Here is a 113,937-nt window from a genome sequence, read left to right on the forward strand (position 1 = left end):
TATGTCGACGAGATCGCCATGGAGGAGTTGCCGGAAGAGTATCGCCACGAGCCCGAGATGGCGCTGGCGTCCGGCCTCGACGGCCTGGACATCGTGCGTCGCATTCTCGAGGCGGCGCCGGCCCATCTCAATCCCGGCGGCGGCCTTCTGTGCGAGATCGGCGCCGGCCGCGAAATCCTGGAGGCCGAATATCCGGCGCTCGATTTCTTCTGGCTCGATACGGAGGAAAGCGAAGGCGAAGTGTTCTGGCTCTCGGCCGAGAGCCTCGGCGTCGCCGATACCGGCGCCGAGGAGCAGGATCTGGCCGATCTCGCGGATCTCGACGGCGACGAGGCCGAGGACGTCTGATCCAGCCTTCGGATCGATCGGATAAAGCAAAGCCCTCTCCCGCCCGCGCGGGAGAGGGCTTCTTTTTGTGCTGGAGCTTTTAGGCGCCGATTTCCAGCATGACCGCCTCTTCAACCGGCTTCGGCTTGCGCACCCTGAGCGTCACCAGCGCGATCAGCGCGGCGGTGAAGGTGATGGCGGCGCAGACCAGCATGGTGTTGCGGAAGGCGGCGCCATAGGCTTCGGCCGCCGCTGCCCTGGCGATCGACGGCGCGAGCAGGGCTGCCTCGTCGAGCCCGCCGCTCGCCACGACATTGGCGAATCCCGCCGGCAGTTCGGCGGACTTCATGTCGAAACCGCCGGTGACGAAGAAGGCCATCAGCGCGCCGACGAGGGCGATGGCGACCGTCTCGCCCGCGACCCGCATGGTGCCGAAGATGCCGGTCGCCATGCCGGCCCGCTCGGTCGGCACGACGCTGATGGCCAAGTCGTCCATCAGGCCCCAGGGCAGCGCCGCGCCGGCGCCGATCATGGCGAGCGGCAGGATGAAGGCCGTCGGCGCGCTGCCGACCGGCACCAGAGCCAGCAGCAGGACGCCCGCGCCGGCGAGGATCAGTCCGAGGCCGGCGAGGATTCCGGACGGGATCCAGCGCGCGATGTTGGCGGCGATGAAGGGGATGGTGGCGATCGGCAGGCTGAGCGGCAGCAGCATCATGCCGACCTGCATCTCGTTCATGCCCTCGATGCGGATGAAGCGGACTGGAAGCAGGATGAATGGCACGATGAAGGAGTAGGCGACCGCGACCGGCAGCGCCTGCACCGAGACGAAGCGGGCATAGCGGAACAGCGACAGGTCGAGCATCGGCCGCTTCTGCAGGTTCTCGATGGTGATGAAGCTGATCAGCAGGATCGCGGCGCCGGCGAGCAGCGCGACGACGAGCGTGTCGCCCCAGCCGCGATCCGGGCCGAGCATGATGCCGAAGATCAGCGCCACCAGCATGGCGGTGAAGCTGCCGGCGCCCCAGAAATCGATGCCGGTGGCGCCGGGATCGCGCGTCTCGCGCATGCGCGGAACGCCGGCGACGAGGATGATGACGCCGGCAAGCGCGGTGGCGAAGAACAGCGCCCGCCATCCGAGCGTCCCGATCAAGGCGCCGGCGATCAGCGGTCCGAAGGCGATGCCGATGCCGAAGCCGGTGCCGAGCAGGCCGAGCGCGCGGGTGCGGGCCGGGCCCTCATATTCCTGCGCCACGGCGGCGAAGCCAGCCGAGATGGTGAGCGCCGCGGCGATGCCCTGCAGGGCGCGGAGGAGATCGACGATCAGCACGTTCGGCGACAGGCCGACGGCGAGCGACGTGACCGTGAAGCCGATCGCGCCCAGACGGAACATGCGCTTGCGGCCGAACTGGTCGGCGAGCGCCCCTCCCAGCATGATCGTGCTGCCGAAGGCGAGCATGAAGCCGTTGACGATCCAGACGAGCAGGGAGAGGTCGCCGTTGAGATCGCGGCCGATGGCCGGCGTGGCTACGGCTGGGCCGGTGAAGGATAGCGGCATTATGACGGCAACGAGGAAAACGGCGGCGAGCACAAGGTGCCGGCCCGCGGCCGCCTGGGGGGAAGCGTCGGTCATGGTGGTCTCGATCTGTTGGGCTGGGTCGGCCTGTTGCGGTCGCCCGTCGCAAAGGGTGAAGCGCGCGGCGGGAGAGGCGCCGCGCGCTCTGGGTCACCACCGACTCTTTTCTGTGTCGGTCGATACAGAAACCATAGTCCCTTGATTCCCGGCGTCAAGTTCTTTATTTGTTGATCGATACAAAAAAGAAAGGGCTGCGCGCAGGCCATGAACGCACGCGGACGTCCCCGTAGTTTTGATCGCTCCGTCGCCCTGGAAAGGGCCATGGACGTGTTCTGGGCGCGCGGCTATGCCGGCACCTCGATTTCGGAGCTGACGGAGGCCATGGGCATCAATTCGCCGTCGCTCTACGCCGCCTTCGGCTCCAAGGAAGAACTCTTCCGCGAGGCGGTCGCGCTCTATGTGGCGACCGACGACGCCTGTACGCTGCAGATGCTGGAAGGCGATCTGACGACGCAGGATTCGATCGCCGCCATGCTGATCGCCACCGCCCGTTCCTGCGCCCGGCCCGACAAGCCGAGCGGCTGCTTCGTCATGCTGGGCGCCACCAATGGCGGCCCCGACACGGACGCCGCGCGGCAGTTCCTCTGCGACCAGCGCAAGGACATGGCGATCCGCATCCGCGCCAGGCTGGAGCGCGGCGTCGCCGACGGCGAGCTGCCGCCCGGCCTCGATCTCGCCCGCGTCGCCGCCTATTTCGGCACGATCATCAAGGGCATGTCGATCGAGGCGCGCGACGGCGCCGATGCCGAAACCCTGCTGTCGGTGGCGCACAGCGCCATGCGCGGCTGGGACGCGCTGACCTCGACGCAGGGTTGATGACTCCGGCCGCGCCGGCCTAGGCTGGCGCATGTCCGAACCTCGCCTTTTCATCATCACCGGCGCCATGGCGGCCGGAAAGTCCACGGTCGCGCAGGCCGTCGCCGAGGCGCTGCCGAAAGCCGTGCATCTGCGCGGCGACGTCTTCCGCCGGATGATCGTCAGTGGCGCGGCGGTGATGGGGCCTGTGCTCGATGACGAGGCGCAGGCGCAGCTGAAGCTGCGCCATGATCTCGCCTGCGACGCCGCCCGGCGCTATCACGCGGCTGGGTTTTCCGTCGTCTATCAGGACATCCTGATCGGTCCCTATCTGGTCGCGGTCGCCGAACGCCTCGCCGACCTCGATCCGCGCGTCGTGGTGCTCGCGCCCGACGCCGCGACGCTGGCGCGGCGCGATCGGGAGCGCCACAAGACCGGCTACAGCGCGGCCTTTCCGGCGGAGGTCCTCGCCGAGGCGCTTTCGCGCGAGACGCCGAGGATCGGGCTCTGGATCGACAGTTCGGAGATGGACGTCGGCGAAGTCGTGACGCGGATCCTCGCCGATTGAGCTGCCGGCTGCCTGTCCTTAGAGGCGTTGTCCCACGTCGATCCGGTTGCCGTCCGGATCGGCGAAGACGAAGGCCCGCAGCCCGTATTCCTGGTCGCGCATTCCCTTGATGATGCGCACGCCGTTCGCCTGGCAGCGCGCGTGCAGCGCGTCGATATCGTCGACCATCAGATGCGCGACATTGTGGAGGCCGGCCTTGTGGTCGCGCTGCAGGTTCAGATGCAGTTCGGCCGCGTCGCGCTTCAGGATCATGAAGCCGACCGGATCGCCGTTCTCGAAGGTCTTCGTGAAGCCGAGTATGTCGCGATAGAAGGCAAGCGCCCGATCGAGATCGCGCACGGTGATGCCGGGCGCCATGCGGCCGAAGCGGACGCCGTGATCGGCAGCGGTATCGGGGGAGGATTCGGTCATCGTCTCATCCAGGAATTGTCGCCAAACCAGCGGGCCGGACGGTGCCGGTGGGCCGCAGGGCCGCGAAGGGATTTGATGAGACGGTGCTCGGGAGGAAATCTAGCCGAGGCGACGTTAAATGAAAACGGGTCCATGCCCCGATTTCGGGCCTGTCCGGCCTCGTTCCTGCGGCTGCCCCTTGTCCCGCGCAGGGCGGCGGCTCATTTGAAGCATTCCTGATTTCTGTGAAATTGTGATATGAGGCCGGCAACAATGATGGATGGCCTCGTTGCGCGCGTCTCTCGCGCCCGGCCTCTCACCCGGATACCGACATGACCGCACCGCTCGCCGTGGCCACTACCGCCCCGATTAAGGCTCCGCTCTCCTTGACCGAGACGCCGTCGCTCGTCGGCCTCTCGCGCCCCGAGATCGGCGAGAAGCTGGCCGGCATCGGCATCGAGCCGAAGCAGATCCGCATGCGCACGGCGCAGATCTGGAACTGGATCTACGCGCGCGGCGTCACCGACTTCAACGACATGCTCAACGTGTCGAAGGATCTGCGCGCGACGCTTGCCGCCAACTTCACGCTGAAGCGGCCCGAGATCGTCACCGAGCAGATCTCGCAGGACGGCACGCGCAAATGGCTGTTGCGCTTCCCGGCGCGCGGCGCCGGCCGCCCGGTCGAGATCGAGACCGTCTACATCCCCGAGATCGGCCGCGGCACGCTCTGCGTCTCCAGCCAGGTCGGCTGCACGCTGACCTGCTCCTTCTGCCATACCGGCACGCAGAAGATGGTGCGCAACCTGACGGCGGAAGAGATCGTCGGCCAGATTCTCATCGCGCGCGATCGCCTCGGCGATTTCCCGGAGAAGACGACGCCGGTCGGCGCGGCCGTGCCGTCCGAGGGCCGCCTCGTCTCCAACATCGTCATGATGGGCATGGGCGAGCCGCTCTACAATTTCGACAACGTCAAGCAGGCGCTCTTGATCGCCTCCGACGGCGAGGGCCTGTCGCTGTCGAAGCGCCGCATCACGCTCTCGACCTCCGGCGTCGTGCCGATGATCCCGCGCACCGGCGAGGAGATCGGCTCGATGCTGGCGATCTCGCTGCACGCGGTGCGTGATGACCTGCGCGACATGCTGGTGCCGCTCAACAAGAAGTACCCGATCGCCGAGCTGCTCGAGGCCTGCCGCAACTATCCCGGCCTCTCCAACGCCCGCCGCATCACCTTCGAATATGTGATGCTGAAGGACGTCAACGACAGCCCGGCCGACGCCAAGGAACTGGTCCGCCTGCTGAAGGGCATTCCGGCGAAGATCAACCTGATCCCGTTCAATCCCTGGCCCGGCGTCAACTACCAGTGCTCGGACTGGGAGACGATCGAGACCTTCTCCGACATCGTCAACCGAGCCGGCTATGCCTCGCCGATCCGCACGCCGCGCGGCCGCGATATCCTCGCCGCCTGCGGCCAGCTGAAGAGCGAGAGCGAGCGCATGCGTGTCCGCGAGCGCCTGGCGCTCGAGGCCATGGTCACCAGCGACGAAGACTGATGCGGACTTTCCTTCGAATCATCCTGCTGATTCCGCTCGGGCTGATGGCGGCGATCGCCTCCGCCGTCGTCGTCTATCTCGCCGCCTTCGGCTTCACTGCCAATGACATCTGGGATGGCCCGAATGGCGAGATCCCGGTGATCCTCGCGCCGGCCTTCGTCCTGCTGGTCGAGATTTCGCGCTACGCGCTTCTGCCCTTCGTGGCCGGCATCGTCGTCGCCGAGATCTTCGCGCTGCGCTCGGCGATCCAGTGGACGCTGTTTGGCGGCGCGATCGGTCTTGGCATGCACCTCGCGGCCAACAGCACGGAATTTGCCGCGCTGCCGCCGGTCGCGGCCGGGCTGGTCGCCGGCTTCGCCTATTGGGTCTTCGCCGGCCATGGCTCGGGTACGGTGGTCCGTCCCGTCCCGGAGCGCGCGGTCTCGGTTCCGCCGGCCCCGCCTACTTCCCCTGCGCCAGAATAAGCCGCACGGCGAAGGCGCCCATCACGCTGGCGAACAGCCAGTCGACGGTGCGCGTCGCCCGGGGCGAGCGCTTCAGGAAGGTGGCGAGCGAGCCAGCCGACCAGATCATCGCGATGCTGATCGGCGTTGCCACGACGACGAACATCAGGCCGAGGAACAGCAGCTTTCCAGCGGCGTGCGGATCGGTCGGCGTCACGAACTGCGGCAGGAAGGTCACGAAGAAGACGATGATCTTCGGGTTGAGCAGATTGACCATCAGGCCCTTCAGATAGACCTTGCCGATCGGGTCGGCGGATCCCTTACCGCCGACGGAAAGCGCGGATCCGTGCCGGATCGCCTGGATGGCGAGATAGACCAGATAGGCCGCGCCGACCACCTTCAGGATCGTGAACGCCGTGGCCGACGCGGCGAGCAGGGCCGAGAGGCCGATCGCGACCGCGACCGTGTGCACCACAAGCCCGGTCGAGGCGCCGGCGAAGGCGGCGATGCCCGCCTTGCGCGACTGGCCGATCGCCTTGCCGAGGAACAGCGTCATGTCCGGCCCCGGCGTCAGCGTCAGAAGAATGACCGCGACCAGATAGGCCAGGAAAACCGACAGCGATGGCAGGAAGGTGAGCATGATGGAGGCTCCGGTGGAGCCTCCTCTGTAGCATGGGATTTCGCCGTTCCGATATCCCGCATTCGACGCGTTGCGGCCGAGGCCGCCCGGAGAGGCGAATGCGGGCTTCCGCCTGTCAGCCCGACGTCGTCACGAAGCAGATCGAGGTCGGCGTGCCGACGGCAATGTCCTGGCCGAGATGGGTCAGTCCGCCATCGTCCGGATCGACGGCGAACAGCGAGATGCAGTCGCTGTCCTGGTTGGCGACGGCGAGCGTGCGCCCATCCGGCGCGAAGGCGAAATGACGGGGCGTCCTGCCGCCGCTCGCAACCGTCGTGCGCAGCCGGGCGATGCCGTCGTCGCCTATCGTGAAGATCGACAGGCTGTCATGGCCGCGATTGGCGACATAGAGGAAGCGCCCGTCCGGCCCGAGCCGGATCTCCGAGCAATGGTTGCTCGGACGCGCCGCCTCGGCGACCGTCCCCGTCACGTCGAGAAGGGTGAAGCTTCCGGTCTCGGCGTCGAAGGCGAGCGAGGCGATCGCCGAGCCCAGCTCATGCACGGCATAGGCGAAGGGCCTGGCAGGGTGGAAGACGAAATGGCGGGGGCCGGAGCCCGGCGGCAGCGCCAGCTCGCTCGACTTGTCGATTGCGCCGGTCTCCGCGTCGAAGCGATAGGTGACGAGCCGGTCGGTGCCGAGATCGCTGACCACGATGTAGCGGTTGTCCGGCGTCGCCAGCACGCAATGCGCATGCGAGCGGTCCTGCCGGCTGGCGTCGGGTCCATGCCCCGAATGCGCCGCCGAGGCGACCGGCGGCAGCAAGCCGCCATCGGCGCGGCGCGGGAACACGGCGACCGACTGGTTCGGCGCCTCGCTCTCCGCCTGCATGATGTAGTTGGCGAGCAGCAGGTTCCGTCCCGAGCGGTCGAGGCTCGCATGCGCCGTGATGCCGCCGAGCGTGGACTGGCGGTTGATATAGGCGAGCTTGCCGGTGGCGGGATCGATCCGATAGGCGCTGATCAGCCCCTCGTTCCACTCCATCACTTCGCTCGTCGCATAGAGCGTGCCGCCATCCGCAGAGGCGGCGAGGAAGGTCGGGTTCTCGATGCCCGCCTGTGTCGCGACCAGCGTCGCGACGGCGGTGTCCGGATCGAAGCCGAAAACCGAGATTCCGCGTGCATTGGCGGAAGCGAAATAGGGCGTCGGGCGATTGCAGCCGCCGACATAGATGAAGCTCTGTTCCTGCGCCAAGACGATGTCCTCTTGCCCCGCGGATGATGCCGCCTGCGTTGGAGGACGATAGCGAACTTGCCGCGCCGGCGTCACCGCTCATTCGCCGGTCATCCACGGTTGCGGCGCCGCCGGCCCACCCGCAGTTTTCCCCTTGTGCGCCCGGCTGGCTCTGCCACACTGGGGGACGTTGCGGAAGGTGGCGGGCAGGGCATGGGCACAAGCTGGAGCCGGACCTGGCAAGGTGCGATTGGCGCGATCGGCGCGATCGCCACGGGCGTGTGGGCGTTGTCGGTCGCCTCCGCCGGGGCGGAACCCGTCTCGCGCGACCGCGTGCTGGCGGCGCTGCCGAAGCTTGACGCGATGGCCGCAAAGGCGATCGCCGACCACGCCGTGCCGGGCCTCGCGATCGCCGTCGTGCATCAGGGTGAGGTCGTCTATCTGAAGGGCTTCGGCCTGCGCGAGGCCGGCAAGTCCGAGACCGTCGATCCCGACACCGTGTTCCAGATCGCCTCGCTGTCGAAGCCGGTTTCGTCGACTGTCGTCGCGGCGCTGGTCAGCGCCGGGGTTCTCGGCTGGGATTCCCGCATCGCCGATCTCGATCCCGCCTTCCGCCTGCGTGACCCCTATCCGACGGCCGAACTGACGGTCCGCGACCTGCTCGCCCATCGCAGCGGCCTGCCGGGCGACGCCGGCAACGAGCTCGAGGATATCGGCTTCAATCGCGACACGGTGCTGCACCGGTTGCGGCTGGTGCCGCCCTCGTCGAGCTTCCGCGCCGGCTATTCCTACAGCAATGCCGGCTTCACCGAGGGCGGCGTCGCCGCCGCGCGTCCGACCGGAAAGCCCTGGGAACAGGTGGCGGAGGAGCGCCTCTACCGGCCGCTCGGCATGAACGCGACCAGCTCGCGCTATGCCGATTTCGTCGCCCGCGCCAACCGGGCCGCTCTGCATATCGATCTCGGCAAAGGCTGGGAGGCGAAACTCCGGCGCGAGCCGGACATGCAGGCGCCGGCCGGCGGCGTCAGCTCCAGCGCACGGGATCTCGCGCAGTGGATGCGGCTGGAACTCGGCGGCGGCCTTTTCGACGGCGAGAGGCTGATCAGCGCCGACGCGCTCGCCGCGACGCATCAGCCGCTGATGGCGCGCGGCAACAACCCGGTGACCGGCGCCGCCTCGTTCTACGGGCTCGGCTGGAACGTCGAATTCGGCCGCCACGGCCTGAACTGGGGCCATGCCGGCGCCTTCAGCGTCGGCGCCCGCACGCTGGTGTCGCTCTATCCGGACGCCGCGCTCGGCATCCTCGTGCTCGCCAACGCCTTTCCGACCGGCGCGCCCGAGGGGCTCGCCGACAGCTTCTTCGATTGGGTCTTCGACGGCGCCGTCTCGCAGGACTGGATGACGGCCTGGGACGACGCCTATGCCGGCCTGCTCGGACCGGCCACCGCCGCGGCCAAGGCGCGCTACGCCGCGCCGCCGGCGACCGCGAGCCCCGCGCTTGCGAACCCCGCCTATGCCGGGCGCTACCGCAACGCCTATGTCGGCGACGCGGTGGTGGCGGAGGAGGGCGGAAGCCTGACGCTCGCAGTCGGGCCGGAAGGCGTCCGGCGCTATCCGCTTCGCCATTTCGACCGCGACACCTTCCTCGCCTTCCCGGCTGCGGAGACGCCGGACATGCCCGCCGCCGTCCGCTTCGCGATCGGCCCCGACGGCCGGGCCGAGGCGGTGACGATCGAGTTCCTCGACGAGGTCGGCCTCGGCCGGCTCGCCCGCGTCACCGACTAGGCGCGACCGTCGCTCCTTCCGTTCCGCTCCGTCTTTCCCGTCGCCATTCAGCGTCCATTCAGCAAGCCGGCGTAATTTCGCCATCTCCGCCCGCCTAACTTCGCCCCGCTCGAAGCCGGGGGGCGGCGGGGTGGGGACAGACGAGCCGTGCAGCCAAAAAGAACGTGCCGGAATGGCGGAACACGGGGAATCTTCGTTCCCCTGATCGCCGATCCGTGGTTTAGACCTTCCGCCGTCCGCCCTGGGGCGCGGCGCCGATGAACGCTGGTCGACGGCCAGGAGGACACCCTTGATTGCTCAGTTCGGGCAGCGCCTCAATCTCCCCACGCAATACGCGCTTGTCTGCCTCTTCGCGCTGCCATGCTTCGCGCTCCGGCTGCAATGGCCGCTGCACAGCTTCTCCTTCTTCCTGTTCGCGCCGGCCGTGCTGCTGGGCGCCGCCCTCTTCGGCAAGGGCCCGGCGATCTTCGCCGCCGCGCTGACCTCGGTACTCGCCGTCTTCTTCTGGGTCGAGCCGACCTACACCTTCCGTCTGTCGTCGCAGCAGGTGCCGCCCCTGGTGCTGTATGCGCTGGTCTGTGCCGGCATCGTCGGCTTCTGCGAATGGTCGCGCGCCGCCCTGAACCGCGATCGCCGCGCGGCGCTGGCCGAGCAGCGGGCGCAATCCGGCACGCGTCTCGACGGCATCGATTTCTGGCGCGGCCTCGTGCTCTGCACGATCTTCGTCAACCATGTCCCCGGCAACATCGTCGAGGCGATCACGCATCGGAACTTCGGCGTCTCCGATTCGGCCGAGGCCTTCGTGTTCCTGTCCGGCGTGTCGCTGGCGCTCGCCTATGGCCATCGCTTCCAGCCCGGCGAGCGGGCGGGCGTGCTCCTGGCGCTGCTTCGCCGCGTCCTCAAGCTCTACGGCGTGCATGTCGCGCTTTCCTTCGCGGCGATCGCCATCTTCTCGGCCGGCGCCGTCACCTGGCAGAACCCGGCCCTGCTCAAGGGGCTCGGCCTGCAGCTCTATGTCGACGACGCCTCGAAGTGCCTGATCGGCATCCTGTCGCTCGGCCACCAGCTCGGCTATTTCAACATCCTGCCGCTCTACCTCGTGCTGATCCTCGCCGTGCCGCTGCAGCTCTGGCTGGCGCGGATCGATATCGGCCTGATGCTGGTCGTCTCGGCGCTCGTCTATGCGGTGTCGCGCAGCCTCGGCTGGAACCTGCCCAACTGGCCGGGGCAGGGCGGCTGGTTCCTCAATCCGCTCACTTGGCAGTTCGTGATGGCGATCGGCGTGGCGGCGGGGCTGACGCTGCGGCGGACGGGCACCGTGCCGATCCAGCCGGCGCTGGTCGCGGTGGCGGCGGCGATCGTCGTCATCGGCTTCCTGATCTCGCCCTCCGGCCCCGGCTCGGTGCGCAACTGGATCGGTGTCCACGGCCATCTCGACGTCAACAAATCGGCGCTCGGCCTGACCCGGCTGACCCATTTCCTGGCGCTCGCCTATGTCGTCTATGCGAGCGGCCTGACCCGGCTCTGCCGGCGGCTGCCGGTGTATGCGCCGCTCTCGACCATCGGCCGGCACGGCCTCCTGATCTTCGCGCTTCTGTCGCTGCTCTCGGCCATCGGCCAGGTCCTGACCAGCACGGTCCGCACCAGTCCATTGTTCGACGTCGCGTTCCTCGGCGGCGGTCTCGTGCTGCTCTGGGGCGCCGCGCGCCTCGCCGACGCGGCCCGGCCGCTGCGCCCCCGCCGCGCCGCCACGGGCCTCCAGCCGGTCGCGGCGCGCTAGATCCTTCCATCGCTTCATCGGCGCGACGAAGGATCTCGCGCCTTGCTCGATGACCACGAGCCGGCGTCCTTTTTGCTCTAGACGCGAAGGGCGCCGCGCGTGGCGTCATATCCGTCGATGGCGGAGGGGACGCGATCAGCGCCGCTTTCGCCCCGGATCCGAACTCTTCGGGGAAAGCTTGCCTTTCGCCATTGCTGCCCGCCGGTCCTTCGGTTATGTAGTCCGGCACGCGGCTCCGCCGCCTCCGGCCTGCACCCGTAGCTCAGCTGGATAGAGCGCTGCCCTCCGAAGGCAGAGGCCAGGGGTTCGAATCCCTTCGGGTGCACCACTTTTCCTTCAAGAATCTAGCCAGTCGTCCGGCTTACCTTCGTGGCAAGCCGTTCAGTCCGGATCCAAACCTTCATTTGTCTCCGATGCCTGGTGCTTGAGCGTCGGCAAGGATGCCTCGATGCGCGACAGCACCAGCATGGCGGCGTTGGACAATTGGCGGTTCGGTACTGCGCAGAGCGACAGGTTCAACGGGCGCAAGACGGTGTCCGTCAGCCGCATGAAAGCCAGGCTGCCGGCCTCAACCTCGTTCATCACGTCGAGCCAGCTCAGAACGCCGACGCCGACGCCGCCTTCCACCAGCGATTTGATCATCTGCACGTTGTCCGAGCCTGCGGCGCTGGACATGTCGATCCCGGTAGCGTTGGCCAGAGCCTGCAGCAGCTCGGCCAGTGCCAGTGGTTCCTTGGGCAGCACCATCGGCAGGCCGGCAACCTGGTTGAACTTGGCGGTCCCTTGCCTTGCCAGCGCATGATCGGGCGGTGTTATCAACCCAACCTCGACATCGACGAAGGCCCTGACCACGAGATCCCTTGACGATTGCGGGCTGAGCATGAGCCCGAAATCCGCCTCGCCGGCGACGAGGGCCTGCGGCACGTCCTTGTTGTCCAGCACCGCGATCTCGAACGCGATGCCGGGCAGCTCCGCCCGGATGTCGCGGACGACGCGGGGCAGGAAGCCGCGGCTCAACGCCTCGATGCAGGCGATGCGAACGGTGCCGCGGCGGAGCCCCACCAGGTCGGTAAAGCTCTCTTCGAGCCTGGCGAAATCCTTGTTCCACGACCTGGCCGCCGCCAGCAGCAATTCGCCCGCCGCCGTCATGCGCAAGCCGGAAGGCAGCCGTTCGAAGAGCGGCAGGCCCATCTCCGCCTCGGCCTGCAGGATCTGCCGGTCGATTGCCGAGGCCGAGACATTGAGATGCTCGGAGGCGCGACGGATCGAGCCAAGGCGAGCGACCTCGACGAAATAGCGGAGGAAGCGCGAGAAGACCAATCCAGCCCCTGTTCTCTTTTTTGCAATGAACTATGCGATTCATTGCGTTTGTTCGCAACGGCATTCGGCGGCAGGCTGGCGACATCATCCGGACTGTCGAGGAACCCCATGCTGGACAACGCCCCGCGCACCGACGATCTGCCGCGCCACTGCACGTTCGAGCCTGACGACTGGCGGATTTTGGCCCGCCATTGGTATCCGGTGGCCGAACTGCGCGAGGTCGAGGACAAAAAGCTCGTCGGCGCGGTGCTGCTCGACGAAAAGCTGGTGGTCTACAAGGTCGACGAGACTGTCGTCGTCGCGAACGACATCTGCACCCACCGCGGTGTGCCGCTAACCCTGGGTACCAATCCCGATTCCACGGGCGTGCGATGCGCCTATCACGGGCTGCAGTTCGGCAAGAACGGCCGGTGCATCAAGGTGCCGGCCCATCCCGACGGCGCCATCCCGAACAAGCTGCATCTCAGATCCTATCCCGTCGAGATCCGCTATGGCCTGGTCTGGACATGCCTGAGGCCCGAGGAAGGCGAAGCGGCGCCCAAGGTGCCCTTAATGCCGCATTGGGACGACGCGGGCTTCCAGCAGATCAACGTGCCGCCCTTCGACATTGCCGGCTTCGCAGGGCGTCAGGTCGAGGGGTTCCTGGATGTGGCGCACTTCGCCTTCATCCATACGGAAACCTTCGCGGACCCGGATAACCCCGTCGTGCCGCCCTACGTCGCGAAGCCCACCGACTATGGCTTCGAGGTCGAATACTGGTCGACCGTCGGCAACTATCCGAGCAGCAAGGCGCATTTGACGCCCAAGGATTACCAGTGGCTGCGCCACTTCCGCTGCTCCCCGCCTTTCACGGCGCACCTGACCGTGCATTTCCCCGATGGGGGCAAGCTGTCGATCCTCAACGCCGCCTCGCCGATATCGGCCCGGAAGACGCGCCTTTTCTGCCCGATTGCCCGCAATTTCGATACGCACTTGCCGGTTCAGGATGTCTACGACTTCAACCACAAGGTCTTCGCAGAGGACGCCGGCATGGTGGAGCAGCAAAAGCCCGAAAACCTGCCGCTCGATCCGCGTCTCGAAGCGCATATTCCGGCCGATCTGTCGTCGATCAATTATCGCCGCTCGCTGCGCGATATGGGTCTCAGCCATTTCTTCATCGCCTGAGGCCGAGCCATGGAACTGATGGTCTCCGCGATCCGGGTCAATGGCGACGACAACCTCGATATCGAGCTGACGGACCCGGCCGGCGCCGAGTTGCCTGCCTTCGAGCCCGGCGCGCATATCGATATCCGCACGCCGGCCGGGCCGTTGCGGCAATATTCGCTTTGCGGTTCCACGGCCGATCGGCGGCGCTACCGCATCTGCGTGCGCCAGGACCCGGCATCGCGCGGCGGATCCCGTTCGCTGCATGCCGATTTGCGTGTGCGCGGACGGGTCGAGGCATCGGCGCCGCGCAATCTCTTCGGCCTGCCGGACGCCGGGCGCTACATCCTGGTCTCGGCCGGCATCGGCATCACCCCGATCATCGCCATGGCGCGCGACCTCGCATCGAGGGGCGCCCGGTTCGAACTGCATCATTTCGAGCGCAGCCGCGCGCGCGTGCCCTTTCTTGACGAGCTCGAGGCCGGCCCGCTCGCCGGGGCGGTGACCCTGCATCTCGGCGAGGATGGGCGGAGTTTCCGGCATACCCCGCCAGCCTGCCTTGGCAGCGCGGACCCGGACGCGGCAGTGCTTGCTTGTGGACCTTCGGGCTTTCTCGACCTGATGGGAGAACGGCTGGCGGAGGCCGGCTGGCAGCCGCATCAATTCCACTTCGAGCGTTTCCGGGCCGAACCGACACCCGTGGCAAACGTTGCCGGCGTCGGTTTCGAGGTGCGGGTCGCATCGTCCGGCCGCTGCTTCCCGGTCGGGCCGGCCGACACCATCGCCAATGTGCTGATGGCCAATGGCGTGCCGGTTGACCTTTCCTGCGAGCAGGGCATGTGCGGCGCCTGCCTGACCCGGGTGCTGGAGGGCACGCCGGACCACCGTGATACCGTGCTCAGCGACACGGAGCGGGCCAGCAATGCGCAAATGACCCTGTGTTGTTCGCGCTCGCTCAGCCCGGTGCTGGTGCTCGATCTCTAGCTGCGTTCTGTATCAAGCAATGAGCAAGCTGGAGGACGTGTTTTGTGCGCGTCCTCCCTAGCTGTTCTACTGTCGCGACAGGCCGTTTCACAGAGGTGACGCGGGCTTTAGGAATAGTCAAGAATATATTCAGGCGTCCTGAGGTTTGCGCAGGGGGATCGTTCCCCTTTGGGCGAAAGGTATCGCGATTGCCCATCATTACGTTGCGTCAGGATGGAAAGGTTCATAGACTTCCCTCCGTTCGGCTGGCGGCTCGACTGCGGATTTCCGCGGTATAGCCTGCAGGGCCAGGCGGGGGAGGTTGTAGTTGCATTACAGCTCTCGTGCAGACAGCGTCGGCGAGGCCGAGGCAGGGGCATTCTGCGCATCGCCCTTTCGCCTCGCGCTGATCATTCCGGCCTATAACGAAGAGGAAACGATCGAACAGACGATCGCCACCTTGCGCGCCCTGACGCCCGATATCTCGGCCATGGGTGGCTCGATCGAGATCATCGTCGTCAATGACGGCTCGAAGGACGAGACCGGCCTCCGGGCGGCGCAGGCCGATCACATCATCACCCATCATTCCAACCGCGGCCTCGGCGCCAGCGTCCGTGACGGACTGGCCAAGGCAAGGCTTCTCGACGCGGATATCGCGCTGAAGCTGGATGCCGACCTACAGCACGACCCGGCGGATATTCCGAACCTGATACGGCCCATCCTGCGTGACGAGGCCGACATCGTGTTCGGGCATCGGCATGCCCGCATCGAATACAGGATGCCGTTCGTCCGCCGCGTCGGGAACAAGTTCTACAATTGGATGATGAGCAAATTGACGGGATGGCCCATTGTCGATGCGCAGCCGGGCATCATTGCCTTGAACAAAAGATACCTGTCGGCATTCGATCTTCCCGGAAATTATAACTATGCGCAGCAGATACTTCTGGATTCCCGATACAGGGATCTCAAATTCTCCCAGGTCGACGTCAATTTCAGGAAGAGACGGCACGGATCATCTTTCATCACGTTTCGATATCCGTTGCTGACGACCTATCAGATCCTCGTGGTCATCGCGCTCTATGCCCCGATCCGCGTCTTCGGACGGTTTGGACTGGCCTTGTCCGGCCTGGCCGCTTCGATCGCGATCGCCGAGATCGTCCTGTTCCTTCTGAACTTCACCTCGAAGCCGGTCATCCATCCCAATCTGGTGCTCGCCCTGCTGTTTCTCGGGATACAGAGCCTGTTCTTCAGCATACTTGCGGAGATCGTGCGGACGAGGAGGTCCTGATTGACCCCCGACCGTGATCGGCCGCACATCGCCGTTATCGGTTCCGGCGCCGCCGCGGCCGGAGTGCTCCTCGCCTGCGCCCAGCGCTTCCCATCCGGTTCCATCACCCTGATGGAGCGCCGGCGCGACGACGCGCCATCCGAGCCCGGGGCGGGGCGGCAATCGGACCCCTCCTATTGGCGGGAGCTCTATGCCTCCATGCGCGCGCAGGCCGGGCGAAAATTCCCGCCACCGAAGACACGTTTCGGCGCGGTTGCGCCGCGCCTGGCTGTCGAGGGCGGCGGTCCCGTCTGGCAGAGCCGCGAGCGCGGCGGTCTCACCAACTATTGGGGTGGCTCCACGGCCGTGTTCAGGCAGCGGGACTTCGACCGATGGCCGTTCGCCCTCCGGGATCTCGCGCCGTTCTATCGGATGGCGGCCGATGCGATCGGCATCTCGGGCGAGATCGATGATCTCAGTCCGCACTTCGAGTCCGAGACGCTGAACCGCCCTCCCATCCGCGTTTCGGAGACCACGAAGCGGTTGATCGGCGCCGTCAATCGCTCGACGCCGGCCTTCGGCTTCGGCATTCGCGCCGGCATCGCGCGGCTGGCGCTGGAGACGCGCGGCGGCCACGAGCACGAATGCATCTCCTGCGGACATTGCATGGTCGGCTGCCTGCAGCAGTCCGTCTATTCGGCCCGCACGACGGTCGACCGGTTCATCCGGTCCGGGATGCGGGTACTGAGCGGCAAGGTGCTCGCCTTCGATGCACCATCGCGCCGCCTGACGCTCGAAGACGAGCAGACCGGGCGGCGCGATCAGGTCGGCCCGTTCGATCTGATCTTTCTGGCCGCCGGGTGCATCGGCACGTCCGAGATCGTCCTGCGCTCGACGAGCCATCTCGACAGTCTCGGCTTTCGCGACAATCCGGTCGCGAGCTTCCCGATCTTCTATTTGGGCCGGTTGGAGGGGGCGAGCGAGGCGGGCCATGTCGCCCTCGCCAACGCATTGCTTGCTGCCATCCCCGAGACCACATCGTCCGGACACGCCTTCTCGGTGCAGATCTACCCGTTCCTCGACCATCTGTGGCGCTACGTCGTGCCGGGCTCGGTATGGCCGCCCTTCGAGTGGATGGGACGGGCGGTGCGCCGGCGCCTGATGATCGGACGTCTCTACCTGCATTCGGATCACGGACCGCGATATTCCCTTTCGCTCGATAACCGGGGGATGCCGACCATCCGGCTCGAGCAGTCGCGCTCCGTCCAGCCGGGGGCATGGCAGGCGCTGCGGAGCGCGCTCTCGCGGCACGGGTTCTATGTCCCGCCGAAACAGCCGGTCGCGCAGCACACGAGTTCGCACTATTCCGGCAGCCTGCCCTACGGTTCGCCGGGCGGGCCGACCGCTGGCGGCGAGATCGCTCCGGGCGTGTTCGTTTGCGATTCCTCGGTATTTCCGGATGCGCCGGCCTGGTCGCCCACGCTCACCATCATGGCCAACGCCATGCGCACGGCCTCGCATGCCGGCGAGATCCTGTCGTGATGAAGGTCGCGCGCTTTCTGGGCGTGCTGATCACCCTCGCGTCCTGGGTCTATGTCGCGAGAGCTCTGGTGAAGAACTGGCAGCTGCCGGCGGATGTCTCGATCCCATCGGCAATCGCGGAGATCCTTGTCCTGAGCCTCGTCTACGTCGTCGCGCTGATGGTGCTGGCTTTCGCCTGGCAACGGCTTCTGATCTTCAGCGGCTGCGCCGGGATCCCGCCGCCGCGAGCGCTGATCATCTTCGGAAAATCCGAGGTCCAGAAATACATCCCGTCAAACGTTGTTCATTTCGTCAGCCGCTATTTCCAGGCGCAGCAATCCGGCGCCACGATCCGGCAGGTCGGCATGTCGCTGTTTCTGGAGGCGGGCCTGATCGTCTTCACCGGCGCCGTGATCACCTTGCTGGGGGATGTGGACCATCTGACCGAGCTCACGCATGTGAACCCGGTCATCTGGCAGGTGATCATCGCCCTCTGCCTGCTCCCGCTCGTGTTCTGGCACACCGCCGGCAGTCTCCTGTCGCGCTTCTCGTTCTTCCGCGCGCTGAACTGGAGCGAGCGCGGCCGACTGAGCGTCGCCGTCAGTATCCTCTGCTATCTGACCTTTTTCCTCATTTGCGGCGGCATCATCCACACGCTGGTGGCCAGGCTCGGAATAGCCGGGGCGGGCGACGGCTTCTTCAAGACCGTCTCGATCGCGGCGCTGGCGTGGGTCGCCGGCTATATTGTCGTCGGCTCCCCCGGCGGCATCGGCGTCCGCGAGGGCGTCTTGATCTACGCGCTCGCTGGTTCGGCCGGATCGTTCAGCGCCTATGTGGCGGTGACCTACCGCATCGTCACGCTCGGCGGCGAACTCTGGTTCTTCTTGATCTGTACGCTCGCGGATCGTCTCGCACAAAGGAAGGCCATATGAACGGTATCTTTTCGCCGGTTCTCGCCGACATCCGGAAGCGGAACGTCGGCCCGCAGCTGCGCGGCCGCGTGCTCGATTTTGGTTGCGGCGTCGGGCGCCTGTGCGATCTGGTCGCGGCCGATCGGTTCGTCGGCGTCGACACGGGCGAGGACGTCCTGGCGGAGGCACGGCAACGGAACCCAGGGTACACCTTCCAGCCGGTGTCGATGCTTGGTCAGTTGGGCAGCTTCGATACGATCGTCGCCATGGCGGTCATCGGCTATTTCGACGATCTCTCCCGGCTGCTCGGTTCCTTTGCGGAAAACCTGACGCCGACGGGCCGTATCGTCATTACCTCTCCAACGCGTCTCGCCGCCCACCTGCATCGGATCGGACGCACCGTCCGGCTCTTTGGCGATGATTTCTACGAGGCCGACAAGACCCTGCCGCAACGGCCGGAGTTCGAAGCGGCCTCCGCCCGAGCGAAGCTTCGCATCGTCGAGTATCAGCCGTTCATGCTCGGCCTCAATCAGCTCGTCGTCATTTCCCGCTAGATCTGGTACGCCCCATGACAGCCTGGCCGCGCTTCAAGATGTACGGCGTTCCGACGATCTTCCGGCAGGCAGTCTCGGATTTTGCCGGCGGCCGCGTGCAGTCCGGTTATGACGTCGCGGCGCTGGAGCGGGCGCTCTCAGACCTCACGGGCGCCGCGCACGCCATCGCGGTGCCGCAGGCTCGCGTCGGCATTCACCTCGTCCTGAAGTCCCTGATCGGACGATCGGGCAAGCAGAAGGTCGTGCTGTCGCCCTATACGATCTACGACGTCGTGAACATGGTCGTATCGGCCGGCGGCATTCCCGTTTTCGCCGACATCGAGCCGTGCAACGCCAATCTAGATCCCGACGCGGTCGCTCCCCTGCTCGACGACGGCGTCGCGGCGGTGCTGGTCACGCATCTGCATGGCCTGGTCTGCGATCTGGAGCGCCTCGGGTCTCTCTGTCGCGAACGCGGGATTCCGTTGGTCGAGGACGCCGCGCAGGCGTTCGGTGGACATTGGAAGGGCGCCGCGCTCGGAACCGTCGGCCTCGCCGGAGTTTTCAGTTTCGGCCGCGCCAAGAACGTGAACTGCTTCTTCGGCGGTGCCGTTGTCACGGACGATGGCGAGCTGGCGCGGGCTCTCCGAGACGAGGTCAGGGACTATGCCGCGATGGATCCCGCCAAGCTGGCCAAGCGTGTCCTCTCCTGCCTCGGATACAGCGTCGCCGTCTCGCGGGCGCTCTTTCCGCTGATCACGCACCCGCTGTATCGCTGGCTCGCATTCCGGGATCCGAAGCGCGGCGCCGAACTTCTTTCGACCGAGCGGAGCCCGGTCCTGCGGTCGTCATTGCCCGAGGCATCCAGGCGCAAACTGTCGCCGATGCAGGCGCGGTGTGCGCTGGGTCAGTTTCCCGCGCTCGCGGAGCAGCAGCGAAAGCGCGGGAAGCTGGCGGAGATCTATCGCAGCGGACTGGCGAACCTGCCGTCGCTCCGGTTGCCGATCGAGTTGCCGGGAACCGACAACGTCTATCTGGCCTATCCGATCCAGGTCCCCGATCGCGTCGCCCTGCAGCAATTCATGGTGCGCCAGGGGCGGGATGTCGTTGTCCAGCACATCGGAAATTGCGCGGACTACGATTGCTTCGCCGCGTATCGGCGGCCCTGTCCGGTCGCCCGGGACGTCGCCGCCTCCGTGCTGCTCCTGCCGACCTATCCGGACTATCCGCCGTCCGAGGCGCGCGCCAATGTCGAGGCCATCCGCGCCTTTCTCGAGGTTCATTCGCAGTGAGCGAGGTCGACGACCTCCAGCGGTCCCTGCGGGTCCCTAATCTCGATCGATGACGTCGCGCAGGCGCTTGAGAGGCCGCGAAGCGTCTCGATCTCCTCGAGCCAGCGTTGCCCGCCCTCCTTGTTGCGGCGGTCGACGTCGTTGAGCGGTTCGAAGGTCGCGAGCCATTGCTGCAACTCGCCCATGCCGAAGTTGGCGCCGCCGTCGTTGCGAAGAAAAACAAGACGATCGATGCCCGCACTTCGCAGGCGCCGCAACGTGGCATCCGGATCGCCGACGACGGCGGCATGGTCGCCCATCATCGTCTTGTTGGAAAAGGGCAGGGCCCCGGAGGGGCAATCGATCAACATAACAGTGCCGGCGCCATCGAGGGCGCGGTCCAGCGTGCCCCGCGCCTCCGGCTGGAGCGACCAGGAACAGATCAAGGGATCCGACCGTGCCGGCGCGGCCACTCTCGGCCACTGCATCGCCACGGCCAATCCGAGAACGACGACGCCTGACATCGAGAGCAGCACCTGACGTCGCGACCGATCCAGTCCGTACCTCCGCGCGAGGTCGAGCAGGGCAAAGGTCATGGCGGTGAAGAGGACGCCGTCGATGACCGGGATATAGTAGCGCTGCAGCTCGATGAACCGCGCTCCCGTCTTGACGACGACAATCGCGGTCGTCGCGCCGGCGAGTAGCAAGAACATCGCCAGGATTCCGTATTTCTCGGCCGACGGGCGGCTTCCATGCAGAAGCGCCGCGGCGAGGGCGACAAGCCCGAGAAAGAGCAGGGCGAGACGCGAGAGAAACGGGACGTCGCCGATACCGACCCGCATCAGCCTGACGATTTCGGCTACCGATCCCACCGGCAGATAGTCGCTGCTTTGCGTCGATGTGAGGCCGCCCGTGTCCCTCAGAATGATGGCGTACCAAAGCCCGGCGGCCACGGCGGCGACACAGAGGATCAGAACGGAGCGCCGGTAGCGCTCGCGCCAGACCGTGAGCCCGATGGCCGCCGCTGCGATCAGGGCCAGTTGCGGCCGCGCCGTCGCCGCCAGGATCGGGATGATGGCGCTGACGAGGACGTACCGATGGGGCGTCCTCGAAAGGCTGAGGCTCACGAGAACAGCGGAAAATCCCCCCATGCAGATCGCCATGCCGAGATTGGTCTGGGAGGGCTGCAGGATCAGCATGCCCGCGAGGGCTGCGAAGAAGGCAAAGACGAAGCCGGTGCCGACGAGGAGCGCCGCGAACAGGAACAGGACGACGGCAATCGCGGAGTCGATCGAGGCGACGTAGGCGGTGCCGGCGGGCCCGGCCGAGAACAGCGCCTGGAGGAGGGTCCAGCTGCCGAGGTTCGTCGGCCGCCTGTCGCTGAAATATTCGACGACCGCGCCGGTATTCAGCATCTTCTCGATGAAGAACAAGTATTCCGGATCGTCATAGGGATTGATCGCGGGGCGTGCCAGAAGCGATAGCGCCAGAGCCGCGGCGGTATAGAGCCACCAAATCCGCCGCTCTCGCAACCAATCCCGCAGCCGGCGCCGTTCCGTCGACGCGATGGCGATAAGGGCGGCGGCGACAGGAACGGCCAGCATAGCGGCACGCGTCACATATCCGGCGGCGTAGATCGCGCTCAGACACAGCCACAACGCCGAAATGCCCAAGAGAACCGACCAGGCAAAATCGGCCGACCGCATTCCGGCCGCTGGCAGATCGGCCGGCATAGTCGCCCCGCGCCGGGCGAAAAAACCCGAAAGGGACAGGCCAACAAGATCGCAGGCGATCACGATGAAAATCGCCCAGCCGAGAAAGGCCATGAACGTCCAGAAATCAGGCATCGCCTATCTCCAACAGAGCCAGGCCGGCTGTACCCAAAGTGATTTCCTGCTTGGCCCTCTATGGGCCGAGGACCATTCAACTCGACGTCAGCGATTCGCGCACGCAAGTCGACGTATTCGTTGCGTCCTCAGCTTGCCGCGCCATGCCGATCTTCTGTGCCGACGGATACTGTCGCTAAGGAAGTCGCCTCCAGATGGAACCCTCGGCTCGCGGCTGGCGTTGAGCCTCGTCCAGACAGACGGAGGTGTGTCATGCCCCGGGGTGACAAATCGAAATATACCGACAAGCAGGAACGCAAGGCCGACCACATCGCGGAGAGCTATGAGGAGCGCGGCGTCTCCGAGAAGGAGGCCGAGCGCCGCGCCTGGGCGACGGTCAACAAGGACGATGGCGGCGGCAAGAAATCCGGCTCCGGCCGTGGCGCCCATACCGGCCATCCGGCAGCCCACAAGGGGGGCGAGAAGGGCGGGGCCGCCTCGGCGGCGCGATCGGCCGCCGATCGTTCCGCCTCCGCCAGGAAGGGTGCTGCGACCCGCAAGCGCAACGCCGAGCATCGCGCGCATAGCTAGCGCGCCGGGCAGGATACCCGAAATATCAAGGCTCCCGCCGCCGGTTGATCCGAGCGGGAGCCCCAGCCAAGGGAGGCGGGAATGGACCAGAGAGTGGGCCGGCTACCGCAGGAACCCGAACCCTCGGAGGAACCTCGCGCCAGCACCACGGCAGCCCGCCAGGGCATCGCGCCGCATCGGCTGCGCTACATGCTGGGCGCGGGTATCGCGGCGGTCGTGCTCGGCTTCCTCGCCGTTTATTTCCTCGTCGGGTGAGGGGGCGATCATGGCGCCGCGTTCGTTCTGGAAAGGCTATCTGAAGCTCTCGCTCGTCACCTGCCCGGTTGCGATGGTTCCGGCGACGACCGACAATGAAAAGGTGCGCTTTCACACCCTGAACCGCGCCACCGGCAACCGCGTCGTCAGCCAGTATGTCGATCAGGAGACGGGCGAGGCCGTCGAGGACGACGACCAGGTCAAGGGCTATCCGCGCGGCGAGGACGAGTATCTGATGCTCGAGGACGACGAGATCGCCTCCGTCGCGCTGGAAAGCACGCGGACGATCGATATCGAGAGTTTCGTGCCGGAGGGTGACATCGGCTGGATCTGGTACGACAAGCCGCATTACCTCGTGCCGGACGACGCGGTCGGCGAGGAGGCCTTTTCGGTCATCCGCGACGCCATGGCATCGACCGGAACCGTCGGCATCTCGCGGCTCGTGCTCTATCGGCGCGAGCGCGCCGTCCTGCTGAAGCCGCGCGATACCGGCATCGAGCTCTGGACCCTGCATTTCGGCGACGAGATCCGCGAGGAAGGGCTCTATTTCGAGGGTATTCCCTCCGAAAAGACCGATCCCAAGCTGATGGAGATGATGCAGGCCCTGATCCGCCAGCGCACCAAGGCGTGGTCGCCGGCGCTGGTCAGCGATCCCGTGCAGGAGAAGCTCCTGGAGATCATCGCCGCCAAGAAGAAGGGCAAGAAGCCCGCGACGTCGAAGGCGCCGCCGAAAACCGAGGGCAATGTGGTCAGCATTCTCGACGCCCTGAAGCGGAGCCTTTCCAGTGAGGGAAAGAGCTCTCCCAAAGGCGCCTCGAAGGGCCCACCCAAGGACAAATAGCCTCGAAAGTCGTCAGGTCTCGAAAGCCGTCAGGCCTTGGCCGGTTGTTTCTTCACCGGCTGCTTTGTCTCGCGGAGCGGCGCGGCGGCCTTGCGGAAATCCGCCCAGGGGTCGCGCGCGAGGGCGGCGAGCCGGGTCGGCATGTTGAGCACCGTGAAATAGGAAGGTCCGATGCCCGGCGTCAGCTCCTCCCAGGCGAGCGGCGCCGAGACGGGCGCACCGGGACGCGCCCGGGTCGAATAGGGCGCCACCGCCGTCTGGCCGCGCTGGTTGCGCAGATAGTCGATCAGGATCTTGCCCGGCCGCTTCGCTTTGGTGATCGTCGCGACATAGTGGTCGGGACTGTCTGAAGCCATGGCGTCGGCGAGGCCCTTGGTGAAAGCCTTGACCGCCGGCCACTCTGCTTTCGGTGTCAGCGGCGCCACCACATGCAGGCCCTTGCCGCCTGAAGTCTTGACGAAGGGTTCGAGGCCGGCGTCGCTGAGGCGCTGGCGGACTTCGCCGGCCGCGGCGATCACGGTCTCCCAGTCGACGCCCTCGCCGGGGTCCAGATCCATGATGATCATGTCCGGTCGTTCCCAGTCGGCGATCGTCGAGCCCCACGGGTGGATTTCCAGCACGGCGGATTGAGCCAGGGCGATCAGCCCGTCGAGATCGGTGATGCTGATCAGCTGCTCCACCGCCGCCGTCGACGGATCGTCGACCAGCCGGATCGCGGCGTTGAGGCCCTTCCAGGCATTCTTCTGGAAGAACTGTTCGCCGGTTATGCCGCTCGGACAGCGCAGCAGCGACAGCGGCCGGTCGGTGACGAAGGGCGCGATATGCGGCCAGATCTCGGCATAATAGTCGGCGAGGCCCTCCTTGGTGACGCCCGCGTCCGGCCAATAGATGCGATCGGGATGGGTCAGCTTGATGCCGTGGGACTCAGCCTCGGCGGCATCCTTCGCCTTCGCCGCCACCTTTCCCTTTGCCTTGCCTGTCTCGGACATGGTTGGCATCTCCCGGGTGATCTCGTCGGCGGGCTTGTCTTCCCGCAGGCCGCGGAAGGCAGCGTGGCGCAGATGCCCGTCCGCCGTCCAGGCGCGATATTCGATCTCGGCGACCAGATCCGGCCGCACGAAGCGAACCTGTCGGCCTTCCTCCGCCGTCAGCGGGCGGCCGAATGGGCTCGTCGTGACCCGCATCCGCTCCAGCGTCTGGAACAGGTCTTCCGCCAGCCGGGACGAAAAGCCGGTGCCGACGCGGCCGACCGGCTGCAGGGCTCCATTCTCGTGAACGCCGAGCACCAGCGACCCGATGGCCCGGCGCGACGTCGTCGAAGGAACATAGCCGCCGATGACGAATTCCTGCCGCTGCGAGCTCTTCGTCTTGAGCCAGGTCTTGCTGCGGCCGGAGCGATAGGGTGAGTCCAGCACCTTCGAGACGATGCCTTCGAGACCGAGCCGCTGTGCATGGTGAAAGACTACCGCGCCGTCTTCCTCGAAGTGCTGGCTGAGACGGAGCAGCGGCGCGCCGTCCGCCACGACCTGCGCAAGAACCTGTTTGCGCTCGGAAAGCGGCAACTCGCGAAGATCGTAGCCGTCGAGATAGAGGAGGTCGAAGGCGTAGAAGATGAAGCGATCGGAACGGCCCTCGCTCAGATCCGCCTGGAGGGCGGAGAAATCCGAGGCTCCGTTCGCGGTCTCGACCACCAGCTCGCCGTCGATCAGCGCCGTGCCGAGGGGCAGCGCCTGCAGCGCGGCGACGATCTCCTTGCCGAACTTCTTGGTCCAATCGAGCCCGGTGCGGGTCAGGAGCTTCACCCGCCCGGCCGCGACATGCGCCTGCAGGCGGTAGCCGTCGAACTTGATCTCGTGGATCCAGCGCGCGCCGGCCGGCGGGGTGTCGGCCAGTGTCGCCAGCGCCGGTTCGACGAAGTTCAGCATACGCGCCTTCTTCGCGCCCGGGAGCGTCGCCGGATCGGGCAGGGGCGGGGGCGGCTCGGGCGTCTCTTCGGCCTTGGCCGCGCGGGACGCTGCCTTCTTCCTGGCTGACTTCTCGATCTTGCCGGTCTTCGACGACCAGCCGGGCACCTCGTTCTCGACATCGGAGATGGCGCGCCCGGTCTTCACCGAATCCGGGAGCTCGTCGAGAATGTCGGGCGCGCCGGCCGGACGGGCCTCCTCGTCCTCGGCCTTGATCAGCAGCCAGTTCTCGCGCTTCTCGCGCGGCTTGCCGTGCATCTTCACCAGATGCCAGCGGCCATGCAGCTTCTCGCCCTTCAGCTCGAATTCGAGATGGCCCTTGGCGTAACCCTTGTGCGGATCGCCGACCGGCTCCCAGCTGCCGCGATCCCAGAGCAGCACAGTGCCGCCGCCATATTCCCCCTTCGGGATCGTGCCCTCGAAGCCGCCATATTCGAGCGGGTGGTCCTCGACATGCACGGCGAGCCGCTTTTCCGACGGATCGAGGCTCGGCCCCCGCGTCACGGCCCAGCTCTTCAGGACGCCGTCCATCTCCAGGCGAAAATCATAGTGCAGCCGCGTCGCGTCGTGCTTCTGGATGACATAGCTGAAGCCGGGCTTCGCCTTGGTTCGGGCCGGCTTGCGGCCGGCCGGTTCCGGCGTGGTCTTGAAGTCGCGCTTGCTGCGATAGGTTTCGAGCGTCGCGGCCATGTCGGCTCGCCCTCATCCGGTTTCGGTCAACTGGCCTTGCGTCTCGGCGCGGCAGGCTTTGCCGGCTTTGTCGTCGCGGTGGTCTTTCGGCGTGCCGCCGGCGGCTTTTTCGCGGCGGCGGCGCCTTTTTGCTGCGTGACACCGGCGCTTTCGCGGAGCGCCGCCATCAGATCGACGACCTTGGCCGTCTTCTGCGGCGCCGGCGGCGTGAAGCTCTTGCCCTCGAGCTTCGCCTTGACGAGCTCGCCAAGCGCTTCCTCGTAGCGGTCGTGGAAGGCGGCCGGATCGAAGCTGCCGCGCTTGGTCGAAATGATGTGCTCGGCAAGCTTCAGCATCTCGCCTTCGAGCTTCAGCTTCGGGATATCGTCGAAGACCTCCCGCGCCGGGCGGACGGCGTAATCGAAGCTCAGCGTCGTCGCGACCATGCCGTTGTCCTCGGCGCGGATCAGCACGCTGCGCATCCGGCGGAACAGGACGGCGCGCGCGATCGCCACCGCGCCGCTTGCCTGCATGCCGTCGCGGATCAGGGCGTAGGCTTCCTGGGCCGGCTTGTCGGCGGGCGCGAGGTAATAGGGACGGTCGAAATAGATGTCGTCGACGGCATCGAGCGGCAAGAAGGTCTCGACCGCCAGCGTCTTGTCGCTTTCGGGCTGCGCCGAGGCGATCTCGTCCGCGTCGAGCTGGACATACTCGCCCGATCCGATTTCGTAGCCCTTGACCTGATCGTCGGTCTCGACCGGCTTGCCGGTATCCTGGTCGACGAACTGGCGGCGGATCCGGTGGCCGGTGTTGCGGTTGATCGTGTGGAAGGCGATGCGGTCCGAGGTCGACGCCGCCGTATAGAGCGCGACGGGACAGAGGATTTCGGCGACCTTGAGGTAGCCCTTCCAAATCGCCCTTGGAGCCATCGACCGTACTCCTACGCCACGCCCACTTTTACAACGCGACTGCGCCACGTCCGCGCGACGACCACCCTCCGGCGCGGGCGAACGAGGAGTCCAACGAGGTTTTCGCAATTCGGTTCCGGAGGAATCCGCGCGAGGCGGAGATTGAGCCGGATTGGCGGTGCGGCTATCGTCGGTTGTGTTCGAGCCGGTGATGCCGGTCCCCGCCTTTGCCTCCATCCAGATTGACAGGTCCATGCAGTATTCCGCCTGCCTCGAATGGCTCTTCGCAGCCGAAGCGCCCGATTTCGCCGATCGCATCCGTCTTGCGCAGAAGACCGGCCTCGCGGCGGTCGAGTTCTGGCATTGGCGCAACAAGGATATCGACGCCATCGCCGCCGCGCTGGACGAGACCGGCATGAAGGTCGCCGGCTTCGTCGCCGAGCCGATGGTGCCGCTGACCGATCCGGCGAAGCACGCGGAATTCCTTGAGGGCCTGAAGGCCTCGATCGATGTCGCCCGTCGCCTCGGCGCGCCAGTGCTGATCGTGCAGGCGGGCGCCGATCTGCCGGGCCGGACGCGCGCCGAACAGCGCCTGGCGCTGACCGAGGGCCTCGCCCGTTCGGCCGAGGTCCTGGCGGGTTCCGGCGTGACGCTGGCGGTCGAGCCGCTCAACACGCTGGTCGACCATGTCGGCTATTTCCTGCCCTCGACCGTCGAGGGTCTCGACATCGTAGACGAGGTCGGCCGGCCGGAAATCAAGATCCTCTACGACATCTACCATTCGGCCGTGATGTCGGAGGCGATCGCCGACGTGCTCGCTGGCCGGGTCGACCGGGTGGCCCATGTGCATCTCGCCGACACGCCGGGCCGGCACGAGCCGGGCACCGGCGCCCTCGACTGGCAGGCGCGCGTCGCCTGGCTCGCGGCGAATGGCTACCAGGGCCTCGTCGGCCTCGAATACAAGCCGACGACCGATACGGTTTCGAGCCTGAAGCAGGTTCTCGCGGGCTGAGGCCGCTCTTTCACCTCTCCCTCAGGGAGAGGTCGACGGCCGAAGGCCGGCGGGTGAGGGTTTACGGCCTGGGAAGCAGGAAGGATGACGGCGGCAGGAAAACCGCCGCCATCCTCAGGCTTCTTACGCGAACGGCGTCTCGTCCAGGAAGCGCTCGAGCACGTTCCAGGTGATGCGCGAGACGTTGTTGTCGTAGTTGTTGTGCAGCAGCGAGCCGCACCAGGCGATCGACGAGGTGGCGAACAGCGCGCCGCCGGACGGCGTCTCGCCGAAGGCGAGATCCGCGTGGACACGCTCGTTCTGGTCGCCGCCGAGATTGGGCGGAACCACGCCGAACTCCTCGTTGACCAGCATCATCATGCCGCTGTGGCCGTCCGAGGAGGCCAGGCGGAGCATGTTCGGCGGGCCGCCGAGATTGGGCGTGATGCAGTCGAGCTCGATGCCGGCCGCGCCGCCGCCGACGAGGCCGAAATCGCCGATGATCTCGTCCGGCACGTCCTTGAAGATGAACGCCGCGCGCGGATTGTCGGCGTCGGGTGCTCGGCGGTAGTAGGTCGAGACGTCGAAGCCCTGGGCGATGAAGCCGACGCCCGCCATGACGTTGGGCGCGCGGCCGATGCGGCGCCAGAGGCCGCCGAACTCGCCGTTGAAGGACTGGTAGTATTCGCCGGGCTCCGCCGCCCAGGTGCGGATGCCGTCCTCGGCGCGGCGCACCTCGATGACGCCGGGCTCCGTCTTGTGGAAGCCGATGCGCCAGTACCAGCCATTGCCGCCCATATACATGAGCCGGCCGCCGCGATCGATCCACGCCTTCATGCCGTCCCACATCGCCGTCGAATGGTATTCGGGATGGGTGCCGGTGATGACGACGCGGTAGTCGGCGAGGAGGTCGTAGCCCTCTTCGTGCAGGTCCTCGTCGGTGATCAGATCGTAGTCGACGCCCTTGTGGTCGAGCCAGTCGAACAGGTGCGTGTCGGCATTGTACTGGTAGAGCGCCGAGCCGGGGCCACCGAGCCAGGAATGATAGCGCGGCGAGAAGTTCAGATTGGGTCGCAGCCGGCTCGAATAGCAGACGCCCGAGCCGTCAGCGTGGGTGTCGTATTGCGAGCCGCCGATCTCCGGATGGTCGTACATGTAGAGATCGGCGTGGCCGAAGGTGAGCAGCCGGCCCATCTGCCGCTCCGCGCCGCGGGCCGTGATGTGTTCGGCGTGGTTGCAGTAGGAGAGGTAGGACATGGTCGGCGCCAGCACGAGGACGGACGGGCGCTTGCCGCGCTTCGCCTTGTCGCGCGGCGGGCGGACGAAGAACGGGATGTAGGTCTCGCGCGTCGCCGTCTCGTCACTGTCGCCGGCGCGGGCATGCAGCGCATAGGCACCGCTCCTGAGATCCTCGGGGATCGTCAGCGCGACAGAGGTCTCCCACCCGGCGTCATAGATGTCGTCATGGTGGAAATGCACCGCGCCGTAATGCTCGGGCTTGTTCGGCCAGGCGTGTTCCTCGCCGGTCCAGTTGTGCCCCTTCATGCCGCGCGCCGGCATCTGCATCAGCCGGCCGTGCCGGCGGAAGGGGCCGACGTCCACGGCCCGCACGCTCTCGATCTCGCGCGAAAAATCCCAATGCGCGATCAGCGCGTTGCGGATATCGCGCGGCGCGATGCCGCCGAGGAGCGCGTCGTGATCGGCGTGGGTGTGCAGGCCCGTCAGCAGGATCGGCCCGTCGATCTTGCCGTCAAAATGGTGGCCGGTCGTACCGTCCGTCTCCGGCCGGCCGGCGAGGTGGAAAGCGACCGGCGCCGGCTTGACGGCGAGGCGGACGCGGCCGCGGAACTGGCCGTGGTCGCGGATCACCGCGAAGGGCACGAGCGGGCGCTGGTCGAGCGTGACTTCGCCGCTGACCGGATCGAAGGTTACGGCCAGCTGATACCACTGCCGCTCCAGCATCGGATGATCGACGCGGACGGTCTCTACCCCGCCGGCGCCGTCGCCGATGGTCAGCGACAGGCGGCCCTCGTCGCCGATGCCGATCGAAAAGCCGGCGTTCGTCGCGGCGTCCCATTGCGCGGCGATGACCTGTTCGCCGCGCTTCGGCAGCGTCGGCCAGACGAAGCCGAGAAAGGTGAAGGTCCGCTCGGTGATCGCCGGCAGGCCTTCGGCGATCATGTAGGAGCCGGCGTCGATGCGCTGCGGCTTGCCGGCATGAACGCCGTCGATTTCGGTCGGGATGTGGGGAAATTTGAGGCCGGGGCCGGCCGGGTTGCAGTCGCCATTGACGACGCGGACCAGCCGGGCTTCGAACGTTTCGCCCTCTTCGAGCGATATCTTGAAGGCGATCTCCTCGCCCGGGGCAACGCTGTAACGGTCCGGATAACCGACGATCTTGAGCATGGAATGAAGTCCAGATTGGCGCGTGAAACGGGATCGCCGCGGCCGGCGATCGACTGTTCGGGAACCGCGTCTGAAGCGTTTTCGAGCGAAGTGAATACCGGTTCGCGTAAAGAAAACGCGACAAACAAAAGGTTCTAGTCGCGGAGCGGCCGGTTGATGCTTTCGCCGGTCAGAAGGCGCCAGCGACGGCGGAAGACTTCCCATTCCGCCTCTTCGATCTCAGTGAAGACCGGCCCGTCCTCGATCGCGATCGGCTCGCGACGGTCGGCCGGCATCATGCCGAGCACCCATTCCTCGAACGGACGCTTGCAGACGAGCACCACCTGCTTTCCGGACGGATCGTGGCGCATCGTGTTGAGGAGGCGTTGCAGGCCCGGGCTGTGCGCCCCAATCGGCTTCTGGCGAAATTCCTCGATGTAGTGTCGATCTTTCTCCGGATCGATCTTGTAGACCATGAAGCACTCCCCCTGCATCGGCACTCTACAATGGAAACTGAAACAACTCCGACAAGACGAGACCCGCCGCGCCCAGCAAGGCCGCGCGGTCCTCCGTCTCGCCGATCGCGAAGCTGATCTCCCCCCCGCTTCGCGATGGTACGAGGGCGCGCACGTGTCCGGCAATCGCCTTCGCCATGATTTCCCCGCCACCGACGACGTCGCCATGCAGCACGTAGAAGTTCGGCGCCACGGTCTGCTGCAGGTTGGCGATGCCGACGGCGACGTTGCGGGCATAGCGGTCGAGCAGGTCGGCCGCCCCCGGCGCGCCCGCCTGCGTCAGGCTGACAAGCCGGCGTGAATTGATCTCGTCCGGCGCGTCGATGCCGATTTCGCGGGCCTGGCGGCGCAGCCAGCCGAGCGTCGCGATCGTCTCCCAGCAGCCGCGCCGTCCGCAGGCGCAGAGGTCGCCGTCAACCTGCACGAACGTGTGGCCGAGCTCGCCGCCGGCGCCGCTCTGGCCGCGATAGAGATGGCCGCCGAGATAGAGCGCGCCACCGAGCACCTCGCCCGTATAGACGGCGGCGAAGGTCTGCATGCCGCGCCCCTTGCCGAACCAGCGGTCGCCGACGAGCAGCGCGCGCGGATGGTGGTCGAGCAGGGCCGGCAGGCCGAAGCGCCTGGTCAGCATGGCGCCGAGCTCGAAGCCGTTCAGGGCCGGCGCCAGGTTGACGGCGATGATGGCGCGGCGCTCGGTGTCGACCATGCCGCCGACGGCGACGCCGATGCCGAGCGGTTCGCGCCGGGCTGCCGCGAGCGTGCGGGACGTGCTGCGTTCGATGGCACGCTCGATGTCCGCGATCCCGGGATGTCCGACCGGGAAGGTCTCGCTCGCCTCGGCCGAGATCGTGCCCTGCAGCGTGACGAGGCAGGTATGGACGGCGTCGGGCATCAGCATCATGCCGCAGATCGGCCGCGCGTCGGGCGAGAACCAGAGCGGACGCGCCGGCTTGCCGCCGGCCTCGCTCGGCGGGATCGGCTCGCCCTCGACCAGGACCTGCTGATCGAGCAAGGGCTGCACGATGCCGGAGATGGTGGTGCGGTTGACGCCGGCGAGCCGTGCGAGCTCGGCCCGGCTGGTCGGGCCGAGGTCAAACAACGCCTGCAGGACCCGCCCCCGATTGGCCGAACCGACCATGGCGGAGGAGAGCAGGGAACGACTTGGCCGGGCGGTCCGGAAGTCGCTCGCGGCGTCTTCCTCATCCGTTGCCCAGCGCTGCTCTGAAGGTTCGCGCTCCAATCCGTCCTCGTTCTGCTTGCGGCGGCCATTTGCGGGAATTCCGGCTTCCATACCGGAAACCGGCTCGCCATGCGTGCTTCCCTTGCGGCTTCCGAAATAATTCTTAGCCCAACGTCGCAGCGTTGACGAGGTAAAATGTTTGTGCGAGCCTCATACTAACAAGACGATCGAGACGCCGTGACAGACTTCGATGGGAACCGAAGTGTGCAACGCAGCAATCAACGGCGTTCGTGATGATCAACGAGCACCCGGCATGGACCGGGCGCCGGCCAATGCTTCCAAGAGGAGAGTGGGGACATGTCTGGATTCGATTTCAATATTTCCCGTCGCGGCCTGCTGAAAAGCGGCGTCGCCTTGGCCGGCACGGCAGCGATCGGCGGCGGCCTGGCGCCCCGCCCGGCGCGGGCGGCCGACACGACCCTGCGCGTTCTGCTTGCCGGTGACCCGTTTTACTACGCGATCGAGGGCCTGAAGGACCAGTTCCAGCAGGAGACCGGCGTCAAGCTGGCGATCGAGGCGATCTCGCTCGAGGCGCTGCAGGCGCGGCTCACCTCGTCCTTCATCAGCAACGAGCCGGACGCCGACGTCATCTCCGTCGACCAGATGTGGCTCGGCCAGTATCTCGAGAGCAAGTGGATCCACCCGCTCAACGAGTTCATCAAGGCGGACAGCGACACGCATATCGAGGACTTCATTCCCGAGGTCCTCTATTCGATGAATACATGGCGCGGGCAGGTCGGCACGCTTCCTGTCGCGGCCTATGGCCAGATGGTGCTCTACCGCAAGGATTTCGCCGACAAGGCCGGCATCAGTGTGCCGGAGGACGGCAGCTGGACGTGGGAGCAGTATCTCGCCGCCATCCAGAAGATGCACGGCCAGGATTTCGACGGCCACAAGATGGTCGGCACCGTGCTCGCCGGCCAGCAGCCGGCGCCGATCGTGCACATGTACAGCCAGCTCGCCGCCAGCATGGGCACGCGCTGGTTCAAGGACTTCCCGGCCGGCACGCCCTGGGACTTCCAGCCGACCATCAACAGCCCGGAAAATCTCGCGGCGCTGAAGCTCTTCGGCGATCTCTACAAGAATGCCCCGGCGGAATCGGTCGGCTACAACTGGTTCGACGCCGGCATGCGCTTCGCCAAGGGCGATATCGGCATGTTCTACTGGTGGACGCCCTATGCCTACCTTTGCAAGAAGGACGGCTACATGAGCGGCAAGGACTCGGTCGTCGCTGACAAGCTCGGCATGGCCCGCCTGCCCAAGGGACCGGGCGAGCAGGTCGTCTCGCTCGGCGGCCATAGCCTCGGCATCACCGCCAACACCCCCAATCGCGATGCCGCGTGGCAGTTCGTCAAATGGGCCACCTCGGCCAAGACGCAGAAGGCGATGGGCCTCTACAACAAGTATGGCTACCAGTTCTCGGACTTCGCCCGCCCGTCGCTCTACAAGGACGCGGAGCTACTGAAGATCTATCCGCACCTGACCGCCCAGCTCGGCGATCTCGAGCGCGGCAACGGCAAGGTCGTCCGTCCGCCCGTGCCGGTCTACACGACGCTCGAGGGCATTTACGGGCTCAACCTCAACAAGGTCCTGACCGGCCAGCTGACGCCGGAAAACTGCCTTTTGGAGACCTCGACCTTCTTCGAGACCATCCTCAAGGGCAATTTCCTGATCCCGTATCAGCAGGCCTCCTATGACGACACGCTCGCGGCGACCGAGGCTCTGATGAAGTCCCTCGCCTGAACCATGCGGCCGGAAGCCTCCTGCGAGGTTCCGGCCCACGAAGGGCGGACCGGTTGCTCCCGGCCGCGTCCGCCCTCTTTTCGATTGGAGCGTCCATGTCCGCTGTCACTCTCGCCGCGCCGCCCCGGGCGCGACGGCGCCTGCCCGACTATACGCCGTGGCTCCTGATCAGCCCGTCGATCCTGCTGCTTGTCGCGCTGATCGCCTTTCCCTTGCTCTTCGCCCTGAAGAACAGCTTCTACTTCTGGAACCTGCAGATGGGCCCGGCGCCGATGGGCTTCATCGGGTTCGACAACTACAAGATGGCGCTGTCGAACGGCATGTTCCTCGGCTCGCTATGGACCACGCTGCAGATGACGCTGGTCGGCACCGTGGTCGAATTCTGCCTCGGTCTCGCGATCGCGCTGCTGCTTCTGCGCCGGCTGCCCGGCATCAAGTTGACCCGCGTGCTGCTGATCATGCCGACCACGATCGCGCCGATCGTCGTCGGCTTCCTGTTCCGCTACATGTACGACCCGAATGGCGGGCTGATCCCCTGGCTGCTGACATCGGCCGGCATCCCGCTGCCGGCCGCCGGCCTGCTCGGTTCGCCGTCGACCGCGCTCTGGGCGGTGCTCTTCGCCGATATCTGGCAGTGGACGCCGTTCTTCGCGATCGTGCTCTACGCGGCGCTGCTCGCCGTGCCCGGCGAGATCGTCGAGGCGGCGCGGGTCGACGGCGTCTCGCCCTGGAAGCAGCTTCTGCACGTCAAGCTGCCGCTGATCCGCAAGACGGCGCTGATCGTCGTCATGCTGCGCTTCATGCAGATCTTCAACACCTTCGACCTGGTGGTCGTGCTCACCAAGGGCGGTCCGGGAACCGCCAGCCGCACGCTCGGCTACAGCCTGTATCAAGCCGGCATGGTCGATTTCAACATCGGCCTCTCCAGCGCCATGACCTGGATGATGGTGATTATCGTCAACGCCATCATCGGCCTGTTCGTCTTCTTCGCGTTCAAGGATTGGGACTGATGGAAGGCTCGGAAAGCGCTACCGGCCGCTGGCTCGGCATCGCAGCCATGGTGCTGCTGCTCTTGGTCTTCATCGGTCCGATCCTCTGGTTCATCCTGCTCGCGATCCGCCCGGCCGACACCTATTTCGCCATGCCGCCGGTGCTCTCCTTCACGCCGAACTGGGAATCGATCCGCTACACCTTCTTCGACCCCGGCAACAACGCGCCGCAGCTCGGCAACAGCCTGATCGTGGCGATCGGCGCCGTGGCGCTCAACCTGCCGTTCTCGTTCCCGGCGGCCTATGCGCTGTCGCGCTACAGGATCCGCGGCCGCAAGCACATCATGCTCTGGTATCTCGGGCTGTTGATGGCGCCGCCCGTCGCCTTCCTCATTCCCTATTCGGTCCTCGCCAGCATGGCGGGGGTGAAGGGCACCTATTTCTCGATGATCCTGATCTCGCAGACCCTCACCATTCCGTTCTCGGTCTGGCTGATGCGGAGCTTCATCGACGAGGTGCCGATCGAGATCGAGGAAGCGGCCCGCATCGACGGCGCCGGCACGACGACGATCCTGCTCAAATTCATCCTGCCGATGGTGATGCCGGGCCTGATCGTCACCTCGATGTTCGCCTTCGTGTTCTCGTGGAACAACGCGGCTTTCCCGCTGGTGCTCGCCAACCGCAGCACGACGACGCTGCCGGTCGGCACGCTGCAATATTTCGGCACCGCCGGCGTCACCTGGGGCTTCATCGCCTCGGCCGCCGTCGCCGCCATGATCCCGCCCATGCTGATCTTCCTCGTGCTCGACCGCTACGTCGTCCGAGGCCTGACCTTTGGTTCCGTGAAAGGATGATACGGAAATGACGTCATCGCGTAGAATTCGCTTCGGCGTGGTGGGGGCGGGCCTCTGGGGCTCGTTCCATTGCAAGACGCTGAGCGCCATCGAGGGCGCCGAGCTCGCCGCCGTCTGCGACCTGAACCCCGAACGCGTCGCCGAGATGCAGAAGCAGTTCGGCGCGGCCAGGACCTATACAGACTATCGCGAGCTGATCGCCGATCCCGATATCGACGCGGTGACTGTGGCAACGCCAGATTTCGCCCATGGCGACATCGTGCTGGCGGCGATAAAGGCCGGCAAGCACGTGATGAGCGAGAAGCCGCTGGCGACGACGCTCGCCGAGGCCGAGGCGATCGCCGACGCCGCCGACCGCAGCGGCCGCAAGGTCATGGTCGACTTCCACAACCGCGTCAGCCCGGCGATCGTCGCCCTGCGCGACACGATCGCGGCGGGCGATATCGGCCTGCCGCTGCATGGCGCGGCGCGCCTTTCCAACACGCTGTTCGTGCCGTTCGAGCTGCTGTCCTGGGCGAGCAAGTCCTCGGCGCTGTGGTTCCTCGGCAGCCATTCGGTCGATGCGCTGCGCTTCGTCATGGGCTCGGAGGTCAAGCGCGTCCAGGCCATGGTGCGGCGCGGCTTCCTCGCCTCGCAGGGCGTCGATACGGCCGACGTGCATGTCGCGCTGCTCGAATTCGAGAACGGCGCGGTGATCTCGCTGGAGAACAGCTGGGTGCTGCCGAATGACATGCCGAACATCGTCGATTTCCGCATCGAGATCGTCGGCGAAAAGGGCCTTCTTCAGGCCGAGCCGACCCAGGCCGGGCCTTTCCGGAAATTCACGGGACCCGGCCTCCGGACCGCCGATCTGTTCGGCGTCACCCCGGCGGCTGGTGGCCGCATCGGTGGCTTCGTCATGGAAGCGATCGCCCGCTTCATCGATGCCGTCGCCACCGATGCGCCTGTGATTGCGAACGCCCGCGACGGCCTGCAGGTGACGCGCGTGCTGACGGCGATCGAGAAGGCCGCCGCGATGGGGCAGACGGTGACGCTCGCCGACGGCGTCGCCTGACGACGGGGCGCCAGACAAAAAAGGGCGGCGGCACGGTTGGCCCGTGCCGCCGCCCTTTTTGTTCGGAGGGAGCTACTTCACCGCGCCGGCCGTCAGGCCCTTGACGATGTAGCGCTCGAGGAAGATGCCGACGATGGCGAGCGGGGCGATCGCCGCTGTCGAGAGCGCCGCCATCGACCACCAGTTGATGCCTTGCGAGCCGGTCTGGCTCGCGACCATCACGGGCAGCGTGTTGGCGTTGGTCGAGGTCAAAAGCGCCGCGAAGAAATACTCGTTCCAGCAGAGCACGACCGACAGGATGAAGGCCGCGACCATGCCGGGCAGCGAGATCGGCAGCACGATCCGCATGAACGCGCCCCAGGTCGAGCAGCCGTCGACGAGAGCCGCCTGTTCCAACTCGACGGGAATGCCGCGGAACTGGTCGCGCATGATCCAGATGACGATCGGCAACACCATCAGGGTGTAGACGACGATCAGGCCGATCCGTGTATCGAGCAGCGCCAGCTCCTTGTAGAGAACGAGGAACGGCATGGCGAGCACGACCGGCGGCAGGATCAGCTGCGACAGGAAGAAGAACGAGATGTCGCGGTTGCGCCAGATCGCGAACTTGTAGTCGAAGCGGACCAGACCGTAGGCGGCGAGCGAGCCGAGGACGACGGCGAGCAGCGACGCACCGATCGACATGATCGCCGAGTTCAGGAAGCGCTTCATGAACTCTTCGCGCACCGTCGAGGTGTTGAAGATCGTGTCCGGCGACAGGCCGATCGAGCGCCAGCCGCGCCAGTCCGGCTTGAAGTCGACCCAGGGGATCAGGTGGCCCTGCGTGACGTCGACGGCGACCTTGAACGAGGTCGTGATCGTCCAGTAGATCGGGAACAGCGCGATGAAGGTCCACAGCAAGAGCAGGCCGTAGATCGCGACCTTGGCTGCGATGCGCTTCGAATTGCTGGCGAACTCGCTCTGCGGTTCGCGATAGGTATAGGGCTTGCTGCGGGTGGCCATGCCGGTTTGTGCTTTCGTGCTCATGGCCATCACCCGGTCACCCGCTTCATCCAGCGGCTCGAGCCCCAGAGCAGCAGCGCCACGAAGATGGCGATCAGGATGAAGTAGAACTCGGCCACCATGGTGCCGTAGCCGACATTCGACCTGTCTCGATATTCACGGAAGATGAAGCTCGACACCGTGTCCGTGGCGCCGCCGGGGCCGCCGGAGGTGACGGTGATGACGATGTCGGCGAGCTTCAGCTGGAAGATGATGCGGATGATGATCGCGGTGATCGAGACCGGCAGCATCAAGGGGAAGATGATCTGCCAGAACGAGCGCCAGGGGCTGGCGCCATCGACCTTGGCCGCCTCGAGGATTTCCTTCGGCAGCGCTTGCAGGCCGGCGAGGAGCAGGATCATCACGAACGGGATCCAGACCCAGGCGTCCATCGCCATGATCGAGAAGCGGGCGATCCAGGGGGAGGCGAAGAAGGCCGGGTTCTCCCAGCCGAGGAAGCGGGCGAGGGTGGCGGCCGGGCCGAAGCGATATTCCATCAGCGACTTGCCGACCATCCAGCCGACCGCGACCGGGCTCAGCATGAAGGGCATCAGGAAGGCGACGCGGAAGAATTTGCGCGCGCGGATCTCGGCATTGAGCAGCATGGCGAGGCCGAAGGCGATGGCGTACTGCACGAGAACCGCCAGCACGTAATAGCCCATGTTGCGCAGCGCGTTCCAGAAATAGCCGTCGTTCATCAGGGCCCAGAAATTGGCGAGGCCGTTGAACGAGCGGCCCTCGAACGAGGCGAGGTTCCAGTCGGTGAAGGCGATGTAGAGGCCGGCGACGGTCGGGAAGATCACCACGGCGACGGTGAACAGGATGGCGGGCAGCACGAACAGCGCCCGCTTGCCGCCTTCGCCGCGGATCATGACCTGGCCGACGCCGAGCGCCACGCCCCAGGCGATGTAGGTGTAGAGGACCGGCCGCCAGTTGGCGAAGCCGCTCTCGGTCTGGCCGGCGGCGTAGAGCCCCTGGTAGAGGGCGATGGCGCCCAGCGCGATCGTGGCGAGGATGATCAGCCATCGACCCGCCGTGCGGCGCGACTCGGAGATGTCGTAAGCCGCGATCGCATCGTGCTGCGCGGCCGTTTGGGACGTCTGCATGGTGTTCGCTTCGTCAATGAGCGTCGTTAAGACGCTCCCAGAAAAAACTGGCTGGCGACGCGTCAGCGCCGCCAGCCCTGGAGGATCTGCAGGCGAGAACCCGCTTCGCTCAGAGGCCGAGCGATGCCTTGTAGAGTTCGATCTGCTTCTCGCGTCCGATCTGGTCGGTCAGCTTCTCCCAGGCGGCGGCGATCTTGTCGGCGCCTTCCTGGGCGGTGTTCTGACCGGCGAAGGTCTTGGCCAGTTCGTCCTCGGCGATCGAGTAGTACTGGAAGATGCCCGGAATGCGCGGCTCGATGGCGGCGTTCGGGTGGTTGTAGCTGTCCTTGTTGGCGTTCAGGTAGGACGTGATGAACGCCTCGTCATAGCCGGCAGCGACCCATTCCGGGATGTTGAACTGGCTGTTCCGGTAGGGCTGGAAGCCCGACGGATAGGCCGACATCCAGAGGCCGATATCCTTGCCGCCGAGATGGGCGGCGGCGGACCATGCGGCCTTCTTCTTCTTCTCGTCCGCGTCGACGCGCGACATGACGTAGATGCCCCAGCCGAGGAAGGCCATGTTCGGGGCGTAGTTCGGACCGCTCGCGAGCTTCTCCCACTGGCCGGTCTTGGCGTTGTAGACGTCGTCCGAGCCCGGCAGGATCGAGAAGCCGGTGACTTCGCCGACCACCGAGGTGTCGCTGGTCTTGGCGTTGGAGCCGACGTCGCCCCACCAGGAAACCATCGAGCCCGTGCCGCCGAGGAACTGCTGGAAGGCGGTGGTGTTCGGATCGGCGTTGATCTGGTCGGCCGGCTCCGACGGCAGCGCGTCGATCACGTCCTGGATGGCGCGCACCCAGGCCGGATTGTTGACGCGCGGCTTCATCGTGTCGGCGTCGAACAGCCAGGCATGGTCGTCCGGATGCTTGGCGTAGGCGGTGGCGCGGCTGCCGAGGAAGTAGAAGCCGAAACCGCCCCAGGCCTTCGGCGCGTCGAGGTAGCCGTAGAGGTCCTGGCCGCCGAGCTTCTTGCCCTTGAGGAACTTGGTCGCGGCCTGAACCTGCTGCCAGGTCTTCGGCACACCCCACTCGCCCTCGTGGCCCTCGTCCTTCCACGCCTTGGCGAGATCTGCATCGGCGAAGACGTCGGTACGGTGGTTGAAGGTGTGGCAGTCGCCGTCGATCGAGACGCGATAGGTCTTGCCGTTCCAGGTGCCGACCGGCGCCTTGAGGTAGCCGACATAGTCGTCCATGTCGATCTGGGCCTTGACCCAGTCCGGCATCTCCGAGGCGAGGCCCTTGCCGCAGACGTCGCCTTCGAACGGGGCGCCCATCTCGATGACGTCGAAATCGACGGTGCCGGTGGCGATCGACTGCTGCAGGCGGGCGTTATAGTCGGCCTGCGCCAGATCGATCCAGTTGATCTTTGCGCCGGTATAGGCCTCCCACGGCTTCAGGAAACCGCGGAACAGCATGTTGTGCAGGTTCTGGTTGTTGAGGCCCATGAACGTCAGCTCGACGCCGGCGAACTCGCCTTCCTTGACGTTCTTCTTGGTCGCGTCGAGAACCATCTCGCCGACCTTCTGCCAGTCGGCATCGGTCGGAGAGCCGGCGCCGACGCCGGGAACCGCCAGCAGCCGGGCGCGCAGATCCGCGTCCTGGGCGAGCGCCGGCTGGGCGAACAGGCTCGAGCCGCCCACGCCGAGCGCGCCAGTAGCAGCGAGCGCGCCAAGGCCGGCGGCGCCCTTCAGGATGCCGCGGCGGCTCGCCTGCCACTTCAGAAACCGATCATAGTCCTGAGTCTTCATGAAAAGTCCTCCCAAATTGTTGTTGCGGCCCTGCTGCGCTTCGCCCTGTCGCCGGAAACCGGCCAGGCGTGCGCGCTAGAATCCGCGATGGAGACGTCGTGACGGTCTCCATTCTCCCCCCAACGTCGCCCTCCAGCGACGCCGTTCAGTCCCAGTGAAGATCGCCGCAACTTTGCTTCAAACCCACTAGGCGACAACAAGAACCATAAATGTGCGACGCGTCAATCCGGAAGATGGCAGTGCCCCCGCAATAGGCGTCGTCGTTGATTTTGCTGGTAAAACAGTAAGGCTGCGCTACATCGCATCTGTTCGATTGAACGGATGCTTATAGTGCATCTATGTTTGCTTTATATGTAAAACCCCGCGCTTCATCGTTGCATCGACTAGGCGCGGACCCCCGCCAGCAGCGCCTCGACTTCGGCCTGATGGGGCATGGAGGGCGCGGTTCCGGCGCGGGTGACCGAGATGCCGGCGACGGCGCAGCCGAAGCGGGCTGCCTCGACCGGATCGGCGCCGCGCGCCAGCGCCGCCGCGAAGCCGCCATTGAAGGCGTCGCCTGCTCCCGCCGTCTCGACCACCGGTCCCGGCTTAATGGCCGGGATGTGCGTCGAGCCGTCGCGACGATGCAGCAGCACGCCGGCCTCGCCGAGCGTGATCAGCGCCGTGCCGACGCCCTTAGCGAGGAAGGCGTCGCCGGCCGCCCGCGCGCTCGCGAGATCGGTCACGGCGATGCCGGTCAGGAGCGACGCCTCGCTCTCGTTCGGCGTGACATAGTCGCAGAGCGCGTAGAGCGCGTCGTCGAAGGCTTCCGCCGGCGCAGGGTTGAAGATCGTCGTGACGCCAGCGGCGCGCGCGATCTCGAGCCCCCGCCGGGCTGCTTCCACCGGCTGCTCGAGCTGGGTGATGAAGACGGCGGCCTCGCGGATCGCGTCGCCGGCCGCTTCGACATCGTCGGCGCCGATCGTCGCCGCCGCGCCCGGCACGACGATGATGGCGTTCTCGCCCGACTGGTCGTTCACATAGATGAAGGCGGCGCCCGTCGGCTGGTCATCCAGGGCGACGACGCGGGCGGAGATCCCCTCCGCCTGCCAGGTGTCGAGCGCCACCCGGCCGAAGGCGTCGTTGCCGATCTTCGAGATGAAGCTCACGGGAGCACCGGCGCGCGCAGCGGCGACCGCCTGGTTCGAACCCTTGCCGCCGGGGCCCATCTTGAAGCCGGAACCGGCGATGGTCTCGCCGATGCCGGGCATGCGCCCCGCCCGAAAGGCGAGGTCCGCGACGAAGATGCCGAGAATGGCGACGCCGCGCTTGGTATCCGTCATGGTCCGTCTCCGCCTAGCGCGCGCCGGGCGGAATGACGCCCTTCTTCAGGATGAAGCATCCGTAGAAGCGGCGTTCACCGGTCTGGATGACGCAATAGGCGTTCTTCGCCCGCTCGTAGAATTCGAAGCGCTCGACCGAGCCCATCGGCCAGGAACGGCCCTCGGCGGCGTCGATCTCGGCCTGCACTTCGTTCTGCACGTCGGGAAGCTGGTCGGGGCTGCCGACGATCTCCATCCGGAGCGCGGGCTGGTCGACGAAGCTGTCGAGCGGCAGCACGGAGAGGATCGCGCGCGCGGCCTCGGCCGCCGTCACGTTGTCGATGCGCAGCAATTCGCCGAGCACGGTCTGCCGGGCGACGGAATCGGCCGGGAAATTGGTGTCGCAGATGACGAGGTCGTCGCCGTGGCCCATCGCCCTCAAGGCGTAGAGAACATCCGCGTTGAGGAGCGGGTCGATCGATTTCAGCATGAAGTCCCTCCGTTGAGCATGCGTCCGCTTGCTGCGGATCTTGGCATGGCGCCTGATCAGCATTCCGACGCGGGCGGCAGTCTAGCGTGACTATCGCGGCGGCGTGAATGGGTCTCGCGGGCAATCTTCAGCGGCGCGCGCGTCGGCCCCTGTGGAAATCTTTGCCGCCCTTGTCGAATGCCGGCCGGATCGTCCGTCGTCGTTGCGGGCGCGAAGTGGCAGCAGGGAGAGAGGCAGTGAGGCGTTTGAAAGTCTTCAACCAGCTGACGCTGGATGGCTATTTCACAGGCCGGGACGGCGATCTCGGCTGGGCCCATCGCGGCGATGCCGACCGGGAATGGAACGCGTTCGTCGCCGGCAATGCCGGCAGCGGCGGCCATCTCGTCTTCGGACGGATCACCTATGAGCTGATGGCGGGCTATTGGCCGACGCCGATGGCCGAGACGGCCGATCCCGTCGTCGCCCGCGCCATGAACGGGCTGCCGAAGACGGTGTTTTCGCGGACGCTCAAGGCCGCTTCCTGGCAAAATACCCGGCTCGCATCCGGCGAACTCGCCGCCGAGATCCGGGATTTGAAGGCCAACGCCGACCGGGATCTGGTCATCCTCGGCAGCGGCAGCCTGGTGGCGCAGCTCGCCGCGACGGGGCTGATCGACAGCTACCAGCTCGTGGTCAATCCGGTCGTGCTCGGCGACGGCTGGGCGCTGTTCGAAGGGGCGACGCGCCGCCTCGATCTGCGCCTCGCCGACATCCGCCGCTTCGACAACGGCAATGTGCTGCTCTCCTACGAATTGCCGGGCTAGGACCGCGAGACCTCAGCCATAATCGTTCGACAGGCGCTGGTACTGCGACGAGAAGAGCTGCTCCGAAATCGTCGTCGTCGCCGCCCGCAGCCTGGCGATCAGGCGCGGCCGGATCTCGTCGGTGACGCGGCGCTCCGGCGCAGAAACGCTGATGGCGGCGACGGGATAGCCGACTTCGTTCAGGATGGCGGCGCCGATGCACATCGTGCCTTCCTCGTTCTCGCCGATTTCGACGGCGACGCCACTCGCCGCCGCGTCCGCCAGTTGCTTCTCGATCGTCTTCAACTGGGTGATGGTCCGCAGCGTGCGCTGCGGCAGTGCGTCGGAGAGGAGCTTGGTTCGCTCGTCGAGCGGCAGTTGCGCCAGGATCGCTTTGCCAAGCGCGGTCGAGTGAACGGGATCGCGGCTGCCGATCCGTGCCTGCATGCGCAGCGCCCGGGTCGATTCCAGGATGTCGATATAGACGACGTGGTTGTCGGCAAGCACCGCGAGATTGGTCGTCTCGTTGAATTCGCGGTTGATCGCGGTCAGCGCCGGCAGCGCGCTGTCCCGCAGCCTCTGGATGCTCTTGTCAGCGGTGGCGAGCGCGCGAAAGCGGATGCCGACGCTGTAGCGGTCGCTGCCCGCGTCATAGGTGAGGAATCCCGCGGCGCTCAGCGTCCGCAAATAGCGGAACACGCTCGTCTTCGGCAGGCCGAGTTCGGAGGCGATCGTCGTCAGCGAGGCGGGGTGGCCCTTCTGCGCGATGGCATCCAGCACCTTGAGCGCCTTGAGGACGGGCCCGACGATGTAGCGGTCGTCCGATTCCACATTCATGGTCTGTGCCTCCGTTCTCGCATCTGTCGGGAAACTAGCTTTTTTCCGCCACGCGAAACAAGCGTCCGTTTACATGAAACGGACCATCTGGCTTGGTTGCACAACAGCCAAGCAGAGGAGCTAGCGTTGAGCATCCACAATCAGGCGGCCGCCGAAACCGCCCTGTCGTCCAAGCCATTGACCTTCGAACGCTCGGCCGAGGAAATCCGCCGCAACGCCCAGTGGATCGCGGGCGGCGTCAACAGCAATTTCCGCCTGAACATCTCGCCGACGCCGCTCGTCTTCGAGAAGGCGGAGGGGCCGTATCTGTTCGACGTCGATGGCAACAAGCTCATCGACTATTATCTCGGCATGGGGCCGATGATCCTCGGCCACAATCCGAAGGCTTTGACCGACGCGGTCACCGAGCAGATGAAGCGCGGCATCCTTTTCGGCGGTCAGTCGCATGTCGAGGTCGAGGCCGCCCGTCTCGTCTGCGAGATGGTGCCCTGCGCCGAGCGCATGCGCTTCGCCTCCTCCGGCTCGGAAGCCGATCAGGCCGCGCTCCGGCTCGCCCGCGGCGCCACCGGCCGCCAGGTCATCATCAAGTTCGAGGGCCACTATCACGGCTGGTTCGATAATGTGCTGTGGTCGACGGCGCCGCCGCTCGACGCCGCAGGACCAGCCGACAAGCCCGTGCCGGTCGCCGGCAGCAAGGGTCAGCTGCTGCAGTCGGTCGAGGGTCTCGAAGTCCTGCCCTGGAACAATCTGGCGCTGCTCGAGCAGCGTCTCGCCAAGGGCGACGTCGCCGGCGTCATCATGGAAGCGACCATGTGCAACGCCGGCGCGATCCATCCCGCTCCCGGCTATCTCGAGGGCGTGCGCGAGGCCTGCACCCGGAACGGCACGATCCTGATCTTCGACGAGGTCATCACCGGCTTCCGCCTCGGCGCCGGCGGCGCGCAGGCGCATTTCGGCGTCACGCCCGACCTCGCCACCTTCGGCAAGGCGATCGCCAACGGCTTCCCGGTGGCGGCGATCGCCGGCCGCGCCGACCTGCTCGACATGTTCGTCTCCGGCGGCATCGTGCATGGCGGCACCTACAACTCGCAGCCGCTCTCGATGGCGGCCACTGTCGCCTCGCTGAAGTCGCTGACGCCCGAGCTCTACGCCACGATCGGCAGGAACGGCACCCGCCTGATGGAGGGCATGCGCGCCATCTTCGCCAAGGCCGGCGTCCGGGCGGTCGTCACCGGCTATCCGCAGATCTTCCACGTCGCCTTCGGCCTCGATGCGCCGGCGAAGGACTATCGCGATCTCGCCCGTTCCGACAAGAAGGCCTATGTCGCCTTCACCACGGCGCTGCTGCGGCGGGGCGTCCGCGCGCTCGAGCGCGGCGCCTGGTTCATGTCAGTGACCCATGACGAGGCGGTCGTCGACGCGACGCTTCTCGCCGTCGAGGGCGCCGTCGGCGAGCTGAAGGGAAGTGGCATTCTCTAAGTCGCTGGTCGCGTTTGGATAATTCCACCAGGCGAAACACGGCACCCTTGCTTTGCATCGGCCCGCAAGGGACGCTGTGTTCCATAGCATAGGATCCGCGGCACGAAGATGCCGGACCCTACCGGTCTCGCACCGCGGAATCCTGACATTTTTCCGGGCAGGCGGAGCATAATTCGCCGCCCGGTCACGTTCCACCGTGGCGCGGCCGGGAAAATCCTCGGATGGGCGGCGCCACTTCAAAGAGGGGAAGACCATGCGCGCAACCGCATTGAAGATTGCAGCCGGCTTCGGCGCTGTGACGCTTGCCATGTCGATGGCGCAGCCGGCTTACGCCGGCAAGCTCCAGGACGTGCTCAGCCGCGGCAAGCTGGTCGTCGGCACCGGCAGCACCAATCCGCCGTGGCATTTCCGCGATGAATCGGGCGAACTTGTCGGCTTCGACATCGACGTCGCCAAGATCATCGCCAAGGGCCTGTTCGACGACGACACCAAGATCGAGTTCGTCAACCAGGCCTCCGACGCCCGCATTCCGAACATCGTCACCGACAAGGTCGACATCGCCTGCCAGTTCATCACCGTGACGGCGGCCCGGGCCCAGCAGGTTGCCTTCACCGTTCCCTACTACCGCGAAGGCGTCAGCCTGATGATGGTGGCGGGTGGCAAGTATCCCGACTATGCAGCGCTGAAGGCTGCCGGCAACGCCGTGACCGTCTCCGTGCTGCAGAACGTCTTCGCCGAGGGCATGGTCAAGGCGGCGCTGCCGGACGCCAAGGTCGACCAGTTCGAGAGCGTCGACCTGATGTACCAGGCGCTGAACTCGGGCCGCGCCGACGCGGCGGCGACCGATACCTCGTCGCTCGCCTACTATATGAAGCAGAACGAGGGCCGCTATGTGGACTCGGGCTACAGCTGGAACCCGCAGACCTATGCCTGCATCGTCAAGCAGGGCGATCCCGACTGGCTGAACTTCGTCAATGTCGCGCTGCGCGAGTCGATGACCGGCACGACCTTCCCGACCTACAAGGCGGCCTATGAGCGCTGGTTCGGCGTGTCGCCGAGCGAGCCGACGATCGGTTTCCCGGCTGAATTCCGCTAAGCCGGGACCGTTCACACCGTGAACTACACGCTGCACTTCGGTGCCGTCTGGGCGAGCTTCGACCATTTGCTGTCGGGGCTCGCCATCGGACTGGCTCTTGCCGTCGCCGCCGTGGCGGTCGGCACCGTCATCGGACTGCTGTCGGCCTTTGCCAGCGTGTCCAGATCGCGTCTGCTGCGCGGGATCAGCGGGACCTACGTCCTGCTGATCCGCAATATCCCGCTGCTGGTGCTGGTGCTGCTCGTCTATTTCGCGCTGCCGGCGACCGGAATCCGGCTCGACAAATATGAGAGCTTCATCGGCTCGCTGGCGCTCTATGCCGGCGCCTACCTGACCGAGGTTTTCCGCGCCGGCCTTCTTTCCGTGCCGAAGGGCATTGTCGAGGCGGGCAGGGCGATCGGGCTGACGCGGCTGCAGACCAATCTCTATGTCGTTGCCCCCGTCATGCTGCGCAATTCGCTGCCCTCGCTCGGCAACACCTTCATCGGCATGTTCAAGGACAGCTCGATCGCCGCCGCGATCGCCATCCCCGAACTGACCTTCGAAGCCCGCAAGATCAACGTCGACACGTTCCGCGTCGTCGAGACATGGACGGTTGCCAGCGGCCTCTACATTGCCGCCTGCTTCACGATTGCCGCCTTGCTGCGGATGCTCGAGCGCCGCTTCCCCAAATTCTGATCGGGTCAAACCTATCCAATGGACGCTTTTCTCGCCCAGCTCTGGATCGCCCGATGGCCGATTTTCGACGGCTTCCTGATGACGATCGGTATTTCGGTTGGGGCGATCGTATTCGGCACGATCCTCGGCTGTCTCGTCGGAATCCAGCTCGTCTTCGGCTCGTTCCTGGTCAAGCTGCCCTTCCGGCTCTATGTCGATGTCATGCGCGGCACGCCGCTGCTCGTGCTGATCCTGGCGGCCTTCTACATCCCGGCGGTGATGGGCCTGTCGCTCAGCGCCTCGCAGGCCGGCACGCTGGCGCTCGGCCTTTTCGCCGGCGCCCATATCGGTGAGCTGGTGCGCGGCTCGCTGCAGGCGATCCCGCCTGGGCAGATCGAGGCCGGCCGCGCCATCGGGCTGCGGTTTCCGCAGATCCTGGCCAATGTGCTGCTGCCGCAGGCGCTCCGGAGCGCGCTGCCGCCCTGGATCAATACCGGCGTCGAGCTGATCAAGGGGTCTAGCCTGCTCTCGATGATCGGTGTCGGCGAACTGCTGCTGAAGACGCAGGAAGTGATCGGCCGCAACTTCATGACCATCCAGTTCTACGTCTTCGCCGGCATCCTCTACCTGATCGTCAACATCAGCCTGGACCTGCTCGGCAAGTCGCTGGAACGCCGCCTCGGAGCCCGCCTATGATCCTCGATGAAAACGCGCGCCCGCTGCTCGACATCCGCGGCCTTCGCAAGAATTTCGGCGCGGTCGAGATCCTGAAGGGCGTCGATCTCTCGCTCCGGCCGAAGGAGGTCGTCTCGATCATCGGCTCCAGCGGCTCCGGCAAGACGACGCTGCTGCGCTGCGTCAACCTGCTGGAGGAATACCAGGGCGGCGACATCGTGCTGGATGGCGAGACGATCGGCTACAAGACGGTCGGGGCCAAGCGCGCGCGGCTGCGCGACGCCGAGTTGTCGCGCCAGCGCGCCATGACCGGCATGGTGTTCCAGAACTTCAACCTGTTTCCGCACCTGACCGCCGCCGGCAATGTCATGCTCGGCCTGCGCAAAGTGCGGAAGATGGGCAAGGACGAGGCCTTCGCCATCGCCGAGAAATGGCTGAACCGGGTCGGCCTCGGCGCCCGGCTCAACCACTATCCGAGCCAGCTCTCGGGCGGCCAGCAGCAGCGCGTCGCGATCGCCCGGGCGCTCGCCATGAACCCGAAACTGGTCCTCCTCGACGAAGTCACCTCGGCGCTCGATCCGGAGCTGGTGCAGGAAGTGCTGACGACCATCAAGGGCATCGCCGACGACGGCGCGACGCTGCTGATCGTGACGCATGAGATGCGCTTCGCCCGCGAGGTTTCCGATCGCATCGTCTTCATGGAACAGGGCCGAATCGCCGAGCAGGGCACGCCGGAAGAGATCTTCGGCGAGGGCCGCAGCCAGCGCCTGAACGAGTTCCTGAAGAGCTCGCGACACTGAGCGGCGGCATCGCTGCGTTGCTGGGATCGAAGCGGACGCCGGCAGCGGTGTCCGCTTTTTCATGAGGCGCGGCAAGGCGTTGGCCGGGGCGGGGTGCTATGGCACGTCTCGCGTGCTAGGCCTTGGTGGGGTGTCGGCGGCCGACGCCGGCATGATGGATTTCGACGGAGACGGAAATGACGAAGGTAGCGTTCCTGGGCCTCGGCGTGATGGGCTATCCGATGGCGCGGCATCTGCAGGCCGGGGGTCACGAAGTGACCGTCTACAACCGCAACGCCGCCAAATCCGCCAAATGGGTCGCCGAATTCGGCGGGCGCGCCGCCGCGACGCCGAAGGAAGCCGCCATCGGTCAGGACATCGTCTTCGCCTGCGTCGGCAATGACGACGATTTGCGCTCGGTGACGATCGGCCCGGACGGCGCCTTCGCCGGCCTCGCCGAGGGAGCGATTTTCGTTGATCATACAACGGCTTCGGCCGAAGTGGCGCGCGAGCTGCACGCGGAAGCCGCGAAGCGCGGCTTCGCCTTCATCGACGCGCCGGTCTCGGGCGGCCAGGCCGGCGCCGAGAACGGCGTGCTGACGGTGATGTGCGGCGGCGACGCCGAGCCCTTCGCCCGCGCCGAGCCGGTGATCCAGAGCTATGCCCGCGCCTGCCGGCTGCTCGGGCCGGTCGGTTCCGGCCAGCTCGCCAAGATGATGAACCAGATCTGCATCGCCGGCATCGTGCAGGGATTGGCGGAAGCGCTGCATTTCGGCAAGCGCGCCGGCTTGGACGTCGAGGCAGTAGTCGAGGTGATCTCGAAGGGGGCGGCGCAGTCCTGGCAGATGGAGAACCGCTACAAGTCGATGAATGCGGGGAATTTCGAGTTCGGCTTCGCCGTCGACTGGATGCGCAAGGACCTCGGCATCTGTCTCGACGAGGCGCGCAACAATGGCGCCCGGCTGCCGCTGACCGCGCTGGTCGACCAGTTCTATGGCGACGTCCAGCAGATGGGCGGCAACCGCTGGGACACGTCGAGCCTGATCGCGCGGCTGGAGAAGTAGGCGGTTCTGCCGGGGTTAACACGCCCCGGCGCCGTTAGCGTGCCGTTATCGTTGTGTGAACGCGCGAGCGGCGTTCCCGTTTGATCTCCGCCCGCGTTCCGCACTCCGGCGTCATCCCCGCGAAGGCGGGGATCCATGCAGCCGAGGATTTGGGAGTTTCATCTCCCGGCAACCCGGCTGAATGGATCCCGGGTCAAGCCCGGGATGACGGCGAGCGTGGGGCGCGGGGTGCCGCGCTCCTCTCGACGCGGATGCGGGAGGCCCACCTCAGACTCTGGCGTAAATATCCTCGATGCGGACGATGTCGTCCTCGCCGAGATAGGAGCCGGTCTGCACCTCGATCAGCTCGAGCGGGATCTTGCCCGGGTTGGAGACGCGGTGGATGGCGCCGAGCGGCAGGTAGATCGACTCGTTCTCGTTCACCGTCCGGATGGTGTCGTTCAGCGTCACCTCGGCGGTGCCGCGCACGACAACCCAGTGCTCGGCGCGGTGGTGGTGCTTCTGCAGCGACAGCTTGGCGCCGGGCTCGACGACGATCTTCTTCACATGGAAGCGGTCGCCCCGGCAGATGGTCTGGTAGGTGCCCCAGGGGCGGTGGATCTTGATGTGCTCGTTCGCCTCGTTGCGCTTCTCGGCCTTCAGGCTGGCGACGAGGTGCTTGACGTCCTGCGCCCGGTCGGACGGCATGATCAGGATCGCGTCCTCGGAGGCGACGACGGTCAGATTGTCGAGGCCGATGCCGGTGACGAGCGGGCCTTCCGTGTGCACGAAGGCGTTGTGGCTGTCGATCAGCGCCACCGGGCCCGAGGTGACGTTGCCGTGCTCGCCGGGCGAGCGGCTGTCGCGCACCGCGTCCCAGCTGCCGATGTCGGACCACGAGAAGCGGCCCTCGATGACGGCGGCGCGGTCGGTGCGCTCCAGCACGGCGTAGTCGATCGACTTCGCCGGGATGGCGGCGAAGCTCTTGTCGTCGAGGCGGATGAAGCTCAGATCCTCATGCGCGCCGGCGATGGCCGCCTCGGCGCCGGCGGCAATCTCCGGCTCGAACTTCGCGGCTTCCGAGAGCATCAGCGCCGCCGGGAAGATGAAGTTGCCGGAGTTCCAGAGATAGCCCTCGGCGACATAGCGCTCGGCCGTCTCGCGGTCCGGCTTCTCGACGAAGGAGGTGACGGCGAAGGCGCCCGGCGTGCCGAGCGGCTTGCCCGGCTTGATGTAGCCATAGCTGGTGCGCGGCTCGGTCGGCGTGATGCCGAAGGTGACGATGCGGCCCTCTTCGGCCGCCGCCGCCGCGGCGAGGCAGGCCTCCTGGAACAGCTTGACGTCGGGCACCAGGTGATCCGCGGCGAGCGCCAGCACGAGGCAGTCGTCGCCATGGAGCTTCTGCGCATAGCGGGCGGCGACGATCAGGGCGGCGGCGGAATCGCGCCGGGCCGGCTCCAGGATGATGGTGGCGTCGACGCCGATCTCGGCCGCCTGGCGGCGGGCGAAGAAGCGGAAGGCGTCGGCCGTGATGACGATCGGATCGGTGCCGCCCTCGCTCTTCGGCGGCAGGCGCAGCAGCGTGTCCTGGTAGAAGGTGCGTTCCGATCCCAGCGCGAGGAACTGCTTCGGCATGCTGTCGCGGGACACCGGCCAGAGGCGAGTGCCCGAGCCGCCTGCCAGAACCACCGGAACAATCTTCGAACCTGCCATGTCGTCGCCTCTCATGCGTTTTTCGCTGGGGTGGACCCGCTCGCTTTGTCCTGATGTGGCATGGAGAGGGTTACCAATTCAACGCGCGGCGCGGTTAACGGTTCTCGCCGGGGCAAAAAAGCGCCGCCGCCGCTCGGGAATGCGGGGAAGGGCCCGTCAGGGCGGGCGGCCGGGCGGCCGGCCGCGGCTCGGCCTTCCGGCGGCGAGGTCCTTGGCGGCGAGGCCCGGCGTCAAGACGTTCGGGGCGGGCGGCGGTCTGCGGCCGCGTCGCGGCGTCGGCCGCGCCTTGTGGATTCCGGCGCGGTTGAGGACGAGCCAGAGATGCGCCGTGCCGTGGCCGCCGCGCGATAGCGCCCGAAGCGCCGCCCGCACCTCGTTCGCCGGCGTCGCGCTGTCGACCACCAGCAGGATGTCGTCGACATGGCGAAGCAGCAGCAGCGCATCGATCACCGGCAGCACCGGCGGGCTGTCGATGACGACATGGTCGAAGTTCTGCCGCGCCTCCTGGATCCACTGGTCGAGCCGGCTTGATTGCAGCAGCGTGTCGAGATGGAGGCGCGGGTCGGCCGGTCCGCACGCGATGGCGAGATGCGGCGCGACGTCGTCGATCGTCAGCCCCTCCGCGCCGATGCCGCGGCCGGCGAGATAGTCGGCGACGCTGTGGCGCGGCGCGAGATCGAGCTCGGTATGGATCGAGGGTCGCCGGAGATCGCCGTCGATCAGGAGCGTCCGCCGTCCGGAGAGCGCCAGCGAGGCGGCTAGGGCGATCGCGGTCGACGTCGCCCCTTCGCCGGCGGTCGCTGCCACGGTCAGGATGACGCGCGCCCGGCCCTCGCGCGGGGGCGGGGCGAGGTCGAGGCCGAGCCGCAGGCGGCGGATCGCCTCGCTATAGAGGCTGTTTGGATGTTCGAGCGTCTCGGTCGCCGGCTTCTCGCCGGGCCGGTCGGGCCGCGCCTCGATCCTGGGCAGCGTCGCGAGGACGGGAACGCCGGCAAAGGCCTCCAGCTCGCTCTCGTCGGAAAAGCCCCCGGCAAAGCCGTCGCGCAGGATGGCGGCGCCGATGCCGGCGAGCAGCGCGCCCATCCCGGCGAGCGCGAGCACCAGCGGCTTGTCCGGAAAGGCAGGGGCGGAGGGGGCGAGTGCTGCGGAGACGATCCGGCTATCGGGCAATTGCAGCTCGATCTCGGCGGCGGCGGCGGTCGAGTTCGCCGCCAGCTTGTCGACGACCTGGCGCAGCGCCGCCGCGTCGCTCTCCGCCTCGCGGAAATGCAGCACGATGTCGGCCGGCACGTCGTTGCCGGCAAGCCGCCGGCCGAGGCGGCCGCGCAATTCCGTCTCGCTGTCCCGCGCCATCCCCGCTTCGGCCGCGATGCGATCGATGACGGCCTGCGCTTCCTTGTCGAGTTGCCGGTCGAGCTGGGCGAGCTTGGTCATCGCCTCCGGATTCGATGCCGCGTCGGCGCCGAACTGGCGGCGGAGCGCCGCGTGCTCGACATTCAGCCGGACCAGGCGGTCGGAGTTCAGCTCCGCGATCAGGGCGTCCCACTCGCGTTTACGGGCCTTTTCGCGCGCCCGGCCGGCGAGCGCATCGTAGCGCTGCCGCGTCGAGGCCTGCTCCTGGATCGCCGCGCGGATCTCGCCGAGTTCGGCGCGAAGCTCCGGATCCTGGATTTCGCCGAGGCTGTCGTCGAGAAAGCTGTCGAGCTTGCGCTCGTGCTCGCGCAGCGTCGCGCGGGTGGCTTCCAGCTGCTGGGCGAGCCGCTGCTGCACGCTGGCGGCAACCGCGACCTTGGCCTGGATCTGGCCGTCGATATAGGCGGCGGCGATCGCATTGGCGATCCGCGCCGCCTTGTCGGCGTCCTTCGATCGCGCGGTCACCTCGATCACATAGGTTTCGCCACGCCGCGTGATCGATGTCGCTACCTCCAGCCGCTTCAGCGTCAGCTGCGTGATCTCGGCTTCCGAAGGCGCGGGCGACCGGATGCCGAGCCAGGCGCGCGCCCGCGCCAGCCAGCCATCGAGCGGTGCGAATTCGGGATCGGCCGGGAGCCCCAGCCGCGTCTGCGCCGCCAGCAGCACGGAGGGCGAGCGCAGGATCTCCACCTCGCTGTCGACGCGGGCGTCGTCGGCGGGCCGCGTCGCGCCGCCCGGCTCCGAGTTCAGCATGCTGCGCTGCCAGGGATCGACGATGACGAGCGCCGAGGCCTTGTAGACGGGCGTCAGCTGGCCGAGGACGATCGCGGCGAGGGCGATGCCGGCGACGAGAACGGCGAGGATCGTCCAGACCTGACGCCGCATCAGCCGGAACAGCCGCCAGGGATCGAAGCTTTGCGCCGCGAGCGGCTGCGGATGGGTCTGCGCATGCGGCTGGGCTTGTGGCGCGATCGTTTCCGATGGGGAGCCGGGCGAGGCCGAAGGGATGCCGTCGTCGGGCGCCGTCTTGCGCCCGTCATCCGTGGCGAGGCGAAGGCCTCTCCCATCCAACATCCTGCTTTGCCCCCGGTCGCTGCTGGCGGTCGCTGGATGCAGGCTCGACCGCAAGATCAAAGGTGACGTAACGGCATCACCGAGTCAACGCGCGGCCCTATGCGCCTCCTTGGCGCGGCCCCGGATGCGGCCCTTCTCCGCATTGCGAACAAAACGGGAAACATGCTCCAATCCGGGACGCTCCCGCTCCTTGATTCGACGGAATGGACTGATCCGCCCATGACTGCCTTGCCGGTGACAGCCTTGCCCGTGACGGCTTTGCCGATGACGGCCGCCCATCTCGCCAAGCTGAACACGGACCAGCGCCGCGCCGTCGAATTCGGCATCACCACGCCAGAGCGCGGGCCGTTGCTCGTCATTGCCGGCGCCGGCTCCGGCAAGACCAACACGCTGGCGCACCGCGTCGCGCATCTGATCCTGAACGGCGCCGATCCGCGCCGCATCCTGCTGATGACCTTCTCCCGCCGGGCAGCGAGCGAGATGGCGCGCCGCGTCGAGCGGATCGCGTCAAGCGCGCTCGGCGACAAGGCCGGCATCCTGACCGATGCGCTCGCCTGGTCCGGCACCTTCCACGGCGTCGGCGCCAAGATTTTGCGCGAGCATGCGCAATGGATCGGGCTCGACCCGGCCTTCACCATTCATGACCGCGAGGATTCGGCCGACCTGATGAACCTCGTCCGGCACGAGCGCGGCCTGTCGAAGAAGGAGAGCCGCTTTCCTGCCAAGGGCACCTGCCTCGCCATCTATTCGCGCGTCGTCAACGCCGAGACGACGCTCGACGAGGTGCTGGTCCGGGTCTTCCCGTGGTGCGCCATGTGGAAGGACGAGCTGAAGGCGCTGTTCTCCGCCTATGTCGAGGCGAAACAGGCGCAGAACGTGCTCGATTACGACGACCTGCTGCTCTACTGGGCCCATCTGATGGCGGAGCCGTCGATCTCGGCCGAGATCGCCGAGCGCTTCGACCATGTTCTGGTCGACGAATACCAGGACACCAACCGCCTGCAGGCTTCCGTGTTGCTCGGGCTGAAGCCGAAGGGCGAGGGGCTGACGGTCGTCGGCGACGACGCGCAGTCGATCTATTCCTTCCGCGCCGCGACGGTGCGCAACATCCTCGATTTTCCCGCCCATTTCACGCCGCCGGCCGAGATCGTCACGCTGGAGCGAAACTATCGCTCGACCCAGCCGATCCTCGCCGCCGCCAACGGCGTCATTGGGCTCGCCACCGAGCGCTTCACCAAGAACCTCTGGACCGAACGCGACAGCGGCGCCAAACCGCAGCTCGTCACCGTGCGCGGCGAGGCCGAACAGGCGCGCTATGTCGTCGAGACGGTGCTGGAGGCGCGCGAGCGCGGCGTGGCGCTGAAGGAACAGGCGGTGATGTTCCGCGCCGCGCATCACTCCGGCCCGCTCGAATTCGAGCTGACCCGGCGCAACATCCCCTTCGTCAAGTTCGGCGGGCTGAAATTCCTCGACGCGGCGCATGTGAAGGACCTGCTGGCGGTGCTGCGCTTCGTCGAGAACCCGCGCGACCGCGTCGCCGGCTTTCGCGTGGCGCAATTGCTGCCGGGCGTCGGGCCGGGCACCGCCGGCAAGATGCTGGACGCGATGGCCGGCGCGGTCGACCCGGTCGCGGCCTTGGCCGATTTCAAGCCGCCGCAGAAGACCGCGGCCGACTGGCCTCCCTTCGTCGAACTGATCGACGCGCTTAGGGGCCGCGGCATGGGCTGGCCGGCCGAGATCGAGGCGGTGCGAAACTGGTACGAGCCGCATCTGGAGCGCATCCACGAGGACGCGACCGTGCGCCTCGCCGATCTCGTGCAGCTGGAGCAGATCGCCGGCGGCTATGCCTCGCGCGAGCGGTTTTTGACCGAGCTGACGCTCGATCCGCCGGACGCGACCAGCGGCGAGGCGGGCGTGCCGATGCTCGACGAGGATTATCTCATCCTCTCGACCGTGCATTCCGCCAAGGGGCAGGAATGGAAATCGGCCTTCGTGCTCAATGTCGTCGACGGCTGCATGCCGATCGATCTCTCGACCGGCACGGCCGAGGAGATCGAGGAGGAGCGGCGGCTGCTCTATGTCGCGATGACGCGGGCGAAGGACGAGCTGCACCTCGTCATGCCGCAGCGCTTCTTCGTCACGCAGCAGACGCGCGGCGGCGACCGCCACGTCTACGCGACGCGCACCCGCTTCATCCCCTCCGCGATCCTCTCTCTGTTCGAGCAGGTGATCTGGCCGCCGGTAGCGAGCGAAGCGCCCGGCGCAGTGGCGCAGCCGCGCGTGCCGGTCGACATCGCGGCGCGGATGCGGGGCATGTGGAAGTAGGGGGAGAGACCCTCACCCCAGCCCTCTCCTGCAAGCGGGAGAGGGGGCAAGCGAGCTCGGGGTAGGCCCTTGCCGTTGAAGCGAGATCGCGTCCCCAGGCTCGCCGTCATCCCTGCGAAAGCAGGGATCCATGCAGCTGAAGCCTCGTGAAACGCCCGGCAACCCTGCTGAATGGATCCCGGGTCTCCGCCCGGGATGACGGGGAGTTCTACCCACGCTTCCGCGCAAGCGCCGTCGGGCGCTGAGTGGCAGTCAGCGGAGCCCCCCGCTGGTCGGGGGCAGGCGCGGTCCGCTCCCTCTCCCGCTCGCGGGAGAGGGTTGGGGTGAGGGGCTTTCCGGACCTCACGCGTCCTGCAGGCAGACGCGCAGGCGGTGGCCGTCGGGGTCGAGGGCGACGAAGGTGGGGCCGAAATCGAGCACCGTCAGTTCCTGTTCGATCTCGATCCCGCGCGCCCGCCAGTCGGCATAGAGCGCGTCGATCCTCGGCTTGTCCTCGACCATGAAGACGAGCTCGCCATTGGCGCCGTTCGCGCTCGCGGTGGTGGCGGGCTTCGCCTGGCCGCGGGCCCAGAGGCCGAGCGTGATGCCGTTGTCGAGCGGCAGGGCGGCGAAGTTGGGCGAGCCGTGCGCCGCCGGCTGGCCGAGCAGGTCGGCATAGAATGCGGCGCTGGCGGCGGTGTCGTCGACATAGAGCAGGATCATGTTCGGGGTCGTCATGGTGTTGCCTCCGTTGTGGATGGAGGCAGGTTAGACGCTCATGCTGTCAGTTTATGGCAGCATTGACGGATGGCTGATGCCCTCGGCGATCTTCCATTCCTTCAAGAGCACCTGCCGCCGGCGCGGATAGCGCGTCTCCGTCACCACGAGATCGCTGATCCGCTCGGTGCGGAAATGGCGGAAATCCTGCCGGGTCTCGCACCAGGCGACGAGCATCCGCACCCGCTCGAAGAAGCCGAGCGCGAAGGGCCAGACCGTCCGCTTGGAGGCGGCGCCAGCCGCATCTGTATAGGCGAAGGAGAGCTTGCGCTCCCGGCGGATCGCGGCGCGGACGGCGGCCAGGTCGACGCCCGGCGTCTCGGTCGAGCTCGTCCCGACCAGCAGCGCCGAACTGTCGAGATCCTCGCGGAGATCCGGAGGCAGCACGGCGGCGATCTTGGCGAGCGCATTGCCGGCCGCCAGCGCCAGCCGGGGATCGGCGCGTTTCGACACCCAGCGCGAGCCGAGCACCAGCGCCTCGATCTCGTCTTCCGAAAACATCAGCGGCGGCAGCAGGAAGCCGGGCTTCAATATGTAGCCGACGCCGGCCTCGCCCTCGATCGACGCGCCCTGCGCCTGCAGCGTGGCGATGTCGCGATAGAGCGTGCGCAGGCTGACGCCGAGCTCGCCGGCAAGCACATGCCCGCTCACCGGCCGGCGATGGCGGCGCAGGATCTGGACCAGATCGAGCAGGCGTTCGGATCGGGACATGCGGCATTCCTTTCGCGCCATGATGCCATAAACTGGCAGCAGTTGCAGTGAGGGCTGGAAGCCAGTCGTAGCGAGGGTTGGAAGCAAGGCCCTCACCCAACCCTCTCCCATGGGGAGAGGGCTTTTGGCCGGCGGGCTGCATCGGTCGGGGAGGGCACCTGCTGGGGCGAGGCGCGATCCACTCTGCTTCGACCACGCGCGATCCGCTCCCTCTCCCCCTGGGAGAGGGTTGGGGTGAGGGCCTTTCGGCCTCACAGCCTCCGCCCGAGGTCGACCGCCGGGGCAAACCCCTCCCGCGCCCCCTTTCGAGGGTGACGGGCACTTCGCTGTGTCCTCGGCTGACTCTGGTTGACTCTCGATCGCTTTGGAGTCGTATTAGAACAAATAGAGAACATGAGAAGATGGATCGGGCAAGAACGGACGACGATGAGTACCGCGAAGGCGACCCTTTCCGCATTGCGGCAGCGCATTGCGACGATCGAGGCGACGGCCGGAATGCCGGGCGTCGCCGCGACGGCCGGAATGCCGGGCGCCGCCGCGTCGCGGTCGCGCATTGCGATCGATCGCGACCTTGTCGACGCGGCGCTGGGCGGCGGGCTGGCGCGCGGCGCGCTGCATGAGATCCACGCCGCCACCGGTGCCGACAATATCGCGGCGAGCGGCTTCTCGCTGGCGCTGGCGCTGGCCGCCGCCCCCGCCGGCCGGCCGATCGTCTGGGTAAGGCAGGATTATGCCGCGCAGGAGGGCGGCGGCCTCCATGGCGACGGCCTCGCCGCGCTCGGGCTCGATCCGGCGGCGCTGATCTTGGTCCGCCTGCGCGACCCGCTCGCCGTGCTGCGCGCCGGCGGCGAGGCGGCCCGCTGCGGCGCGCTCGGCGCCGTCCTGGTCGAGCCCTGGGGTGAGCCGAAGGCGCTGGACCTGACGGTGCAGCGCCGCTTCCAGCTCGCCGCCGAGGCGTCGGGCGTGACGGTCTTCCTGCTTCGTCCCGGCGCGCGGCCGATGCCCGGCGGGGCGGAGACGCGCTGGCAGGTCGCCGCCGGCCCGGCGACGCCGCTTGCCATGAACGCGCCCGGCCACCCGACCTTCGACCTGACCTTGTTGCGCCATCGCCACGGCCCCCCCGGCGGCCCGTGGCGGCTGGAGTGGAACCGCGATGAAAAGCTCTTCAAGCCCCCGGCGCTATTGCGCGATCCGGCTGCCGTTCCTCGCCTCGAACCGGCTGCGCCGCCGGCCGAACGCGCCGCATTCCGGCTTGCCGGCTGAGACGCCGCTCGTCATCGTCGAGAAGGCGAAGGGCGCGATTGCGATCGCAGCACCCGACGCGGCGGCGATCGACCTCGGCCTCGCGCCGGGCCTGTCGCTGGCCGAGGCGCGGGCGCGGCTCTCCGATCTCGTCGTCGCCGAGCATGACCCCGCCGCCGACGACGCGCTGGTGGAGGCGATCGCCGACTGGTGCGATCGCTACACGCCGCTCGTCGCCCGCCATGGCGCGCGCGGCCTGATGCTCGACATCACCGGCGTCGCCCATCTCTTTAAGGGCGAGGCGGCGCTGCTCGACGACCTCCTGACCCGCCTCGACGGGCTCGGCTTGACCGCCTTCGGCGCGATCGCCGGCGCGCCCGCGACGGCCCGCGCGCTGGCGCGCTCGCCGCGCCGCACCGTGGTCGAGCCCGGCCGCGAGGCGTCGGCCGTGTGGCCGCTGCCGATCTCGGCGCTCGGGCTAGATCCGGCCCGGCTGCAGGCGCTGGCGCGCGCCGGGCTGAAGACGGTCGGCGACCTGATCGACAGGCCGCGCAGCCCCCTTGCCGCCCGCTTCGGCGCCGATTGCGTCGAGCGGCTGGAGCGGCTCGCCGGGATTTTAGAGCATCCGATCTCGCCGCGCCGGCCGGTGCCGGCAGCGCTCGCCGAGCGCATCTTCTTCCAGCCGATCGCCCATGCGGACGACATCGAGGCGACGCTCGCCCGCCTCGCCGCCGACGTCGCCTCGCTGCTCGAGACGCGCGGCGAGGGCGGGCGTTCCTTCGAGGCGAGCTTCTACCGCGTCGACGGCGACGTCCGCCGCATCACGGTCGCGACCGCCCGCCCGAACCGTGCGCCAAAGGCGATCGCACGACTGTTTCACGAGAAACTGGATGCGCTTTCCGATCCGCTCGATGCCGGCTTCGGCTTCGACCTGATCCGCCTCGGCGCCTTCCGCACCGAGCCCTTCGTCGCCGCGCAGGCGAGCCTCGACGGCCACGCGCTCGACGACGAGGCGGTCGCCGATCTGGTCGACCGGCTCGGCGCCCGCTTCGGGCCGGAGCGCGTCCTCGGCTTCGTGCCCGAGGATACGCACATCCCCGAGCGGCGGACGCGCATGGTCCCCGTCTTCACGCTCGGTGCGGAGGGCAGCGCCGAGTGGAACGAGATGCCGGCGGCCGGCGAGCCGCCGCTCCGGCCCCTCAGCCTGTTCGATCCACCCGAGCCGGTCGAGGCGCTGGGCGAGGTGCCGGACGGGCCGCCGCTCTCCTTCCGCTGGCGCCGCGTGCTGCACCAGGTGGCGCGCGCCGAGGGGCCGGAGCGCATCGCGCCGGAATGGTGGCGCGCCGGTGGCCCCGACCGCGACTATTTCCGCGTCGAGGACCGCAAGGGCGCTCGCTTCTGGCTTTTCCGCGAGGGTTTTTATGCCGCCGACCGACCGCAGCCGCGCTGGTTTTTGCACGGGCTGTTCGCATGAGGATTCGAGCAAGACCCTCACCCAACCCTCTCCCGCTCGCGGGAGAGGGCCTTGGCCGGCGCCTTGCATCGACAGTGAGCGCGGCAACCGGCGCAGGCGTGCTCCCTCTCCCGCCTGCGGGAGAGGGGTGGGGTGAGGGTTCTTCGCGCCGCGCCCTGACGACGGAGGCCCCATGAGCGCCTATGCCGAGCTCGCTGCGATGTCGAACTTCTCCTTCCTGGAAGGCGGCTCGCACGCGGCCGAGCTGATCATCCAGGCGCATGCGCTGGGGCTGAAGGGGCTCGGCATTGCCGACCGCAACACTTTTGCTGGCATCGTCCGCGCCCATGACGCCTGGGGCAGCGAGGATTATGGCAATGCGCGCGCCGCCGGATTCCGCCTCGTCGTCGGCGTCCGGCTCGTCTTTCGCGATCGGACCCCGGACATCCTCGCCTATCCGACGGATCTTTCCGCCTATGGCCGGCTCTGCCAGCTCTTGAGCCTCGGCAAGCGCCGGGCGCCGAAGGGCGAATGCCACATCGATTTCGACGACCTCGCGGCGCATGCCGAAGGCTCGCTCTTCATCCTGATGCCGCCGGCGCGGCTTGAGAGGGATCTCGTTCCGGATCTCGGCGCCGCGCTCGGCCGGCTCGCTGCGCTGGCGCCGGGGCGGACCTGGCTCGCCGCCGTGCTCTATCGCAAGGGGGACGACCGCCGCCGGCTCGCTGCGCTCTCGGCGCTCGCCTGGGATCACCGCGTCCGGATGCTCGCCGTCAACGACGTGCTCTACCACGCGGCCGAGCGGCGGCCGCTGCAGGACGTTTTGACCTGCATCCGCGAAAAGACGACGATCGAGAAGGCGGGCCGGCTTCTCGCGATGAATGCCGAGCGACACCTGAAGCCGGGCGTCGAGATCGAGCGCCTGTTCCGCGATTTTCCCGGCGCTGTGGCGGAGACGGATCGCTTCCTGAAGCGCATCGCCTTCACCCTCGACGAGATAAAATACGAATATCCGCATGAGGCGGTGCCGCCCGACCTGACGCCACATCGCTATCTGCAATATCTGGTCTTCAAGGGAGCCGCGACACGCTATCCGGTCCGCGTCCCGCCGGCCGTTCGCAAGCAGATCAAGCATGAGCTGCTGCTGGTCCGGAGATTGAACTATCCGGCCTATTTCATCACCGTTTACGACATCGTTCGCTTTGCCAATGAGGCCGGCATTCTTTGCCAGGGTCGGGGGTCGGCGGCGAATTCGGTGATCTGCTTCTGCCTCGGGATCACGTCCGTCGATCCCATGCGGAACAAGCTCCTGTTCGAGCGCTTTCTGTCGCCGGAGCGGAAGGAGCCGCCCGATATCGACGTCGATTTCGAGCATCAGCGGCGCGAGGAGGTGATCCAGTACATCTATCGCCGCTATGGCCTCGATCGCGCCGCCATCTGCGGCACGGTGATCTCCTATCGGACGAAGAGCGCCATCCGCGAGGTCGGCAAGGCGATGGGCCTGTCGGAAGACGTCATCCTGGCGCTCGGCGGCACGGTCTGGGGCGGCGGCTGGGGCTCGGCCATCCAGGACAAGCATATCAGCGATTCCGGCCTCGATCCGAAGAACCCGGCGATCAAGCAGGTGGTGGAGCTGGCGATGGGGTTACGGAGTTTCCCGCGCCATCTTTCGCAGCATGTCGGCGGCTTCGTTCTGACCGAGAAGCTCCTGAACGACCTCGTGCCGAGCGGCCCGGCGGCGATGAAGGACAGAAGCTTCATCGAATGGGACAAGGACGACATCGACACGGTGAAGATGATGAAGGTCGACGTGCTGGGGCTCGGCATGCTGACCTGCATCCGCAAGGCGTTCGACCTGATCGCGGGGGCGGGCGGCGAGCGCTATGCGCTGCATACGATCCCCTGGGAGGATCCGGCCGTCTACGACATGCTCTGCGCGGGCGATTCGATCGGCGTGTTCCAGGTCGAGAGCCGGGCGCAGATGAACATGCTGCCGCGCCTGCAGCCGCGTCGGTTCTATGATCTCGTCATCCAGGTGGCGATCGTTCGGCCCGGGCCGATCCAGGGCAACATGGTGCATCCCTATCTGAAGCGGCGGGCAGGTATAGAGAAACCGAGCTATCCGTCACCGGCGCCGGAGCATGGTCATCCCGACGAGCTGAGGGAAGTCCTGTCGCGGACGCTGGGTGTGCCGATCTTCCAGGAACAAGCGATGCAGCTCGCCATGGTCGCTGCCAAATTCACCGGCGACGAGGCGAACGGCCTGCGCCGCGCCATGGCGACGTTCCGGCATCTCGGCACGATCCATCGCTACGAGGAGAAGATGGTCGGCCGCATGATCGCGCGCGGTTATGAGCCTGGCTTTGCCAATAACTGCTTCGACCAGATCCGCGGTTTTGGCGAATATGGCTTTCCCGAGAGCCATGCCGCGAGCTTCGCCCGTCTCGTCTATATCTCCGCCTGGATCAAGTGCCATCACCCGGCCGCCTTCGCCGCGGCGCTGCTGAACTCGCAGCCGATGGGTTTCTATGCGCCGGCGCAGATCGTCCGCGATGCCGCCGATCACGCCGTGCCGATCAGCCCCGTCGATATCAATGCGAGCCTCTGGGACAACACGCTGGAGCCGACGGAAGAGGGGCTGGCGCTGCGGCTCGGCTTCCGCCAGATCGACGGCTTTCGCGAGGATTGGGCGGAGAGGATCGCAGCGCGGCGGGGCGCGGGCTTCGCGGCGATGGACGATCTCGTCCGCTATACCGGGCTCGAGCGCCGCGCCTATGAAAAACTCGCCGATGCCGACGCGCTGCGCTCGCTCGGCCTCGACCGGCGGCAGGGGCTCTGGGAGGTGCGACGCCTGCCGAGTTCCGAGATCCTGCCGCTCTTCGCCGCCGCCGACGCGGCCGAACTGGGCAGGGAGCAGGATACGCCGCTGCCGGCCATGCCGCTTTCCGAGCACGTCGTCGCCGATTACCAGACGCTGCGCCTGTCCCTGAAAGCGCATCCGATGAGTTTTTTGCGCGAGCGCTACACGGCCGAGCGCATCCTGTCGGCGGCGGCGATCTCCGCGCTTTCAGACGGCGCCTTCGCGCGGACGGCCGGCGTCGTGCTGGTGCGGCAGCGGCCGGGCAAGGGCAATGTCGTGTTCATGACGCTCGAGGACGAGACCGGCATCGTCAACGTCGTCGTCTGGACGCGGCTGTTCGACACCTTCCGCCGCACCATCATCGGCGCCAAGCTGGTGCTGGTCGAGGGCAACATCCAGAAGAGCCCGGAGGGCATCGTGCATCTCGTGGCGAAGCATCTGGTCGACAGGACGAGCGATCTCGACCATCTCGCCGAGGACCGCCGGCCGAAACTCGATCCCGCCCGCGCCGACGAATTCGCCCACCCGAGTCGCCCAAGCCACCCCGGAAGCCACCCGCGCAACGTCCGCATCATCCCGAAATCGCGTGATTTTCACTGAGGGGGTGAGACAAGGCTTAATCTGATGCGCCGTCGCCAGCCCCAAGCTCGCCGTCATCCCGGCCCCCGAGCCGGGATCCATTCAGCCGGGTTGTGTGCCGCGTGCGGCTCCCGAGCGCGCGTCGGCATGGATCCCTGCTTTCGCAGGGATGATGGCGGCGTGCGGTTGGTCCTGTCCGGCCCTGTAGGGACGCGGTGCGTCCTTCGAGACGGCTTGCTCCGCAAGCCTCCTCAGGATGATGGGGGCGGTGCTCGGCCCGGATGAAGGCAAGCGCGGCGAGGCAGGTCCTTTTCCAGCCCCAAGCTCGCCGTCATCCCGGCCCCCGAGCCGGGATCCATTCAGCCGGGTTGTGCGCCACGTGGGCTCCCGAGCCCGCGTCGGCATGGATCCCTGCTTTCGCAGGGATGACGGTGGAGTGTGGTTGGTCCTATCCGGCCTTGTAGGGACGCCGTTCTCATCATCCTGAGGTGCCCGGCGAAGCCGGGCCTCGAAGGAGGGTCCAGGGAACGCCCCGGATTCCCGGACTCAGTCTGATACCGAAATGACCCGCTGGATCCTCCTTCGAGGCTTCGCTCACGCGAAGCACCTCAGGATGATGGCGGAGGGCGTGGATGGGCCTGGAGGCCAATGGCCTCGCAGGCAAGCTCGCGCCCCTCAATGCTCGAGGTCGTAGACCAGGATGCCGTCCGTGCCGCCTTCCGCCGCCGCGACGATGGCGGCGCCGACCTTCGCGTGCTCCTCGTCGGCCAGATACTGGTCGCGGGCTGCCGCGTCGCGGAAGGTCACGATGAAGCCTTCCGAAAAGCCCTTGTCGAGGCCTTCCGGGCTCATGTTGTTGCCGACGAAGATGTTGATCAGCCCGTCGATCCGTGGCCTTAGCGCCAGCAGCGCGTCGAGGATCGCCACCTTGGTCGAGGCGGTGGTGTCGGCGCGGTAGTGGATGAAGACGCAGTGGGTAATCATGATTCTGGAATGTCCTCCGGCGCGCAGCATAGGCGGGGCCGGGGCGGGACGTCACCTGTTTCGAACGCCGCACGGGGGGCTGTCCGGCCGAGGTCTGTGCATGGCCAAGCCTCAAGCAAGACCCTCACCCAACCCTCTCCCGCAAGCGGGCGAGGGCTCTTTCGATCGCGGGCGTCATGGGGGGCGGAGCTCTATCTTCGCTCGCGGCCGTCAGGGGGCGGCAATCGGACCGCTGGGTCGGCAGGCCGATGTGATGCGAGGACGACGCGCTCGATCCGTTTCGGCCTGAACCGGGCTCTCGGCGCAGCGCGCAGAAAAAAGCCCTCTCCCGCGAACGGGAGAGGGCTGGGGGGCTTCGGGATCCGGAGCGCCTTACTCGGCGGCGATCCGCATTTCCTTGGTGAGCGCGGGCAGCGGCGGCTCGTGCTCGGTCTCGTCCTCGTCCGCCTCGTTGGGGGCGAAGGCGCGATGGAAGAGATGGCCGACCAGCTTCGAGAGGTCGTCCATGATCGTGTAGACGGACGGGATGAAGACCAGCGACAGGATCGTCGACAGGAACAGGCCGCCCATCACCGCGATCGCCATCGGCGCACGGAACTCGCCGCCTTCGCCGAGCGCCAGCGCCGCCGGCAGCATGCCGGCGCCCATGGCGATGGTGGTCATGACGATCGGCCGCGCCCGCTTGCGGCCGGCGTCGATGATCGCTTCCTTGCGGTCCATGCCGTGCTTGACCTGCTCGACGGCGAAGTCGACCAGCATGATCGCGTTCTTGGTGACGATGCCCATCAGCATCAGCATGCCGATGATGACAGGCATCGAGAACGCGTTGTTGGTCAGAAGCAGCGCCGCCACCACGCCGCCGATCGAGAGCGGCAGCGAGGCGAGGATGGTCAGCGGCTGGAACACGCTGTTGAACAGGACGATCAGCACGACGAAGACGAGCAGGATGCCGGAGCCCATGGCGACGCCGAAGGCGGAGAACACCTCGGCCTGCGCCTCGGCATCGCCCGTATCCTGCAGGCGGACGCCGGCGGGGAAGTTCTTGACGACGTCCATCGTCTTGATCCGCTCGGTGCCCTGGCCGGAGGTGAAGCCGTGCGCCATGTCGGTGCCGACCTTCACCAGCCTTTCGCGGTCATAGCGCTCGATCGTCGCCGGACCCTGGCCGAAGCCGACATTGGCGACGGTCGAGAGCGGCACCGAGCCGCCGGCCGGCAGCGGCACGCGCAGCGCCGACAGCACCGAGAGATCGGAGCGGGCGACGCGGTCGAGCTCGACGCGGATCGGAACCTGGCGGCCGTCCACGGTGAACTTGGCCAAGTTGGCGTCGGCGTCGCCCGTCGTCGCGACGCGGATGGTCTCCGAGATGCGATCCGGCGCGATGCCGAGCGCCGAGGCCTCGTCGAGCTTCGGCACGATGCGGATTTCCGGCCGGGCGAAGGAGGAGAGCGCGACCGGGTTCAGGAACATCGGGTCGGCCTTCATCGCCGCCTCGAGATCGCCCGACGCCTTGGCAACGACGTCGCCGTCCTTGCCGGTGACGGCGATCGTCGTCTCGCGGTCGCCGCGCTCGTTGACGACGTAGAAGCGGATGTCGGGAATGCCGGCGAGCACGTTGGCGACGAGCGGCTTCATGTCCTTCTGGCTGACGGTGCGCTCCGCCTTCGGCACCAGCTCGAGGATGACGGCGGCGCGCCGCGTCTCCAGCGTGCCGGTCGGCGAGGTGCCGCCCATGACGAAGACGCTGCGGATCTGCGGCAGGGTGCGCAGCGCCGAGGCAATCTTGTCGGTGGTGAGGGTGGTCTCGGCGAGACCGGTTCCCGGCGGCAGCTCGACCGAGACGGCAAGTCGGCCCTCGTCGCCCTCGGGGATGAATTCCGAGGGCAGCAGGCCGGTCGCCCAGATCGAGCCGGCGAAGGTGGCGATGCCGGCGGCGAGCGTCACCCAGCGCATGCCGCGGGCGAGCGTCGCCTTGAGCAGGCTCGTATAGAGACGCATGACGAGGCCGTCATGCTCCTCGGCCGGATGCGGCTGGCCGAGCCAGGCGCGCACCAGCGCGAAGCCGGCGGCGATCGCTAGCGCGTAGAGCGCGATCCGGGTCCAGCCGATCGCGGTGACCCGCTCGGCGAGCGTGCCGAGCAGCGGAACGCCGACGAGGCCCTCGCCGGTGATCTCCAGCGCCAGCGCGCCGAGGCCGATCACCACCGCGACCGGGATCACGGCGCGCAGCTTGCGGCCGAGATCGTAGCGGAAGCCCTGATAGACCGGCTCGCCATCCGAGCCGTCGCCGGCATAGGGCGTGCGCATGAAATAGGCGGCCATCATCGGCGTGATCAGGCGCGCCACGAGCAGCGAGAAGAACACGGCGACCGCGACGGTCAGGCCGAACTGCTTGAAGTACTGGCCGGCGATGCCGCCCATGAACGAGACCGGGGCGAAGATCGCCATGATCGTCGTCGAGATGGCGATGACGGCGAGGCCGATCTCGTCGGCGGCTTCGAGCGCCGCCCGATAGGGCTTCTTGCCCATGCGGGTATGGCGGACGATGTTCTCGATCTCGACGATGGCGTCGTCGACGAGGATGCCGGTGACGAGCGTGATGCCGAGCAGGCTGACGAGGTTGAGCGAGAAGCCCAGCATCGACAGCGCCCAGAAGGTCGGGATCGCCGAAAGCGGCAGCGCGACGGCCGCGACCAGCGTCGCCCGCCAGTCGCGCAGGAACAAGAGCACGACGAGGATGGCGAGAATGGCGCCCTCGTAGAGCGTGTCCATCGCGCTTTCGTAATTGCCGTAGGTGTAGTGGACGGTGTTGTCGATGATCGAGAAGGAGACGTCCGGATTGGCGGCGCCGATCTCGGCGATCTTGGCGTTGACGACGTCGGCGACCGACGCGTCGCTGGCGCCCTTGGCGCGATAGACGGCGAGCGCCACGACCGGCTTGCCGTCTAGGCGGGCGAAGGATTTCGGCTCCTCCCAATGGTCCTCGACCGTGCCGAGATTGCCGAGCCGGACCTCGCGGCCGCCGGAGATGACGATCCGCGCATTGGCGAGATCCTCGATCGACTTGGCGCCCGCCAGCGTGCGAATGGTCTGTTCCTGGTTGCCGACCTCGCTCTTGCCGCCGGCGAGATCGACATTGGTGATCTGGAGCTGGCGGTTGACGTCGGCGGCGGTGACGCCGAGCGCCATCAGCCGGTCCGGATCGAGGCGGATCTGGATCTCGCGGGTGACGCCGCCCATGCGCTCGACCCGGCCGACGCCCTTCAGCGCCTGCAGGTCGCGGATGACCTGGTCGTCGATGAACCAGGAGAGCTGCTCCGGCGACAGCGTCGGGGCCAGCGCGCCATAGGTCAGGATCGACTGGGCCTCGACGTCGATGCGCTGGATGATCGGCTCGTCGACGGTCTTGGGCAGGTCGCCGCGGATCTTGGCGATGGCGTCCTTGACGTCGTTCAGCGCGCGGTCGGTGTTGACCTCGAGCCGGAATTCGATCGCGGTCGAGGACTGGCCGTCGGTGATGGTCGAGGAGACATGCTTGACGCCGGTGATCGACGCGACCGCGTCCTCCACCTTCTTGGTGACCTGCGTCTCCAGCTCGGCCGGCGCCGTGCCGGCGTCGGTGACGTTGACCGAGATCAGCGGCACGTCGATGTTGGGGAAGCGCGTGATCGGCAGTCCCATGAACGAGACGATGCCGAAGGCGCACAGCACGACGAACAGCAGGATGGGCGGAACCGGATTGCGGATCGCCCAGGCGGAAAAGTTCCAGCTCATCCCTTCGCTCCCTCGGTCTGCTTGGCCTCGCCTTGCGCCTCGACCGCGGTGACGGCGTCGCCGTCGCGCACGAACGTCCCGGCGCGCAGCACGACCGCCTCGCCGAGGGCAATGCCTTCCACGACCTCGACCATGCCCTTGCCGGAAATGCCGGTCTTGATCGGGCGGGTCTGGATCTTGCCGTCGACGACGACCTGCGCCGTCGCCTCGCCGGCGGTGGTGACGACGGCCGAGACGGGAATGCTCACGCTTTCGCGGCGGGCCAACTCGACGGTGCCGCGCGCGAAGGCGCCGGCGCTGACCTTGGAACCCGCCGGCAGGGCGACGCGCAGCCGGCCGAGCCGGCTCGCATCGTCGATCTTCGGCGAGACGAGGCGCACGGAGCCCTGGATGCCCTCGGAAATGCCCGGCACCGTGATCGTCACCGGCTGGCCGACGGCGATCTGCGAGAGCTCTGCTTCCGGCACCTGCGCCTGCAGCTCGATGGCGCCGTCCTCGGCGAGGCGGAACAGCGGCTCGCCGCCGCCGGAGACGATGGCGCCGATGCGGGCCGAGCGCGACAGCACCAGGCCGTCGGTCGGGGCCTTGATCTCGGTCTTGGTGACGCGCAGCAGCAGCTCGCGGCGCTGCGCCTCGGTCAGCGCCTTGTCGGCCTCGGCAAGCGCCAGGCCCTGGGTGGCGGCGTCGCGGCGGGCGGCGGCGGTCTTCGCCGTCGATTCACGCACGTCGAGCGCGTCCTGGGCGACGATGCCTTTGGTCTTCAGCGACTGGCCGCGATCGAAGGCGGCGTTGGCCTGCGCCTCGATGGCGGTCGCCTCGGCGATCTGGCTCTTCGCCTGCGCGATCGCCGCGTCATTGCGGGCGAGCGACGAGGCGTTCTGGGCGAGCTGGACGTCGAGCGTGTCGGTCGACAGGCGAGCGAGAACCTGGCCCGCCTTGACGTGGTCGCCTTCTTCCGCCGAGAGCTCGGTCAGCCGGTAGCCGTCGAGGTCGACGCCGACGAGCACTTCCTCGCGCGGCACCAGCGAGCCGACGACGATCGCCGTCTGGACGATTTCCTTGCGCGCGGCGGGGACGACGGTGATGGCCGGCGGCTTCGGCGCCGCGGGGGCGGGCGCCGGCTCGTTGGCCGCGGCGGGGAACATCGAGTCCGGCAGCGCCAGCGCTCCGGCGGCGATGGCGGCGACGAAGGCGGCCGAGGCCGCGAGGCGGGTCATGCGCTTCATGGTTTGTCTGGCCGCGGGGGCGGCCTCCTCTGGTCATGCAGACAAGGGCGGTCTCATGCCGCCGTCAGGTCGCTCAGGCTTTCAATCCCAGGACACCCGCGAGTAGCCGCCGCAGCAGCGGCTCGACGCGGGGCAGTGTCAGGTCAGGGTCGTTGATCTGGCGCAGGGCGATGCCGTCGACGGCGGCCTGGATCAGGCTGATCGTGGCATCGAGGTCCTCGATCGGGGGCATCTCGCCCTTCTCGATCGATTCCACGAAGATCTCGCGCATGATGTCGCGGACGCTTTCGTCGATCTTGGCGAAGCGCTTGCCGATCTCGGTGTTGCGCAGGCTCTCGGCGCTGATCTCGGCCATCAGCTCGCAGGCGCCGGGATCGCGCATATAGGCGAAATAGCCCATGGCGCAGTGCATCATCCGGTCGAGCAGCGGGGCAGAGCCCCGCATCGTCTCGATCAGCTCGGCCGCGCCGCAGCGCTCGTCCTGGGCGATCGCCTCGATGATCGCTTCCTTGGACGGGAAATAGCGATAGAGGCCGCCGGGGCTCATCTTCGCCTCGGCGCAGATCTCCTGCATCGACGCGCCGCGAAAGCCGGAGCGCGCGAAGCAGGTGCGCGCCGCGTCGAGGATCTGGCTCCGCCGGGCATCCTGCACGCTTTCGCGCACGGGCGTTTCGGCGGGATCGGGATGGACAAGAGCCGTCATGGGCACCCACAAAACATGCGAATGAATGTTCGCTCGCAGCAGATGCGGGGGATGTGCCGTTAAGTCAAGGTAAGCTGGGAAGAGTCTCTGGCGATTTTTTCGTCGCCGCCGTCGATTTTGTTCGGGACGGGGAAATTTGCGGCAAATCCGCCACAGATCCCGGGCCCAAAGGGGCGACGGCAATCCCGCCAAGCCCGGTTCCTCGGCAGGAACCGGAAGCATGCCCCGACGGAAGGTTGGGTCGCGCCCGGCGCTTTTCAAGCACCGATCGCCCGGAGATTTTCGGACGAAGGGAATGCCGGTTCGCGTCGGGAAAGCGCGAATGAACAAAATGCTGGAGCCGTCAGGCGTTTCCATGGAACGCTGACGGCTCTAGACAGAAACGACCGCCTTCGAAGCAGCGCGCAGACGTTGCCCGGAGTGCTGGGAAGAGCATGCCTGGGGAGGCGACGGGATGGAGACGATCGACCGCGAGCTCGCGGCGTGGCTGGTGCGCGCCGGCCTGGTGGAGGAAGGCGCGGCCATGGTGGCGGAACCGCTGACCGGCGGCGTCGCGTCCGACATCTGGCGGATCGAGGCGGGAGGCCGGCGTTTCGCGGTGAAGCGGGCGCTGGCGAAGCTCCGCGTGGCGCGCGACTGGCGGGCGCCGGTCTCGCGCAACGGCAATGAGGTGGAATGGCTGCTGACGGCCGGGCGCATCGCGCCCGACGCCGTGCCGCATATCCTGGCGCATGACGCCGGCATCGGCGCCTTCGCCATGGATTATCTGAAGCCGGAGGATCATCCGGTCTGGAAGGCGGAGCTCCGCGCCGGCCGCGCCGATCCGGCGTTTGCCGCCGCCGTCGGCCGGACGATCGCCGCGATCCATGCGGCGACGGCGCATTCGGCCGAGATCGCCGCCCGCTTCGACACCGACGCGATCTTCCATTCGATCCGGCTCGAGCCCTATCTCGAGGCGACGGCCGAGGCGCATCCGGATCTGGCGCCCGCGCTGATGGCGCTGTCGCGCGATACGCTGGCCACCAGGATCGCGCTGGTGCATGGCGATGTCAGCCCGAAGAACATCCTGGTCGGGCCGAAGGGGCCGGTCTTCCTCGACGCCGAATGCGCCTGGTATGGCGACCCGGCCTTCGACCTCGCCTTCTGCCTGAACCACATGCTGCTGAAATGCCTCTGGGTTCCGGCCTCCCGCGCCGCCTACCTCGCTTCGTTCGACGCGCTCGCCGGCGCCTATCTCGCCGCCGTCGACTGGGAGCCGCGGGAAAAAATCGAGGCGCGCGCCGCCCGGCTGCTGCCGGGGCTGCTGCTCGCCCGCGTCGATGGCAAGTCGCCGGCCGAATACGTCACGAGCGACGCCGACAAGGACCGCGTGCGCCGCGTCGCCCGCCCGTTGATCGCCACCCCGCCGAAGACGCTCGCCGCCATCCGCGACGCCTGGGAAGAGGAAATTTCGCAGTGAACGACACGACAATCAGCAAGATCATCGGCCGCCGGGTCTGGGATTCGCGCGGCCGGCCGACGGTCGAGGCGGAGATCCACACCGCTTCCGGCGCCGTCGGCCGCGCCATCGCGCCGGCCGGCGCCTCGACCGGCACCGGCGAGGCGGTGGATCTCCGCGACGGCGGCGCGCGTTTCGGCGGTCATGACGTCACCCGCGCGGTCGCCTCGGTGCAGGGCGAGATCGCCCGTGCGCTCGCCGGCATGGACGCCGCCGACCAGGCCGGCATCGACGCCGCGCTGATCGCGCTCGACGGCACGCCGAACAAGGGCCGCCTCGGCGGCAACGCGCTGATCGCAACCTCGATGGCGGTGCTGCACGCGGCAGCGGCGGCGTCGGGCGCGCCGCTCTGGCACTATCTGGCGGCGGGCAACAAGGTCCGCATCCCGGTGCCCGAGATCCAGATTTTTGGCGGCGGCGCGCATGCGGCGCGGCGCGTCGACGTGCAGGACTTCATGCTGATCTGCCCCGGCGCTAGCTCCTTCGCCGAGGCGCTCGACTGGACCGCCGAGGTCTATCGCGCCGCGGGGCTGCGGATGAAAAAGGCCGGCAAGCTGCAGGGCGTCGCCGACGAGGGCGGCTTCTGGCCGGCCTTCAACTCGAATGAAGAGGCGCTCGACGAACTGGTCGGCGCGATCGCCGATGCCGGCTTCACGCCCGGCCGCGACGCCGGCATCTCGCTCGACATCGCCGCGTCCGAGTTCGGCCGCAACGGCCGCTACAAGCTGGCGCTCGACGACAGCGAGCTCGACACCGGAGGCATGATCGACCTGCTCGGCGGCTGGCTCGACGCCTATCCGATCCTGTCGATCGAGGATCCGGTCGCCGAGGACGACGAGGCCGGCTTCCTCGCCTTCACCGAGCGCTATGGCGACCGCTGCCAGGTGATCGGCGACGACTTTCTCGTCACCAACGCCGCGCGGGTCGAGGCGGCGGCGGTCAAGGGCTCGGCGACGGCCGTGCTGGTCAAGCCGAACCAGGCCGGCACGGTCACCGAGACCAGGGCGGCGCTGGAGGCGGGCAAGAAGGCCGGCTTCGGCACCATCGTATCGGCCCGCTCCGGCGAGACGGAGGATGTCACCATCGTGCATCTCGCCGTCGGCTGGGACGCCGGGCAGTTCAAGGTCGGCTCGTTCTCGCGCTCCGAGCGGATGGCGAAGTGGAACGAGATGCTGCGCGTCGAGGAAGCGCTCGGCGCCGAGGCGGTCTATGCCGGCCCCGCGGCGCTCGGCCTGCGCCGGGCGGGCTGAGCGGGCTCCTCACCTCTCCCTGATGAGACCTTCGCGCATCCCTGTCCAGTCGTCATGCAGGACTCGATTCCCATCATCCTGAGGTGCCCGAGCGCAGCTCGGGCCTCGAAGGACGCACGGTCGAGGGGCAATCTCTCGATGGCACCGCCTCCCTGCGTGCTTCGAGACGGCCCTGCGGGCCTCCTCAGCATGATGAGGGTGGTGTTTTGCAACGGTCTCCTCAGGGAGAGGTGAAGAAGGCCCTCCGGCCCGGCACGAAGCGCCGACCAGAGGGCCCATTTCTATTCGGATCAGTAGGTCGCGCGGCCGCCCGAGAGGTCGAACACGGCGCCGGTGGTGAAGGAGCATTCTTCGCTCGCGAGCCAGGTCAGGATCGCGGCGGCTTCCTCGACGGTGCCGAAGCGGCCCATCGGGATCTTCGACAGCATGTAGTCGATATGCGCCTGGCTGACCTGCTTCAGGATCGGCGTGTCGATCGTCGCCGGCGTGATGGCGTTGACGGTGATGTTGTCCTTGGCGAGTTCCTTGCCGAGCGACTTGGTGAGGCCGATCACCGCCGCCTTCGAGGCGGAATAGGCCGAGGCCGTCGGGTTGCCTTCCTTGCCGGCGATCGAGGCGACGTTGACGATGCGGCCATAGCCGTTCTTCTGCATCAGGGGCGCGACGAAGCGGTTGCAGTAGAACAGGCCGTGCACGTTGATGTCGAAGACGCGCTGCCATTCGTCGATCGGGTAGTCGACGACGAGGGCGTTCTTGCCGGCGACGCCGGCCGAGCAGATCAGGATGTCGATCTTGCCGAGATGGCCTTCGGCGGTCTTGGCGGCGGCCTCGACCTGGTCGGGCTTGGAGATGTCGAGCTTGACGCCATGCGCCTTCGGGCCGAGGGCCGCCTTGGCGGCTTCGATCCGCTCAGCGTCCACGTCCCAGAGACAAACCGTTCCGCCCTCGGAAACAATGCGCTCGGCCGTCTTGAAACCGATGCCCGACGCGCCGCCCGTCACGATCGCGCCACGACCGGAAAAACGCTTGATATCTGCCATTCGTCTTCTCTTCCCTCTTCGCGCGGCTCGGCCGCGCACCTTCGCGGTGGCGATACTGGTAAGGGGGAGCGGGTCATCAGACAACTGGTTTCCGCATGGCCGCAGTGGCGATCGGTTGGCGATCGCTTATAAGAGCGTCATCTTCCCTGCTTTCAGGACTTGGCTCATGGCCCTCAACACGATTGAAGAAGCCGTCGCCGCGATCGCCGCGGGCGAACTGGTGGTGGTCGTCGACGACACGGATCGCGAGAACGAGGGCGATCTGATCATGGCCGCGTCGAAGGCGACGGCGGAGAAGGTCGCCTTCATGATCCGCCACACCAGCGGCATCATCTGCGTGCCGGTCAGCGCCGACCGGGCCGAGGCGCTGCACCTGCCGCCGATGGTCGCCAACAACCGCGACCCGATGCGCACCGCCTTCACCGTTACCGTCGACTACAAGGTCGGGCTGACGACCGGCATCTCGGCCGAGGAGCGCGCCAACACGATCCAGGCGCTCGCCAACGACAATTGCACCGCCTCCGATTTCCTGCGCCCGGGCCATATCTTCCCGCTGATCTCGCGCGAGGGCGGCGTTTTGATCCGCTCCGGCCACACCGAGGCGGCGACCGACCTGTCGCTCCTCGCCGGGCTGGAGCCGGCCGGCGTGCTGGCCGAGGTCGTCAATGACGACGGCACCGTCAAGCGCCTCCCCGAGCTCTTGGAATTCGCCGCCGAGCATGGGCTGAAGATCGTCTCGATCGAGGATCTGATCGCCTATCGCGCCCGTACCGAAAGCTTCGTCAAGGTGGTCGACAGCTTCCAGGTGCCGGTCGGCGGCCGCACCGCCACCGCCTTCGTCTACGAGACGCCGTTCGATCCGCTGCAGCATCTCGCCATCGTCTTCGGCGATGTCGCCGAGCAGGCCGACGTCACCGTCCGCATCCACCGCGCCAATCCGATCTCCGACCTGATCTCGCGCGGGCCGGATTCGAAGGGCTGGCTGGAGACGACGCTGCGCAAGGTCGGCGCCGCCGATCGCGGCGTCTTCGTGCTGATCCGCGATCCGGCCGTCGTCCGGCCCGACGGCTCGGCCGCCGGCGATGGCGAGGAGCGCCATCTGTCGGCGCGGCAGCGCAAGGAGCGCTGGCGCGAGATCGGCGTTGGCGCGCAGATCCTGCGCGACCTTCGCGTCCGCTCGATCCGGCTCTTGTCGTCGCAGGAGCGCCAGTATGTCGGCCTGCAGGGCTTCGGCATCGAGATCACCGGCCGGGAAAGCGCCGGCGAGTAAGCCGGCGTCGGAAAGGGAACCCCGTCAAATCTCTCGCATTGGATATGCGAGCGGCACATCTGCCGCGTGCACCCGTGGAGGGATTTGATGCTGAGTTGGGCGATTTTCTTTCTTGTCGTCGCGCTGGTCGCCGCGGTCCTCGGCTTCGGCGGTATCGCAGGGACGGCAATCGGCATCGCGAAGATCATCTTCGTGGTTGCGATCATCCTGTTCCTGATTTCCGGCGTCATGCACTTGATGCGGCGGGCCTGAGGTCTTAGCCAGCCGCCAGAACGAAAGGGCCCGCGATTGTTGATCGCGGGCCTTTTGGTATTTGGGGAGCGGTTCCGCGATCGGCGTGACAAGGAGGCGAGGGCGCACCTGGCTTCACCTCTCCCTGAGGGAGAGGTCGACGGCCGCAGGCCGGCGGGTGAGGGTTTACGGCCTCGCCGGTTGGTCTCCGTCGTCCGAGTCTTGTTCGGAAAGTTCCCTAAACCCTCACCCGGAGCTTCGCTCCGACCTCTCCCTTAGGGAGAGGTGAAAGGGGAGCCTCAGGCCGACCGACCGGCTCCGTGATCATTCTGGGATCCGGCCCATCGAGCGTTGGTTTCCCCGCAAGGCCATCATCCTGAGGTGCCCGGCGAAGCCGGGCCTCGAAGGAGGGTCCAGCGAACGTCTGGGATGGACATCGAGGAGCGGGTTTCGTCCGATTTCATCAAGGCGGTGCCCCGCTGGATCCTCCTTCGAGGCTTCGCGGACGCGAAGCACCTCAGGATGATGGCGGAGCCGGTTGAAAGGTCCGATTTCGCGCGCAGACCCTCACCCCAACCCTCTCCCGCGAGCGGGAGATCGCCCGCGTTTGTCGCTGCGCTTGAGATGGCTGAAGGACGCAGCCCAAAACCCTCGCCCGCTTGCGGGAGAGGGTAGGGTGAGGGGCTTGCTTGGACTTGCGGGGCTGGAGAGGGCGACCTCAGCTGCCGCGGACTGCCATGGCCTTCTGGATTTCCTGGACCGAGCGTTTCGCCATCTCGACCGGCGGCAGCGCGACGCCGCCGCGCATCACTTCCTCGAGGCGGGCGCGGGCGCGGGAGACGCGGCTCTTCACCGTGCCGACGCGGACCTGGCAGATCTCGGCCGCTTCCTCGTAGGAGAAGCCGCTGGCGCCGATCAGGACCAGGGCCTCGCGCTGCTCGTCCGGCAGCAGCTGCATGGCGCGGAGGAAGTCGTCGAGCTCGAGATGCCCGTGCTGGGCGCCAATGTCGGCGAGGCGGGCGGCGTGGGCGCCCTCAGCGTCTTCCACTTCGCGCCGTCGCTTGCGGCCTTCCGAATAATACTGGTTGCGCAAAATCGTCACCAGCCAGGCATGCAAATTGGTGCCTTCCTGGAACTTGTCGCGGTTGGCGAGCGCGCGCATGACGGTTTCCTGCACCAGATCGTCGGCGCGATCCCGGTTTCCGCTCAGAGAACGGGCAAAGGCGCGCAGCATCGGCAGCGCTTCGACCAGTTCATTCTTCATGACGCTCTCCCTGCGTATCTCGTCTTGGTCCGGTCGTCCTGGTCCTGGTCGTCAGGCCAAGTCGCCGGGCCGGATCTCGGGACAATCGCGATGGAGTCATGCGGACCCCTTCGAGCCTTCCGGATTTCCAGCGGGCGGCGCGTCGTCGAGTCGATCGAGTAGCGACATGATATCGTCGGGCAGCGGCTCGCTCAGTGCACTGTCGAAGACACGGCGCAACTGCCGACCGATCCAGTCCTCCTTTTCTCCTTGCGTGCTCGGCCCGGGTGAGGGCGTCGTACGAAGCTCGGCGTCCTTCACCATGCTTTCCTTGTTCATCTTCTTTTCCTGAGTGCCCAAAGGCCCCGTCCTTTGTAACCGCAGCGGTCCGACTGCTCGATTGGCAATGCGGAAGGTCAAAAATGGTTCCGGTGATTCCGGAACCGAATTCGATGTGCCACGTTCTGTTGCTATCTTGAGCCCAAAGAGGGGGAACCTATGCCCGAAAGTCTGTCGCAGGCCCTAGCACCGCATCTCCCACTTTTGCGGCGCTATGCGCGTGCTTTGACCGGCGGCCAGTTGAGCGGCGACGCCTATGTGCGCGCCTGCCTGCAGGCGATCGTCAACGAACCTGGCGTGATCGATCGCAACGTCCACCCGAAGATTGCGCTCTACCGGCTGTTCCATGCCATCTGGTCCGGTACCCAGAACGGGGCGGACACCTCCATCGACGGGCTGAGCCGGCAGGAAACGACCGCCCAGCAGCGCCTCGCGGCGATGACGCCGGAGAGCCGGCAGGCGCTCCTACTCACCACGATGGAAGGCTTCTCCGATGTGGACGCCGCCGCCGTCATGGGCATCCCGGCCGAGCGCGTGCAGCCGCTGCTCGCCGACGCCCTCGCCGAGATCGACCGGCAGACGCATACGCGCGTTCTCATCATCGAGGACGAGCCGCTGATCTCGATGGACCTCTCGGGCATCGTCCAGGAACTCGGCCACGAGGTGGCGGCGATCGCGCGCACCCGCGACGACGCGGTCGAGGCGGCGGCGCGGGAAATGCCGGGCCTCGTTCTGGCCGACATCCAGCTCGCCGACGGCTCCTCGGGCATCGACGCCGTGAAGGACATTCTCGCCGGCTTCAGCGTGCCGGTGATCTTCATCACGGCCTTCCCGCAGCGCCTCCTCACCGGCGAGCGCCCGGAGCCGACCTTCCTGCTGACCAAGCCGTTCGACCCGCGCACGGTGAAGGCGGCGATCAGCCAGGCGCTGTTCTTCAATTCGACCGCCTCGATGGCGGCGTGATCCCAAGCCGGCCGTCCCTGTCGCCCCGGCGCGGCAGGGACGGCGGCGACGTCGCGTGTCTTCCGGCTTCGGGAACGGTGTAGAATTGCCGGGAACGCCGGTGGACCCGTGGGCGCGCGGCGTCTATCCCGGAAGGACCCTTGATGGATTGGTTGCTGCACTTTCTGCCGGATCTGGTCGGCCGGGAAGAAGCCCTGCTGCGAGCGATCCCGCGCGCGCTGATCGCGGCGAGCACGCTCGCCATCGCGATCGCCACGATCACCTTCCTTATCAAGCGCCGTGATCTGCCCGGCGTCTACAAGCGGGTGGCGCTCGCTTTCGTGCTGCTGCTCCTCTGCATCACGCTCTCGCACGGCGTCGGGGCCTTTTCGCTCTTCTCTCCCTCGCCCGCCTACCAGCGCGTCTTCGACAGCGTCGCCGCGGTGATCGCGCTGGTCGCGGTGTTCCTGATCCGCTTCGCCCTGCCGGAGCTGCTCGCGCTGCCGTCGCCGCGCGAGCTCCAGCGCAACAACGCCAACCTCAAATCCGAGATCGACGCGCATATCGACACGATGCGGCAGCTGACGGACATTCGCGGCGAGCTCGAGGAAAAGGTGCGGCTGCAGACGCGCGAGTGGAAGGAGATCAGCCAGCGCTTCGAGGCGGCGCTGTCGGGCTCCGACATCGCCGTGTTCAACCAGGACAAGGACCTGGTCTTCACCTGGGCCTACAACAACCCGCATTTCGCGATCGGCGCCGAACAGATCCTCGGCAAGACCGACGCCGACCTGTTCGCCGGCGACGTCGCGAGCCAGATCGTCGATGTCAAGCGCGCCGTGCTTTCGACCGGGCAGGGAACGTCGATGAACGTGGTGGTGTCGACAGTCGAGGGCGGGACGCAATATCTGCGCCTCTCCATCGAGCCGCTGCGCGACGCGGCCGGCGAGACGATCGGCCTGACCTCGGCCGTGTTCGATCTGACGGAGCGGCACGATTACGAGACGCGCCTGCAGGCGCTGACCTCGAGCCTCGCCCTGGCCAATGCGCGCTTCGACCTGGCGCTGCGCGGCTCGGCGATCATGGTGTTCAGCCATGACGCCGACCTTCGCTACAACTGGATCTACAATCCGCCGACCGGCCTTGCGCCGGACATCATGCTCGGCCGTACCGACGAGGAGATCTGGCCGCCGGAGGTTGGCAGGCCGATCCTCGCCATGAAGCGCGAGGCGGTGGCCACGGGACAGCCGCAGCATGGCGAGATCGTCATGCCGCTCGCCGGCTCCGACCGGCACTTCCAGGTCCGCATCGAGCCGATGACGGCGGGCAATCACGAGGTTATCGGCCTCGCCGGCGTCGTCGTCGACGTGACGGAGAGCCATCTGCAGGAGGCGCATCTGCGCCTCGTCATGCGGGAATTGACGCACCGCTCGAAGAACCTCCTCGCCGTGATCCAGGCGATGGCGCGGCAGACGGCGGCGCGATCGGACGACCCGCAGACCTTCGTGTCGCGCTTCTCGGCGCGGCTGCGCGCCATGGCCGCCTCGCACGATTTGCTCGTCGCGCAGGAATGGCACGGCGCGATCCTGCACGATCTCGTCAACGCCCAGCTCGGCCAGGCGATCGAGCCGGGCTCGGACCAGCTGAAGATCGAGGGCCCGTTCATCAGCCTTCGGCCGGACGCGGTGCAGAACATCGGGCTGGCGCTGCACGAGCTCACCACCAACGCCTCCAAATACGGCGCGCTGTCGGTGCCCGGCGGGCGGATTTCGCTGCGCTGGGCCATTCGCGACGACAACCGCTTTCACATGCGCTGGGAGGAGACCAACGGTCCCTCGGTGCAGTCGCCGCAGAAGTCGGGTTTCGGCGTGACGCTGCTGGAGCGGAGCGTCGGCCAGGCGCTCGACGGCGACGTCACGCTCGAATTCACGCCCGGCGGCGTCGTCTGCGAGATCGACATCCCGGCGAGCCACGTCATCGCCTGAGGGGTAGTCCAGACACGAAAAAGGGAGCCGAAGCTCCCTGCTTTCGTGGATCTGGCGAGTGACAGGCTACCGCTTGCGGGAGAGGCCGCCCAGCAGGCCCATCGCGAAGGCGAGCGCCACGCTGGTCGTGCCGACTTCCTGCTGCTGGCGGCGGTTGTTGCGCCAGTTGGCGACCAGCAGCACGACCAGGCCGACGACGAGAAACGCGCCGCCCACCACGAGCTTCGCCACCAGCGAGCCGTAGGAGATCGACAGCGCCTGGTAGCCGGCGGCGACGCCGAAGCTGACGCCGATGATGATGAAGACGCCGGCCAGCGCCAGCAGGCCGATCCGCTTCAGCGTCCGCACGGTGGTCTGCGTGGCGGCCGCGGCCGCCACGCTGGTCAGGGCCTGGAACAGGCCGCTCATCGCCGGCCTATCAGCGCGCCGATGAAGAGGCCGATGCCCGCCGCGATCAGCACGGCCGGGACGGGGTTCTTGGTGATGTGGCTTTCGATGTCTTCGGCCGCCTGGTGTCCACGGCGGCGTGCTTCCTCGGCCGAGGCGCGGAAGGTCTCGCCCGCCCGGCCGGCGACGCCGTGCAGGGCTTCGGCGCCGGCGCTGGCCTGCTCGGAACCGAACTTCCGGATCGTATCCGTCAGGGACGCCAATTCGGCCTGAATGGCCTTGACCTGCTCGGAAAGGTCGGAGCCGTCTGTCTTGGTCACCATGTGGCACTCCTGTGTTGCTCAAGGCTTGGTAGTCTTGAGGGGTGTCGTCTCGAAACTATGCAACCTCGCCGGCACTATGTCGATATGGGTCAACGCAGCGGCGAGTTCTATGGTTAGGTTTCTATAAGCTTCCCGCTCGTCAGCCGATGCAAAGGCCATCAGGCGCGTGACCGCGCGTTTCCAGTGCAACAGCGTCTCCGTCTTCTGACGATCGGAGAGGACGTTGTCGGAGACGATATCGGCGGGTCGGCGGAAACCTGCATATCCCTGATGCGTACGCATACGCTCTCTTCCTTGCGCTCTGTTTCCAGTGATTTCCATGCGACCCGTGGGGAAACGGGCGGAAACGCCAATGGTTCCAGAGGCATCGGAAGGCGGGCCGGCGGTGTCGGCGGGTGTTGCCGAAACGCCGCCGGATGGCTCTCAGGCGGTGCCCTTGCCGGCGTCGGAGCCGTGCCGGCGGCGGCGCTGCTGGACGACCAGCATGACGAGGACGGCGGTGCCGATGACGGCGAAGGAGACGGCAGTGGTGACGGTGCCGAGCGCGTAGATGACGGGGGTGGTGACGGTCGTGGTGAGGCCGCGCAGCGTCAGCGGCAGCGTGTTGGTGGCGCCCACGGTCTGCGAGGAGCGGGCGATCTCGTCCCAGGAGAGGGTAAAGCCGAACAGCGCCACGCCGATCAGCGACGGCGCGATCATCGGCAGCACGACATGGCGGAAGGTCTGCCAGGACGAGGCGCCGAGATCGCGCGCCGCCTCCTCATAGGCCGGGTTGAAGCGGTTGAAGACGGCGAACATGATCAGGAGGCCGAAGGGCAGCGTCCAGGTCAGATGCGCGCCGAAGCCGGAGGTGAACAGGCCCATCAGGGTCTGGAAATTGTCCTGGATGGCGATGCCGACATTGCCGAGGAAGGTGGTCCAGGCGGTGGCGTTGTCGATATCGACATAATTGTCGACGAGGCGGTCGCCGAGCGCGGTGATGCCCTGGTTGAACAATTGGAATTCGAGCGCGATGCCGAGCGAGACGACGATCGACGGCAGGATCAGGCTGGCGATCGCCGTGAAGAACAGGACATTCGAGCCCTTGAACGGCCGACGGAAGGCATAGCCGGCCATCACCGAGATCACCACCGTCGCCAGCGTGACGGCGAGCCCGAGCTTGAGGGAGTTCAGCAGCGCGTCGACGACGTTGGGCACGCCGATGCCGGCCCAGAGATTGTGGAACCAGTGCAGCGACACGCCATTCATCGGGAAGGTCATGCCGCCGCTCGGGCCCTGGAACGACAGCACGAGGATGGTGATCGTCGGGCCGTAGAGGAACAGCACGTAGAGGGCGAAGACGGCCGACAGGACATAGAAGGCGCGGGAGCGTCCCTCGGTCATTCTCAGAGCTCCTTGCGGATGTCGACGAAGCGCAGCAGCGTCCAGATGATCATCAGGACGACGGCGAGCAGCACGACGGCGTTGGCGGCGGCGATCGGGAATTGCAGCGCGTTGATCTGGCTTTCGATCACCTTGCCGGCCGAGGCGATCTGCTGGCCGCCCATCAGGCCGATCGAGATGAAATCGCCCATCACCACGGTGATGACGAAGATCGAGCCGATGGCGATGCCGGTCTTCGACAGCGGGATGATGACGTTCCAGAGCGTCTGCCAGCCGGTGGCGCCGGTGTCGTAGGCGGCCTCGACCAGCGATTTGTCGATGCGCGACATCGAGTTCAGGATCGGCACGATCATGAAGACCGTGTTCAGGTGAACGAGCGCCAGCACGACGGAGAAGTTGGAATAGAGCAGCCAGTCGAGCGGCTCGGTGATCAGCCCCATCGAGAGCAGCCACTGGTTGACGACGCCGTTGCGGCCGAGCAGCGGGATCCACGAGATCATGCGGATGACGTTCGAGGTCCAGAACGGGATCGTCGTGATCAGCGCCAGGATCAGCCGGGCATTGTTCGACTTGACCTCGAAGACGAGGAAATAGGCGATGGTGAAGCCGAGCACGAGGGTGATCAGCCAGACCATCAGGCAGAACTTGAGCGTCGACAGATAGGTGCGGAAGGTGGTGCAGAGGTCGGGCAGCGAGGCCAGGCACTTGTCGAAGGCGGTGGCGTAATTGTCGCCGACGAAGGCCGGTTCGATCGAATAGCCCGTATAGGTCCAGAAGCTGACGGCGAAGGTCACCAGAAGCGGCAGGACGAAGAAGACGAGGAAGACGATCGCGAGCGGCGCCGCCTGCCAGTAGGGTGCCCAGCGCGATTTCATTTCCAGCATGTCGGGGCAGGCTCCGTTTCGGTGCGCTCGGACTGGATGTGCGGGGCGAGCGGGGCCCCTTGCTTCACCTCTCCCTGAGGAGGCCTTTGCAGAATACCTCCCTCATCATGCTGAGGAGGCCCGCAGGGCCGTCTCGAAGCACGCAAAGCGGCCGTGCCATCGATAGATTGCCCCGAGACCCTGCGTCCTTCGAGGCCCGAACTGCGTTCGGGCACCTCAGGATGATGGAATTGGAGCACTGCATGATTGCAGGGCGGCGTTGCGCAAAAGTCTCCTCAGGGAGAGGTGAGGAGAACCCTTTTCATCAGGTTCCTCCCGGTGCCGCCGGAGCCGAGACTCCGGCGGCCTTGCAGGGAGCTTCCTGTCGCCCGCCGGTCAGGCGGCGATGAACTCGTTCCACTTCTGGATCATGTAGGCGTTCTCATCCATGATCGAGTTCCAGCAGGCGACCGCGCCCATGCGGGTGTTGTAGGAGCCGCCGTCGCGGATCGTGCCGGCCTTTTCGAGCAGGCCGCCATCCGGACCATGGATGTCCTTCTCGGCCGGCTTGCCTTCCATCCAGAACGCCCACTCATAGGGCTCCATGTTCTTCTGCGCCGTATCGAGCACGGCGGCGTAGTAGCCCTGCCGGTTCAGGTGCGCGCCGGCCCAGCCGTCGAGGAACCAGTTGATGAACTCGTAGGCCGCGTCGAGCTTCTTGCCCTTCAGCGTCTTCGGCAGACCGAAGCCCGAGGCCCAGGCGCGATAGCCTTCCTTCAGCGGCTGGAAGGTGCAGGGGATGCCCTTGAGGCGAACGGCGGTGACGGCCGGCGACCACATCGACTGCACGACGGTCTCGCCCGAGGCCATCAGGTTGACGCTCTCGTTGAAGTCCGACCAGAAGGCGCGGAACTGGCCGGCCTTCTTGGCCTCGATCAGGGTGGCGATCGTCTTGTCGATCTCCTCCTTGGTCATGTTGCCCTTGTCGCCATATTTCAGGACGCCCATCGCCTCGTTGACCATGGCGGCGTCCATGATGCCGATCGACGGGATGTTGAGGATCGAGGTCTTGCCCTTGAACTCGGGATTGAGCAGCTCGGCCCAGCTCTCGATCGGGCGCTTGATCAGGTCAGGCCGGATGCCGAGCGTATCGGCGTTGTAGGTGGTCGGGATCAGGGTCAGCCACTCGGTCTGCTCCTTGGCGAACTCCTTGCCGCGCTGCTTCTCGAGATAGAGCACCTTGTGCGGCGCCGTGCCCTGGTTGCCGATCTTCTTGCCGTCGACCTCGCCCTTGGTGATGGCGGTCGCCAGCTTGTCGACCAGCTTCACCTTCTTGGCGTCGATCGCCTGGAAATTGCCGGACGGAATCAGGTTGCGCAGCGCGAAATATTCCGTGTCGACCAGGTCGAAGGAATCCGGCTGGGTGATGATGCGCTTGGTGACGTCGTCGGTGGTGACGGTGACGTATTCGATGTTGATGCCGGTGACTTCCTTCGCCTTGGCGGCGATCGCCGGCGACTGGTTGGTCGCGGTCGAGAGGTAGCGCAGCGTGATCGGCTCGTCGGCGTGCACCGCCGGGAAGCCGGTCACGGCGGTGGTGCCGAGGAAGCCGGCCGTGATGGCTGAGCCCTTCAGCAGCGTGCGGCGCGAGATGCCGGTCTTGTTCTTGTCGTCCATTCCCTTGGTCTCCTCTGGTGTTGTCGCAGGAAACCGCGCGCTCAGGCGGCGGCGGAAAGTTCGTGGATGTCGTTGGGGTCCCAGCGCACCGTCACGGTGTCGCCGGTCTGGAACGGGCTCTGGTAGAAGGTGCGTTCCGGCACGATGGCCGTCAGCTCGAGGCCGGCATCGGTGGCGAGGCTCACATAGACGACGGTCCCCTGGTACTCGACCTCGCGCACCGAAGCGGCGACGCCGTCGCCGCCCTCGGCCGAGACGCTCAGCCGGTCGGCGCGGACGCTGACCGTGCGGCCGTCGATCGGCATGACGTTGTGGCCGCCGATGAAGCGGGCGACGAACTCGGTCGCCGGCGCGTTGAAGATCTCGCGCGGCGTGCCTGCTTGCTCGATCCTGCCGTTGTTCATGATGACGATGAGGTCGGCCAGCGCCATCGCCTCTTCCTGGCTGTGCGTCACATGGATGAAGGAGATGCCGAGCTCGCGCTGGAAGCGCTTCAGCTCGGCGCGCACCTTGATCTTCAGGAACGGATCGAGCGCCGAAAGCGGCTCGTCGAGTAGCAGGATCTGCGGATCGGTGACGAGGGCGCGGGCGAGGGCCACGCGCTGCTGCTGGCCGCCTGAGAGCTGGCTCGGCAGCCGCTCGGCATAGCGCTCCATGTCGACGAGCTTCAGCGCGTCGGTCGCCTTGATCGAGCGGTCGACCTTGCCGACGCCCTTCATCTTCAGCGAGAAGGCGACGTTGTCGCGGACGGAGAGATGCGGGAACAGCGCGTAGGACTGGAACATCATCGCCGTGCCGCGCTTGGCCGGCGGCAGCTTGTTCACGATCTCGTGGCCGAGCGCGATATCGCCGTCGGAAACCGCCTCGTGGCCGGCGATCATGCGGAGCGTCGAGGACTTGCCGCAACCGGACGGTCCGAGCAGGCAGCAATAGGTCCCGGCCTTGATCTTCAGATTGATGGAATCGACGGCGATCGTGCCGGCGTAGCTCTTGGTCACCGAGGCCAGTTCGAGATCCGCGGGGCGTGCCATCTTCGTCTCCGATTGAACCTGCGAAAAGGAGTGGCAAGTCGCGTGCCAGCGGCGGAATTCCGCCATTTCTGGCGATCTTCTGGGCTGGGCCATGCCGGGAATTCCCCGATCAACTGGTCAAAAAACAGACTTGCCCGAAAAATAGGCTGATCGGACAGGCTGGAGCGGCGCGGGATGGCTGCGGGCTGGGCGGTTCGCGCAATTTTGATGCGTCGCCAGCGCGGCATAGCGGCGTCCTTCCGCTGGAAACGGAATGCCGTGATATTGTGCAAAGCACAGTTTGGAATGGCTCAAATCAAGCCTTGACGGTTTCCAGAAAGTTTGTCCAAATGATCAAGACTTCGACGCGGCCCGGACACAATAAAGAGGGGCGAGCCGTGTTGTCGGATCGATGCCGGACGGCATGGCGCCGGCCGGAACTGGACCCAGGGCCCTAGGCGGCCGACAGGGAGGGACGCATATGCCCACGCATGTGCCGGACATTGCAACGGGCCGTCTGTCGCCCGACGAATACGTCGCCAATTTTCTCGATATCCATCCGCCGCTCGATCGGCACCAGGCGCTGGTCGAGTCCGATCGCTGCTATTTCTGCTACGACGCGCCCTGCGTGAAGGCGTGTCCGACCTCGATCGACATCCCGCTCTTCATCCGCCAGATCCTGACCGACAATCCGGAAGGCTCGGCCGAGACGATCCTGTCGCAGAACATTTTGGGCGGCATGTGCGCCCGCGTCTGCCCGACCGAGACGCTCTGCGAAGAGGCCTGCGTCCGCGAGGCGGCCGAGGGCAAGCCGGTCAAGATCGGCCTGCTGCAGCGCTACGCCACCGACGTGCTGATGGAAGAGCGCGGCGAGCAGCCCTTCGCCCGGGCGGAGGCGACCGGCAAGCGGGTCGCCGTCGTCGGAGCGGGGCCGGCCGGCCTCGCCGCCGCGCACCGCCTCGCCATGCACGGCCACGACGTCGTCATCTATGACGCGCGCCAGAAGGCCGGCGGCCTCAACGAATACGGCATCGCCGCCTACAAGGCGCCGGACGATTTCGCCCAGAAGGAAGTCGACTTCGTGCTGTCGATCGGCGGCATCACCGTCGAGCACGGCAAGGCGATCGGCCGTGACATCAGCCTGTCGGAACTGCGCGCCAGCTATGACGCCGTGTTCCTCGGCATGGGGCTCGCCGGCGTCAACGCGCTCGGGCTTTCGGGCGAGGATCTCGACGGCGTCGCCGACGCGGTCGACTACATCGCCGATCTCCGCCAGGCGACGGATCTGGGCACGCTTCCGGTCGGCGGCCGCGTTGTCGTCGTCGGCGGCGGCATGACGGCGATCGATGTCGCCGTGCAGTCGAAGCGCCTCGGCGCCAAGGAGGTCACCGTCGTCTACCGCCGCGGCCAGGCCAGGATGGGCGCGTCGGAATATGAGCAGGACCTCGCCCAGACCGACGGCGTGCTGATCCGCCACAACGCCAAGCCGAGCCGGCTCGTCACCGAGGCGGGCCGGGTCACGGGCATCGAATTCGAGGAGACGCGCGAGGAGGACGGCAGGCTGGTTGGCACCGGCGCTCTCTTCACGCTTGCCGCCGACACCGTGTTCAAGGCGATCGGCCAGACCTTCGTCCCCGCCGCCTTGAACGGATCGGCCGAGACGATCGCGCTGGAAAATGGCAAAATCCGTGTCGACGACGAGCGGCGCACGACGCTTCCGGGCGTCTGGGCCGGCGGCGATTGCGCCGCAACCGGAGAGGATCTGACGGTGGCTGCCGTCGCGGACGGCCGTATCGCCGCCGAATCCATCCATCTCGCGCTCTCGACCCCGTCAGTCGCGGCCTAGGAGGAACCCATGGCCAATCTCGCCTCGACCTTCGCCGGCATCAAGTCGCCCAACCCGTTCTGGCTGGCCTCCGCGCCGCCGACCGACAAGGCCTACAACGTCGTCCGCGCCTTCAGGGACGGCTGGGGCGGCGTCGTCTGGAAGACGCTCGGCACCGATCCGCCTGTCGTCAACGTCTCCGGCCCGCGCTACGGCGCCATCCACTCGAACGACCGCCGCCTGATCGGCCTCAACAACATCGAGCTGATCACCGACCGGCCGCTCGAGGTCAATCTGCGCGAGATCAAAGAGGTCAAGCGCGACTGGCCGGACCGCGCCGTGGTCGTCTCGCTGATGGTTCCCTGCGAGGAGCATTACTGGAAGGACATCCTCGCCAAGGTCGAGGAGACCGAGGCGGACGGCGTCGAGCTGAATTTCGGTTGCCCGCACGGCATGAGCGAGCGCGGCATGGGAGCCGCCGTCGGCCAGGTTCCCGAATATGTCGAGATGGTCACGCGCTGGTGCAAGCAGCACACGCGCATGCCCGTCATCGTCAAGCTGACGCCCAACATCTCCGATATCCGCACCTCGGCGCGCGCCGCGCATAATGGCGGCGCTGATGCCGTGTCGCTGATCAATACCATCAACTCGATCATCGGCGTCGACATCGACAATTTCGCGCCGATCCCGACGGTTGACGGCAAGGGCAGCCATGGCGGCTATTGCGGCCCGGCGGTGAAGCCGATCGCGCTCAACATGACGGCCGAGATCGCTAGGGATCCGCAGACCCGCGACCTGCCGATCTCCGGCATCGGTGGCATCACAACCTGGCGCGACGCGGTCGAGTTCATGGCGCTCGGCGCCGGCAACGTGCAGGTCTGCACCGCCGCCATGACCTATGGCTTCCGCATCGTGCAGGAGATGATCTCGGGCCTGTCCGACTACATGGACAAGCACGATTTCGAGACGATCGAGCCGATCGTCGGCCGCGCCGTCGGCAATGTCACCGATTGGCAGTATCTGAACCTGAACTACGTCGCCAAGGCGAAGATCGACCAGGATCTCTGCATCAAGTGCGGCCGCTGCCACATCGCCTGCGAGGACACCTCGCACCAGGCGATCACCTCGATGCTCGATGGCGTCCGGCACTTTGAAGTCATCGACGCCGAATGCGTCGGCTGCAATCTCTGCGTCAATGTCTGCCCGGTCGATAACTGCATCACCATGGAGCAGATGGTCGAGGGCGTCGATCCGCGCACCGGATTCGCGATCACCGACCAGTATGCCAACTGGACGACGCACAAGAACAACCCGATGGCGAAGTCCTTCGTCCCGGCCGAGCCGGCGGAATAGGCAGCCTTCGGAAGTTCAGGCCGTCGCGCGCGTGGCGCGGCGGCTGATCGCCAGCGTCGCCGAGACGCCGATCGTGCAGAAGACGAGGAAGACCCAGCCCGACAGCGCGCCGGCATGGATGCCGGAGAGCAGCACGCCGACCGTGCAGCCGAGGCCGGTCATCGCCCCCCATCCCATCAGAATGCCGCCGACGAGCCCCTTGGCGACCTGCTTCGGCGTCGGCCAGGTAGGCGTGAACTGGCCGGCGACCAGCGCCGCGGCGAAGCTGCCGGCGATGAGCCCGCCGACCAGCGCGCCGTTCTTCGACAGGATAGCGGATTTGACGGCCGTGGCGCAGCCGCGCAAGGCATCGAGTCCGTGCAGCGTCTCGGGCAGCGCGCCGAGCGCGGCGCTCGACGTGCGCGCGATGCTGCCGAGCTCCGCCGTGACGCCGAGCGGGCCGACGCGCAGGAAGGCGAAGGCGGAGATCACGGCGATCGCCGCCCCGCCGAGGCTGTAGGGCCAGCGCTCGACGAAGACGCGCCGCAGCAGGAACCTGACCTGCCCATGCTCTCCCTCCGGCTCCGCAGCGCGCGCGACCGGTCGACCCAGCCAGAACGCCGCGAGGATCAGCGCCGCCAGCACGGCGAGGCCGAGCGCGAGCGTGCCCTCATAGCCGAGATGGTGTGGTAGCCAGACGGAGGGCGCCGTCGCGACGGCCGCGACATAGATAAAATTCCAGGTCAGGAAGCCGAGCCCGAAGCCGATCAGCGCGCCGAGCAGGGCGAAGGGCGAGGTCGGCGAACCTTCGCCGAGGCGGTAGAGATGGCCCGACAGGCAGGATCCCGAGATCGCCATGCCGATGCCGAAGACGAGGGACGCCGCCGCGAGCGCCAGGCTGACCGGGCCGATATGCGCGTCCGGCGGCAGCGCGCCCGGCCGGATCACCGGCATCCAGGAGGCGATGACGATCGGGTAGAGCAGCGCGCCCAGCGCCAGCGCAACCAGGATCGCGACCACGCCGCGCGCGTCGCGCCGCTCCTGGAAATCGCGGAAATGGCAGAGAAAGCAGAAGCGCGAGCGCTGCAGCACGATGCCGAAGGCGAGCCCGACCAGCAGCGAGAAGGCGATGGCGCGACCCTCGCTGGTCGCCTCCGTCGCAAAGCGCGCGAGGAGCAGGACGCCGCCGACGATGGCGACGCCGATGGCGATCCGCAGCGACAGGGGCGATTGGGCGACAGGCGGTTCGGCGACGGGCATGGAAGGTGTCCGCGAAAGGCAAAAAATGGAGTCGCGGACGCACCAAGGCGGGCACCGCCTGCGCGATGCCCGCCCGGATATGAACCGCTCGATGGGCGATGTTTACTTGCCGGTCCAGACCGTGCCGGCGAGGTTGACGACCGGGACGCCGACGCTGTTGCCGTATTCCGTCCACGAGCCGTCATAGTTGCGGACGTCGTAGCCGAGGATGCGGCTCAGCGCGAACCAGGTGTGGCTGGAGCGCTCGCCGATGCGGCAATAGGTGATGACCGGCTTGGAACCGTCGACGCCGACCTCGGCGTAGATCGCCTTCAGCTCCTCGGGCGACTTGAAGCGGCCGTCCTCGGCCACAGCCTTGCCCCAGGGCACGTTGACGGCGCCCGGGATGTGGCCGGCGCGGACGGCGAGCTCCTTGACGCCCTCCGGCGCGAACACCTTGCCCTCATATTCCGGAGCGGAACGGATATCGACGAGGACGTCGTCCTTCTGCTTCTCGACCGTGGCGATGACGTCGGAGAGGCGGGCGCGCAGCGCGTTGTTGCGCTCGGGCAGGTCCAGCGTGGTGGCGGCATGCTCGGGCGTGCGCGTGTCGAAGGGCAGGCCCTTGGCTTCCCAGTATTTGCGGCCGCCGTCGAGCAGTTTCACCTTGTCGCCGAAGCCGTAGACGTCGAATACCCAGGCGCCCCAGGCGGCGAACCAGTTGTTGTTGTCGCCATAGAGGATGACGGTCGTGTCCGGGCCGACGCCGGCCTCGCGCAGCTTGGCCTGGAAGGCCTCGCGCTGGGCGATGTCGCGGCTGACCGAGTCGACCAGCTCCGTGTGCCAGTCGAGATTGACGGCGCCGGCGATATGGCCGCGCTCGTAGAGGCCGGGATCGACGCTGACCTCGAAGACGCGGATGTCCGGATGGTCGAGATTGTCGGCGAGCCACTCGGCCGAGACGAGCGGGCCCTCAGGAACCGTCGCCTGCGCGGCGAAGGGCAGCGCCAGCGCGGCGGTGAAGCCGATGCCGGCGAGGATGTTTCGGATGGATTTCATGACGCACTCCCCAGTCGTGAGCCATGATCATCCCGCATGCCCGCCGGCTGGCGAAGGAACGTGGATCCAAATCGTCCTGATAGAGGGGATCGTCGTTCTCAATCACGAGTGGAGTTGAGAATTGCGACGGTAGATTTCTGGAAATACGTCCGAAGCGGCGCGATTTGCACTGGCGGGCGCGTGGATCATCGGAGGCGCCAAACCGTTACACGAAATTGTTCTGTCGGGCGGCGCGCCGGGACTCGCCGCCTGAGCTGTGTCTTCAGTCAAGCCAATCAGGCCGAGGCGGCCTTCCGGCCCTCGCGCGCCAGGTACTGGTGCACGAAGGCGATCGCCATGCTGCCCTCGCCGACGGCGGCGGCGACGCGCTTGACCGGGCTCAGCCGCACGTCGCCACAGGCGAAGACGCCGGGAACGCTGGTCTCGAGCAGATAGGGATCGCGGTCCGGGAAGGCCTGGCCGGTCTTCCTCAAATCGTCGCCCGTCAGCACGAAGCCGCGCGCGTCGCGGGCGATCTCGGGCGGCAACCACCCCGTCTCCGCGTCGGCGCCGATGAAGTTGAACACGCCGCCGCAATCGTGCCGGCTGGTCTCGTCGCTTTGATTGCTGCGGATGTCGATCGCCGTCAGGTTGGTCTCGCCATGCACGGCGACGATCTCGGAATGCAGCAGCGCCGTGATGTTCGACTTGGCGCGGATCTGGTCGATCAGATATTGCGACATGCTCTTTTCGAGCGAGTCGCCGCGCACGACCAGCGTGACCGTGTTGGCGTGGTTGGCGAAATAGAGCGCCGCCTGGCCGGCGGAATTGCCGGCGCCGACGAGGTGGATGTTGAGGCCGTGCGTGGCGCCGACCTCGCTGCGCGCCGCGCAGTAATAGATGCCCTTGCCGATGAAGCGGTCGAAGCCCTCGATCGACATGCGGCGCCAGGTGACGCCGGTTGCGAGGATGAGGGTGCGCGCCTGCACGACCTCGCCGCCGTCGAGGGTGATCCGGTGCGCGGCGGGATCGATGTGCTCGACGGCGCGCGTCACCAAAATCTCGGCGCCGAGGCGGCGCGCCTGCTGCAGCGCGCGGCTCGCCAGTTCGTCGCCGGAGACGCCGCTCGGGAAGCCGAGATAATTCTCGATCCGCGACGAGGTGCCGGCCTGCCCGCCGGGCGCCTCGCGCTCGATGACGATGGTCCGGAGCCCCTCCGAGGCGCCATAGACGGCAGCCGCGAGGCCGGCCGGTCCGGCGCCGATGATGGCGACGTCATATTCGGCGACGCGCGGTTTTGTCTGCAGGCCGAGGCGATCGGCGAGCGTGCGGATGTTCGGGCGGAGCAGGGTCTCGCCATCCGGGAAGCGCAGCGCCGGGCAGCTCTCTTCCGGCGGGCAGGGGCCGGCCCATTGCGCCGGCAGGTCGGGCGAATCCGGCGTCAGCCAGTTGAACGAGATCTGGTTGCGGGCGAGGAAGCGGCGGATGTCGCCGCCGGCGGTGTCCCAGCGGTCGCAGACCAGCGTGACGCGTGGCTTCTGCGGCTCGGCGGCGAGGCTCTGCAGCCCGCCGATCCGCTCGCGCGCCAGCGCGCTGACCTTCTGCGAGACGTCGGGCGCGATCGCCGCGAGCGCGTAATAATGCTGCAGCTCGATCCGCATCACGCGCGAGGGTTCCGCCGCGCGATAGCTGCCGGGGAAGGGCGAGCCGAGCGCGATCGGCACCTCGCCGAAGATTTGGCCGGGATTGCGCCAGCCGAGCGTTTTTTCCACGCCGTCGAACGTCTTCACCACCTCGATCTTGCCGGAAAGCACGGCATAGAGCGCGGGTTCCTCTCCGGCATGCACGGCGAATTCGTTGACGGAAAGGCTGATGTCGGCGGCGTTCCGCGTCAGCCGCTCGATCTGTTGCCGGGGAAGCGAAGAAAAAAGGGGAATTGCCGCTACGTCGTCCATCGTCAGCATGCTTGATGAGTCCGATATCCGAGCCAAGTTTGCTTGACTGGATTAGCAGGACGGCGGCCGTTGTTCCAGATGAAGGCGAGGTCGCGCAAATTCGTTCCGGCCGAGGCGCCGGCGCGGTCGTTTCTTTCCGGCGGCAGGGGTTATTGCGGCTTGGGCAGCAGGCCGTTCAGGAAGATCGCTTCGAGCGTCTGCGTCGCCGTCTCGAAATGGCGGTTGTCGCCGGTCGCCTCGCCGAGCGTGGCGCGGACCTGGACGTCGAAATCGGCATAATGCTGCGTCGTCGCCCAGATCATGAAAATGAGGTGGTGCGGGTCGATCGGCGCCAGGCGCCCCTCGGCGATCCAGCGCCGGACGACTTCGGCCTTGTCGTCGACCAGCGTCTTCAGCCGCGTCTCCAGCACGCCGCCGAGGATCGGCGCGCCCTGCATGATCTCCATGGCGTAGAGCCGCGACGCCTTCGGGTTCTCGCGCGACATCTCCAGCTTGCGGTCGATGTAGCTGCGGATCTCGGCGACGGGATCGTCGCCCTCGCCGAGCGCTTCCAGCGGCTGCAGCCAGAGTTCCAGCGTCCGGCGCAGGATCGCCAGGTAGATGTCTTCCTTGCGGCGGAAATAATAGAGCAGGTTCGGCTTGGTCATGCCGGCGAGATCGGCGATCTGGTCGACGGTCGCGCCGCGAAAGCCGTAGCTCGAGAAGATCTCCAGCGCGGCGTCGAGGATGCGCGCCTCGTTCTCCGCCTGGATGCGCGTGCGCTTCTTGGTCTGGCGCGCGCGGGCGGTGTTGGCAGGCGTCAGGGCGACACGTGTCATGACGGATTGAGGCTTTCCCGTTGGATCTCCGCGGCGCGTTGGGTCATCCGTCCGTTCTGGCTCGCTCGGCTCCGCATGCGACGCCGTTTGACGCCTCAGGAGACTTTCGGCCGATTCCGGCCCGATTTCAATGGTTTCGCGCCGCGCCTCTCCGGTTAGAAGCTCGGCGGCGTGCAGGCGGAGACCAGTTCCAGGTCCTCCTCGCCGACATTGCGGAAGGCGTGCGGCTTGCGGCTGTCGAAGAAATAGGCATCGCCGGCGGCGAGCTCATAGCGCGCGCCGTCGACTTCCAGCACCATGCGGCCGCGGATGATCAGGCCGGCTTCCTCGCCCTGGTGCGACAGCATCGCCTTGCCGGAGACGGCGCCCGGCTTGTAGCGTTCGTGCAGCATCTGCAGCGACCGGCCCTCGAGATTGCTGCCGACCTGGCGGTACGAGATCTTGCCGCCGCCGATCTCCTTCAGCTCGGCGGCGCGGAACACGACCTGCTCGGCCGGCGGCCGCGCCTCGGCGAAGAATTCCGACAGGCTGAACGGGATGCCGGAAAGGATCTGCCGCAAGCCGGAGACGGAGGGGCTCATCCGGTTCGCCTCGACCATCGAGACGGTGGCGTTGGAGACGCCGGCGCGCTTCGCCAGCGCCCGCTGCGAAAGGCCGTGGCGGATGCGCAGCTCGCGCAGCCTGCCGCCGACATCGATGTCGAAATGCGAGGCGTTCATGCGTTCGATATAAAGAACATTCTTAACGCCCGCAACCGTTTGACCGGGTTTGGCCCTACGGATACGTTCGAGAAAGTGACCGGCCGCGCTTGAAAATCGGCTGTAGAGGGACACCCAGCATCATGAACACGGCGCCTATTCCGAACAACCTCGAAGCCTTCTGGATGCCGTTCACGGCAAACCGGCAGTTCAAGCAGAACCCGCGCATGCTGGTTGGCGCCAAGGACATGCACTACACCTCGGCCGATGGCCGCCAGATCCTGGACGGCACCGCCGGCCTCTGGTGCGTCAATGCCGGCCACGGCCGTCCGAAGATCGTCGAGGCGGTGTCGAAGCAGGTCGCCGAGCTCGACTACGCGCCGGCCTTCCAGATGGGCCACCCGAAGGCGTTCGAGCTGGCCGCCCGCCTTTCGGCGATGATGCCGTCGCCGCTCGACCATGTCTTCTTCACCAATTCCGGCTCGGAATCGGTCGATACCGCGCTGAAGATCGCGCTCGCCTATCACCGCGCCAAGGGCAACGGCACCAAGTTCCGCCTGCTCGGCCGCGAGCGCGGCTATCACGGCGTCGGCTTCGGCGGCATCTCGGTCGGCGGCATTTCCGGCAACCGCAAGACCTTCGGCACGATGCTGACCGGCGTCGATCACATCCGCCACACGCATGACCTCTCGCGCAACGCTTTCACCCGCGGCGAGCCGGAGCATGGCGTCGAGTTCGCCGACGATCTGGAAAAGGTCATCGCGCTGCACGACGCGTCGAACATCGCCGCCCTGATCGTCGAGCCGGTCGCCTGCTCGACGGGCGTGCTGGTGCCGCCGAAAGGCTATCTGAAGCGGCTGCGCGAAATCTGCGACAAGCACGACATCCTGCTGATCTTCGACGAGGTCATCACCGGCTTCGGCCGCCTCGGCACGCCCTTCGCCGTCGACTATTTCGACGTGGTTCCCGATCTTGTGACGACCGCCAAGGGCCTCACCAGCGGCGTCGTGCCGATGGGCGCGGTGTTCGCGTCGAAGAAGATCTATGATGCGTTCATGAACGCACCCGAAAACACCATCGAGCTGTTCCACGGCTACACCTATTCGGCGCATCCGGTCGCCTGCGCCGCGTCGCTCGCGACGCTCGACGTCTATGAGGAAGAGGGGCTGCTGACCCGCGTCTCCGAGATCAGCAGCTATTGGGAGGACGCGCTGCACAGCCTGAAGGGCCTGCCGAACGTCATCGACATCCGCAACATCGGCCTGATCGGCGCGATCGAGCTGGAGCCGATCCCGGGCAGCCCGACCAAGCGGGCGTTCCAGGCCTTCCTCAAGGCCTATGAAAACAACCTGATGATCCGCACCACCGGCGACATCATCGCGTTGTCGCCGCCGCTGATCATCGAGAAGAGCCATATCGATCAGATCGTCGAGACACTCTCGACCGTCCTGAAGCAGATCGACTGAGGCTCGGGAGGACACAATGGATACAATTGCCCTGAACACCATCACCAATCTGGTCGACGGAAAGCCCTCGCCGTCGAATTCGACGCGCAGCCAGCCCGTCTACAATCCCGCCACCGGCGAGGCCGCGGCGACGCTGCCGCTCTCGACCGCCGCCGAGCTCGACGCGGCGGTCGCCTCGGCCAAGGCGGCGTTTCCGGCCTGGGCCGACACGCCGCCGATGAAGCGCGCCCGCGTGATGTATCGCTTCAAGGACCTCCTGGAGAAGAACGCCGACAGGATCGCCCGCGCCATCTCGGCCGAGCACGGCAAGACGCATGACGACGCGCTCGGCGAAGTGCAGCGCGGCCTCGAGGTGGTCGAGTTCGCCTGCGGCATCCCGCATCTCCTGAAGGGCGAATATTCGCGCAATGTCGGCCCGGCGATCGACACCTATTCCGATCGCCATGCGCTCGGCGTCGTCGCCGGCATCACGCCGTTCAACTTCCCCTGCATGGTGCCGCTCTGGATGTATCCGGTGGCGATCGCCTGCGGCAACACCTTCATCCTGAAGCCGTCGGAGCGGGATCCCGGCGCCGCCATGCTGGTGGCGGAGCTGCTTTATGAAGCGGGCCTGCCGAAGGGCGTGCTCAACGTCGTGCATGGGGACAAGGAAGTCGTCGACGCGATCCTGCACCATCCCGACATCAAGGCGGTCTCCTTCGTCGGCTCGACGCCGATCGCCGAATATGTCTACGCCACCGGCACCAAGGCCGGAAAGCGGGTGCAGGCGCTCGGCGGCGCCAAGAACCACATGGTGGTGATGCCCGACGCCGACATGGACAAGGTCGCCGACGCGCTGATGGGCGCCGGCTACGGTTCGGCCGGCGAACGCTGCATGGCGGTCTCGGTCGCCGTGCCGATCGGCGAGAAGACGGCCGACAAGCTGGTCGAGACGCTGGCGCCGCGCGTGCGGGCGCTGAAGATCGGCCCGGCGACGGACCGCGACGCCGAGATGGGCCCGCTGGTCACCAAGCAGCACATGGAGAAGGTGCTCGGCTATATCGACAAGGGCGTCGCCGAGGGCGCCAAGCTCGTCGTCGACGGCCGCGGCTTCAAGTTGCAGGGCTACGAGAACGGCTACTTCGTCGGTGGCACGCTTTTTGATCATGTGGACAAGGACATGACGATCTACCGCGAGGAGATCTTCGGTCCCGTGCTCGCGGTCCTGCGGGCCGGTTCCTATTCCGAGGCACTCGAGCTGATCAATGCCCATGAATTCGGCAATGGCACCGCGATCTTCACCCGCGACGGCGACGCCGCGCGCTCCTTCGCCGACAAGGTCGAGGCGGGCATGGTCGGCATCAACGTGCCGATCCCGGTCCCTGTCGCCTATCATTCCTTCGGCGGCTGGAAGCGCTCGGTATTCGGCGACCACGCCATCTACGGACCGGAGGGCGTGCACTTCTACACCCGTCTGAAGACGGTGACGACGCGCTGGCCGGACGGGATCAAGTCCGGTGCGGTCTTCAACTTCCCGACGATGTGACGCTAAGGTGTCGTCGGGTCAGTCCTCTGATTCCAGCCTCCCCGTCCTGACGGGGAGGCACACCGCCGCGATCGCTCGCGGCGGGATGGCGTTGCGTGTTTTTTCCGATCGCCCGGCTGGAGACGCTGGCCGGGAGCTCTAACGACGAAAGACGACCTGCATGACGGCTCCGACCGATAATCTCCGCATCAATGGCGAACGCCTCTGGGACAGCTTGATGGAGATGGCCAAGGTCGGCCCGGGCATAGCAGGCGGCAACAACCGCCAGACGCTGACCGATTCCGACGCCGAGGGGCGCGCGCTGTTCCAGTCGTGGTGCGAGGCGGCCGGCCTGACGCTCGGCGTCGACCAGATGGGCACGATGTTCGCGACCCGTCCGGGCACCGATCCCGAGGCGCTGCCCGTCTATGTCGGCAGCCATCTCGACACCCAACCGACGGGCGGCAAATATGACGGCGTGCTCGGCGTGCTGGCGGGCCTCGAGGTCGTCCGCTCGCTGAACGATCTCGGCATCCGCACGAAGCACCCGATCGTCGTCACCAACTGGACCAACGAGGAGGGCGCCCGCTTCGCCCCGGCCATGCTGGCGTCGGGCGTGTTCGCCGGCGCGCTGACGCTCGACTATGCCTATGAGCGCCGGGATCTCGAAGGCAAGAGCTTCGGCGAGGAGCTGAAGCGCATCGGCTGGGTCGGCGACGAGCCGGTCGGCGCCCGCAAGATGCACGCCTATTTCGAATACCACATCGAGCAGGGACCGATCCTCGAGGCGGAAGCGAAGCAGATCGGCGTCGTCACCCATTGCCAGGGTCTGTGGTGGCTGGAAGTGACGCTGACGGGCCGTGAGGCGCATACCGGCTCGACGCCGATGAACCTCCGCGTCAATGCCGGCCTCGCCATGGCGCGCATCTTCGAGATGGTGCAGGCGGTGGCGATGGAGAACCAGCCGGGCGCCGTCGGCGGCGTCGGTCAGGTCAATTTTACGCCCAATTCGCGCAACGTGCTGCCGGGCAAGGTCGTGTTCACGATCGATATCCGCAGCCCCGACCAGGAAAAGCTGGACGGCATGCGCGCGCGGATCGAGACCGAGGCGTCCGAGATCGCGGCCGAGCTCGGCGTCGGCTGCGCGATCGAGGCGGTCGGCCATTTCGATCCCGTAACCTTCGACCCGACGCTGGTTTCGCGCGTGCGCGCAGCGGCCGAGCGGCTCGGCTACAGCCACATGAACCTCATTTCCGGCGCCGGCCACGACGCGTGCTGGACGGCCAAGGTGGCGCCGACCACCATGATCATGTGCCCCTGCGTCGGCGGTTTGTCGCATAATGAGGCTGAGGAAATCAGCCCGGAATGGGCGGCGGCGGGCGCCGACGTGCTCATGCATGCCGTGCTGGAGACCGCTGAAATCGCCGGCTGAACCCGGCAAACCAAAAGAATGGCCGGCAAAGCCGGCCGAGAGACCAGAGGGAATTTCACCATGTCGACGGTAATCAAGGGCGGAACGATCGTGGCGGCGGATCGCAGCTACGAGGCCGACATCCTGATCGAAGGCGAGACCATCAAGGCGATCGGGCCGGATCTTTCCGGCGACACCGTCGTCGATGCGTCGGGCGCCTACATCATCCCCGGCGGCATCGACCCGCATACGCATCTGGAAATGCCCTTCATGGGCACGACGGCTGCCGAGACCTGGGAGAGCGGCACCTTCGCAGCCCTCTCCGGCGGCACGACGACGGTGGTCGACTTCGTCATTCCGGGCGAACCCGGCATGCTGGCGGCGCTGGAGGAATGGGAAGGCCGCGCCACGCGCCAGGCCTCGTCCGACTATTCCTACCACATGTGCGTCACCGGCTGGTCGGAGAAGCACTTCGACGACATGGCCAAGGTGGTCGAGCGCGGCATCAACACCTTCAAGCACTTCATGGCGTACAAGGGCGCGCTGATGGTGAACGACGACGAGATGTTCGCGTCGTTCCAGCGCTGCGCAGCCCTCGGCGCGCTGCCGCTGGTGCATGCCGAGAACGGCGACATCGTCGCCGCCCTGCAGCAGAAATACCTGGCCGAAGGCACCACCGGCCCCGAGGGCCACGCCTTTTCGCGGCCGCCGGAAGTCGAGGGCGAGGCGACCAACCGCGCCATCATGATCGCCGACGCCGCCGGCGTACCGGTCTATATCGTGCACGTCTCCTGTGAGCAGAGCCACGAGGCGATCCGCCGGGCCCGGCAGAAGGGCATGCGCGTCTATGGCGAGCCGCTGATCCAGCATCTGACGCTGGACGAGAGCGAATATTTCAACCGCGACTGGGACTATGCGGCGCGGCGCGTGATGTCGCCGCCCTTCCGCAACAAGATCCACCAGGACAGCCTCTGGGCCGGCCTCGCGGCGGGATCGCTGCAGGTGGTCGCCACCGACCATTGCGCCTTCACCACCGAGCAGAAGCGCTTCGGGCTCGGCAATTTCGCCAAGATCCCGAACGGCACCGGCGGCCTCGAGGACCGCCTCTCCGTGCTCTGGAGCCGGGGCGTCGAGACGGGCCGGCTGACGCCGAACGAGTTCGTCGCCGCGACCTCGACCAACATCGCGCAGATCCTCAACATCTATCCGCAGAAGGGCGCGATCCTGCCCGGCTCCGACGCCGACCTCGTCGTCTGGGATCCGAAGCTCACCAAGACGATCTCGGCCGCGAACCAGAAATCCATCATCGATTACAACGTCTTCGAGGGCTTCGAGGTGCGCGGTCTGCCGCGCTACACGCTGTCGCGCGGCGAGGTGGTCTGGGCCGACGGGCAGAACTCGCAGCCGCAGCCCGGCCGCGGCAAGTTCATCAAGCGCCGGCCGTTCCCGGCCGTCAACGCGGCGCTTTCGAAGTGGAAGGAAGTGACGGCGCCCCGCGCGGTCAACCGTTCGCCCGAGCATATGCCGATCGGCGTCTGAGGCAGGGATGAGCGCCGTGTTCAAACCTTACGAGGAACGAGCCGACGGTCAGCCTTCAACCGGGAATGCGGCATCCGTCATCGATATCCGTGGGCTTTCGCTCACCTTCGAGACGAATGACGGCCCGGTCCAGGCGCTCTCGAACATCGATCTCGACATCAAGCAGGGTGACTTCGTCTCGTTCATCGGCCCGTCCGGTTGCGGCAAGACCACGCTGCTCCGGGTCATCGCCGACCTCGAGCGGCCGACCGGCGGCTCGATCACCGTCAACGGCGTCTCGCCGGAGGAGGCGCGGCTCGCCCGCGCCTATGGCTACGTGTTCCAGGCGGCGGCGCTCTATCCCTGGCGCACCATCGCCCGCAACGTCGCGCTGCCGCTCGAGATCATGGGCCTGCCCAGGGCCGAGCGGGAGCGGCGGATCGCCGACAATCTGGCGCTGGTGAACCTCGCCGGCTTCGAGCGCAAATATCCCTGGCAGCTTTCCGGCGGCATGCAGCAGCGCGCCTCGATCGCCCGCGCGCTGGCGGTCGAGCCGGAGCTCCTGCTGATGGACGAGCCGTTCGGCGCGCTCGACGAGATCGTCCGCGATCATCTGAACGAGCAGCTCCTGAAGCTCTGGGCGAAGACGCAGAAGACCGTCGTCTTCGTCACCCATTCGATCCCGGAAGCCGTCTTCCTCTCGTCGAAGATCGTCGTGATGTCGCCGCGTCCCGGCCGCGTCACGGATATCATCGATTGCGGTTTTCCGCGTGAGCGGACGCTCGACATCCGCGAGACGCCGGAATTCCTGGAAGTCGCGGCGCGCGTCCGCAACGGCCTCAGGGCAGGGCACTCCTATGAGGACTGACGCGCCCTTCGCCCGGCTTTCGTCAGCGCGGCACCAGGCTTTCCAGCTCCGGCAGCAGGACGACGCTCTCCTGCTCGTTCGGATCGGTGCGGGCAATGACGGCGACCAGGGGCTCGGAGCTCCGGTTGACGGCGAGATGCGGGAGGTCGGCGGGGATGTAGAACAGCTCGCCCGCCTTGACGACGACGTGTTGCTCCAGCCGCTCGCCGAACCAGGTCTCGGCCTCGCCGGCGAGGATGTAGATCGCGGTCTCGTGGTGCTCGTGCTTGTGGGCGCTGGCCCGGCCGCCCGGCGGGACGGTCAGGAGGACCATGCTGAGCCCGGTCGAGCCGACCGTTTCGGCGGAGATGCCCTCGACATAGGTGAAGCCCTGTTTGCCCAGGTAGCTGCCGCCGGGACGGATCACCCGGCAGGCCCGTTCGATGGTCGCGCTCATGTCGCCTCCAGATGGCTCACTACCGGGAGATATGGGACGGGGAGGGCCGCATGACCACGCTCGCCTCTCCCGTTTCCTCGCCCGCCGTCGCCGCCCGGCCGCGCTCGCTGAAGAAGCCCGGCCAGATCTTCCCGGTGACGGTCGTTGTCGTCGCCATCCTCGCGATCTGGTATGTCGGCGCCTTCTTCCTGAACGCCCAGCTGGCGCGAGACCAATTCGCGCGCCAGAAGGTCGAGCCGACGATCAGCCAGCTCGCCGAGGCGACCTTCTCGATGGAGCGGCCGCTGCTGCCGGCGCCGCACCAGGTCGCGACCGAGCTCTGGAAGAGCACGACCGGCTACGCCATCAACTCCAAGCGCAGCCTCGTCTATCACGGCTGGGTGACGCTCTCGGCGACGCTCGCCGGCTTCGTCATCGGCACGCTCTTGGGTCTGCTGCTCGCCATCGGCATCGTGCATGTCTCGAGCCTCGACAAGAGCCTGATGCCCTGGGTCGTCGCCTCGCAGACGATCCCGATCGTCGCCATCGCGCCGATGATCGTCGTCGTCGGCTATAACCTCATGAACGGCCAGCTCGGGCTCTCGACCGATACGTCGCGCTTCCTCGCCAAGGCGATGATCTCGACCTATCTCTCCTTCTTCCCGGTGACGGTCGGCATGGTGAAGGGGCTGCGCGCGCCCGATCCGATGCATCTCGACCTGATGCGCACCTATTCGGCGACGGGCTGGCAGGCGTTCTGGAAGCTGCGTTTCCCGGCCTCGCTGCCCTATCTGTTCACCTCGATGCAGATCGCCATCGCCATCAGCCTGGTCGGCGCCATCGTCGGCGAGCTGCCGACCGGCGCCTCGGCCGGCCTCGGCGCGCGGCTGCTGGCCGGTTCCTATTACGGCCAGACGGTGCAGATCTGGGCGGCGCTCTTGGCCGCCTCGATCCTCGCCGCCGTGCTGGTGGCGATCGTCGGCTTCGCCAACCGCATCGTTTTGAAGCGCATGGGGATGGCACGATGAGTTCCCGCGGTCATCTCCAACCCTGGCTCGCCTTTCTCGGCCTGTTCGCCGCCGTGGCGCTACCGCTCGATGCGGCGGATCCGGCGCGGCTGCTGTCGCGCGAAGGCGCCGTCGGCTGGAGCATCATCCTCCTGCTCGCTCTCGCGACCTATGCCGCCGTCAAGGCCGAGCGCAGCGCCGTCACGGCGGTTCTGCTGGCGCTCGCGGCGCATGCCGGCGCCTGGTACGCGCTTGAGATCCTGCCCTCCGTCGCCGGCCATACCGGCCCGGGCTTCTGGGCGCTGCTCTTCACTTCCTGGCTGCTCGCCTGGCGGCTGGTGTCGCAGCTCGCCGCCATCAAGCCTCGCGGCGGTCCCGGCGGCTTCCTGCTCAAGCTCGTGGTGCCGCTGATCTTCGGCATCTGGGTGCTGATCTTCTGGGAGGTCATCGTCGTCGCCTTCCAGGTGCCGCGCGTGCTGATCCCGCCGCCCTCGGCGGTCTGGACCAAGCTCACCTCGTCGATCCCGATCCTCGCCGCCGACTTCCGCCAGACCTTCCTGAAGGCGGTGATCGCCGGCTATGCGATCGGCTGCGGCGCCGGCTTCCTGGTGGCGATCCTGGTCGACCGCATCCCGTTCCTGCAGCGCGGCCTGCTGCCGGTCGGCAACCTCGTCTCGGCGCTGCCGATCATCGGCATCGCGCCGATCATGGTGATGTGGTTCGGCTTCGACTGGCCGTCCAAGGCGGCGGTGGTCGTGGTGGCGACCTTCTTCCCGATGCTCGTCAACACCGTCACCGGCCTCGCCGCCTCGCAGCCGATGCAGCGCGACCTGATGCGGACCTATGCGGCGAGCTACTGGCAGTCCCTCTTCAAGCTCCGGCTTCCCGAGGCGCTGCCGTTCATCTTCAATGCTCTCAAGATCAATTCGACACTCGCCCTGATCGCGGCCATCGTCGCCGAGTTCTTCGGCACGCCGATCGTGGGCATGGGATTCCGCATCTCCACCGAAGTCGGGCGCATGAACATCGACATGGTGTGGGCGGAAATCGCGGTGGCGGCGCTGGCCGGCTCCGTGTTCTACGGGGTGATCGCGCTCATCGAGCGCGCCTCGACCTTCTGGCATCCGTCCTTCCGCACCTGAGGACGGGTTCCGGGAAAGGCAACAAGAACCGAACCTGGAGGGGTCAATGAAGAAGCTTATGATTGGGGCGCTCGCGGTCGCCGCGGGGCTCATGACCAGCGTCTCGGCCCAGGCGGCCGATGCGCTGACACTGCAGCTGAAATGGGTCACGCAGGCCCAGTTCGCCGGCTATTACGTCGCCAAGGAGAAGGGCTTCTACGAGGAAGAGGGGCTCGACGTCACCATCAAGCCCGGCGGTCCCGACATCGCGCCTGAGCAGGTGATCGCCGGCGGCGGCGCCGACGTCATCACCACCTGGATGCCGGCAGCGCTGGCTTCGCGTGAAAAAGGCGTGCCGCTCGTCAACATCGCCCAGCCCTACAAGAAGTCGGGCATGATGCTGACCTGCCGCAAGGACACGGGCATCAAGTCGCCCGACGACTTCAAGGGCAAGACGCTCGGCGTCTGGTTCTACGGCAACGAATATCCGTTCCTCGCCTGGATGGCGAAGCTCGGCCTTTCGACCGAGGGCGGCCCGAATGGCGTCACCGTGCTGAAGCAGGGCTTCAACGTCGACCCGCTGATCCAGAAGCAGGCCGACTGCATCTCGACCATGACCTACAACGAATTCGGCCAGGTCCTCGACGCGGGCATCCCGGAGAGCGAGCTGATCGTCTTCAAGTATGAGGACCAGGGCGTCGCGACGCTGGAAGACGGCCTCTACGTCATGGAAGACAAGCTCAAGGATCCGGCCTTTGTCGACAAGATGGCGAAGTTCGTCCGCGCCTCGATGAAGGGCTGGGCCTATGCCCGCGACAACACCGAGGAAGCGGCCAAGATCGTCCTCGACAATGACGAGACCGGCGCGCAGACCGAGGCCCACCAGAAGTTCATGATGGGCGAGGTCAACAAGCTCACCGAAGGCACCTCCGGCGCGCTCGCCGAGGCGGACTACAAGCGCACCGTCCAGACGCTGCTGGCGGCCGGCGGCGAAGCGCCCGTCATAACCAAGGAACCGACCGGCGCCTGGACGCACACCGTCACCGACGCGGCCGGGCTGAAGTAGTCAGCGGTCTTTGAAACGAAGTTGAAACGGGCGCCCTCGGGCGCCCGTTTTATTTGGCTACGATATTCATATGGAAGCTGAACAATTTGGTTGGCAAAAGCCAGGATTTTTGATTATTGGCTTTATGCAAGCAGCTCCACGCGTATTTATTTCTTATTCGCATGATAGCCCAGCCCATAAGGATTGGGTTCTCAAGTTGGCCACTCGTTTGGTGGCAAACGGTGTCGATGTATTGCTTGACCAGTGGGATCTTCGGCTCGGAAGTGATCTGCCGCGCTTTATGGAAAAAGGTCTAGCTGGAGCGGATCGAGTTCTGTCGATCTGTAGTGATAATTATGTCAAAAAGGCAAACAGCGGTCAGGGTGGTGTTGCCTATGAAAAAATGATCCTTACGGGTCAACTTATGCAAGATATCACTGCTGACCGGATTATCCCCGTTATTCGCTGCAACTTGACCAAACCGTTGTTGCCCACGTTTCTGTCGTCGCGCGTCTATATCGATTTTCGTGATGAGCAGGCGTTCGAGGTTCGTTATGCCGAGTTGTTACGTGAGATCCACGACCAGCAGGTTGCGCCTCGCCCACCACTCGGTCCCAATCCTTTTGCCCAAACTGTACCCGAGATTGAGCCTATATTGTCGTTCGCTTCGGAGCGTTACGTGTCACCGGCTCTTTCTGGTGAGGTTACCTTTGACTATTCCAACAACAATGGCCATTTCGTCGTAGGTGCGGGGGATATGCTATTCGAGACGGCTTGGGCAGGTGCAAGCTCTCAGTCTATTCATGCGTATTCTGATCCTCCAAGCATTAGGGCTGTGGCGCTTGCGGTTGGTGTAATGAATATCTCTGATATCGGGGATGCTTCGATTTATGACACGTCATCTCGAGTGCGTACTCCGAAATTGGGCGAGATAGTAATTTGGTGTAATTCCTCTGGATATTACCTATCCACCAGAGTTGAGAAACTTCAGGCGCGTAGTCACGGTCAACCATGCGACGAATTGACATTTTCATACGTGATTGCGCCAAATAGGAGCGCTGACTTTACATTTACAATGTAAAAGTAGCCCGCGCACGCTCGACCCTACCTCACGAGGCCTCGCAGCCCCGGAGCGCCGGGGGTACCAGGCCGAGGTCGCGGGCGATCATCGTCAGGGTCTGGTCGCCGAAGGGCCAGCGGCAGACGATGGCCCCTTCCGGAAGGCCGTCCGGCAAGGGCTGGTAGCTCGCCGTCAGCAGGAAGGCGAGGGGGCGACCGGCCGCCTTCGACCACAGGATCTCGATCGGCTCCAGCGCCGGGTCGATCGTGCCATAGGTGATGCGGGCCGCCTCGGCGACATAGTGGCGGAGCGCCCTTTCCGCCTGCGGCGCGTCGGTGAGCAGCTCGGTGTCGCGCACGCCGCCCTGCTCGAGGAAGGCGGCGACCGGGCGCCAGTCGTATTTCCGCGCCGATACCAGCATGTCGAGCCCCTGCAGCGCGAAGCCGGCGAAGAGGGCGGCGAGGCCGGCGAGGATCGGCAGCCGCCACGCGCCAGCCCGTTCGACGAGCGCCGTGACGCCGGCCGAAGCGAGCAGGATGGCGGCGGGCAGCATGCCGATCAGATAGCGCCCGGCGCTGGCCGAAAAGATGCCGAGGACGAGGAAGACCAGCGGCGTGCCGAAGGCGGTGACGGCGAGCATGCGGTGGGCCGGCCTCGCACGGTTCGCGAGGAAGCCGACGAGCATCAGCCCGAGAAAGCCGGCGGCGAGCCAGCCGTTCCAGCCGGAGCTGAGGAAGCGGTCGACGTCGCGCGGCACGACGAAGCCGTAGGTCTCGCCGAACGCCTCGATCGCCCGATCTCCGTATCCGTACCGGGCCTGCCATTTCATCAGCCCGACCGGCTTCGTGGCCTGCGTTACGACGGAGGGGAGCAGGAAGGCTGCGGCAAGGAGGATGCCGGCCCAGGTGACGAGGATGTGGCGCCACCAGAGCCGCTTCAGCGCCGGCGCGAGCTTCCGGAACCCGCAGACGGGAAGCGCGAGGTGCTGCAGCGCGACCGGGACGATGCCGGCGGGGATCGAGAATGCCGCGCCGAGCGTGCCGATCGTCGCCAGCACGGCCTGCCGGCCGGGCCTCGGCCGGCCGGTCAGTAGCCCGATCTGGCCGGTGATGGCGAGCGCCACGAAGGCGAGCATCAGCGCATAGGGCCGCGCCTCCTGGCCGTACTGGATCAGCGCCGGATAGAACGCGTAGAGAAGCCCGGCGGCGATCGCCCCGACCCGGCCGGAGAGGCGGAGCGCCACGAGCGCGACGAGCGCGCCGGCGGCGCTGTCGAAAAGCGCCGAGGGCAGGCGCAGCGCGAATTCCGAGCCGCCGCCAAGGCCGAGCGCCTTCAGAGCCGCGAAATAGGTCGGGAAATGCCCGTTGGCGAGGCGATCGGCGACGAGCGCCGGCCAGGATGTGGCGACGACATCGGCGGTGATCGCCTCGTCGAACCAGAGCGCCAGATCGCCGAGCGTCGAGAGGCGGAGGGCGAGGCAGAGCGCGAAGGTCAGCCCGGCAACGAACAGGGGCGCCAGGATTGCCGCATGCGGCCATCGCGTCGCGTTCGCTTGCGACGGAAGGATCTCGGCCTCAGCCATGCCGCCTTCCCATGCTTTGCTCGTCGCTGCCCCGGCCAGAATAGGATACGCGGCGCGGATCCGATGACAGGCTGTTGCGCGTCTTGTCCGGCAAATCCGCGCCCCGGGGGGCTTGCCGCTTGTGCAAGGCGCCGGGGAGCGCTACGAGCGCAGAAGGCATCGTCGTTTCCGTAGCGAAAGTCATTCCGGGCCATCCCCCCTTGCCGGCCAATTCTTGGAGAGTTCCGATCGTGTCCCGTCAGAAGGCCCCAGACGACGCCGTGTTCGAGGCCCTGATCTCGACGGCGATCGCCGCCGGCACCGTTGTCATGCACGTCTATGATGGCGGCTTCGCGGTCGAGCACAAGGGCGATGCTTCGCCGGTTACGGAAGCCGACCGGCTGGCCGAGAAGGTGATCCTCGCCGATCTCGCCCGGCTGGCACCGGATATTCCCGTCGTCGCCGAGGAAGCCTGTTCCGATGGCCTCATTCCGACGGTGGGCGGGGCGTTCTTCCTCGTCGACCCGGTCGACGGCACGCGCGAGTTCATCAGCCGCAACGGCGATTTCACCGTCAATATCGGGCTCGTCGAGAACGGCGTGCCTGTTCTCGGCATCGTCTATGCGCCGGCGCGCGGCGATCTCTATGCCGGCCGCCTCGGCAAGGGCGCCGAGCATCTCACCATCGTCGATGGCGCCATCGCGGCGCGGCGCGCCATCCACGTCGCCGATCCGGCCGCCTCGCCGCCGCGCATCCTCGCCAGCCGCTCGCACCGCACGCCCGAGACCGATCAGTTCATCGCCCGTTTCCCCGGCGCGTCGCTGGTCGCCGCCGGTTCGTCGCTGAAATTCTGCCTGATGGCGGCGGGCGAGGCGGACCTCTATCCGCGCATGGGACCGACCATGCAATGGGACACGGCGGCGGGCGACGCGGTGCTGCGGGCTGCCGGCGGCATGGTGGAAACGGTCGATGGCGGCGCGTTCGTTTATGGGCCCGCGGGCGGCGACGGCGTTCGCGCCTATGCCAATCCCTGGTTCGTGGCGCGCGGCGCCCGGATCCCGGTTATCGCGTGAAACACGATCATATCCATCGAGTTTGTTGAAACCACTTTTCGAAAATCGAGGTCATCGCGCCAATCTTCAAGCCATAGATGGATAATTACGGCACAGCTGTGCTTGAGACCGAGGGCTGACGAAGACTAGGTTTCCGCTCCATTCCGGAGTTTTTCATGGCACAACCCGTCCTGTCGCATCTTCGCCGCCTCGAGGCCGAGGCGATCTTCATCATGCGGGAAGTCGTCGCCAACTTCGACAATCCCGTGATGCTCTATTCGATCGGCAAGGATTCGTCGGTCATGCTGCATCTGGCGATGAAGGCCTTCCACCCCGGCAAGCCGCCCTTTTCGCTGCTGCATGTCGATACGACCTGGAAGTTCCGCGAGATGATCGCGTTCCGCGACGAGACGGTGCGCCGGCTGGGGCTCGACCTGAAGGTTCACACCAATCAGGAGGGCAAGGCGGCGGGCATCAACCCGTTCGACCATGGCTCGTCCAACTACACCCAGATCATGAAGACCGAGGCGCTGAAGCAGGCGCTGGATGCCGGCGGCTATGACGCGGCCTTCGGCGGCGCGCGCCGCGACGAGGAGAAGAGCCGGGCGAAGGAGCGCATCTTCTCGTTCCGCTCCGCCAATCACGGCTGGGACCCGAAGAACCAGCGGCCGGAGCTCTGGTCGCTCTACAACACCCGCGTGAAGCCCGGCGAGACGATCCGCGTCTTCCCGCTGTCGAACTGGACCGAGCTCGACATCTGGCAATACATCCTCGCCGAGCAGATCCCGATCGTGCCGCTCTATTTCTCGGCCGAGCGCCCCGTGGTCGAGCGCAACGGCCAGCTGATCATGGCCGACGACGCGCGCATGCGCTTCCTGCCGGGCGAAGTGGCGGAGATGCGCCGCGTCCGCTTCCGCACGCTCGGCTGCTATCCGCTGACGGCGGCGGTCGAATCCGACGCCGAGACGCTCGACGACATCGTCCGCGAGATGTTCCTCGCCACCACCTCCGAGCGGCAGGGCCGCCTCATCGACCATGACGAATCCGGCTCGATGGAAAAGAAGAAGCGCGAGGGATATTTCTGATGACCGAGATCGTCTCCCCCCGTCCGGTCGTCGACGGCCAGCCCGCGCCCGCCCTCTTTGCCGAGAAGGATGACAAGGGCATCCTGCGTTTTCTCACCTGCGGCAGCGTCGACGACGGCAAGTCGACCCTGATCGGCCGCCTGCTTTACGACACCAAGCGCCTGTTCGAGGACCAGCTCGCGACGCTGGAAAAGGACTCGCGAAAATTCGGCACGGTCGGCGATGACATCGACCTCGCCCTCCTCGTCGACGGCCTCGAAGCCGAGCGCGAGCAGGGCATCACCATCGACGTCGCCTATCGCTTCTTCGCCACCGAGAAGCGCAAGTTCATCGTCGCCGACACGCCCGGCCATGAGCAGTACACGCGCAACATGGCGACCGGCGCCTCGACGGCGGATCTCGCCGTTCTCCTGATCGACGCGCGCAAGGGTATCCTGACCCAGACGCGCCGCCACGCGACGATCGCCTCGCTGCTCGGCATCCGCCACGTCGTGCTCGCCATCAACAAGATCGACCTCGTCGGCTACGACCAGGCGGTGTTCGAGCGCATCGTCGCCGAGTTCGACGCCGACGCCGATCACTACGGCTTCGCAAGCCGTGTCGCCATCCCGCTCTCGGCCCGCTTCGGCGACAACGTCACCGCGCCGAGCCCGAGCATGGGCTGGTATCGCGGGCCGACGCTGCTGGAGCATCTCGAGACGCTCGAGCTGACGCCGAGCGCCGAGCGGCCGTTCCGCTTCCCCGTGCAATGGGTGAACCGCCCCGACCTGAGCTTCCGCGGCTATTCCGGCACGGTAGCGAGCGGCGAGGTTCGGCCGGGCGACGCGGTGGTGGTGGCGCGCACCGGCCAGCCGGCCAGGATCGAGCGCATCGTCACCTATGACGGCGACCAGCCGGTCGCCGCGACGGACGACGCCGTCACGCTGACGCTCGACCGCGAGATCGACGTGTCGCGCGGCGACATCCTGGTGCCCGCCGAGGCGCGGCCCGACGTTTCCGACCAGTTCGCGGCGCATCTGATCTGGATGGCCGAGGCGCCGATGCTGCCGGGCCGGCCCTATCTGATGAAGGTCGGCACCCGCGTCGTCGGCGCGGCCGTGACCGAGCTGAAACACCGCGTCGAGGCCGACACGCTGAAGCCGCTGGCGGCCAAGACGCTGGCACTCAACGATATCGGTTTCGCCAACCTCTCGCTCGCCGAGCCGATCGCCTTCGATCCCTATGACGACAACCGCGCCACGGGCGCCTTCATCCTGATCGACCGGTTCACCAACCAGACGGTCGCCGCCGGCATGATCCGCTTCGGGCTGCGCCGCGCCACCAACATCCACCGCCAGGCGCTCGATATCGACAAGGCGGCGCGCTCCGGCGCCAAGGGCCAGCGGCCGAGCATCCTCTGGTTCACCGGCCTCTCCGGCGCCGGCAAGTCGACCATCGCCAATCTGGTCGAGAAGAAGCTGCACCTGATGGGGCGGCACACCTATCTGCTCGACGGCGACAATGTCCGCCACGGCCTGAACCGCGATCTCGGCTTCACTGACGCCGACCGGGTGGAGAACATCCGCCGCGTCGCCGAGACGGCGAAGCTGTTCGTCGACGCCGGCCTGATCGTGCTGGTCTCGTTCATCTCGCCCTTCCGCTCGGAGCGCCAGATGGCGCGCGACCTGGTCGAGGCGGGCGAGTTCATCGAGATCTTCGTCGACACGCCGCTCGCGGTCGCCGAGGAACGCGACGTCAAGGGGCTCTACAAGAAGGCGCGCGAGGGCCAGATCAAGAATTTCACCGGCATCGACAGCCCCTACGAGGCGCCGCTTTCGGCCGACATCCACCTCGACACCACGACGCACGAGTCCGAGGCGCTGGCGGACCAGATCGTCGACTACCTCATCGGCAACGGTTACCTGCCGGGGTAATGGGTCGGAGGGGCGGCGACGCCCCGCCACCTCTCCCTGAGGAGATCTTTGCAGGACACCACCCTCATCAAGCTGAGGGGCCCGCAGGGCCGTCTCGAAGCACGCAGAGCCGCCGTGCCATCGATGGATTGCCCCTCGATCGTGCGTCCTTCGAGGCCCGAGCTGCGCTCGGGCACCTCAGAATGATGGAAATCGAGCACTGGGCGCGGGGACCGGCCCCTATTTCAAAATCTCGATCCGCACCGAGCTGACATCCGCCGCGGTGCCGTCGCCGGGGATGCCGGGTTCGATCATGATCGCGTCGGTTTCCGGGCCGCCGCGATCCTTCGGCACGGTCCAGGTCAGCGACAGCGGCGCATAGTCGGCGCCGATCGCGCCGTCCTGCCAGGGGCTGAGGCTGCGGCCGTTCTGGTAGGAGAAGCGGAGCGAGTTCGCCGGGTCGGTCGCCGCCGCCCGCGCCACCACGACGATGCGGACCGTGCGGCCGGCGAGGCGCTCGAACACGCCGCGCCCGACCGTGATCCGCGATCCCGTCGAGTTGGACGAGGAGGCGACGCGGGCGAAGCCGCCCAGCGTATCGCCCTCGAAGCGGACGGGATTGTCGGGCGACGACTGGAACACGCTCGGGTCGCGGCCGTCGAACAGGGTGATCGATTCGAGCGCCAGCGCGCCGGTCGGGATTTCCGCCGGAGAGGCCGGGGCCGGCGCGGCCGGCCTGGCGGGGGCGGCCGGCGCGGGTTGCGCCGGGCTCGCCGGTTCGGATGACGGGGCCGGCGGGGTCGTCGCGGCGACCGAGACGGGCGGCGACGGCGCGCGGCCGAGGAAATGGGCGCCGGCGAAAATACCGCCGACGAGCAGGATCGCCACCGCGGCGACCGCCGCGATCACCCGTCCGCTGACCTGACCGCTGAATTGGCCGATCGCGTCGCGGACACGCTCGCTAAGGCTCGGGCGCGCCTGCTCCTCGTCATAGAGCTCGTCGTCGGCCGGCTCGTCCTCAGCCGGCTCGTCGTCTTCGAGTTGTTCCTCGTCGTCGATCGGCTCGCCGGCGACGTGCGTGGGGCGCGCCGCGACAAGGCGCTCGCCGAGGCGATCCAGCCGGTCGAGGCGCTCGTCGTGCTCGTCGTCGCGGTCGTCTCGGTCGTGGTGGTGGTCGTCTTCCTGGGCGTCCTCGTCATCGTCGGACGCCGCCCCGGCGAGGGCATCGTCGAGCCACGTGTCGACGTCGGGAGCGTCGATCTCGTCCTCCTCGGCCGCGTCGTCGGCTTCCGGCGGCTCGTCCGAGGCGTCTGTTTCCTCGACCTCGTCCTCGAGTTCGATGGGATCTTCTTCCTCGGCGGGATCCTCGTCGTCGGCGGCCGGGACCAGCTTGCCGTTCAGCCGGGCGAGCGCTTCCTCGACAGCCTTCTTCGCCTTCAGGGCGCTTTCGGTCCGGTCCGCCTGGAGGACGGGCGTCGGAGCGCCGATCTCAGGCAGCGGCGCGAAGCGGGCCGGCCGGCGCAGGATGGCGAGCGCCTCGGCGCGCCGGTCGGGAAGCGGCGCGGGTTCCGGCTCGGGGCTCGGTTCCGGATCCTCTTCGGGCTCCGGTTCCTCCTGGGGCGCCTCGTCGCTTGCTGGCTCCAAGATCCTTACGGACTGCAAGCTCCGGCTGGGGTCGAAGCTCCGGCTGGACTCGAATGGCAGTTCCGGCGCGGCTTCCGCCTCGTCCAGCGCGAGCGCCGCGGCCAGTGGCAGTTCGGGTTCGTCGTCCTCGAATGCCGGCGGGACCTCTGGGGACGCGCCGGCTTCGTTCAGGATGATCACGACGA

At 66.8% G+C, this 113,937-nt stretch carries 96 protein-coding genes and 1 tRNA gene (2 of these 97 running past the window's edge); 54 read left to right on the forward strand and 43 right to left on the reverse strand.

What is annotated here, in order from left to right:
- Positions 1-348 carry the 3' portion of a 50S ribosomal protein L3 N(5)-glutamine methyltransferase gene (gene prmB, locus AC6HZP_RS03165; protein ID WP_201402196.1) on the forward strand. It extends 642 nt beyond the left edge of the window, so the window shows 348 of its 990 coding nt (coding positions 643-990); its start codon lies off the left edge, out of view; its stop codon occupies positions 346-348.
- Between the two features lie 79 nt (positions 349-427).
- On the opposite strand, the gene AC6HZP_RS03170 is transcribed toward prmB, so the two are convergent.
- The gene (locus AC6HZP_RS03170) at positions 428-1,957 is read right to left on the reverse strand and encodes an MFS transporter (protein ID WP_497525364.1); all 1,530 of its coding nucleotides are present in this window, start codon (positions 1,955-1,957) and stop codon (positions 428-430) included.
- A gap of 264 nt (positions 1,958-2,221) precedes the next feature.
- On the opposite strand from AC6HZP_RS03170, the gene AC6HZP_RS03175 reads away from it, so the two are divergent.
- Together AC6HZP_RS03175 and AC6HZP_RS03180 are read left to right on the forward strand one after the other, a co-directional pair.
- Positions 2,222-2,776, forward strand: coding sequence for a TetR/AcrR family transcriptional regulator (locus tag AC6HZP_RS03175; protein ID WP_201402198.1), 555 nt, complete (start codon positions 2,222-2,224; stop codon positions 2,774-2,776).
- A gap of 31 nt (positions 2,777-2,807) precedes the next feature.
- A complete protein-coding gene (locus AC6HZP_RS03180) occupies positions 2,808-3,323 on the forward strand; it encodes a P-loop nucleotide/nucleoside kinase family protein (RefSeq protein ID WP_497525365.1) in 516 nt (171 codons plus the stop codon).
- An 18-nt stretch (positions 3,324-3,341) separates the two neighbouring features.
- Here AC6HZP_RS03180 and AC6HZP_RS03185 read toward each other — a convergent pair whose 3' ends face one another.
- On the reverse strand, positions 3,342-3,734 hold the full coding sequence (locus AC6HZP_RS03185; RefSeq protein WP_497525366.1) for a glyoxalase superfamily protein: 393 nt from the start codon (positions 3,732-3,734) through the stop codon (positions 3,342-3,344).
- Positions 3,735-4,045: 311 nt separating this feature from the next.
- On the opposite strand from AC6HZP_RS03185, the gene rlmN reads away from it, so the two are divergent.
- Both rlmN and AC6HZP_RS03195 read left to right on the forward strand, forming a co-directional pair.
- Positions 4,046-5,263 carry a dual-specificity RNA methyltransferase RlmN gene (gene rlmN / locus AC6HZP_RS03190; protein ID WP_497525367.1) on the forward strand — a complete coding sequence of 406 codons (1,218 nt, stop codon included), beginning with the start codon at positions 4,046-4,048 and terminating at the stop codon, positions 5,261-5,263.
- A complete protein-coding gene (locus AC6HZP_RS03195) occupies positions 5,263-5,727 on the forward strand; it encodes a hypothetical protein (protein ID WP_497525368.1) in 465 nt (154 codons plus the stop codon). The genes rlmN and AC6HZP_RS03195 overlap by 1 nt, the downstream gene beginning before the upstream one ends.
- On the opposite strand, the gene AC6HZP_RS03200 is transcribed toward AC6HZP_RS03195, so the two are convergent.
- Together AC6HZP_RS03200 and AC6HZP_RS03205 are read right to left on the reverse strand one after the other, a co-directional pair.
- A complete protein-coding gene (locus tag AC6HZP_RS03200; protein WP_497525369.1) occupies positions 5,705-6,346 on the reverse strand; it encodes a LysE family translocator in 642 nt (213 codons plus the stop codon). The genes AC6HZP_RS03195 and AC6HZP_RS03200 overlap by 23 nt on opposite strands.
- Before the next feature lie 115 nt (positions 6,347-6,461).
- Positions 6,462-7,577 (reverse strand): lactonase family protein, encoded by a 1,116-nt coding sequence (locus AC6HZP_RS03205; RefSeq protein ID WP_497525370.1) that lies wholly within the window; start codon positions 7,575-7,577, stop codon positions 6,462-6,464.
- Between the two features lie 192 nt (positions 7,578-7,769).
- Between AC6HZP_RS03205 and AC6HZP_RS03210 the strand changes: the two genes are divergently transcribed.
- From AC6HZP_RS03210 to AC6HZP_RS03220, 3 genes are all read left to right on the forward strand, one after another.
- Positions 7,770-9,341 carry a serine hydrolase gene (locus tag AC6HZP_RS03210; RefSeq protein ID WP_497525371.1) on the forward strand — a complete coding sequence of 524 codons (1,572 nt, stop codon included), beginning with the start codon at positions 7,770-7,772 and terminating at the stop codon, positions 9,339-9,341.
- A gap of 289 nt (positions 9,342-9,630) precedes the next feature.
- Complete coding sequence (gene opgC / locus AC6HZP_RS03215) at positions 9,631-11,121, forward strand: OpgC domain-containing protein (RefSeq protein ID WP_497525372.1); 1,491 nt, start codon at positions 9,631-9,633, stop codon at positions 11,119-11,121.
- Positions 11,122-11,372: 251 nt separating this feature from the next.
- A tRNA-Arg gene (locus tag AC6HZP_RS03220) sits at positions 11,373-11,449 on the forward strand.
- Between the two features lie 53 nt (positions 11,450-11,502).
- On the opposite strand, the gene AC6HZP_RS03225 is transcribed toward AC6HZP_RS03220, so the two are convergent.
- Positions 11,503-12,441 carry a LysR family transcriptional regulator gene (locus tag AC6HZP_RS03225; RefSeq protein ID WP_497525373.1) on the reverse strand — a complete coding sequence of 313 codons (939 nt, stop codon included), beginning with the start codon at positions 12,439-12,441 and terminating at the stop codon, positions 11,503-11,505.
- On the opposite strand from AC6HZP_RS03225, the gene AC6HZP_RS03230 reads away from it, so the two are divergent.
- The 7 genes from AC6HZP_RS03230 (at position 12,367) to AC6HZP_RS03260 (ending at position 20,071) form a co-directional block, all read left to right on the forward strand.
- Positions 12,367-13,605: an aromatic ring-hydroxylating oxygenase subunit alpha gene (locus tag AC6HZP_RS03230; RefSeq protein WP_497525374.1), complete on the forward strand. Its 1,239-nt coding sequence runs from the start codon at positions 12,367-12,369 to the stop codon at positions 13,603-13,605. The two genes, AC6HZP_RS03225 and AC6HZP_RS03230, sit on opposite strands and share 75 nt — an antisense overlap.
- A 9-nt stretch (positions 13,606-13,614) precedes the next feature.
- Entirely contained in the window at positions 13,615-14,568 is a 954-nt protein-coding gene (locus AC6HZP_RS03235) for a PDR/VanB family oxidoreductase (protein WP_497525375.1), read from the forward strand.
- A 307-nt stretch (positions 14,569-14,875) separates the two neighbouring features.
- A complete protein-coding gene (locus AC6HZP_RS03240; protein ID WP_497525376.1) occupies positions 14,876-15,835 on the forward strand; it encodes a glycosyltransferase family 2 protein in 960 nt (319 codons plus the stop codon).
- A complete protein-coding gene (locus AC6HZP_RS03245) occupies positions 15,836-17,356 on the forward strand; it encodes a GMC family oxidoreductase (RefSeq protein WP_497525377.1) in 1,521 nt (506 codons plus the stop codon).
- A complete protein-coding gene (locus AC6HZP_RS03250) occupies positions 17,353-18,267 on the forward strand; it encodes a hypothetical protein (RefSeq protein WP_497525378.1) in 915 nt (304 codons plus the stop codon). The genes AC6HZP_RS03245 and AC6HZP_RS03250 overlap by 4 nt, the downstream gene beginning before the upstream one ends.
- Positions 18,264-18,800, forward strand: coding sequence for a class I SAM-dependent methyltransferase (locus tag AC6HZP_RS03255; RefSeq protein WP_497525379.1), 537 nt, complete (start codon positions 18,264-18,266; stop codon positions 18,798-18,800). The genes AC6HZP_RS03250 and AC6HZP_RS03255 overlap by 4 nt, the downstream gene beginning before the upstream one ends.
- 14 nt (positions 18,801-18,814) lie before the next feature.
- Positions 18,815-20,071: a DegT/DnrJ/EryC1/StrS family aminotransferase gene (locus AC6HZP_RS03260; protein ID WP_497525380.1), complete on the forward strand. Its 1,257-nt coding sequence runs from the start codon at positions 18,815-18,817 to the stop codon at positions 20,069-20,071.
- Here the strand turns inward: AC6HZP_RS03260 and AC6HZP_RS03265 are convergent.
- Entirely contained in the window at positions 20,059-21,876 is a 1,818-nt protein-coding gene (locus AC6HZP_RS03265; protein ID WP_497525381.1) for a hypothetical protein, read from the reverse strand. The two genes, AC6HZP_RS03260 and AC6HZP_RS03265, sit on opposite strands and share 13 nt — an antisense overlap.
- 273 nt (positions 21,877-22,149) lie before the next feature.
- Here AC6HZP_RS03265 and AC6HZP_RS03270 point away from each other — a divergent pair, with 273 nt between their 5' ends.
- From AC6HZP_RS03270 to ku (AC6HZP_RS03280), 3 genes are all read left to right on the forward strand, one after another.
- The gene (locus AC6HZP_RS03270) at positions 22,150-22,467 is read left to right on the forward strand and encodes a plasmid stabilization protein (RefSeq protein ID WP_497525382.1); all 318 of its coding nucleotides are present in this window, start codon (positions 22,150-22,152) and stop codon (positions 22,465-22,467) included.
- Positions 22,468-22,548: 81 nt separating this feature from the next.
- Complete coding sequence (locus tag AC6HZP_RS03275) at positions 22,549-22,722, forward strand: hypothetical protein (RefSeq protein WP_497525383.1); 174 nt, start codon at positions 22,549-22,551, stop codon at positions 22,720-22,722.
- A 10-nt stretch (positions 22,723-22,732) separates the two neighbouring features.
- Positions 22,733-23,563 carry a non-homologous end joining protein Ku gene (gene ku / locus AC6HZP_RS03280; protein WP_497525384.1) on the forward strand — a complete coding sequence of 277 codons (831 nt, stop codon included), beginning with the start codon at positions 22,733-22,735 and terminating at the stop codon, positions 23,561-23,563.
- Positions 23,564-23,592: 29 nt separating this feature from the next.
- On the opposite strand, the gene ligD is transcribed toward ku (AC6HZP_RS03280), so the two are convergent.
- Both ligD and ku (AC6HZP_RS03290) read right to left on the reverse strand, forming a co-directional pair.
- Positions 23,593-26,217, reverse strand: a complete 2,625-nt coding sequence (ligD, locus tag AC6HZP_RS03285) for a DNA ligase D (RefSeq protein ID WP_497525385.1) — start codon at positions 26,215-26,217, stop codon at positions 23,593-23,595.
- 26 nt (positions 26,218-26,243) lie between these two features.
- Complete coding sequence (gene ku / locus AC6HZP_RS03290) at positions 26,244-27,125, reverse strand: non-homologous end joining protein Ku (RefSeq protein ID WP_497525386.1); 882 nt, start codon at positions 27,123-27,125, stop codon at positions 26,244-26,246.
- 232 nt (positions 27,126-27,357) lie between these two features.
- Here ku (AC6HZP_RS03290) and AC6HZP_RS03295 point away from each other — a divergent pair, with 232 nt between their 5' ends.
- The gene (locus AC6HZP_RS03295; RefSeq protein WP_497525387.1) at positions 27,358-28,116 is read left to right on the forward strand and encodes a hydroxypyruvate isomerase family protein; all 759 of its coding nucleotides are present in this window, start codon (positions 27,358-27,360) and stop codon (positions 28,114-28,116) included.
- Positions 28,117-28,239: 123 nt separating this feature from the next.
- Here the strand turns inward: AC6HZP_RS03295 and AC6HZP_RS03300 are convergent, their stop codons facing one another.
- From AC6HZP_RS03300 to AC6HZP_RS03310, 3 genes are all read right to left on the reverse strand, one after another.
- Positions 28,240-30,501 (reverse strand): N,N-dimethylformamidase beta subunit family domain-containing protein, encoded by a 2,262-nt coding sequence (locus AC6HZP_RS03300; RefSeq protein WP_497525388.1) that lies wholly within the window; start codon positions 30,499-30,501, stop codon positions 28,240-28,242.
- A gap of 134 nt (positions 30,502-30,635) precedes the next feature.
- Positions 30,636-30,956 carry a N,N-dimethylformamidase alpha subunit family protein gene (locus AC6HZP_RS03305; RefSeq protein ID WP_201402222.1) on the reverse strand — a complete coding sequence of 107 codons (321 nt, stop codon included), beginning with the start codon at positions 30,954-30,956 and terminating at the stop codon, positions 30,636-30,638.
- Positions 30,957-30,981: 25 nt separating this feature from the next.
- Positions 30,982-32,235, reverse strand: coding sequence for an ROK family protein (locus AC6HZP_RS03310; protein ID WP_497525389.1), 1,254 nt, complete (start codon positions 32,233-32,235; stop codon positions 30,982-30,984).
- 297 nt (positions 32,236-32,532) lie between these two features.
- Here AC6HZP_RS03310 and AC6HZP_RS03315 point away from each other — a divergent pair, with 297 nt between their 5' ends.
- The 4 genes from AC6HZP_RS03315 (at position 32,533) to AC6HZP_RS03330 (ending at position 36,875) form a co-directional block, all read left to right on the forward strand.
- Positions 32,533-33,978 carry an extracellular solute-binding protein gene (locus AC6HZP_RS03315; RefSeq protein ID WP_497525390.1) on the forward strand — a complete coding sequence of 482 codons (1,446 nt, stop codon included), beginning with the start codon at positions 32,533-32,535 and terminating at the stop codon, positions 33,976-33,978.
- 95 nt (positions 33,979-34,073) lie between these two features.
- Positions 34,074-34,988 carry a carbohydrate ABC transporter permease gene (locus AC6HZP_RS03320; RefSeq protein ID WP_497525391.1) on the forward strand — a complete coding sequence of 305 codons (915 nt, stop codon included), beginning with the start codon at positions 34,074-34,076 and terminating at the stop codon, positions 34,986-34,988.
- Positions 34,988-35,821, forward strand: coding sequence for a carbohydrate ABC transporter permease (locus AC6HZP_RS03325; RefSeq protein ID WP_497525392.1), 834 nt, complete (start codon positions 34,988-34,990; stop codon positions 35,819-35,821). Before AC6HZP_RS03320 ends, AC6HZP_RS03325 begins: the two co-directional genes overlap by 1 nt.
- Positions 35,822-35,828: 7 nt before the next feature.
- Positions 35,829-36,875, forward strand: a complete 1,047-nt coding sequence (locus AC6HZP_RS03330; protein ID WP_497525393.1) for a Gfo/Idh/MocA family protein — start codon at positions 35,829-35,831, stop codon at positions 36,873-36,875.
- A gap of 72 nt (positions 36,876-36,947) precedes the next feature.
- On the opposite strand, the gene AC6HZP_RS03335 is transcribed toward AC6HZP_RS03330, so the two are convergent.
- The 5 genes from AC6HZP_RS03335 to AC6HZP_RS03355 form a co-directional block, all read right to left on the reverse strand.
- Entirely contained in the window at positions 36,948-37,877 is a 930-nt protein-coding gene (locus tag AC6HZP_RS03335; protein ID WP_201404290.1) for a carbohydrate ABC transporter permease, read from the reverse strand.
- Between the two features lie 29 nt (positions 37,878-37,906).
- Entirely contained in the window at positions 37,907-39,022 is a 1,116-nt protein-coding gene (locus AC6HZP_RS03340) for a carbohydrate ABC transporter permease (RefSeq protein ID WP_497525394.1), read from the reverse strand.
- Between the two features lie 109 nt (positions 39,023-39,131).
- Positions 39,132-40,808, reverse strand: a complete 1,677-nt coding sequence (locus AC6HZP_RS03345) for an ABC transporter substrate-binding protein (protein ID WP_201402228.1) — start codon at positions 40,806-40,808, stop codon at positions 39,132-39,134.
- A gap of 383 nt (positions 40,809-41,191) precedes the next feature.
- The gene (rbsK, locus tag AC6HZP_RS03350; RefSeq protein ID WP_201402229.1) at positions 41,192-42,130 is read right to left on the reverse strand and encodes a ribokinase; all 939 of its coding nucleotides are present in this window, start codon (positions 42,128-42,130) and stop codon (positions 41,192-41,194) included.
- 13 nt (positions 42,131-42,143) lie between these two features.
- Positions 42,144-42,599, reverse strand: a complete 456-nt coding sequence (locus tag AC6HZP_RS03355; protein WP_201402230.1) for an RbsD/FucU family protein — start codon at positions 42,597-42,599, stop codon at positions 42,144-42,146.
- Between the two features lie 236 nt (positions 42,600-42,835).
- Between AC6HZP_RS03355 and AC6HZP_RS03360 the strand changes: the two genes are divergently transcribed.
- Positions 42,836-43,402: a dihydrofolate reductase family protein gene (locus tag AC6HZP_RS03360; RefSeq protein WP_497525395.1), complete on the forward strand. Its 567-nt coding sequence runs from the start codon at positions 42,836-42,838 to the stop codon at positions 43,400-43,402.
- Positions 43,403-43,414: 12 nt separating this feature from the next.
- Here the strand turns inward: AC6HZP_RS03360 and AC6HZP_RS03365 are convergent, their stop codons facing one another.
- Complete coding sequence (locus AC6HZP_RS03365) at positions 43,415-44,218, reverse strand: IclR family transcriptional regulator (protein WP_201402231.1); 804 nt, start codon at positions 44,216-44,218, stop codon at positions 43,415-43,417.
- A 126-nt stretch (positions 44,219-44,344) separates the two neighbouring features.
- On the opposite strand from AC6HZP_RS03365, the gene AC6HZP_RS03370 reads away from it, so the two are divergent.
- From AC6HZP_RS03370 to AC6HZP_RS03395, 6 genes are all read left to right on the forward strand, one after another.
- Positions 44,345-45,697, forward strand: a complete 1,353-nt coding sequence (locus AC6HZP_RS03370; RefSeq protein ID WP_497525396.1) for an aspartate aminotransferase family protein — start codon at positions 44,345-44,347, stop codon at positions 45,695-45,697.
- A gap of 253 nt (positions 45,698-45,950) precedes the next feature.
- Entirely contained in the window at positions 45,951-46,793 is an 843-nt protein-coding gene (locus AC6HZP_RS03375; RefSeq protein WP_497525397.1) for a transporter substrate-binding protein, read from the forward strand.
- A gap of 18 nt (positions 46,794-46,811) precedes the next feature.
- Entirely contained in the window at positions 46,812-47,471 is a 660-nt protein-coding gene (locus AC6HZP_RS03380; protein ID WP_201402234.1) for an amino acid ABC transporter permease, read from the forward strand.
- An 18-nt stretch (positions 47,472-47,489) separates the two neighbouring features.
- Positions 47,490-48,146 (forward strand): amino acid ABC transporter permease, encoded by a 657-nt coding sequence (locus AC6HZP_RS03385; protein ID WP_497525398.1) that lies wholly within the window; start codon positions 47,490-47,492, stop codon positions 48,144-48,146.
- A complete protein-coding gene (locus AC6HZP_RS03390; RefSeq protein WP_497525399.1) occupies positions 48,143-48,925 on the forward strand; it encodes an amino acid ABC transporter ATP-binding protein in 783 nt (260 codons plus the stop codon). Before AC6HZP_RS03385 ends, AC6HZP_RS03390 begins: the two co-directional genes overlap by 4 nt.
- Positions 48,926-49,101: 176 nt before the next feature.
- A complete protein-coding gene (locus AC6HZP_RS03395) occupies positions 49,102-49,968 on the forward strand; it encodes an NAD(P)-dependent oxidoreductase (protein WP_497525400.1) in 867 nt (288 codons plus the stop codon).
- Positions 49,969-50,235: 267 nt separating this feature from the next.
- On the opposite strand, the gene AC6HZP_RS03400 is transcribed toward AC6HZP_RS03395, so the two are convergent.
- Positions 50,236-51,660 (reverse strand): mannose-1-phosphate guanylyltransferase/mannose-6-phosphate isomerase, encoded by a 1,425-nt coding sequence (locus tag AC6HZP_RS03400; protein ID WP_497525401.1) that lies wholly within the window; start codon positions 51,658-51,660, stop codon positions 50,236-50,238.
- Between the two features lie 156 nt (positions 51,661-51,816).
- Positions 51,817-54,147: a GumC family protein gene (locus AC6HZP_RS03405; RefSeq protein WP_497525402.1), complete on the reverse strand. Its 2,331-nt coding sequence runs from the start codon at positions 54,145-54,147 to the stop codon at positions 51,817-51,819.
- 264 nt (positions 54,148-54,411) lie between these two features.
- Between AC6HZP_RS03405 and AC6HZP_RS03410 the strand changes: the two genes are divergently transcribed.
- Positions 54,412-56,472: an ATP-dependent helicase gene (locus AC6HZP_RS03410; RefSeq protein ID WP_497526725.1), complete on the forward strand. Its 2,061-nt coding sequence runs from the start codon at positions 54,412-54,414 to the stop codon at positions 56,470-56,472.
- A 342-nt stretch (positions 56,473-56,814) separates the two neighbouring features.
- Here the strand turns inward: AC6HZP_RS03410 and AC6HZP_RS03415 are convergent, their stop codons facing one another.
- Together AC6HZP_RS03415 and AC6HZP_RS03420 are read right to left on the reverse strand one after the other, a co-directional pair.
- The gene (locus AC6HZP_RS03415) at positions 56,815-57,189 is read right to left on the reverse strand and encodes a VOC family protein (protein ID WP_497525403.1); all 375 of its coding nucleotides are present in this window, start codon (positions 57,187-57,189) and stop codon (positions 56,815-56,817) included.
- Between the two features lie 51 nt (positions 57,190-57,240).
- Positions 57,241-57,939, reverse strand: a complete 699-nt coding sequence (locus tag AC6HZP_RS03420; protein ID WP_497525404.1) for a helix-turn-helix transcriptional regulator — start codon at positions 57,937-57,939, stop codon at positions 57,241-57,243.
- 426 nt (positions 57,940-58,365) lie between these two features.
- Between AC6HZP_RS03420 and AC6HZP_RS03425 the strand changes: the two genes are divergently transcribed.
- From AC6HZP_RS03425 to AC6HZP_RS03435, 3 genes are all read left to right on the forward strand, one after another.
- Positions 58,366-59,202, forward strand: coding sequence for an ImuA family protein (locus AC6HZP_RS03425; RefSeq protein WP_497525405.1), 837 nt, complete (start codon positions 58,366-58,368; stop codon positions 59,200-59,202).
- Positions 59,093-60,655, forward strand: a complete 1,563-nt coding sequence (locus AC6HZP_RS03430) for a Y-family DNA polymerase (protein WP_497525406.1) — start codon at positions 59,093-59,095, stop codon at positions 60,653-60,655. The genes AC6HZP_RS03425 and AC6HZP_RS03430 overlap by 110 nt, the downstream gene beginning before the upstream one ends.
- A gap of 172 nt (positions 60,656-60,827) precedes the next feature.
- On the forward strand, positions 60,828-64,094 hold the full coding sequence (locus tag AC6HZP_RS03435; RefSeq protein WP_497525407.1) for an error-prone DNA polymerase: 3,267 nt from the start codon (positions 60,828-60,830) through the stop codon (positions 64,092-64,094).
- A 654-nt stretch (positions 64,095-64,748) separates the two neighbouring features.
- On the opposite strand, the gene AC6HZP_RS03440 is transcribed toward AC6HZP_RS03435, so the two are convergent.
- The 4 genes from AC6HZP_RS03440 to AC6HZP_RS03455 all read right to left on the reverse strand — a co-directional run bounded on the left by AC6HZP_RS03440 (position 64,749) and on the right by AC6HZP_RS03455 (position 70,760).
- Positions 64,749-65,057 (reverse strand): Dabb family protein, encoded by a 309-nt coding sequence (locus tag AC6HZP_RS03440; protein WP_497525408.1) that lies wholly within the window; start codon positions 65,055-65,057, stop codon positions 64,749-64,751.
- A 372-nt stretch (positions 65,058-65,429) separates the two neighbouring features.
- Positions 65,430-68,831, reverse strand: coding sequence for an efflux RND transporter permease subunit (locus tag AC6HZP_RS03445; protein ID WP_497525409.1), 3,402 nt, complete (start codon positions 68,829-68,831; stop codon positions 65,430-65,432).
- On the reverse strand, positions 68,828-70,057 hold the full coding sequence (locus AC6HZP_RS03450) for an efflux RND transporter periplasmic adaptor subunit (RefSeq protein ID WP_497525410.1): 1,230 nt from the start codon (positions 70,055-70,057) through the stop codon (positions 68,828-68,830). Before AC6HZP_RS03450 ends, AC6HZP_RS03445 begins: the two co-directional genes overlap by 4 nt.
- Positions 70,058-70,130: 73 nt before the next feature.
- Positions 70,131-70,760 (reverse strand): TetR/AcrR family transcriptional regulator, encoded by a 630-nt coding sequence (locus AC6HZP_RS03455; RefSeq protein WP_497525411.1) that lies wholly within the window; start codon positions 70,758-70,760, stop codon positions 70,131-70,133.
- 454 nt (positions 70,761-71,214) lie between these two features.
- Between AC6HZP_RS03455 and AC6HZP_RS03460 the strand changes: the two genes are divergently transcribed.
- Positions 71,215-72,219 carry a phosphotransferase gene (locus AC6HZP_RS03460; RefSeq protein ID WP_497525412.1) on the forward strand — a complete coding sequence of 335 codons (1,005 nt, stop codon included), beginning with the start codon at positions 71,215-71,217 and terminating at the stop codon, positions 72,217-72,219.
- Complete coding sequence (gene eno / locus AC6HZP_RS03465) at positions 72,216-73,508, forward strand: phosphopyruvate hydratase (RefSeq protein ID WP_497525413.1); 1,293 nt, start codon at positions 72,216-72,218, stop codon at positions 73,506-73,508. Before AC6HZP_RS03460 ends, eno begins: the two co-directional genes overlap by 4 nt.
- Positions 73,509-73,798: 290 nt before the next feature.
- On the opposite strand, the gene AC6HZP_RS03470 is transcribed toward eno, so the two are convergent.
- Positions 73,799-74,548 (reverse strand): SDR family NAD(P)-dependent oxidoreductase, encoded by a 750-nt coding sequence (locus AC6HZP_RS03470; protein WP_497525414.1) that lies wholly within the window; start codon positions 74,546-74,548, stop codon positions 73,799-73,801.
- A 166-nt stretch (positions 74,549-74,714) separates the two neighbouring features.
- On the opposite strand from AC6HZP_RS03470, the gene ribB reads away from it, so the two are divergent.
- Complete coding sequence (gene ribB / locus AC6HZP_RS03475) at positions 74,715-75,818, forward strand: 3,4-dihydroxy-2-butanone-4-phosphate synthase (protein WP_201402251.1); 1,104 nt, start codon at positions 74,715-74,717, stop codon at positions 75,816-75,818.
- A gap of 87 nt (positions 75,819-75,905) precedes the next feature.
- Positions 75,906-76,070: a DUF1328 domain-containing protein gene (locus AC6HZP_RS03480; RefSeq protein ID WP_201402252.1), complete on the forward strand. Its 165-nt coding sequence runs from the start codon at positions 75,906-75,908 to the stop codon at positions 76,068-76,070.
- 697 nt (positions 76,071-76,767) lie between these two features.
- On the opposite strand, the gene AC6HZP_RS03485 is transcribed toward AC6HZP_RS03480, so the two are convergent.
- Together AC6HZP_RS03485 and AC6HZP_RS03490 are read right to left on the reverse strand one after the other, a co-directional pair.
- The gene (locus AC6HZP_RS03485) at positions 76,768-77,313 is read right to left on the reverse strand and encodes a sigma-70 family RNA polymerase sigma factor (protein ID WP_201402253.1); all 546 of its coding nucleotides are present in this window, start codon (positions 77,311-77,313) and stop codon (positions 76,768-76,770) included.
- A gap of 96 nt (positions 77,314-77,409) precedes the next feature.
- Positions 77,410-77,631 carry a NepR family anti-sigma factor gene (locus tag AC6HZP_RS03490; protein ID WP_201402254.1) on the reverse strand — a complete coding sequence of 74 codons (222 nt, stop codon included), beginning with the start codon at positions 77,629-77,631 and terminating at the stop codon, positions 77,410-77,412.
- Between the two features lie 159 nt (positions 77,632-77,790).
- Here AC6HZP_RS03490 and AC6HZP_RS03495 point away from each other — a divergent pair, with 159 nt between their 5' ends.
- Together AC6HZP_RS03495 and AC6HZP_RS03500 are read left to right on the forward strand one after the other, a co-directional pair.
- Entirely contained in the window at positions 77,791-78,594 is an 804-nt protein-coding gene (locus AC6HZP_RS03495) for a response regulator (RefSeq protein ID WP_201402255.1), read from the forward strand.
- A gap of 143 nt (positions 78,595-78,737) precedes the next feature.
- Entirely contained in the window at positions 78,738-80,555 is a 1,818-nt protein-coding gene (locus AC6HZP_RS03500; RefSeq protein WP_497525415.1) for a sensor histidine kinase, read from the forward strand.
- Positions 80,556-80,621: 66 nt separating this feature from the next.
- Here AC6HZP_RS03500 and AC6HZP_RS03505 read toward each other — a convergent pair whose 3' ends face one another.
- From AC6HZP_RS03505 to AC6HZP_RS03535, 7 genes are all read right to left on the reverse strand, one after another.
- Positions 80,622-80,963, reverse strand: a complete 342-nt coding sequence (locus tag AC6HZP_RS03505; protein WP_497525416.1) for a hypothetical protein — start codon at positions 80,961-80,963, stop codon at positions 80,622-80,624.
- Entirely contained in the window at positions 80,960-81,265 is a 306-nt protein-coding gene (locus AC6HZP_RS03510; RefSeq protein WP_201402258.1) for an ElaB/YgaM/YqjD family protein, read from the reverse strand. The genes AC6HZP_RS03505 and AC6HZP_RS03510 overlap by 4 nt, the downstream gene beginning before the upstream one ends.
- Positions 81,266-81,283: 18 nt before the next feature.
- Positions 81,284-81,547, reverse strand: coding sequence for a hypothetical protein (locus tag AC6HZP_RS03515; protein ID WP_497525417.1), 264 nt, complete (start codon positions 81,545-81,547; stop codon positions 81,284-81,286).
- A 141-nt stretch (positions 81,548-81,688) separates the two neighbouring features.
- Complete coding sequence (locus AC6HZP_RS03520) at positions 81,689-82,648, reverse strand: ABC transporter permease (RefSeq protein WP_497525418.1); 960 nt, start codon at positions 82,646-82,648, stop codon at positions 81,689-81,691.
- A 2-nt stretch (positions 82,649-82,650) separates the two neighbouring features.
- On the reverse strand, positions 82,651-83,532 hold the full coding sequence (locus tag AC6HZP_RS03525; protein WP_201402261.1) for an ABC transporter permease: 882 nt from the start codon (positions 83,530-83,532) through the stop codon (positions 82,651-82,653).
- A gap of 375 nt (positions 83,533-83,907) precedes the next feature.
- Positions 83,908-85,188, reverse strand: a complete 1,281-nt coding sequence (locus AC6HZP_RS03530) for an ABC transporter substrate-binding protein (protein WP_201402262.1) — start codon at positions 85,186-85,188, stop codon at positions 83,908-83,910.
- Between the two features lie 41 nt (positions 85,189-85,229).
- Positions 85,230-86,219 carry an ABC transporter ATP-binding protein gene (locus tag AC6HZP_RS03535; RefSeq protein ID WP_497525419.1) on the reverse strand — a complete coding sequence of 330 codons (990 nt, stop codon included), beginning with the start codon at positions 86,217-86,219 and terminating at the stop codon, positions 85,230-85,232.
- A 460-nt stretch (positions 86,220-86,679) separates the two neighbouring features.
- Between AC6HZP_RS03535 and AC6HZP_RS03540 the strand changes: the two genes are divergently transcribed.
- Both AC6HZP_RS03540 and preA read left to right on the forward strand, forming a co-directional pair.
- Entirely contained in the window at positions 86,680-88,044 is a 1,365-nt protein-coding gene (locus tag AC6HZP_RS03540; protein ID WP_497525420.1) for an NAD(P)-dependent oxidoreductase, read from the forward strand.
- A gap of 9 nt (positions 88,045-88,053) precedes the next feature.
- Positions 88,054-89,376 carry an NAD-dependent dihydropyrimidine dehydrogenase subunit PreA gene (gene preA / locus AC6HZP_RS03545; protein ID WP_497525421.1) on the forward strand — a complete coding sequence of 441 codons (1,323 nt, stop codon included), beginning with the start codon at positions 88,054-88,056 and terminating at the stop codon, positions 89,374-89,376.
- Positions 89,377-89,391: 15 nt separating this feature from the next.
- Here preA and AC6HZP_RS03550 read toward each other — a convergent pair whose 3' ends face one another.
- The 5 genes from AC6HZP_RS03550 to AC6HZP_RS03570 form a co-directional block, all read right to left on the reverse strand.
- Entirely contained in the window at positions 89,392-90,615 is a 1,224-nt protein-coding gene (locus AC6HZP_RS03550) for a YeeE/YedE family protein (RefSeq protein WP_497525422.1), read from the reverse strand.
- A gap of 102 nt (positions 90,616-90,717) precedes the next feature.
- Positions 90,718-91,653, reverse strand: coding sequence for a sulfurtransferase (locus AC6HZP_RS03555; protein ID WP_497525423.1), 936 nt, complete (start codon positions 91,651-91,653; stop codon positions 90,718-90,720).
- Between the two features lie 275 nt (positions 91,654-91,928).
- Positions 91,929-93,596, reverse strand: coding sequence for an FAD-dependent oxidoreductase (locus AC6HZP_RS03560; protein WP_497525424.1), 1,668 nt, complete (start codon positions 93,594-93,596; stop codon positions 91,929-91,931).
- A gap of 140 nt (positions 93,597-93,736) precedes the next feature.
- On the reverse strand, positions 93,737-94,405 hold the full coding sequence (gene rutR, locus AC6HZP_RS03565) for an HTH-type transcriptional regulator RutR (RefSeq protein WP_201402269.1): 669 nt from the start codon (positions 94,403-94,405) through the stop codon (positions 93,737-93,739).
- A 155-nt stretch (positions 94,406-94,560) separates the two neighbouring features.
- Positions 94,561-95,124, reverse strand: a complete 564-nt coding sequence (locus tag AC6HZP_RS03570) for a cupin domain-containing protein (RefSeq protein WP_201402270.1) — start codon at positions 95,122-95,124, stop codon at positions 94,561-94,563.
- A gap of 122 nt (positions 95,125-95,246) precedes the next feature.
- On the opposite strand from AC6HZP_RS03570, the gene aptA reads away from it, so the two are divergent.
- The 5 genes from aptA to AC6HZP_RS03595 all read left to right on the forward strand — a co-directional run bounded on the left by aptA (position 95,247) and on the right by AC6HZP_RS03595 (position 101,870).
- The gene (gene aptA / locus AC6HZP_RS03575; protein ID WP_497525425.1) at positions 95,247-96,569 is read left to right on the forward strand and encodes an omega-aminotransferase AptA; all 1,323 of its coding nucleotides are present in this window, start codon (positions 95,247-95,249) and stop codon (positions 96,567-96,569) included.
- A 16-nt stretch (positions 96,570-96,585) separates the two neighbouring features.
- Positions 96,586-98,094 carry a CoA-acylating methylmalonate-semialdehyde dehydrogenase gene (locus AC6HZP_RS03580; RefSeq protein WP_305798449.1) on the forward strand — a complete coding sequence of 503 codons (1,509 nt, stop codon included), beginning with the start codon at positions 96,586-96,588 and terminating at the stop codon, positions 98,092-98,094.
- A gap of 160 nt (positions 98,095-98,254) precedes the next feature.
- A complete protein-coding gene (locus tag AC6HZP_RS03585) occupies positions 98,255-99,505 on the forward strand; it encodes a Zn-dependent hydrolase (protein WP_497525426.1) in 1,251 nt (416 codons plus the stop codon).
- A gap of 60 nt (positions 99,506-99,565) precedes the next feature.
- Entirely contained in the window at positions 99,566-101,023 is a 1,458-nt protein-coding gene (gene hydA / locus AC6HZP_RS03590) for a dihydropyrimidinase (protein ID WP_497525427.1), read from the forward strand.
- 7 nt (positions 101,024-101,030) lie between these two features.
- Positions 101,031-101,870, forward strand: a complete 840-nt coding sequence (locus AC6HZP_RS03595) for an ABC transporter ATP-binding protein (RefSeq protein WP_201402274.1) — start codon at positions 101,031-101,033, stop codon at positions 101,868-101,870.
- 22 nt (positions 101,871-101,892) lie between these two features.
- Here AC6HZP_RS03595 and AC6HZP_RS03600 read toward each other — a convergent pair whose 3' ends face one another.
- On the reverse strand, positions 101,893-102,306 hold the full coding sequence (locus AC6HZP_RS03600; RefSeq protein ID WP_497525428.1) for a cupin domain-containing protein: 414 nt from the start codon (positions 102,304-102,306) through the stop codon (positions 101,893-101,895).
- A 50-nt stretch (positions 102,307-102,356) separates the two neighbouring features.
- Here AC6HZP_RS03600 and AC6HZP_RS03605 point away from each other — a divergent pair, with 50 nt between their 5' ends.
- The 4 genes from AC6HZP_RS03605 (at position 102,357) to AC6HZP_RS03620 (ending at position 106,539) form a co-directional block, all read left to right on the forward strand.
- On the forward strand, positions 102,357-103,313 hold the full coding sequence (locus AC6HZP_RS03605; protein WP_497525429.1) for an ABC transporter permease: 957 nt from the start codon (positions 102,357-102,359) through the stop codon (positions 103,311-103,313).
- Positions 103,310-104,434 carry an ABC transporter permease gene (locus AC6HZP_RS03610; RefSeq protein WP_497525430.1) on the forward strand — a complete coding sequence of 375 codons (1,125 nt, stop codon included), beginning with the start codon at positions 103,310-103,312 and terminating at the stop codon, positions 104,432-104,434. Before AC6HZP_RS03605 ends, AC6HZP_RS03610 begins: the two co-directional genes overlap by 4 nt.
- A gap of 46 nt (positions 104,435-104,480) precedes the next feature.
- Complete coding sequence (locus tag AC6HZP_RS03615) at positions 104,481-105,479, forward strand: ABC transporter substrate-binding protein (RefSeq protein ID WP_497525431.1); 999 nt, start codon at positions 104,481-104,483, stop codon at positions 105,477-105,479.
- A gap of 70 nt (positions 105,480-105,549) precedes the next feature.
- The gene (locus AC6HZP_RS03620) at positions 105,550-106,539 is read left to right on the forward strand and encodes a toll/interleukin-1 receptor domain-containing protein (RefSeq protein ID WP_497525432.1); all 990 of its coding nucleotides are present in this window, start codon (positions 105,550-105,552) and stop codon (positions 106,537-106,539) included.
- A gap of 28 nt (positions 106,540-106,567) precedes the next feature.
- On the opposite strand, the gene AC6HZP_RS03625 is transcribed toward AC6HZP_RS03620, so the two are convergent.
- Positions 106,568-108,100, reverse strand: a complete 1,533-nt coding sequence (locus AC6HZP_RS03625; protein WP_497525433.1) for a hypothetical protein — start codon at positions 108,098-108,100, stop codon at positions 106,568-106,570.
- A 230-nt stretch (positions 108,101-108,330) separates the two neighbouring features.
- Here AC6HZP_RS03625 and cysQ point away from each other — a divergent pair, with 230 nt between their 5' ends.
- The 3 genes from cysQ to cysN all read left to right on the forward strand — a co-directional run bounded on the left by cysQ (position 108,331) and on the right by cysN (position 112,129).
- Complete coding sequence (gene cysQ / locus AC6HZP_RS03630; protein ID WP_497525434.1) at positions 108,331-109,152, forward strand: 3'(2'),5'-bisphosphate nucleotidase CysQ; 822 nt, start codon at positions 108,331-108,333, stop codon at positions 109,150-109,152.
- Positions 109,153-109,307: 155 nt separating this feature from the next.
- Complete coding sequence (gene cysD, locus AC6HZP_RS03635) at positions 109,308-110,216, forward strand: sulfate adenylyltransferase subunit CysD (RefSeq protein WP_201402280.1); 909 nt, start codon at positions 109,308-109,310, stop codon at positions 110,214-110,216.
- Positions 110,216-112,129 carry a sulfate adenylyltransferase subunit CysN gene (cysN, locus tag AC6HZP_RS03640; RefSeq protein WP_497525435.1) on the forward strand — a complete coding sequence of 638 codons (1,914 nt, stop codon included), beginning with the start codon at positions 110,216-110,218 and terminating at the stop codon, positions 112,127-112,129. Before cysD ends, cysN begins: the two co-directional genes overlap by 1 nt.
- Before the next feature lie 219 nt (positions 112,130-112,348).
- Here cysN and AC6HZP_RS03645 read toward each other — a convergent pair whose 3' ends face one another.
- Positions 112,349-113,937 carry the 3' portion of a hypothetical protein gene (locus AC6HZP_RS03645; RefSeq protein WP_497525436.1) on the reverse strand. The gene runs 103 nt beyond the window's last position, so only the last 1,589 of its 1,692 coding nucleotides appear in the window; its start codon lies off the right edge, out of view — the gene reads right to left on this strand; its stop codon occupies positions 112,349-112,351.

Source organism: Kaistia sp. SLG-1, assembly GCF_059699055.1.

Coding starts and splice junctions, on each gene's coding strand:
- ribB (WP_201402251.1), top strand. CDS start 74,715: ATGGCCCTCAACACGATTGAAGAAGCCGTCGCCGCGATCGCCGCGGGC.
- ku (WP_497525386.1), bottom strand. CDS start 27,125: ATGGCTCCAAGGGCGATTTGGAAGGGCTACCTCAAGGTCGCCGAAATC.
- ligD (WP_497525385.1), bottom strand. CDS start 26,217: ATGGCCGCGACGCTCGAAACCTATCGCAGCAAGCGCGACTTCAAGACC.
- AC6HZP_RS03485 (WP_201402253.1), bottom strand. CDS start 77,313: ATGAAGAATGAACTGGTCGAAGCGCTGCCGATGCTGCGCGCCTTTGCC.
- AC6HZP_RS03385 (WP_497525398.1), top strand. CDS start 47,490: ATGGACGCTTTTCTCGCCCAGCTCTGGATCGCCCGATGGCCGATTTTC.
- AC6HZP_RS03180 (WP_497525365.1), top strand. CDS start 2,808: ATGTCCGAACCTCGCCTTTTCATCATCACCGGCGCCATGGCGGCCGGA.
- AC6HZP_RS03580 (WP_305798449.1), top strand. CDS start 96,586: ATGGATACAATTGCCCTGAACACCATCACCAATCTGGTCGACGGAAAG.
- AC6HZP_RS03625 (WP_497525433.1), bottom strand. CDS start 108,100: ATGGCTGAGGCCGAGATCCTTCCGTCGCAAGCGAACGCGACGCGATGG.
- hydA (WP_497525427.1), top strand. CDS start 99,566: ATGTCGACGGTAATCAAGGGCGGAACGATCGTGGCGGCGGATCGCAGC.
- AC6HZP_RS03435 (WP_497525407.1), top strand. CDS start 60,828: ATGAGCGCCTATGCCGAGCTCGCTGCGATGTCGAACTTCTCCTTCCTG.
- AC6HZP_RS03425 (WP_497525405.1), top strand. CDS start 58,366: ATGAGTACCGCGAAGGCGACCCTTTCCGCATTGCGGCAGCGCATTGCG.
- AC6HZP_RS03420 (WP_497525404.1), bottom strand. CDS start 57,939: ATGTCCCGATCCGAACGCCTGCTCGATCTGGTCCAGATCCTGCGCCGC.
- AC6HZP_RS03615 (WP_497525431.1), top strand. CDS start 104,481: ATGAAGAAGCTTATGATTGGGGCGCTCGCGGTCGCCGCGGGGCTCATG.
- AC6HZP_RS03480 (WP_201402252.1), top strand. CDS start 75,906: ATGCTGAGTTGGGCGATTTTCTTTCTTGTCGTCGCGCTGGTCGCCGCG.
- AC6HZP_RS03210 (WP_497525371.1), top strand. CDS start 7,770: ATGGGCACAAGCTGGAGCCGGACCTGGCAAGGTGCGATTGGCGCGATC.
- AC6HZP_RS03335 (WP_201404290.1), bottom strand. CDS start 37,877: ATGGCCACCCGCAGCAAGCCCTATACCTATCGCGAACCGCAGAGCGAG.
- AC6HZP_RS03315 (WP_497525390.1), top strand. CDS start 32,533: ATGTCTGGATTCGATTTCAATATTTCCCGTCGCGGCCTGCTGAAAAGC.
- AC6HZP_RS03395 (WP_497525400.1), top strand. CDS start 49,102: ATGACGAAGGTAGCGTTCCTGGGCCTCGGCGTGATGGGCTATCCGATG.
- AC6HZP_RS03400 (WP_497525401.1), bottom strand. CDS start 51,660: ATGGCAGGTTCGAAGATTGTTCCGGTGGTTCTGGCAGGCGGCTCGGGC.
- AC6HZP_RS03605 (WP_497525429.1), top strand. CDS start 102,357: ATGACCACGCTCGCCTCTCCCGTTTCCTCGCCCGCCGTCGCCGCCCGG.
- AC6HZP_RS03495 (WP_201402255.1), top strand. CDS start 77,791: ATGCCCGAAAGTCTGTCGCAGGCCCTAGCACCGCATCTCCCACTTTTG.
- aptA (WP_497525425.1), top strand. CDS start 95,247: ATGAACACGGCGCCTATTCCGAACAACCTCGAAGCCTTCTGGATGCCG.
- AC6HZP_RS03255 (WP_497525379.1), top strand. CDS start 18,264: ATGAACGGTATCTTTTCGCCGGTTCTCGCCGACATCCGGAAGCGGAAC.
- cysD (WP_201402280.1), top strand. CDS start 109,308: ATGGCACAACCCGTCCTGTCGCATCTTCGCCGCCTCGAGGCCGAGGCG.
- AC6HZP_RS03365 (WP_201402231.1), bottom strand. CDS start 44,218: ATGAATGTGGAATCGGACGACCGCTACATCGTCGGGCCCGTCCTCAAG.
- AC6HZP_RS03375 (WP_497525397.1), top strand. CDS start 45,951: ATGCGCGCAACCGCATTGAAGATTGCAGCCGGCTTCGGCGCTGTGACG.
- AC6HZP_RS03340 (WP_497525394.1), bottom strand. CDS start 39,022: ATGCAGACGTCCCAAACGGCCGCGCAGCACGATGCGATCGCGGCTTAC.
- AC6HZP_RS03275 (WP_497525383.1), top strand. CDS start 22,549: ATGGACCAGAGAGTGGGCCGGCTACCGCAGGAACCCGAACCCTCGGAG.
- AC6HZP_RS03195 (WP_497525368.1), top strand. CDS start 5,263: ATGCGGACTTTCCTTCGAATCATCCTGCTGATTCCGCTCGGGCTGATG.
- AC6HZP_RS03270 (WP_497525382.1), top strand. CDS start 22,150: ATGCCCCGGGGTGACAAATCGAAATATACCGACAAGCAGGAACGCAAG.
- AC6HZP_RS03595 (WP_201402274.1), top strand. CDS start 101,031: ATGAGCGCCGTGTTCAAACCTTACGAGGAACGAGCCGACGGTCAGCCT.
- AC6HZP_RS03185 (WP_497525366.1), bottom strand. CDS start 3,734: ATGACCGAATCCTCCCCCGATACCGCTGCCGATCACGGCGTCCGCTTC.
- AC6HZP_RS03610 (WP_497525430.1), top strand. CDS start 103,310: ATGAGTTCCCGCGGTCATCTCCAACCCTGGCTCGCCTTTCTCGGCCTG.
- AC6HZP_RS03510 (WP_201402258.1), bottom strand. CDS start 81,265: ATGGTGACCAAGACAGACGGCTCCGACCTTTCCGAGCAGGTCAAGGCC.
- AC6HZP_RS03570 (WP_201402270.1), bottom strand. CDS start 95,124: ATGAACGCCTCGCATTTCGACATCGATGTCGGCGGCAGGCTGCGCGAG.
- AC6HZP_RS03515 (WP_497525417.1), bottom strand. CDS start 81,547: ATGCGTACGCATCAGGGATATGCAGGTTTCCGCCGACCCGCCGATATC.
- AC6HZP_RS03445 (WP_497525409.1), bottom strand. CDS start 68,831: ATGAGCTGGAACTTTTCCGCCTGGGCGATCCGCAATCCGGTTCCGCCC.
- AC6HZP_RS03265 (WP_497525381.1), bottom strand. CDS start 21,876: ATGGCCTTTCTCGGCTGGGCGATTTTCATCGTGATCGCCTGCGATCTT.
- ku (WP_497525384.1), top strand. CDS start 22,733: ATGGCGCCGCGTTCGTTCTGGAAAGGCTATCTGAAGCTCTCGCTCGTC.
- AC6HZP_RS03585 (WP_497525426.1), top strand. CDS start 98,255: ATGACGGCTCCGACCGATAATCTCCGCATCAATGGCGAACGCCTCTGG.
- AC6HZP_RS03490 (WP_201402254.1), bottom strand. CDS start 77,631: ATGAACAAGGAAAGCATGGTGAAGGACGCCGAGCTTCGTACGACGCCC.
- AC6HZP_RS03440 (WP_497525408.1), bottom strand. CDS start 65,057: ATGATTACCCACTGCGTCTTCATCCACTACCGCGCCGACACCACCGCC.
- AC6HZP_RS03555 (WP_497525423.1), bottom strand. CDS start 91,653: ATGAAATCCATCCGAAACATCCTCGCCGGCATCGGCTTCACCGCCGCG.
- rutR (WP_201402269.1), bottom strand. CDS start 94,405: ATGACACGTGTCGCCCTGACGCCTGCCAACACCGCCCGCGCGCGCCAG.
- rlmN (WP_497525367.1), top strand. CDS start 4,046: ATGACCGCACCGCTCGCCGTGGCCACTACCGCCCCGATTAAGGCTCCG.
- AC6HZP_RS03470 (WP_497525414.1), bottom strand. CDS start 74,548: ATGGCAGATATCAAGCGTTTTTCCGGTCGTGGCGCGATCGTGACGGGC.
- AC6HZP_RS03620 (WP_497525432.1), top strand. CDS start 105,550: ATGGAAGCTGAACAATTTGGTTGGCAAAAGCCAGGATTTTTGATTATT.
- AC6HZP_RS03410 (WP_497526725.1), top strand. CDS start 54,412: ATGACGGCCGCCCATCTCGCCAAGCTGAACACGGACCAGCGCCGCGCC.
- AC6HZP_RS03260 (WP_497525380.1), top strand. CDS start 18,815: ATGACAGCCTGGCCGCGCTTCAAGATGTACGGCGTTCCGACGATCTTC.
- AC6HZP_RS03600 (WP_497525428.1), bottom strand. CDS start 102,306: ATGAGCGCGACCATCGAACGGGCCTGCCGGGTGATCCGTCCCGGCGGC.
- cysN (WP_497525435.1), top strand. CDS start 110,216: ATGACCGAGATCGTCTCCCCCCGTCCGGTCGTCGACGGCCAGCCCGCG.
- AC6HZP_RS03235 (WP_497525375.1), top strand. CDS start 13,615: ATGGAACTGATGGTCTCCGCGATCCGGGTCAATGGCGACGACAACCTC.
- AC6HZP_RS03295 (WP_497525387.1), top strand. CDS start 27,358: ATGCAGTATTCCGCCTGCCTCGAATGGCTCTTCGCAGCCGAAGCGCCC.
- AC6HZP_RS03330 (WP_497525393.1), top strand. CDS start 35,829: ATGACGTCATCGCGTAGAATTCGCTTCGGCGTGGTGGGGGCGGGCCTC.
- AC6HZP_RS03170 (WP_497525364.1), bottom strand. CDS start 1,957: ATGACCGACGCTTCCCCCCAGGCGGCCGCGGGCCGGCACCTTGTGCTC.
- AC6HZP_RS03430 (WP_497525406.1), top strand. CDS start 59,093: ATGAAAAGCTCTTCAAGCCCCCGGCGCTATTGCGCGATCCGGCTGCCG.
- rbsK (WP_201402229.1), bottom strand. CDS start 42,130: ATGACGGATACCAAGCGCGGCGTCGCCATTCTCGGCATCTTCGTCGCG.
- AC6HZP_RS03500 (WP_497525415.1), top strand. CDS start 78,738: ATGGATTGGTTGCTGCACTTTCTGCCGGATCTGGTCGGCCGGGAAGAA.
- AC6HZP_RS03320 (WP_497525391.1), top strand. CDS start 34,074: ATGTCCGCTGTCACTCTCGCCGCGCCGCCCCGGGCGCGACGGCGCCTG.
- AC6HZP_RS03520 (WP_497525418.1), bottom strand. CDS start 82,648: ATGACCGAGGGACGCTCCCGCGCCTTCTATGTCCTGTCGGCCGTCTTC.
- AC6HZP_RS03530 (WP_201402262.1), bottom strand. CDS start 85,188: ATGGACGACAAGAACAAGACCGGCATCTCGCGCCGCACGCTGCTGAAG.
- AC6HZP_RS03345 (WP_201402228.1), bottom strand. CDS start 40,808: ATGAAGACTCAGGACTATGATCGGTTTCTGAAGTGGCAGGCGAGCCGC.
- AC6HZP_RS03305 (WP_201402222.1), bottom strand. CDS start 30,956: ATGGTCTACAAGATCGATCCGGAGAAAGATCGACACTACATCGAGGAA.
- AC6HZP_RS03175 (WP_201402198.1), top strand. CDS start 2,222: ATGGACGTGTTCTGGGCGCGCGGCTATGCCGGCACCTCGATTTCGGAG.
- AC6HZP_RS03450 (WP_497525410.1), bottom strand. CDS start 70,057: ATGAAGCGCATGACCCGCCTCGCGGCCTCGGCCGCCTTCGTCGCCGCC.
- AC6HZP_RS03525 (WP_201402261.1), bottom strand. CDS start 83,532: ATGCTGGAAATGAAATCGCGCTGGGCACCCTACTGGCAGGCGGCGCCG.
- AC6HZP_RS03505 (WP_497525416.1), bottom strand. CDS start 80,963: ATGAGCGGCCTGTTCCAGGCCCTGACCAGCGTGGCGGCCGCGGCCGCC.
- AC6HZP_RS03325 (WP_497525392.1), top strand. CDS start 34,988: ATGGAAGGCTCGGAAAGCGCTACCGGCCGCTGGCTCGGCATCGCAGCC.
- AC6HZP_RS03415 (WP_497525403.1), bottom strand. CDS start 57,189: ATGACGACCCCGAACATGATCCTGCTCTATGTCGACGACACCGCCGCC.
- AC6HZP_RS03535 (WP_497525419.1), bottom strand. CDS start 86,219: ATGGCACGCCCCGCGGATCTCGAACTGGCCTCGGTGACCAAGAGCTAC.
- AC6HZP_RS03540 (WP_497525420.1), top strand. CDS start 86,680: ATGCCCACGCATGTGCCGGACATTGCAACGGGCCGTCTGTCGCCCGAC.
- AC6HZP_RS03455 (WP_497525411.1), bottom strand. CDS start 70,760: ATGACGGCTCTTGTCCATCCCGATCCCGCCGAAACGCCCGTGCGCGAA.
- AC6HZP_RS03550 (WP_497525422.1), bottom strand. CDS start 90,615: ATGCCCGTCGCCGAACCGCCTGTCGCCCAATCGCCCCTGTCGCTGCGG.
- AC6HZP_RS03405 (WP_497525402.1), bottom strand. CDS start 54,147: ATGTTGGATGGGAGAGGCCTTCGCCTCGCCACGGATGACGGGCGCAAG.
- AC6HZP_RS03560 (WP_497525424.1), bottom strand. CDS start 93,596: ATGCTGACGATGGACGACGTAGCGGCAATTCCCCTTTTTTCTTCGCTT.
- AC6HZP_RS03460 (WP_497525412.1), top strand. CDS start 71,215: ATGGAGACGATCGACCGCGAGCTCGCGGCGTGGCTGGTGCGCGCCGGC.
- AC6HZP_RS03390 (WP_497525399.1), top strand. CDS start 48,143: ATGATCCTCGATGAAAACGCGCGCCCGCTGCTCGACATCCGCGGCCTT.
- AC6HZP_RS03300 (WP_497525388.1), bottom strand. CDS start 30,501: ATGCTCAAGATCGTCGGTTATCCGGACCGTTACAGCGTTGCCCCGGGC.
- AC6HZP_RS03355 (WP_201402230.1), bottom strand. CDS start 42,599: ATGCTGAAATCGATCGACCCGCTCCTCAACGCGGATGTTCTCTACGCC.
- AC6HZP_RS03230 (WP_497525374.1), top strand. CDS start 12,367: ATGCTCGGAGGCGCGACGGATCGAGCCAAGGCGAGCGACCTCGACGAA.
- preA (WP_497525421.1), top strand. CDS start 88,054: ATGGCCAATCTCGCCTCGACCTTCGCCGGCATCAAGTCGCCCAACCCG.
- AC6HZP_RS03200 (WP_497525369.1), bottom strand. CDS start 6,346: ATGCTCACCTTCCTGCCATCGCTGTCGGTTTTCCTGGCCTATCTGGTC.